Origin of the sequence: Alcaligenes pakistanensis, from assembly GCF_014652815.1 — a bacterium.
Classification (GTDB): domain Bacteria; phylum Pseudomonadota; class Gammaproteobacteria; order Burkholderiales; family Burkholderiaceae_B; genus Alcaligenes; species Alcaligenes pakistanensis.
In genome coordinates this window covers 656,144-769,328 of sequence record NZ_BMZN01000003.1, presented here as the reverse complement: position 1 = coordinate 769,328, position 113,185 = coordinate 656,144, and the positions used below count along the sequence as shown (strand labels likewise).

Below are 113,185 nucleotides of genomic sequence, written 5' to 3'. Positions count from 1 at the left end.
GCCCTGGTGTTTAACAGCCGCGAAACTGCAGACAACTTGAAAAAGAGTGGAGCTTTCGTACCAGGGATTCGTCCCGGTGATCAGACAGCGCGTTATATCGATAAGATTTTGATGCGTTTGACGTTGGCCGGTGCTATCTACATCACCTTGGTATGTCTGGTACCAGAGTTCTTGCAAATGCGCTGGAATGTACCGTTCTATTTCGGCGGCACATCCTTGCTGATTATTGTTGTAGTAACCATGGACTTCATGGCGCAGGCTCAGGCCTATGTCATGTCACAACAATACGACTCGCTGCTCAAGAAGGCTAACTTCAAAGGCTCGAGCTTGCCGATGCGGTAATTTACGAAAATGGCAAAGGACGACGTTATTCAAATGCAGGGACAGGTTCTTGAGAACCTTCCCAACGCAACTTTTCGCGTCAAGCTGGAAAATGGTCACGTAGTGCTTGGATACATTTCAGGCAAAATGCGTATGCACTATATCCGGATTCTGCCGGGCGACAAGGTCACTGTGGAGCTCACGCCCTATGATCTATCCCGAGCACGAATTGTGTTCCGCTCCAAATAAGCGGCCCGGTTACAGGAAACTAGGAGTCAAACCATGAAGGTAATGGCATCAGTAAAGCGGATCTGCCGCAACTGCAAAATCATTAAACGTCATGGCGTGGTGCGAGTCATCTGCACCGATCCACGCCACAAGCAGCGTCAAGGCTAGGTCGCCGAAACGCAACCGATTTAACAAGGAATAACCATGGCCCGTATTGCCGGCATTAACATCCCGCCGCATCAACACGCCGAAATCGGTCTTACCGCGATTTTCGGCATCGGTCGCACCCGCGCTCGCAAGATTTGCGTTGCGTCGGGCATTGAATACTCCAAGAAAGTCAAAGATCTGACCGACGCGGAACTCGAGCGCATTCGCGAACAGATCGGCCTGTTCACCGTAGAAGGTGACCTGCGTCGTGAAGTCCAGCTCTCGATCAAGCGTTTGGCTGACTTGGGAACATACCGTGGCATGCGTCACCGTCGCGGTCTGCCAGTGCGCGGCCAACGTACACGCACTAACGCTCGCACCCGTAAAGGTCCGCGTCGTGCCGCCGCGTCCCTGAAGAAATAATCGAGGAATAGAAGATGGCCAAAGCTTCTAGCAGCGCTTCACGCGCACGCAAGAAAGTCAAAAAAAGCGTGTCGGACGGGATTGCTCACGTCCACGCTTCTTTTAACAACACGATCATCACCATTACTGACCGTCAGGGCAACGCGTTGTCCTGGGCTACGTCGGGTGGCGCGGGCTTTAAAGGCTCTCGCAAATCCACGCCGTTTGCCGCGCAGGTTGCCGCTGAAACAGCCGGCCGCACTGCCATGGAGTACGGTATTAAAAATCTTGAAGTTCGCATCAAGGGTCCCGGTCCCGGCCGTGAATCGTCTGTGCGTGCTCTGAATGCTCTGGGTATCAAGATTACCAGCATTGCAGACATCACACCGGTTCCGCATAACGGTTGCCGTCCACCCAAGCGTCGTCGCATCTAAGGGGAAGCAAAGTGGCTCGTTATATTGGACCAAAGTGCAAACTCTCGCGTCGCGAGGGTACTGATCTGTTTTTGAAGAGCGCCCGTCGCTCCTTGGATTCCAAGTGCAAACTGGAATCGCGTCCTGGTCAGCACGGCCGCACCTCCGGTGCCCGTACTTCTGACTTCGGTCTGCAGCTGCGCGAAAAGCAAAAGCTCAAGCGTATGTACGGCGTGCTGGAAAAGCAATTCCGTAAATACTACGTTGAAGCTGATCGCCGCCGTGGCAACACCGGTGAAACGCTGATTCAGTTGTTGGAATCGCGTCTGGACAACGTGGTTTACCGCATGGGTTTCGGCTCTACACGTGCTGAAGCTCGTCAGCTGGTGAATCACCGCGCTATTGAAGTCAACGGTCATACCGCTGACATCGCTTCCATGCTGATCAAGGTTGGTGACGTTGTTGCCGTCCGCGAAAAAGCTAAGTCCCAAGGCCGTATCAAGGAATCCCTGGATCTGGCTACGGGTATTGGCTTGCCTCAGTGGGTGGAAGTTGACGCTGCCAAGCTGTCCGGCGTCTTCAAGCAAGTCCCTGATCGCGCTGATGTCGCTCAAGACGTCAACGAATCGCTGGTTGTTGAGTTGTACTCGCGTTAATTTTTCACGCGAAGACCGCTTACGCAATGCAGTAAAGCAAGCCCACTTCCCGTTTTTCGGCAAGTGGGCTTTGCGATACTTTTCTGCTGGCTCTGGCCAGTTTCCGTCAGCCTTATCGGTGTAACGAGCCGAGGGTATTGAAAAGGAAATCGAATGTCTCAAGGTTTTTTGAAACCCCGTTCTATCGAAGTTGAACCGATCAGCAAAAATCACGCCAAAGTGATCATGGAGCCTTTCGAGCGCGGCTACGGCCACACTCTGGGCAACGCACTGCGTCGTATCTTGCTGTCCTCCATGACTGGTTATGCGCCTACAGAAGTGCAGATCACCGGTGTGGTGCACGAATACTCCACACTGCCAGGTGTGGGTGAGGACGTGGTTGATATCTTGATGAACCTGAAGGGCGTAGTGTTCAAGCTGCACAGCCGTGAAGAAGTCACCCTGATCCTGCGCAAAGAAGGCGCTGGCCAGGTTCTGGCTAGTGACATCGAATTGCCGCACGACGTTGAAATCATCAACCCAAATCATGTGATTGCCACCTTGACCGACGACGGCAAGCTGGAAATGCAGATCAAGGTTGAGCAAGGCCGTGGCTATGTGCCTGGTAACGTTCGTGCCTTGGCTGATGATCGCACTCACACCATTGGCCGTATTGTGCTGGACGCATCCTACAGCCCAGTGCGTCGTGTTAGCTATGCGGTCGAAAACGCCCGTGTGGAACAACGTACTGACCTGGACAAGCTGGTTCTGGACATTGAAACCAACGGCGTGATCTCGCCCGAGGAAGCAGTGCGTCAGTCCGCTCGCATCCTGATGGATCAGATCTCTGTGTTTGCTGCTCTGGAAGGTGTGGGCGATGCCTACGAAGCCCCAGTGCGTGGCGCTCCACAGATCGATCCAGTCTTGCTGCGTCCAGTCGACGATCTGGAATTGACAGTTCGTTCCGCAAACTGCCTGAAAGCCGAAAATATTTACTACATCGGTGATCTGATCCAGCGCACCGAAAACGAGCTGTTGAAGACTCCAAACCTGGGCCGCAAGTCCTTGAACGAAATCAAGGAAGTCTTGGCTGCACGTGGTCTGACTTTGGGCATGAAGCTCGAAAATTGGCCACCTCTGGGCCTTGAGCGTCCTTAAGTTGTCATCAAGACGGTAGTTTCTTAGACGCCACTTACACTTTTTTGGGTGTTGTACACCTGCAAAAAGTGTGAGTGGTGGCTAAAAATATGCTATTGTTTTGCGCTGTCCATCTGGTCCGCAGCTTAGCTGATAGAAGAACCGGATTTACGCATGTCGCATAAGCGGCGTGCCAATTAGATTCATTATTTAGGAAAATCATCATGCGTCACCGTCACGGTCTACGTAAACTGAATCGTACCAGCAGCCACCGTTTGGCCATGTTCCGCAACATGTCCGTATCCCTGCTGACTCACGAAGCCATCAAAACCACACTGCCTAAAGCTAAAGAGCTGCGTCGCGTGGTTGAGCCTCTGATCACTTTGGCTAAGAACCCAACTTTGGCTAACCGCCGCTTGGCTTTCGCCCGTCTGCGCGACCGCGATGCCGTTACCAAGTTGTTTGAAGTGATTGGCCCACGTTACCAAGAGCGTAACGGTGGCTACACTCGTGTTCTGAAAATGGGTTTCCGTCAGGGCGACAACGCTCCTATGGCATTCATGGAACTGGTAGATCGTCCAGAAGCTCAGGAAGAAGCCGCTGCTGAATAAGCGCCGCTTGTTTCTACAGTAGTATTGAAAACGGACTCTCAGGAGTCCGTTTTTTTATGCCTGGGCTATTTGCAGCATCAAGGTTGGGGGGCTTTGTCTTGGAACAGCTCTAGGCTCGGCTCTCCGCAATAAGTCTCAAGTCTTGAACCTAAAGGCCAGCCCCAATGTGAAACCGGACCGCATGGGGCCGAGCTACAAACTAGAGCTCTGGTTTCAAGCCTCAGTTTAGAGGGGAGGCGTAAAGCAGGGGCTGGTACGTGTCAAAAATTGCTTAAAAAAATCTCGGCAAGGCTCTGTTATATAAGGGTTTTTACTAGGTTCTGCTGTCGGTATCGCTTTATGGTTCAAATAATTGCAGGCAATTGATAAAACCGGCAAGGATCCGATAGTGGGCCTTCAGGCTACTCCCTAAAATCAGCGCTATGTCAGCGTCGCCATGGTGGCGATCTGCAAAGCACAATGATTTTCAGGAGACTGGCGATGGCACAGAATACATTGCTCACACACGATAAGTTTTTGCTGGGCACCTTTGCCACTAACTGCGGTGGTGGCATGACGGTATCCACTTTGCCTGATCGCTGGCAGGCCACGTGGGAAAATAATTTGAAGCTGGGTAAGCTGCTGGATGATGCCGGCATGGACTTCATGCTGCCTATTGCGCGCTGGATTGGTTACGGTGGCGAAACAGATTTTCACGGCTACGTGCTGGAAACCGTGACCTGGGCGACGGCTTTGCTGGCTAATACGCGCAATATCAGTGTGTTTGCTACGGTGCATACTGTTGCCAACCATCCTGTTGTGGTTGCCAAGCAGATTGCCACCATGGCGCAGATAAGTGGCAACCGGGTGGGTTTGAATATCGTGGCAGGTTGGAATAAACCTGAATACGATGCTTTGGGTGTGAAGCTGCCAGATGATCACGAAACACGTTATGGCTATGCACAGGAGTGGTTCGATTTCATCAAGAAGATCTGGCACCACGATGGCCGTTTTGATTGGGATGGTAAATACTTCCAGGCCAAGGGTGTGTACGGTAATCCCCGCCCTGAGTTTGATCCCCCTATCTTCAATGCCGCCGGTTCTGGCCAGGGCCGTGAGTTTGCCAGCCGCAATGCCAATTTCCTGTTCACGCCAGCGATGGAGCTGGAGCGCTCGAAGAAAGAAGTGGCTGAGCTCAAGGCGCAAGGCGATGCACAGGGCCGTAAGGTCGATGTCATGACTTTCTCGCACGTGGTGTGCCGTCCTACCGAAACGGAAGCCAAGGCCGAGTGGGAGCGCATCATGGGTAATATCGACAATGGTGCCGTGGACAATCTGATGAATTTGCAGTTTGCTCATGCTCACTCTTTCCCGCACGAGTTGTTGGAACAGATCCGTGAGCGTATGGCGGCCGGCCATGGTGGTTTTCCGCTGGTGGGAACGCCCGAGCAAGTGGCAGATGGTTTGTGTGCTCTACACGCGGCTGGTTTCCGGGGAACAACCTTGTCCTTTGTGGACTATGTAAAGGAATTCCCGTATTTCCGTGATACTGTGCTGCCTTTGTTGCAGCAGCGTGGCATTCGCTAACAGCGATCCGCTGGCCATCCGGCAGATTTAGGTTCTGCCTTGGGGGGATGGTCAGTGCACATCAGCCATGCAGGCAACACTGTCGTTAAGGCGGTGTTGCTCACAAGATTAAAAAAGGTGAATCATGTCTGTGGAGTTGGCTTCCTTGCCGACAGATCAAGCGCTATCCGCGCCGGGGGTTTCTGCCGAGCAGTTCAAAATGGCGATGCGCCATCTGGGTGGTACGGCTAATGTCATTACGGTCGAACATCAGGGAGAGCGTAGCGGCTTGACCGCGACCTCGGTGACCTCAGTGGCGGCCGACCCGGCAGAGGTGTTGGTCTGCGTGAATCAAAGCTCCTCGTCCTGGCCTTTGATGCGCGATAGCGGTTTGTTTGGTGTGAATATTCTGGGTGTTGAGCAAGCCAGCCTGGCTTTGCAGTTTGCCGGTTTCAAAGGCGAACAGGGCGATGCTCGTTACGCCGGACATGACTGGCTGCGTACCGAGCACGGTATTTGGCTGGCCCGACAAGCGCCCGCGGCCTTGGCCTGCCAGATCGTAGAAGTGATCGAACGCCATAGCCACGCCCTGGTATTGGGGCGGGTGCTGCAAGTGCATCATGCCGAGCAGGAACAGGATTCTCCCTTGCTGTATTGGCAGGGACGCTTTGGCCGTTTTGAGGGCCAGTAAACCGTTGAGACCGCTGTTCCTGGCTTGATCCGTGCCTAGTGGTGGGTCAGCCTAGGGATTGTCTCGATGTTGCAGTGCAAGAGGCTGTGCCAAACTAGGGCACAGCTTTTTTATCGCTTGTCGCGACGCTCATGACCACCATACTGAATCGCTATGCCCAGCTGCATTCGCAGGATGTGGACTGCGTTCAGCACTATATCTCCCAGGTTTTCTGCCCCCACAATCTGACGCTGACGGATACGCGTCAGCGCCTGAATGCGCGCCTGTATCTGCGCCAGGGCCAGGATGTGGCGTATGGTCGCTTGCGCTATGGTGCACAGGTGCAGATTGAGCCTCAACCGCTGGACGATTTCTATCTTCTGCAGATCCCCCTCTCGGGGCAAGAGCAGATCCATACTGCGCATGGACGTTTTTCATCCACATCGCGTCTGGCTTCCATTATCAGCCCCACCCAAGCCTTCAGCATGGAACACAGCCTGGAGGCCGATAAGCTGTTTGTGCGTATTGGACGTCAAGGACTGGAGCGCCATTATCAGGACTATTTCGCGCAGCCTGTACGTGGACCGCTGGAGTTCCAACCTTCCATTCCTTTGGATGCGCCCGATGGTGCCAGTTTGCGCCGTTTACTGGATTGGCAGTTTGCCGAAGTCTCGGATGGCTCCTTATTCGATCAGCCGCGTCAGGTTCGGCAGTTTGAGCAAACCTTGATCTACGCCTTGTTCGAGCTGCATCAGCACAATCAGCCCGTTCATAAGACTGCCGCTGCTTTACCGTATGTTGTGCGACGGGCCCTGGATTTCATGGAAAGTCAGGCCGGCCAGTCCATCACAATTGGCGATATTGCTCAGGCCGCCGGGGTTAGCGTGCGTAGTTTGTATGCCGGATTCCGGGAGCATCTCGGTGTGGCCCCTATGGCGCGCTTAAAGCAGATGCGGCTGGAAGCGGCACGACACCATTTGCTGAATGGGGGCCTGTCGGTGACCGATGTGGCTCTGGCCTGTGGTTTTACCCACCTTGGGCAGTTTTCGGCGGATTACCGGCGCAGTTATGGCGAGCGCCCGTCTGAAACCTTAAGTGGTTTGAGTCGTTCCCGAGCCTGCGTCTAATTACAGGCGAAGCGCTACACTACGGGCTCTGATCAGGAGCCTTGCATGTCCGATAGTCCCTCCCACTCCAAGCCTGAACTCGCCTTGACTGTGCCCGATCTGGAGGCGCAGCAACTGGTGTTGGTGCAAAGTACCGTGCCCGATATGATGCTGGCCAAATACCTGGCGCACCATCTGGTGGAGGATGGAATTGTTGCGTGTGCGAACCTTGCGCCCAGCAGTTTGTCTATGTACATGTGGCAAGGGGAGTTACAGGGCGATGAGGAAATCACGCTGACTTTCAAAACCACAGTAGCCCGGCTACCGGAACTGGCAGATCGCTTGCGGGAGCAGCATCCGTACGAACTGCCTGAACTAATTGTTCTTCCCGTTGTTGGTGGTTTCACCGCTTATCTGGATTGGGTGCGGACCCAGACGCGTCCTACCTGATCCAGATGACTCAGCCTAAAAAACCGGAATAGATTTGTGTCCTTGTCTTTGAAGCGTTCCCTGTTTTCCCCCCAGCGTCTTGGCGCCTGGTTTGCTGTTTTCTTTGTCTTGATGCTGGCCTGGTTGGCAGCGGCCCCTTTAACGGCCCAGGCAGAAGAAGAGTTTTTGGACCCGGAGCAGGCTTTTGTCCTGACCGCGGCCATGAGCCAGCCAGATCAACTGGATATCCATTTCCAGATCGCGCCTGAATACTATATGTACCGCAAGCGCTTTGAGTTCTCGACCGAGAAAGCAGAGCACTTGGGGACGCCCCAGTTTCCAGATGGCGAAAAAGTCTACGACCCCACCTTTGACGAGGTCATGGAGGTTTATCGGAGCTCAGTGACACTGCGAGTTCCGGTGTTGGTAGATAGCTCCATCGGCCAGGATCTGAAAATTGATGTGGTCAGCCAAGGCTGCGCGGATGCGGGCCTGTGTTATTCCCCCTCTACTCAAACCTTGACCCTGATCCCGACCGGACAAGGTTGGGAGGTGGCTGGGCAGTTTGGTGTTGTTTCTGTACCGGCTCCCGGTGAAGGTTCGGCACAGCAGACGGGCGTTGCTAAGACGGCAAGCGTCAACCCGAATGCAGGGGGTATGGCATCGGCGTTGAGCCTGAGCGATGTGGGCCTGGCTGATTATCTGAAGCAGGCGGGCTGGGGGCAGATTGTGCTGCTGAGCTTTGTATTCGGCTTGCTGCTGTCCTTTACGCCTTGCGTGCTGCCGATGGTACCGATTTTGCTGTCTATCATCGCGGGCCGTAACCAGCCGGCACCATCGCGTTGGCATGGCCTGAAAATGGCTTTCGTCTTTGTGCTTGGCCTGTCACTGGTTTATACCTTGCTGGGTGTTGCCGCCGGTTTGTTGGGCGCAGGTTTGGCAAGCTGGCTGCAAAATCCTTGGGTTTTGGGCTTGTTTGCACTGATTCTGGTGGCTCTGGCTCTGTCCATGCTGGATGTCTTTACCTTGCAGGCTCCAGCCGGTTTGCAGACGCGCCTGAACGAGAGAATGAATCGTTTACCCGGTGGTCAACTGGGTGGCGTGTTCCTGATGGGCATGTTGTCTGCCTTGATTGTTGGTCCTTGCGTGGCCGCTCCCTTGGCGGGTGTGCTGTTGTTTATCTCGCAGACGGGTGATGTAGTTCTGGGTGGTTCGGCGCTGTTTGCTTTGGCCTGGGGTTCGGGCGTGCTGCTGCTGGTTGTCGGGGCAGGCTCTGGAAGCTTGCTGCCCAAGGCTGGTGCCTGGATGGAAAGTGTCAAAACTGCTTTTGGTGTTTTGCTTCTGGCGACGGCTTGGTGGATGGTCTCACCCTTGATGTCCGGCACTATCGCTGTCTTTGGGTGGGTGGTGCTGGCTTTGTGGGCTGCGGCTTTGCTGGGGGCTTTTGGACGAGGCACAGCACCCCGCACCCCGTGGTCGGGATTGCGGCAAGGTGTAGGTGTCTTGTTGGCCGTCTGGGCCATCATGATGTTGATTAGTATCGCTTTGGCGCGCCCTAGTGTGATTCGTCCTTTGGAAGGTTTGAAATCTACGGGCACAGTGGCAGCGGCTCACAGCAAGGTCGAGTTCCAGCGCGTGCTGACCCTGCAAGAGCTGGACGAGCGGCTGGCCAAGGCAACGCGCCCTGTGATGCTGGATTTCTACGCGGACTGGTGCGTGTCCTGCATCGAGATGGAGAACTTCACCTTTAGTGATCCTGCCGTGGCGCAGCGTATGGCGCAGTTCGAACTGCTGCAGGTCGATGTGACGGCCAATACCCCCGAGGATCGGGAACTGCTGAAGCACTTCCGTCTGTTTGGCCCTCCCGGCATCATGTTTTTTGATTCCAAGGGAAAGCAGTTGGAACAACTGCGCGTTATCGGTTTTCAGGACGCAGCCCGCTTTTCCAAAGTGCTTGATGAGGTGCTGGCGGGTGCCTAAACCCCTTGATAGGATCGAAATGATCTCTATTTGGGTCTAACAGGCGATAGACCGTCGCGTACAAGCAACAAAAAACGCAGCTCACAGGCTGCGTTTTTTGCATTCTGATTGATGTGAATCAGGAGTTCTGTTCGCGCATCAATTTGGCGGCTTCGATGGCGAAATAGGTCAGAATGCCGTCGCCACCCGCGCGTTTGAACGCCAGCAGGGACTCCATCATGACCTTGTCGTGATCCAGCCAGCCGTTCTGGGCGGCGGCTTTGATCATCGCGTACTCACCACTGACTTGGTAGGCATAGGTGGGCATACCAAAGGCGTCCTTCACGTCGCGAAGGATGTCCAGATACGGCAGGCCGGGTTTGACCATGACCATATCGGCGCCTTCGCGGATGTCAGCAGCCACTTCACGCAGCGCTTCGTTACGGTTGGCGGGGTCCATCTGGTAGGTGTTCTTGTTGGAACGTCCCAGATTGGCAGCCGAACCCACCGCGTCGCGGAAGGGGCCGTAGAAGGCGCTGGCGTACTTGGCCGAGTAAGCCATGATGCGGGTGTGGATGAACTGGTTCTTGTCCAAGGCCGCACGAATGGAGCCGATACGGCCATCCATCATGTCGCTGGGAGCCACAATATCCACGCCTGCCTGGGCCTGGGTTTGGGCCTGGCGGATCAGCATGGCAACGGTTTCTTCGTTCAGGATGTGGCCGTCATTGTCCAGAATGCCGTCCTGACCGTGGCTGGTATAGGGGTCCAGCGCCACGTCCGTCAGCACGCCCAACTCGGGGAATTGCTGTTTGAGCATGCCCACAACCCGTGGAATCAAGCCGTCCGGGTTAGCCGCTTCGCTGCCATCCGGCGTTTTCAAAGACGGGTCGATAGAGGGAAACAGGGACAGTACGGGAATGCCCAGTTCCATGCATTGTTCGCCCACACGCATCAATTCGTCGGGCGAGTAACGCATGACGCCAGGCATGGAGCCGACTTGCTCCTGAACTTTCTCGCCTTCACGCACAAAGACCGGGTAGATCAGATCGTCCGTGGACAGGCGGTTTTCGCGCACCAGACGGCGGGAAAACTCATCGCGACGGTTACGGCGCAGACGAGTATTGGGAAAGTCGGCAGGAGGAATAAAACGGGTCATGGAACAACCTTCGGAGAAATCCAGTTTTCGATGTATTCGGTTGCTTCGGGCAGGCCGATACGGTCGGTGGAGGAAAAGGGCAGCGCGTGCAAAGCGCCGATTTCCTGAAGCTGGCGGCGTACGTCGGCAACGGCCTTGATGCGTTTTCCATAAGGTAGTTTGTCGGCCTTGGTCAACAGCGCCAGTACGGGCTTGCCGGTAGGCGCAATCCATTGGGCCAGGCGCATATCCAGCTCGGTGACGCCGCGACGGATGTCGACTAAGAGCACAATGCCGGCAATCGAAGGACGCGTGGCTAGGTAGTCGCCCAGGATTTCAGCCCAGTCTTGGCGTTCGTGGCGGGCCACGGCGGCATAGCCGTAGCCCGGCAAGTCCACCAGGTGGCCCAGGAAGTCGCCCGGCGAGAGCGGGTCGGGTATGCCGAACATATTGATCAGACGTGTTCGTCCCGGCGTTTTACTGGAAAAAGCCAGTTTTCTTTGGTTGGCCAGCACATTGATGGCGGAGGATTTGCCCGCATTGGAGCGCCCCACAAAGCAGACCTCTGGAGGGCCGGGAGGGGGCAGCTGATCGATCTGAGCAGCTGAAATCGTGAAGTGAGCGCGGTGCAGTATCGACATGGTTGCAGCGTAATTCCATATTGGTTCAGCGCCTATTGTATAATCTCTCGATTTGAAACAGTAATGTCGTATTCCGTTGGGTACTGATCAGCGGCTTACGGTGGCTTTTGCGGGGCGCATGCGGCACCCCGATTGATTCGCGATTATCGAGGTCCAAATGAAGCGTGCGCTTTCCCGAGTCGTTATCGCAAGCAGCCTGACGATGGCTTGCTCTGCGGTTTTTACCGCTAACGTGGCCAATGCAGCTGGTCTGCCCAAGCCCGATGCCGCCAAAGGCGAGCAGCTCTACCTGCAAGGTGAGATGTCGCGTGGCGTGCTGGCCTGTGTGACCTGTCACGGGGATGGCGGCAACAGCATTATTCCAGTGAACCCGTCGCTGGCTCACCAGCCGTACGAGTACCTGGTCAAGCAGCTGCACGACTTCCGTGCCAAGGACGAGAAGTCCTTGCCCTCGCGTCGTGGCCCAGAAGGCGCCAACAGCCTGATGACTGCCATCGCGGCTGGCCTGACTGAAGAAGACATGAAAAACGTGTCGCTGTATCTGTCCCAACAGTCCGTGGACTGGGAACAGGCAGCTAACGCTAGCAAAGAAGACACCATGGAACGCGGCCAAAAGATCTGGCGCGGCGGTTTGCCCGAGCGCGGTGTTGCTGCCTGTGCTGCTTGCCACTCGCCTGATGGCGCAGGTATGCCTGGTCAGTTCCCTCGTCTGGCTGGCCAGCATCCGTCTTATATTGCCGAACAGCTCAAACTGTTCCGCAGTGGTGATCGTGCCAATGGCCCGATGATGCATGACATTGCAGATCGTATGTCGGACTCCGACATTGCGGCTGTGTCAGATTTCGCAGCCGGCCTGCGTTAATCAGTCTAAGGGGGCCATTGGCCCCCTGACTGTCTAAAGCCTGACATTCGCTTTGGCCCCAGCTTCCTGAAGGTCGTGGCGGTTTGGGTGCCTTAACAAGGAGCCGTGCCGATTTAGGCCGGTTTTCTTGCTGGTGTCTTGTTACGCGATCGAACTTTGTGCGCGTTCCGCACTCAAAGTCGGGATGTTTCCGGTGAACCTCCCCCACCTCCTAAGCTAGCCTTTGTGAAAAAAGTATCCCCCGTACGTCGCTTTGCGGCCGATTTCCTGGAATTGCTCGGTTCGATGCGCTTTGCCATCAGCTTGCTGATGTTCATTTGCGTAGCTAGCCTGATCGGTACCGTTTTGGCGCAAAATCAGCCGGCTAATACTTATATCGATCAATTCGGGCCGTACTGGTTCGAGTTTTTTGATCATTTCTCGATCTGGTCCATCTACAACAGTGGCTGGTTCATGGTCATCATGACGTTTCTGGTGGTCTCGACCACTCTGTGCGTCATTCGCAATGCCCCCAAAATGATCCGCGAGATGCGCACGTTCAAAGAGCACGTGCGTGGCGGTAGCTTGAAAGCCTTCCCGCATCGGGTGGAGCTGGAAAGTGCAGGTGCCCCGGAACATAGTCGTGAACAGGTGCAAGGGTGGTTGCAGTCGCAGGGCTATGCCGTGCGCGTGCGTCAGGATGACGACGGCAGCATGATGCTGGCGGCTAAAAAGGGCAGCGCCAACCGGTTGGGCTACATTTTTGCTCACCTGGCGATTGTGGTGATTTGTGTGGGCGGCCTGCTCGACAGTGAATTGCCGGTGCGTCTGCAGGTTTGGTTGGGTGGTAAACAGCCCATTACCGAAAACATGCTGATTTCCCAAGTGCCTGAAACGGGGCGACTTGGCTTGGGTAATCCCAGTTTCCGCGCCAATATGCTGGTACCTGAAGGTGCCCGTACGGCCACAGCGGTGATTAATTCTGGCGAGGGCGTGCTGATTCAGCCTTTGCCGTTTGCCCTGGAGCTCAAGCGCTTCCTGGTGGAGTACTACTCCACCGGCATGCCCAGTAGTTTCAAGAGTGAAGTGGAAGTTACCGATCCGGTAACCGGCCATACTTTCGAGCGCACGATCGAGGTGAATGAGCCTTTGCGCTACAAGGGCGTTACCGTTTACCAATCCGGTTTTGATGATGGCGGCAGTATTCTGAGCCTGCAGGGCTACCCCTTGGTGGGACCTGGCGCCAAACCGTTTGAACTGAACGGCAAAGTGGGCGAGAGCATGGGTATCACTGCCCAGCAAAGCCCCAGCGATCATCCTTTGACGGTCCAGCTGACGGAGCTGCGGCCCATCAACGTGGAAAACCTGTCTGAAGGGGACCCACAGCCCAAGGCCATGATTGAACACGTTGCTGCTGTAACCGGTAGCGCTGCCAATAAAAAAGACCAGCATCTGAAGAACGTGGGCCCTAGCGTGAACTACCGCCTGATTGACGATCAAGGTCAGTCTCGTGAGTTTGTGAACTACATGCTGCCCGTTGAGCTGGATGGCACTTTGGTTTTTCTGGCCGGGATGCGGTTCTCTCCCGCTGAGCCATTCCGCTATGTCCGCTTTCCCGCTGATGAAAATGGTTCTTTGAAAGAATTCATGAATCTGCGTGCGGCCACCCAGAACGAGGCGCTGGTGACCCAGGCGGCCGAGCGCTTTGCAGAGCGTAATTCGTCTTCGCCTGAGCAAAAAGAGTTGATGCTTTCGGCGTCCAAGACAGCTTTGCAAACGTTTGTACGAGCTGGCTTTGATGGTTTGATCAGCCGGGTGCCTGAGGCCGAACGCGAACGTATTCTGGGTTTTGCAATTCCCATGATTCAGTTCACACTATCTGAATTGCGTGATCTGATCAGGCAGCAACAAGGTTTGCCGGAACTGGATTACAGCCAGGAAAATAGCGACGCTAATCGCTGGATTCAGTCTGCTGTGTTGGCCTTTGCAAACCTGCCCGATTATCCCGCTCCCGTTATCTTGACCTTGAGCAGCTTCGAGCAAGTTCAGGCCAGCGTATTCCAGGTGGCGCGCAGTCCAGGCATGTACATTGTGTATCTGGGTTGTTTGTTTCTGATTATTGGCGTGTTCTCGATGTTTTATATCCGGGATCGCCGTGTGTGGGTCTGGATTCGCCCTCACAACCAAGGTAGCCGTTTGATGGCTGCCATGACCTCTCAACGTCGCAACTTGGACTTTAACCTCGAGTTTGATCGCCTGAAAACGGCGTTCAACCGGCTATCTGTCTGACAAGGTGTAACTATGGCGCAGACCCTTTCTTCGGCCACTCCCACTATGTGGCAAGACAATATCGCTTCCAGTGGTGACCGGCGCGGTATCCGTGGCCGTCCTGACTGGACGGATGTGCTGTATCTGGTCGTGCTGGCTTTGGGTGCGGCGTATGCACTAAATGCCTACAGCACCAGCATGGATTACTACGAGAAGATCATTCTGGTGGCTTTTGTGCCGTTTATTGCCTGGCTAGGTTGGCTGTGGCGGCCGCTACGTACCTTGTTGGTGGCGGCTGGTTTGACGGCGCTGTTGGCAATCTGGCTGTATAGCACGGGCGATGGTCTGAGCACCGGTGATATTGAAAAGGCCGATTCGGTTTTTCTGCTCAAGTATTTGTTCTCATCCCAGTCCGCTATTTTGTGGATGTGTGCGCTGTTTATTCTGGCCACGGTGATGTATTGGGCCGGATTTTTCAGCGATACCGCTGCCTGGATGGGCTCGGGGCTGACCTGGGCGGCTGTGTATGCCGGTACCACGGGTTTGCTGGTGCGCTGGCGCGAAGGCCATTTATTGGGCCCGGATATTGGTCATATCCCTGTCAGCAATCTGTATGAAGTGTTTGTGTTGCTGGCCCTGATTACGGCTTTGTTCTATTTGTATTACGAGCGTCGTTACAGCACGCGTGCCTTGGGTGGCTTTGTATTGTTGGCGATCAGTTCGCTGGTTGTTTTCTTGCTGTGGTATTCCTTCACGCGTGATGCGCATCAGATTCAGCCTTTGGTGCCTGCACTGAAAAGCTGGTGGATGAAGCTGCATGTGCCGGCCAATTTTATTGGTTACGGTACGTTCTCTTTGGCCGCTATGGTGGGCTTTGCGTATTTGGTTAAGGAAAATGGCGAAACGCGTTCGCGTGCCAAGCTGATTCCGGTGTTCTTGTTGGGTGCGATTTTGTGCGCTGAGCCTATGATTTTTGGCTCGCGGGAGTTGTCGCCTACCTGGATGCTGTATTTCGGTATCGGTAGTGTGATGGTGGGGACGATTCTGTACTTCCGTGGCCCGATTTCGCGCAAGCTGCCTTCGCTGGAGGTGCTGGACGATATTATGTACCGCGCCATTGCGGTGGGCTTTGCGTTCTTTACGGTGGCAACGGTGCTCGGGGCTTTGTGGGCCGCTGATGCCTGGGGTACGTATTGGCAGTGGGACCCTAAAGAGACTTGGGCTTTGATTGTCTGGCTGAATTATGCGGCTTGGTTGCACTTGCGGTTGCTGAAAGGCTTGCGTGGCACGATGGCGGCTTATTGGGCTTTGGGTGGCTTGCTGATTACTAGCTTTGCGTTCCTGGGCGTGAATATGTTCTTGTCAGGGCTGCATTCCTACGGGGAGCTGTAAGTTTTTTGTTGTTCTGAGGCTGGTAACTTGGTTTCAGAATATTTGTTTGAGAATGGAAAACCCGAGTTTGGCTGCATGCCGGACTCGGGTTTTTTTGTGGCCGATTCGTTTGGGGCTGATGTTGGGCTGGGGGCTTTGTAGGGGACTTAAGCGCTCGGAGACAGCGCTGGAGTACTGGGCGAAGAGGAGGAGCTTGCCCATTGCTTGAGCAATGGCGTTGCGAGGGCTTCTAGAGCCTGTCTATGGCGTCTGGGGTGTGCTCCGTCCCGGGAGTGGGGTGCGGTCTGTTGTTTGCGCCCAAGGCCTTTTGGTGGCCTTGGGGGGCTTGTCTGCTTTACATGGAGGGTGGGAATTTGGCTTGGGATTCGATCAGGAACTGGCGGGCGGCTTCGTCGTGGACCAGGTCGGTTATGTAGCCTGCCTTGAGCAGGTCGGCCGGGGTGCAGGCTTTGGAGATGATGAAGCCTTGTACGTAGTCCACGCCTAGTTCTTGCAGGGCTTTCAGGGTGGGGACGTCTTCTACCCATTCTGCGATGCTGATCATGCCCAGGTTGTTGGCCAGTTCAACGATGGTACGCACAATCGCGACGTTGGTTTCTTTCTTGAGCATGTCGCAGATCAGTGCGCCGTCGATTTTGATGGCGTCGGCAGGCAGTTCGCGCAGGTAGGAGAAGGAGGTATAGCCTGCACCAAAGTCGTCCAGGGCGATGCGTACGCCCATTTGCTGGAGTCGGCGCATGAAGTTGCGGGTGTGCTCCAGGTCGTCCAGCGCGACGCCTTCGGTGATCTCTACGCACAGGCGGCGGGCCAGGTGCTCAAAGCGAGTCAGGATGTCGAAGAACCATTGGATGAAGGTGTCGTCGTTCAGGGACACGCCGCTCAGGTTAATGGTGACCCATTGGGTTTTGGTTAGTTGGGATTCGTGTTTGGACATCCACTCCAGGGTCGCGGAGAACACCCATTTGTCGATGATGGTGATGGTGCCGCTTTCTTCGGCGGCGGCAATGATGCGGCCTGTGGGGATGAGTTGGCCGGAGGAGTCCCGCACGCGCAGTAGGGCCTCGAAGTTCAGGCTGTCCATGGGGCGGCGAAGGGCGGCGATGGGTTGCATCTCCAGATACAGTGCCCGGGACGAGCCACCTTCTAGTTCTTCGAACAGGCGCAGTTCTTCGGCGTGTTCTTGCAGGGCATTGGAGTCCTGCTCGTAGATGATCATGTCTTGATGCAGGCGGCGAGCATCGCGGGCGGCTCGGCTGGCCGCAGAAATGGCTTCTTGGGGCGCCATTCCTGGTGCAACTTCGACCAGACCCAGTGTGCTGCGCAGATTAAAGCTGCGGTTGCCTGCGATCAAGGGGCTTTTGTTCAGCGATTCCAGCACGCTATTGGCCAGCACGCGGGCTTGTTCGGGTTCGCAATCTTCAAAAACAATGACGAATTCGTCGCTGCCGATACGGCCGATTTTATCTTTGCTGCGCAGGACGGATTCCAGTTGTTCGCAGACTTTCAGGAGCAGAGCATCCCCAGAGGAGTGGCCGAAGGTGCCGTTGACGTATTTGATGTGGTTCAGATCCAGGTAGGCCAGCAGGCAGGGCTTGTCGTCCTGGCCGCGATTCAGGAGGCCATCCAGGACTTTTTCGATGCCGCGTTGGTTCAGGACGTTGGTGACCGGGTCGTTGTCGGCCATCAGACGTAGTTGGCGGTAGGTCTCGGCGCGGGCCGTGATGTCTTGCAAGGAGCCTTCAATACTCTGGTTGACGATGGCAACGCGCAAGGCGAACTGGCAAGGCTGGGCGTTTGTGTCGTAGTGGGTAATGGTGACGTCCTGACCATTCTGAGTGCTTTGTGCGACGGCTTTCCAGTCTTGTTCCGGGAAGAAATCTGTCCAGTAAATGGTGCTTTCGTTTGGGTCGTCTTCGATGTTGAGCATACGGGCCAGCATGGGGCTGATGCGTACAAAAACGTCGGCTTCGTTTAGGGTAAACATGCCAACGGGAGTCAGCAGGTAATGCGCCATCAGCTCGTTACGGGCGCGCAGGGATTCGCTACGGTCTTCACGCAGGCGCTCGCCTACGGCCAGGGCCACCATCAGGTTAGACAACAAGAAGGCGATGACGCCGTTGAAGTTCTCTACAAAGCTGGAACGGCCAAAGGCCACCAGGAAGATGGCCGAGATCAGCATACATAGCGCCATGCTGAGCAGCACCAGTTGCCATAGCAGGATGCGCGAGCGGGTATGCAGCAGGATGGACAGCAAGACGGCAGAGACGAAGCACAGGGCGTAGATGGTGCTAAGCCACATGATGGGCTGGAAGATGTAGGCCGGGGCCAGCAAGGCCACGGGCAACAGGATCAAACCTAATATGCCCACTGTAGGTAGCAGGCGTTGCAGGCGACCGGTGGTGATGGAGTTGCCCAGCAAAACGGTGAACAGGGAGTAGCTCAGAATGAAGTAGCAGGCGATGGTCACCTGGCGCAGCACCGGCATGTATTGCGAGGGCAGTATTTGGCCTAGCCACTGGGTGTCCCAGCCCATGGCCATGGAACCCAGGCGCAGATTGCCAATCAGCCAGACTGACAGCAGCAGATAGATCCAGGCGCGGTTGGTGGCCGCCAGAACCAGCATGAACATAGCCATGGTCAGCAAGCCGCCTTCCAGCAGTCCTATGCCACGGCTAAGACGAATCGAGGAGTTTGTAATGTCGGCACTGGCCCACAGTTGGGCTTGCAGCAGCGTGGGGCGCGAGGTTTCAACTCGGCACAAAACCGCAGTGGGGTTATTAGCGGAGCCCAGCTCCAGGGTGAAGCTTTTGACAGGGGCAGGCGATAGAGGGGCAGGAGGGGCCAGCTCGCTGTTGCGCAGGGTTTCGCCCGTGTAAGCATTCTCACAGTGCAGCGAGGATACCGGCGAGGCAGGAAAGTGCAGGACTTCTTCTAGTTGAGTATGGGGTTCGGGCAGTTTGAGCAGCAACCAGTGAGGTTCGCTCAGGTGCAGCCGAGGTCCGGCCGGGGCGCTTTCTAACTGTGTCAGTAACTCTGGATCTGCATGCTCTTGCTGGCTGGCCAATGCCTGAATGCTCAAACTCTGGCCAGGGGCGGTGGGGTAGCGATTGGGCAGGAACAGCAGTGCCCATAAGGTGAGCACGATCAGAAACAAAGGGATGACGTAAAGACTTAAGCCGCGAATCAAGCGTTCGCTGGCCGAGGTAACAGGCTCAAAGCCGTGTGTCGGTATCCCTGGGGTGGTCATGATGGTGGTACAGCCTCCAGCGCTTACCATCGAACTGTCTGGCCACTGACAGCGAAATCTGTGCTTTCCCGGCAAGGACGCAACAGGCCGGGACTGCTGTGCCTGCTGATGGCAGTGCAGTCCCGGCCTGTTTTACGGTCAGATTCTAGAGTTCTTTAAGGCTGAATGGTTGTTACCTGTATTCCTGCCAGGGATCAGGGCAGCAATCGTTCGGTGGCAAACAGACTTTCCAGGGTTTCGCGGGGGCGGATCACGTGAGCTTGATCGCCATCGACCAGGATTTCAGCCGCACGGGGGCGGGTGTTGTACTGGCTGGCCATGGTGAAGGCGTACGCACCGGCCGACATAATGGCCAGTAAATCATCTTGTTTCAATTCCAGCTGACGATCCCGAGCCAGCCAGTCGCCGCTTTCGCAGATAGGGCCAACCAGATCGTAGCGGGGTGTGCTCTCGGTCACAGGGCGAGGCTCTACGGCTTCCACACTGTGCCAGGCGTCGTACAGGGTGGGGCGGATCAAATCGTTCATGGCCGCGTCAATGATGGCGAAGTTTTTGGTCTCACCATGCTTGAGGTATTCCACTCGGCTCAGCAGCACGCCAGCGTTACCCACCATGGAACGGCCGGGTTCCAGCACGATTTCCAGATGACCCAGGCCATTCTTGTCCAATGCGGCAAAGACTTCGGTCAACAGCTGGGTAGGTGTCACTAGGGTTTCATCGGTGTAACGGATACCCAAGCCACCGCCCAAATCCAGGTGAATCAGGTTCACGCCTTGTTCTTTCAGGGCCAGGATCAGCTTGATCAGCTTATCCAGCGCGTCCAGATAGGGGCTGACTTCGGTAATCTGCGAGCCAATGTGGCAGTCCACCCCCACGATGTTCAGACTGGGCAGTTGCTGGGCACGGGCGTAGATGCGTGGAGCCTGATCAATAGGCACCCCAAATTTATTGTCTTTCAGACCGGTGGAAATGTACGGGTGGGTGCCTGCGTCCACGTCCGGATTCACGCGCAAGGAAACAGGCGCTTTCACATTCATGCGTTCAGCAACCTGGGCGACACGCTCCAGCTCGTCTTCGGATTCGACGTTAAAGCATTTCACGCCCGCTTTCAGGGCGGCTTCAATTTCCCAAACTTGTTTGCCCACACCAGAAAACACCACTTTGCCTGGATCACCACCAGCGGCGATTACACGGGCCAGTTCACCGCCTGAAACGATGTCAAAACCGGTACCCAGGCGGGCGAATTCTTGCAAAATGGCCAGATTGGAGTTGGCCTTCATGCCATAACACACCAATAACTCGCGATCCTGACCTGCCACTCGATAGGACTCCCAGGCGTCGCGCAAGGCTTGGCGGGAATACACATACAGAGGGGTGCCGAACTCTTCAGCCAGCTTGCTCAGGGGAACCTGCTCGGCGTGCAGCGTGTTGTTCTGAAATTGGAAGTGAGGTGCAACAGTCATGGTGTCGTCAAATAACAGGGGTTAAGCGAGCAGGGCGGAAATCAGCGCGGCGCTGTTTGGGCGTCCGCTGCTTCCTGCGCAGGAGGATGGTACAAGGGACCTTTGTAGCCGCAAGCGCTAAGAAAAACGCTAAGTGCCAGCAAGGTCAGCAGGCGGGAGGAACGTAGTTTGTTCATAAGGTGGTGAGCTAGTGCGGACAATGCGGAACATTATGCCATCGAGAAGGGCAAAGCATAAAAAACGCCGGCTGGGCCGGCGTTTGGGTAGCAAGGTTTAGAAGGGGACGAAAGGCTGGGTTTCGGCGCCCGAGGAACCGGAGTCAGAATCCAGTTGCCGCAGCAGGTCGCCAATGCCATCGTTTTGTCCACCACCGTCACCTTGTTGCAGGCTGCCGTCACCCGGAGCGGGCAGGCCTACACGGGCAATGGCTTGTCCGGGAGGAAATTCGTCAAAGTAGAAGTCCCCATTGATGCGCGACAGACCCGAAGGCAGCGGGCCCTGAGGCACGATAGGTTTGTCTTTGAGCGCAGCGCGCATGTAGTTGATCCAGATCGGCATGGATGCACCACCGCCGGTTTCACCTGAGCCCAGGCTGCGTGGCTTGTCAAAGCCCATCCAGGCAATACCGACCAGATCTGGCGTGTAACCGGCAAACCAGGCGTCTTGCGAATCGTTGGTGGTACCCGTCTTGCCGCCGATGTCTGTACGCTTCAGTTCGCGCGAGGCACGGGCACCCGTACCGGAGGTGGCCACACCGCGCAGCAGGTCGTTCATGACGTAAGCCGTGCGGGCGTCGATAGCGCGGGCAGCGGCATCGCCAGCTACAATCGGCTTGGCGCGCATGATGACTTTGTCAGTGCTGTCAGTGACGTAGTCGATCAGGAAGGGCTCAGTACGGTAGCCGCCATTGGCAAAAACCGAGTAAGCACCGGCCATTTGCAGTGGCGTCACGCTACCAGCACCCAGGGCCAGTGGCAGAACGGCAGGTTGACGCGCTTTATCGAAACCAAAGCGGGTTACATATTCCTGTACGTACTTGGGACCGACCGCCTGCATGATACGGATGGACACCATGTTTTTGGACTTGTACAACCCTTGACGCATGGTCAGCATGGGTTCGTAGGTGCGTCCGTAGTTCTTGGGCGTCCAGGGTTTGGAACCGGTCTGGGCTGCTGTCAGAACGAAAGGTTCGTCCGAAATCTGGGTGGCAGGAGTCAGGCCACGCTCCAGCGAGGAGGCGTAAATAAAGGGCTTGAAGGCTGAACCGGGCTGACGCCAGGCTTGGGTGACGCGGTTGAACTTCCCGTCCGAGAAGTGGAAACCACCCACCATGGCCTGAATTGCACCATCTTGCGGGCGTACCGACACAAAGGCCGCTTGCACTGCCGGCATATTGATCACTTCCCAGTAATCGCCGTTGCGGAACAGATAAATGACCGAGCCGCGCTGGATGCGCACGTCTGCCTTGGCGTTATTGACCAGACCGCGAGCCACAATCTTCAAGGCGCGCTTGTCGTTGACGTCAATAATCTGCTGGGCGGTACGGGCAACACGAATCTGGTTGGGGTTGGCATCTAGCACCACACCCGTCAGCAGGTCGCCGGTATCCGGGTACTTATCTTGCATCTCGTCCAGAATGGCGTCCAGCTGGGCGTGATCGTTTTCAATACCAGCGGGCAAATCTACCTGACCTTGTGGGCCTGTATAGGGCGCACGGCGGGTGTAGTCCAAAATACCATTACGAACGGCCAGGTAAGCCGCTTCCTGGTCGCTGGACTTGATAGTGGTGTAAATATTAAAACCGCGTGAGTACACATTGTCCTGGTAGACACCGTACAGCAGTTGGCGAGCCAGTTCAGCGGCGTACTCACCGTGAATAGCGTATCCGCCAGCAGGCGTGCCCAACGCCGATTTAACGACGATTTCCTGAGCCTGAGCCTCTTGGTATTCCTGATCGGTGATATAGCCCAGGTTGCGCATACGGCCCAGCACATAACCTTGACGGGTTTTGGCACGCTCGAAGTTGGCAATCGGGTTAAAGCGCGAAGGCGCTTTGGGGATACCAGCCAGAATTGCGGCTTCCGCTGTTGTGATTTCGCCCAGTGGTTTGCCCAAATAAGTACGTGAAGCCGCTGCAAAACCATAGGCACGATGGCCCAGATAAATCTGGTTCATGTACAGATCCAGAATCTGGTCCTTGGACAGCGTGGCCTCAATCTTGAAGGTCAACAGCAGTTCGTAGAACTTTCGGGTATAGGTTTTTTCCGAGGACAGGTAGAAGTTACGAGCCACCTGCATGGTGATCGTACTGGCCCCCTGTGTCTTGGACATCTGGGTCATATTAGCCAGGGCAGCGCGGCCAACCCCCATCCAGTCAATCCCGCCGTGCTGGTAGAAACGGTCGTCCTCGGCCGCCAGAATGGCCGATTTCATGACATCGGGAATTTCGTCAAAACGCAACACATTGCGGCGTTCTTCGCCAAATTCGCCAATCAAGACCTTGTCCGCCGTATAAATGCGCAGTGGCACTCGGGGGCGGTAGTCGATCATGGCGCTGAGATCTGGCAGGTTTGGCCAGGCGAGCGCCAGCGCCAGCGACCCGAGCAGGGCGGCACACAGACCAAGCCCCACAAAAAAGACCGAAGTCTTGATGATGAGGCGGGCAAGCCAGGAACCGGAGCTTTGCTCGGGTTTTGAATTAGGGGAGCGGGAAGAAGAACTCATTAGGGCTGATTTTAAAGTCCAAACGCAACAGGACTGGGCCTCAAACCAAGTATCAATGTAACAAAATAATACTAAGCAGCGGACTGTGCTTAGGGAAGGCTAATGGGATAATACACAAATGAACCACTCTTTACCCGCCGAGCTGATGCCTGTAGAACATCCTGATCCCTTATCAGACGCCGAGCTGCTCCATTTACAACAAACTGGTCCACGTCCCATTATTTTGGTGGGCATGATGGGCGCTGGTAAAACGACCATCGGTCGTCAATTGGCGCGAGAGCTCAAACGCGAGTTTATGGACCTGGACCACGAGCTGGAAGCCCGTAGTGGCGTGCGAGTGTCCACTATCTTTGAGTTCGAAGGTGAGCAAGGGTTCCGCAAACGTGAATCTGCGGTGCTCGATATTTGTTCGCGCCAGACCGGTATTGTGCTGGCTACTGGGGGCGGGGCCATTTTGTCCGAGGCCAATCGCCAGATTATCCAGGATCGCGGTATCGTAGTGTACTTGTGTGCGACGGTAGACGAATTGTACCGCCGTGTTGCCCGAGACCGTAACCGGCCGCTGTTGCAAACGGCGGACCCACGCGCCCGCATTCAGGAACTGCTGCAAGCGCGCGAACCCCTTTATGAAGAAGTGGCAGATGTCCGCTTTGAGACTGGCTCGGCGCCAGTCCATCACGCGGTGCGCCATTTATTGTCCCTGTTGAAAGAACGAGGTTGCTAAATGTCTGTAGTGCATGTTGACGCCCAGGGTGGCGCTTATCCCATCCATATCGCCGCCGGGCGTCTGGCGCAGCTTGCAGACACGGTGCCAGCCGATACGTCTGCGATTGCCATTGTCACCAATCCGACGGTGGCCGCTTTGTACTTGGCCCCTGTGCAAGAAGCGCTGGCCGCAGCGGGCAAACCTATCCATGTGATTGAGCTGCCCGATGGCGAAGCCTATAAAAACTGGGAATCCCTGAATCTGATTTTTGATGCGCTGTTAGGTGCGCATCTGGATCGCAAAGCCTTGATCGTGGCTTTGGGCGGCGGCGTGATTGGCGATATGGCAGGCTTTGCGGCTGCCTGCTTCATGCGGGGCGTGCGTTTTGTGCAGGTGCCTACGACTTTGCTGGCGCAGGTAGATTCCTCGGTTGGTGGCAAAACAGCGATCAACCATCCGCTAGGTAAGAATATGGTGGGCGCGTTCTACCAGCCTATTGCGGTTGAAGTGGACACGGAGGTGCTCAAGACACTGCCCGCCCGCGAGATTTCCGCTGGTCTGGCTGAAGTCATCAAATACGGCATGATTTACGACCTGGACTTCTTTGACTGGTGCGAAGAGCAGGTTGGCCCCATGCGTACCTTGGAGCAAGAGCAGATCGTCTACGCGATTCGCCGTTCCTGCGAAGTTAAAGCTGAAGTTGTTTCGCAGGACGAGCGTGAGTCTGGCCTGCGTGCGATCCTGAATTTTGGTCACACTTTTGGGCACGCGATTGAATCTGGCATGGGCTACGGCCAATGGCTGCACGGCGAAGCGGTGGGCTGCGGCATGATTATGGCCGCCGAGCTATCTGCCTTGGTGTGCGGCCTGCCGGCTCAGGATGTGGCCCGTATCAAGGCGCTGGTGCAAGCCAGTGGCTGCCCGATCAACCCGCCGCAATGGCCTGCCGAGCGCTGGCTGGAGCTGATGCAGGTGGACAAGAAAAACGAAGGTGGCCAGCTGCGCTTTGTCCTGCTGGATAAGTTAGGTCATGCCAAGGTACAGGCGGTTGCGCCTGATGTTGTGCGCCAGGTACTGGCTCGTTTTACAACGGTGGAACAGGAGTAAACCCGATGCAGATGCTTGCCGCTTATGCCTGTCACCCTGAACAGTCCCGCGGTCGGCGTTATGCAGAGGCAGCGCCTCAAGGCCGTAATGCTTTTCAGCGGGACCGCGACCGGATTATTCACTGCAATGCCTTTCGTTTGCTGGAATACAAAACCCAGGTTTTTATTAACCACGAAGGTGATTTATTCCGAACACGATTGACGCACAGCCTGGAAGTAGCCCAGTTGGCGCGGGCCATTGCTCGTAATCTGGGCTTGCATGAAGATCTGATTGAGGCGATTTCTCTGGCCCATGATCTGGGCCACACGCCCTTTGGTCACGCCGGCCAGGACACGCTGAATAGCTGCATGCAAGAGCTGCGGCCCGAAGCAGGGGGCTTTGAGCATAATTTGCAAAGCCTGCGCATTGTGGACGAGCTGGAAGAGCGGTATGCCGCTTTCAATGGCTTGAACCTGTGTTTTGAAACCCGCGAAGGGATTTTGAAGCACTGTTCGTTGAAACATGCCCGCGAGTTGGGCGATGTCGGCCAACGGTTTATTGAACGCACCCAGCCGTCGCTGGAAGCGCAAATGGCCAATCTGGCCGATGAAATTGCTTACAACAATCATGATATTGATGACGGACTACGTTCCGGCCTGATCCGGTTGGAGCAGTTGCTGGAACTGCGGCTGTTCCGTGATCATTACGAACGCGTTCAGGCCCAGTATCCGGGTTTGAATGGTCAGCGGCTGGTGGCGGAAATCATTCGCGGCATGATCAACACCTTGGTGGTGGATTTGACGGAAACGACACGTGCCAAGCTGGAGGAGCATCGCCCCGACAGCGTGGACGCGATTCGACATCTACCGCGCTTGGCTGGATTTTCGCCAGAGCTGCGCGCCCAAGCCGATGAACTCAAACGTTTTTTGCACGCTAATCTGTACCGCCACTACAAAGTGGTGCGCATGATGAGCAAGGCGCAAAACATCGTGCGTGAACTGTTTCAGGCTTTTGTGGAAGATCCGCGCTTGTTGGCAGCGGAACATAGGCGTGAAGATCCGATTGCACAGGCCCGCGCCATTGCTGACTACATTGCGGGCATGACGGACCGCCACGCGATCCGCGAGCACGACGCCATTTTCAAGATGTGAGTCTGCTGGGCTTGTTTCGCGAAGAGGCCGGCACGTATACATAGGGTTGATGGCGTCGGGACGCTGCGGTAAGGCCCATCTACAGGAGGAGTCCTGTAAAGGCAGGCCTTTAACGCATTAGCAAAGGCTTCAGATAGTTGCCTGTATGGCTTTGCTCGCAGGCCGCGACGGTTTCCGGGGTGCCCTGCACCACAATTTGACCGCCACCATGGCCGCCTTCCGGTCCCATATCGACCACCCAGTCCGCCGTTTTTATCACATCCAGATTGTGCTCAATGACGACGACGCTATTGCCAGACTCCACCAGCTTGTCCAAGACTTCCAGCAAAACAGCAATGTCCTGGAAGTGTAGGCCGGTTGTGGGTTCGTCCAGCACATACAGCGTCTGGCCAGTGCTGCGCTTGGACAGTTCCAGTGACAATTTCACCCGTTGGGCTTCACCGCCCGACAGCGTAGTAGCGCTTTGACCCAAGCGGATATAAGACAGACCCACGTCGATCAAAGTCGTCAGCTTGCGGGCCACGGTAGGCACGGCATCGAAGTATTCCATCGCCTGTTCGACCGTCAGTTCCAGCACTTCGCTGATATTGCGGCCGCGATAGCGTATATCCAGCGTTTCACGGTTATAGCGGCGTCCTTGGCAGACATCGCATGGCACATAGACGTCGGGTAGAAAGTGCATTTCTACCTTGACCACGCCATCGCCCTGGCAAGCCTCGCAGCGGCCACCTTTGACGTTAAAGGAGAAGCGCCCTGGGTCGTAGCCACGTAAACGCGCCTCTGGGACGCTGGCAAAGAGTTCACGAATGGCGGTGAACATGCCGGTGTAAGTGGCCGGGTTACTGCGTGGTGTGCGACCAATCGGGGTTTGGTCTACGTTAATGATCTTGTCGAAATGCTCCAGGCCTTCCATGCGGTCATAGGGCGCAGGTTCAGCATGGGCACGGTGCAGCAAATGCGAGAAGGCGGTGGCCAGTGTGTCGTTGATCAGCGTGGATTTGCCCGAGCCGGACACGCCGGTAATGCAGACCAGCCGTCCAGCTGGAATTGCCAGGTCTACCGATTTCAAGTTATTGCCGCTGGCACCGTACAGACGCAGCCAGTTCAGGCTGTCGTTCACGGGGCGACGCTTGGGAATGGCAATCTTGCGCTTCCCGGACAGGTACTGCCCTGTCAGTGAGTTCGGGTCTGCCGCCAATTCAGCGGGCGAGCCTTGGGCGGTAATCTGACCACCATGTTCACCAGCGCCAGGGCCCATATCAATGACATAGTCGGCTGTGCGAATCATGTCTTCATCGTGCTCGACTACGATCACGCTATTGCCCAGATCGCGCAGATGCTGCAAGGTCTGGATCAGCTTGTCGTTGTCGCGTTGGTGCAGGCCGATGGATGGTTCGTCCAGCACATACATCACACCCGTCAGGCCTGAACCGATCTGGCTGGCCAAGCGAATACGTTGGGCTTCACCACCGGAAATGGTATCGGCGCTACGGTCCAGCGACAGGTAGTTCAGTCCCACATTGTTCAAGAATTCCAGCCGTAGCTGGATTTCATGCACGATGCGATCCGCAATTTCTTTTTTCGCACCTGTCAGTGACAAGTTCTTGAACCATTGCAGGCAGTCCGACAAGGCTAGGGCTTCAACCTCGTAAATGGCCAAACCCTTGGCTTGCCCTTGAGGGGCGGAACTTGCTACTGCGGACAGTGCGGTGCTGTCGGCGCTGATAGCCGTTGTGCTGATAGATGCGATACCAGCATGGTGTTTGCATCCGGCATGGCTGGGGATCGGGTCGTCACCAATACGGACATGGCGTGCTTCCAGCCGCAGACGTGCGCCCTGGCAGGCCGGGCAGGTCTGGGTGCGACGCAGCTTGTTCAGTTCCTCGCGCACGGCGCTGGAATCGGTTTCGGCCCAGCGACGTTGCAGATTCGGAATCACCCCTTCAAATGGGTGAGTTTTAACTGTGGTGCGACCTTTCTCATTCAGATACAGAAAGGGGATTTCTTCAGCCCCGGAGCCGTACAACACGGTGTGACGCAGCTCTGCTGGCAGAGAGTCGAATGGGGCCTCGATATCAAAGTGATAGTGGGCCGCCAGGCTGGTCAGCAAGGTATAGGTAAAGGCGTTGCGTCGGTCCCAGCCCGCAATAGCACCGCCTGCCAGACTTAATTCTGGGAAAGCCACCACACGTTCTGGATCAAACACGTCCACTTGCCCCAGACCGCTACAGTCCGGGCAGGCACCTGCTGGATTATTGAAGCTGAACAGGCGTGGCTCTAGTTCGGGTAGGGAGTAATCGCAAACCGGGCAGGCATAGTGGCTGGAGTATGGTTGTTCCAGACCGGTGTCCAGATTCACGACCAGACAACGTCCGTTGCTGGTAACCAGGGCGGTTTCCAGGCTCTCGGCCAAGCGTTGTTGGCTATCGGGCCGGATACGCAGCCGGTCTATGACCAGATCCAGATCATGCGCTTGCTCGGCATTAAGCGCAGGCAAGTCTTCAATGCTGGAGATCTCGCCATCCACTCGTACCCGTACAAAGCCTTGGGCCTGCAGTCCGCGCAGCTCAAGCTGCAGATTACCCACCAGCTTGCGATGCATAGGCGCCAGTACAGCAATGCGGGATTCAGGCTCCCATTGCAGAATCTGGTCTACCATCTGGCTCACGCTGTGAGCCTGCAGGGCCAAGTGGTGTTCCGGGCAGTAAGGAGTCCCGACCCGCGCGTACAATAGGCGCAAATAATCGTGGATTTCAGTCGTGGTTCCGACGGTGGAACGTGGGTTATGGCCTGCCGCCTTTTGCTCGATGGCAATGGCAGGCGATAAACCTTCGATCAAGTCCACATCTGGCTTGTCCATCAGTTGCAAGAACTGACGTGCATAAGCGGACAGGCTCTCCACATAGCGTCGCTGGCCTTCGGCATACAAAGTGTCGAAGGCTAGAGATGATTTCCCAGAACCGGACAGCCCCGTTAGCACGACCAACTGGTGGCGTGGCAGGTCTACGGAGACATTTTTCAGGTTGTGGGTACGAGCACCACGAATGCGGATGGCTTCCATCGCTTTATTTAGGCTTGTCAAAAGGCAACTTGCTACTATAGCGCGTTGCGTCAGGATTTATGTGATCGGGTGGCCGGGCTCTCTGGCAGCCCAGTTGTGACAGAGTATTAAATGAGTACACACCAAACCATGAATACGGCCGGGGCTCGCCCAGCGCGTCTAAGTCTGACTCCGCAGGAACGTAAGGCCAGCATCCTGTTGGCCTTGTTGTTTGCCTGTCGGATGCTGGGTCTGTTTTTACTGACTCCGGTCTTTGCGGTCGCCGCCCACTCCCTGCCTGGCGGAAACGATGCTGCCCGTGTGGGTTTGGCACTCGGTGCCTATGGTTTGACTCAGGCCGTCTTGCAAATTCCCTTGGGCATGGCTTCGGACCGCTTTGGGCGCCGGCCAATTATCGTGATCGGTATGGCCTTGTTCGTGATCGGTGGGGTGATCTCGGCGATGGCCCAGAGTATTGATTGGGTAACCGTCGGTCGATGTGTTCAGGGCCTGGGTGCAGTCTCTGCTGCAATCTCGGCTTGGGTAGCTGATTCTACACGGCCGGAGGTGCGTACACGGGCAATGGCCATGGTGGGCGGTTCAATTGGCTTGTCCTTTGCCGTATCGCTGGTGCTCTCGCCGGTGCTGGTGGGGCAGTTTGGCCTGTCCGGGCTGTTCTGGGCCATCAGCTTGCTGGGCTTTGTATGTCTGTTGGTTGCCGCCTTTGTGGTGCCCAGTGCGCCTAAAGCGCCGGCTTCCATCGTGCAGGTCACTGCCGGGCAGGTGCTGCGCCACATGGATTTATTGCGTCTGAACTTTGGTGTGTTCTGTCTGCACTTTATCCTGATGTCCCTGTTCATCGTGGTGCCTGGCATTTTGGCGACCTTGGGCGGTTACGGCACTCAGGATTTGTGGAAGGTTTACCTGCCTGTCATCCTGGTGTCCTTTGTGCTGATGGTGCCGGCCGTGTTCTGGACCGAGACGCGCAAACGACATAAACAAGCGCTGGAGCTGGCGGTGTTGTTGCTGGTGGTGGTCTTGGCGGTGATGCCTTGGGCTCGTGCTTCCTTGGCACCGATGGTCGCTGCGCTGACCTTCTTTTTTATTGGTTTCAACATTCTGGAAGCGTTGCAGCCGTCTTTGGTGTCGCGTGTGGCACCACCAGAATATAAAGGCTTGGCGCTGGGTTTTTACAACACCTCTCAATCCCTGGGCGTATTCGCCGGCGGGCTGATCGGAGGTGTGCTGGCAGGGCAAGGGCAGATCCAGTGGGTATTGTGGGTGGGCGCAGGCCTGGCCCTGCTTTGGCTGCTGACAGCACGCGGTTTCAAAGATAAATACTGATGGGCATTGCCTGTTACGCTTGCACGAAGACGTGGCAGGCAGCAGCAAGTAAAGTGGCCGGATCGGCCCTAAGAATTACGAGCTGGGCATGGCAGGCTGCGCGTTGCGGTGAGCCTGATGTGCAGTTCAACGTGTCGTACGTGGATCGTTTGCATGGACAAAACTGCCCTTTCTGGAGTGGGAAGGGAGTGTTAATTAAGGCACGAATCCACGATAATACGGCTTGATATTGAAATTTTGACTACAGGATTTTTTCATGGCATCGGTAAATAAAGTCATTCTGGTGGGCAATCTCGGTCGCGACCCAGAAGTACGCTACAGCGCGGAAGGCTCGGCCATCTGCAATATTTCCATTGCCACGACTTCGCAGTGGAAAGACCGTACCTCCGGCGAAAAGCGCGAGGAAACGGAATGGCACCGTGTGGTGTTCTACAACCGTCTGGCTGAAATTGCAGGTGAGTACCTGCGTAAAGGTCGCCCTGTTTACGTAGAAGGTCGTCTGCGCACCCGTAAATGGACAGGCCAGGATGGTCAGGAGCGTTTCACCACGGAAATTATCGCCGAGCAAATGCAAATGCTGGGTGGCCGTGATGGCGATATGAGCGGCGGCGGTGGCAGCATGGGTGGTGGCGAATACGGCGGCGGCGCTGGCGGTGGTGCTCCTGCCCCACAACAACGCGCTCAACGCCCAGCTCCTCAGCAGCAACAACAGCAACAACAACAGGCCCCACGTAATACTGCGCCTATGTCGGATAATCTGGCCGATATGGATGACGATATTCCGTTCTAAGGCTTAGCTCTTAGCAGAACTGAACATCCAAAGCCCTGGCAAGCGTCTGCTTGTCAGGGCTTTTTTGCGTCTTGTGTTGCCCCACTTCACTTGGATTAGCCAGCTCACTAGACAGGCATGTGACAGATAGGCAACGAGTAAATACGTATCGGTGCTTGAAGCTGGCTTGTTCGTACAAACACTAATGTGTACCAATATTCAATCTTGTATACAATTCATAAAAAATGAATGCAAAATAGGAAAGCAATGTCCACGATCAAAACAGCAAGTCACAGCGATGGGGTGTATGAGTCGGTGCGTGCTCACGTTCTTGGCCTGGTGAAAAACATTGATGAGCCGGTGCGGGTTCGGGAAGAGGAACTGGCCAAGATGCTCAATGTCAGCCGTACGCCGGTGCGAGAAGCGCTGCTGCGTTTGGGGCAAGAGGGGATTTTGACGATGGAGCCTCGGCGCGGTGCTTTGCTCTCGCCTTTGACCAAAAAGGACTACATCGAATGGCTAAAGCTGCGTATCGAGCTGGAAGCGTTTGCAGCCCGTGAAGCCGCCTTGAATGCCTCGCAGCGGGATGTAGATGCCTTGCGTGCGCTGTTTGCACCCTTCAATCCAGACAATCTGGAGGAGCGCGTCAGTGAGTACGCCGCTGCCAACGTGGAGTTTCACGCCGCCATCATGCGCTTGGCCGCCAACAGCTTGTTGGAGAAAGTCTGGAAGTCCTTTGGGCACCGCGACATGCTCAAGACCAAAACCATCGAACGCCTGAAGCGTGCGCATGAGTCCTTGGCCGAGCATCTGGCCATGATCGACGCCATTGAAAAACGAGACGGGGCACTGGCTGACCGATTGGCGCGTGAGCACGTGCAAGGATTGCTGACGCAAACCCTGAACAGTTCTAACAATATCCCATCGGGAGGTTCGCTGTAATGAAGTTACTGACGTTTGTAGACGCGGGGGAAACGCGTTTGGGCGCAATGCTGGACGATGATCGCGTGCTGGATCTGACGCAGGCCTGGAAGAGGGTTGAACATCCTTTAAGCGGTCGCCCGGCTCCCACAGAAGTCATCGATGCCATTTTTATGGGTGATGAGGTGTTGATCAGCCTGCAGCTCTTGTTGGAGCAGGCGGGCCAAGCCGATGCCCTTATTTATGCCGCCCAGGATCTGTGCATTCTGGCCCCGATCCCCAACCCCTCTAAGAATATTTTCTGTGTAGGCCGTAACTACCGTGCCCATATCGTGGAAGGCAATCTGGCACGTGGTCGTGCTGCAGATGAATTCCCCAAGGCGCTGGAGTTTTTCAGCAAACCGCCTACTACCGTAGTCGGGCATCAGGCTTTGGTCAGCCGTCATGCCGCTCATACCAAAATGCTGGATTACGAAGTGGAGCTGGGCATTGTGATCGGCAAGGAAGGCCGCGACATTAGCCCTGAAGACGCGTTGGATTATGTCTTTGGCTACACGGTGATCAACGATATTACGGCGCGCGACCTGCAAGCGCTGCATGGCCAATGGTTCAAGGGCAAATCTCTGGACGGCACATGCCCGATTGGGCCCGTGGTGACCCTGAAGACGGCTATTGCAGACCCCAACGCGCTGGATCTTGAATTGGAAGTGAACGGCGAACTGCGCCAATCCGCCAATACCTCGGACATGCTGTTTGATGTGTCCCACATCATCGCCCAGTTGTCGGCGGGCATGACCTTGGAGCCGGGGGACATTATTGCGACGGGTACACCCTCTGGGGTGGGCTTTGCCATGCAACCCCCTCGCTCTCTGGAACCGGGCGATGTCATCAAGGCTCGCATCGCTGCAATCGGCGAGCTGGTCACTACTATTGAGTAAGGTTGACGACTATGCGCTTTAAATTAATCCTGTCAGGCGTGGCTGTATTAAGCGCTTTAACGGCTGTGCCTTCGTTTGCGTCGGCACAGGAATATCCCACTAAACCCATCACCATCATTGTTCCGTTCCCGGCGGGCGGTACGCTGGATAATCTGACCCGCAGTCTGGCTCAGAAAATGTCGGATGATTTCAAGCAGCCCGTCATCATCGACAACAAGCCAGGGGCAGGGACGGTTATTGGTACTGAGATCGTGGCTCGTGCGGCACCGGACGGCTACACCTTGGGTATGGTGGCCAATAGTTTTGCTATCAATCCTAGCCTGTATGACAACCTGCGTTACGACACGATAAAAGACTTTACGCCAGTCAGCCGGGTGGCTTACACACCGCATTTGCTGGTGGCGAATCCCGATGTACCTGTTAAAACCCTGGCCGATGTGATTGCCGCTGCTAAATCTAAACCGGGCGAGCTGTCTTTTGCGTCTTTTGGTGCCGGTACATCGCCGCATATCGCTATCGAACGCTTGAAGTCAGAAGCCAAGATTGATGTGCTGCACATCCCGTACAAGGGGCAGGCTCCAGCTTTGAATGATTTGCTGGGCGGCCATGTGGATATGATGTTTGCCAACACGCCGGATGTTTTGCCCCATGTGAAATCCGGCAAGCTACGTGCGATTGCCTTGGCTAATGACACACGTCTAGAGTCCATCCCGGAGGTGCCTACCTTTAAAGAGGCGGGCGTGGACAACATGAACTCCAACTCTTGGTATGGCGTGATTGTTCCCTCGGGTACCCCTGCACCGATTGTGGAGCAACTTAGTGCCGAGTTGGTACGCATTGTGAACCTGCCCGAAATCCGCGAGCGCTTGCTGGCTCAAGGTTTGGAGCCTGCTGGAACCACATCAGCCGAATTTGCGGAGTATTTGAAAGCTGAAATGGAAATGGCCGCCAAAGTTGTCCAGGCATCGGGTGCCAGTGCGCAGTAAACCCTTTAAAGAATACGAATAAATGAGCCAGTCGAGCTCAAGCTACTAACCAGGAGATGAATATGATTAAAGAAATTATCCGGTCCGACAAAGTGACTCCCCCACGTGCCCCCTTGTCGCCCGCTGTGCGATCCAATGGTTTCGTTTTTGTCTCGGGCCAGCCCGGTTTTTTCAACGATCGCCAGATCGCTGAAAACGACTTCGATGCTCAGATGCATCAGGTCATGGCGAATGTAAAAGCACTGTTGGAAGAGGCAGGTTCCAGCCTGGACCACATTGTCAAAGCTAATGTGATCCTGAAAAATGCGGGTGATTTTGCACGTATGAACGAGATCTACCGCAGCTACTTCAAGGATGGCGAATACCCGGCGCGTACGACGATTGCGGCAGATATGGGGAATCCTTTGTTCTTGCTGGAAATCGAGTGCATCGCCGCGGTTGCTGAGTGATGAGATAAAAAACACCCCAAAGATTGGATCAGGGTCCAACTTTTGGGGTGCAGTTCAGAATGTCGGCCTGTTCTTTCAGAAAGCCCCTTGAGGGGATCGCCGCAATGCAATCAGACCTACGCAGGTCAGGCCGGCAAATAGAGCACCAGCGGCAAAGGTACCTTGGAAACCGATGGTATCCCAGAGTACGCCTGCGATGACGCTGGCCAGCAGTAGGGCAATGCCAGTCAGCAAATGGAACATGCCAAAGGCAGTGCCGCGCAGTTCGGCGGGGGCGCTGTCAGCGATCAGTACGTTGAACAGACCTTGGGTAAAACCCATATGCAGGCCCCACAGGGCAACGCCCAAGCCAAGTCCTAGCAAGCCAGGGACAAAGGCCAGGACTAGGTCTGCGGCAATCAGCAGGGTGACGCCCATCAAAAGCAGGTCGGTTTTACGCATGCGATCCGACAGCACACCTGCCGGATAGGCGGACAGGGAAAAAGCCACACCCATGACGACCAGTACCGCCGGTGCCCACATGGGAGGCAAGCCGCTGGCCTCTCCACGCAAAATCAGGAAGGCTTCACTGAAACGGGCCAGGGTGAAGGCCAGACCAATCGCCACGACCCACCAGTAACGGGAGCCCAGACGGCTCAGGTCTTCCCGATTCAGGGGGAGTTTGCGGGGGCGGGTGCTGGCGGGCAGTTTGGGCTCGCGCACAAAGAACACCAGGATGGCGATGGCGGCAAAGGCGGGCAGTACGGCAACCCAGAAGATCAGCTGATAATTATTGGCCGTCCACCACATCAAGCCGATAGCCAACAAGGGGCCGATGAATGCGCCAATCGTATCCAGCGCTTGCCGCAAGCCATAGGCTGCACCACGTAGTTCGGGCGGGGTGACATCAGCGACCAAGGCATCGCGTGGTGCGCCGCGTATGCCTTTGCCTATACGGTCAACAAAGCGGGCGCCAACCAGCCAATCCAGCGAGTTAGCCAGCGGGAAGATGGGTTTGGTCAGGGCGGCCAGACCGTAACCAATGACGGCCAGCAGTTTGCGCTTTCCAAAGCGGTCGCTGACCGCTCCGGAAAACACTTTCATGATGGAAGCCGTGGCTTCGGCAATACCTTCGATAAAACCCACGGCCAGTACCGAGGTGCCCATGACGGTGACCATGTAAATGGGGAGCAGGGCGTGGATCAGTTCTGAAGAAATGTCCATGAACATGGACACAAAGCCCAGTGCCCAGACGCTGCGATGAATTTTGGCTCGTGAGGTGCTGGGCACGGGTGCTGGCGCAGAATTAGCGGTTTTCTTCATGGGCGTCGTAGACCATTTGGGCGTACTCATCCAGCCTTGCCTTGCACTCTTGCAGGCGCGCTTGTGCAACCTGTGCCAGGGGGGCACCATAGAAATCCAGTTTCTGGATTTTTTCGAACCAGTTTTCCAATTTTTTCAGATCGGTTTCTTCTTCATCCAGCTCGGCGTAGGTGAACTTCTGGATCGAAATTTCCTTGGCGATTTCGGCCTCGAAGTCCTTGCAACGGCCCAGCAGCTCTTGGTACTGCTCGTTGCGGTCATCGGTAAAACGGGCGATGACTTTGTCGGCCTGTGCCTTGTCTAGCGCAATGGTTTCCAGCAATACGCACTCACCTTCCATGGTGGCGATGTCGTTCTCCAGCACTTTCAGGCGGCGCACATGCTCGTCCGTTTTGGGCAGTACGCATACCCCGTTTTGCAGATACACCGCGCCCAGGGCTTTCAAGCGTCGCCACAGAGCCAGCCTTTTTGCACTGGGCTCGGAAGGAACCTTATAGGTCAGTAGCAACCAAGTTATTGAGGGCATGATTTCGATTAAAAAGTAACGGTCGTTTCATATTAATCGAACTTTATGACACTTGAAAGAAGGAGGGATAAAAAAAGAGGGGAGGAGCTAGGTATCAACAGACTGACCAACCGGCCGATAAATCGGCCGGTTCATGTATCCAAGTGTTTGGTCTTGTATCGCTGCTTGAACAGGTTTTTGCCTGTTTTTCCTGGGGTAGGAGAGTAGGTGTTTCCTTGGCTAAGCCGCATGTGCCGTGATTTCTGGCCTGTCCCCTCCTTGGGTTTGCTGATCAGCCGGTGCTGCATCCTTATTGTTTCTGCCGGCCAAACAAGCCAGGCTACGCTTTCCAAGCCTGGGAGCAGTGGCTACTATAAAAACACCTATCCACTTTGTTCAGTTTCTTGCACGACCGGTCTCAACCACATGCAGCGTGCAGACTTCAAACCCAGGTTTAGGTTAAGTGCTTGTCTTCGGACAAGCTCTTGTTGGTTATGGAGTCAGTGTGTTCGTTTCCGGTTGTCGCGTGATACAGCGCCGCGCTTTCGCGGTGGGAATCAATACGGAGGAATGCAATGAGTAAGCAGAAAGTTGTCAACCCAAGCCAAGGTCCAATCGATGTTGCCGCTATTCGGGCAGCAGCCAAGAAGTTCGTGGACGATGGGGCGGTGGCATCTGGCTATAAGGGCAATCGCGAAGAAATCATTCAGATGTTGAATGAGGCCCTGGCCACTGAGCTGGTCTGTGTGATGCGCTATAAGCGCCACTACTTCACCGCTACCGGCCTGAACAATGAACCCATCAAAGCCGAGTTTCTGGAGCACGCTCAGCAAGAAGCTGACCATGCAGACCGGATTGCCGAACGTATCGTGCAGTTGAATGGCGACCCGGATTTCAACCCTCAAAACCTGGTGCAGCGCAGTCATGCGGAATATGACGACAGCGGTGACATCAAATCCATGATTCGCGCTAATTTGATTGCCGAACGGATTGCTATCGAGTCCTATCGGCAGATGATTGAGCGTATTGGCGATACAGATCCGACCACGCGCCAGATGTTGGTCGAGATTATGGCGGTCGAGGAAGAACACGCAGACGATATGGGCGATTTGCTGGATCTATAAGTGGTGATGCCCTGATTAAAAACCCTGACTATGGTCAGGGTTTTTTTTGTGCCCGCGGCTAAAAGAGAGTAGAGTACGTTTCCACTACCTACCGGTCGGTAGGTTCGTGTATATCTTGTCTGAAGCATTGGCTTCGGATTGATCTCTAGGAGCTGTTCATCATGAATTGTGCTGTGTTTATCTTCCGTCGCTGGAGTGTTGCGTGAGTGGAGCTACCCGTTCTAGCGGATTAGGCTGGGCCCTGATTCTGTTGTTGGCCTTGTTGACGGCACTGGATGCCATGGCCATCGATATGTATTTACCGGGTATGCCCGCCATTGCTCAGGAGCTAGGCGCGTCGCCGGGCCGAATCCAGCAGACGCTGTCGATCTTTCTGGCGGGGCTGGCCATTGGGCAGGGGTTTTATGGGCCGCTCCTGGATCGCTACGGTCGGCGTCTGCCTCTGCTAATAGGGGTGGTTATTTTTGTGGTGGGATCGATCTTTGGCGCACTGGCCACCTCGGTCGAGGCCCTGTTGCTGGCTCGTTTTATTCAGGCGCTGGGTGCGGCTGCCGGCTTGGTGGCACCGCGGGCCATTGTGTCTGATTTATGTGACATGAAAGAATCGGCACGCATTTTTTCCTTGCTGATGCAGGTCATGATGATCGCGCCGATTGTGGCTCCCTTGCTGGGTAGCTATCTATTGATCCACGCAGACTGGCGTGCCATTTTCTGGATGCTGGCCGTTTTGGGTGCGATGGGTATGGTGTGGGGGCTGAAGGCTATTCCGGACTCCTTGCCGGTCACGCAGCGTGTGCCCTTGAACCCCGGCCACATTTTGCGTGCTTATGGACGCGAGTTGAGCAGTAAGGTCTTTATGGCCTACACCGGCTCGGGTGGCTTTGCGCTGGCTTCGTTGTTTGTGTACATCAGCGGTTCGGCCTTTGTCTTCACCCAGCATTTTGGGCTGACACCGGCTGTCTTTAGCTACGTGTTTGCAGGCAACTCGATTTCCCTGGTGATGGGGGGTTTCGTCAGCAATTATCTGTTGCGTGTTGGTATGCCCACCGCCCGGGTGCTGGTTCTAGGACTTGTTATCCATACGCTTTCGGCTCTGCTTCTGTATGTGGCTGTCCAGATTGGTGTGGCGAGCCTGCCCCTATATGCCACCATGGTGGCTATTGCAGTAGGTTCCTTGGGGATGGTGTTTGGTAACGTAACGGCGCTGACGATGAACGTGGCTGGCCCACAAGCCGGGACAGCGGCCGCCTTGATGGGCACCTTCCACTACCTGATATCTGCCTTGGTGGGTTATGTGGTCAGCCTGGCTTCGCCCGGTCCTCAGACCTTGCCCTTGGCCATTGGTGGCTGCGGATTGATAGCATTGCTGCTTTACTGGGCTGCTACTCGTTGCCGGACCGGCTCCAGGCTTGTGGACCAAGTAGCGTAGATAATGCGTGAGGGGTGAGCTTAGGCAGCATTTAGGCCACCTTTTTGAACTACAGTATCAGGTTGTTTTTCTGATTTTGAGCAGGCTGGATTTTGAGCAAAACGACTACTGAACGCTTGCAGGATGCTGCCTTGGCCCGCTTTGCGGTCCAGGGCTTTGATGCGACGACCATGAACGAGATTGCGGCTGATGTGGGGATCAAAAAACCCTCGGTCTACGCGCATTTTCGCAATAAAGATGAGCTCTTTATGAGCCTGATCCCTTTAATGATCGAGTCCGAGCTTGCCCATGCACGCAGCGTGTTCCAGGGAGGGGAGGCCATTCGCGCACAATTGCTGGCCTACTTCCACGGAATTCAGGAGCGCTTTGATGGCTCGCCTCAGGTCAGGTTCTGGATGCGCATCTTGTTTTCCCCACCTGTGCATTTGTATGAGCAGGTCATGCAGCCCATGCATATCTTCATGGACGATCTGGAAGATATCATCCGCCAGGCGGTGGGGAACTCGCCTTTAGCATTGGCCCCGCTAGAGGTGGAGACACAGGTGATTGCCTGTATGGCCATGATAGAGAGCCTGCAAAGCGAGTTGCTGTTTGGCGGCGCACGAAAGTATCGGCGTCGTCTGACTGCAATCTGGACGGTGTTTGAAGCAGCCTTGGCGCATCCTGACTGAGCAGGTTTTAGCCTGTTTGCGCGTCCTGGTAGGCCTTGGCGGCGTTGTGTACGTGCTGGGTAGCCAGCAGGTTGGCCAGATCACCGTTGCCCGCAACGACGGCATTCAGAATCTGGGAGTGATCTTCCCAATTCTGGCGGATACGCTGCAAATTGCTGGGGGCAAACAAGAGCGCCGTGCGATCGCGTAAGGAACGCATCAATTCGGTCAGTACGATATTGCCCGACATGGTGGCTAGGGTTTCATGAAATTGTCGGTTCAGGGACTTGAGCAACTCCAGGTTGCCGACATCCATCGCCTCATGGCCTTGGCTCAAAATGGTCTGCAGCTTCTCGATATTGGCCGGGTCGCGGCGTTGGGCGGCCAGTTTGGCATTCAGCCCTTCAAGCGTGGCGCGTACTTCGGCCATGTTGTAGGCAATCTCCGCCGATAGCACCGCTACGGAGGCCCCACGTCGTGGCTCGATGGTGACCAGGCCTTCGGATGCCAGTTCGCGTAGGGCTTCACGCACCGGAATACGTGAAACGCCTAGCTCGGTGGCCAACTTGCCTTCTACCAGCCGGTCGCCCGGATGAAACTCCCCGCTCAGGATGCGTTCGCGCAATTGGTCGCGGATAACCGCAAACAGGGACGCGTGCTGGTCACCCAGACGACGGCTGTCTGCGCTGGCAAAGTTACTGGGAAGGCTGAAACTGGGGATATTCATGGTGCGACCTGTGCAATCAGGCAAAAGGGCCAGACGCGATTATACGGCTTAGGCGCGTTTTTCTGAATATGGTATACAGTTCGGAGCCTAAGCATTCATGCCCACAGCGTACGAACGATCAAGGTCAGGGCGCTGATTGAACAGATACCCAGCAGTAGCCGACGCATCAGCGGCAAGCTGACTTTATGCCGAAGTTGCCCCGACAGGGCGAACCCTAGCAGCATGAACGGGTAGAGCACAACGCTGAGCATGGCTTGTTGCACGGTGAACAGGCCAGCCAGAATCAATAACAATAAGGACAGGCTTGCACCTAAAAACAGAATCAGACCCAAGGAAGCGCGTAGCTGTGCGGGTGCCAAATTCTGCATTGCAATGGCCAGGGCCGGTGCGCCTACTGAGGTTAATGTGCCCATGATGCCGGAGGCCACTCCAGCCAGACTCATATTGCCTCGGGTGGGCAGGATACGCAGGCCCCAGGCGCTGAGCGCAACTGCCGCCAAAATAGCGCAAGCAAAGCCCAGATTGATAGCCTCTATGGGGAGTTGCGTCATGGCCAGCACGGCGATGACTGAACCTGCGGCGCGTCCTCCCAAGGCACAGACAACGACACCGGGCACGATGGCTTGCCGCTCTCGCAGTGCAGCCAGTAAAGAGACGCTTCCGCCTAAGGCCAGCAACGGGCCCGGCACAAGCTGAGGAAACACCAAGGCGGCAATCGGCGCTACCAGCATCGCAAAACCAATCCCCCCGACTCCTTGTAGGAAGGCTGCCAGAACTACCAGGCAGGCCATCAGCAGCCAGGAGAGCGGGTCGACCAGATCAAGCAGAGCTGCCATGAGTTTTCCTTTTTATTTGCATAAGGTATTCAATCAAATTGATTCAGGCCTTAAGTTCTTAGAGTTTTCCCCAGTTTTTGGTATTTTTATCTAATTGAACGCCCAAATTGAAGATAGTATACCGTTTGCAGTGGTGCACGATATTTAGAAAAAAGAGAACGGAGGGGGATTCATGCAAAGCGATGTAGTGCTCAGTGCAGCGCACTGGGCTTATTTGATCAGTGTCTTGGTCATCATTATTACGATGATGTTTCGGGCCAACGTGGTGGTGCCGTCTGTCATTGGCACACTGGCGGTTGTCACCGCTATGACGGGCAGCCCTATTCAGGGTTTCATCAGCATTTTTTCGGCCAGCTTTGTGGCGGCCCAGGAGCTGTTCAATATTTTCTTGGTCATCACCTTCATGACTGCGCTGCTTAACTCTTTAAAGCGGCTGGAAGCGGACGTGAAAATGGTGGCTCCTTTTCGCAAGGTGATGGTCAACAGCACCTCGTCTTTTCTGATGATTGCGGCGGCCACGTACTTTATTTCTCTGTTCTTCTGGCCCACTCCCGCTGTACCGCTGGTGTCGGCCATTCTGTTACCTGCGGCTATTGCGGCGGGTTTGCCGCCCTTGGTCGGCGCCATGGTGATTGCTATTTGTGGTCAAGGCATGGCCTTGTCTTCCGATTACATCATTGGGGTGGCACCCGGCATCAGCGCCAAGGCGGCAGGTGTCGGTGCGGATGTGGCGATATTGGCCGACCGGGCGCTGGTGCTTTCCTGGATTACGGGAGCGGTGGCCTTGACCCTGGCCTTCTTGATGATGCGGCGTCATTTCAAGCCAGCGGACAGCCGCTTGCTGGATGAGTGGATGCGGCGCGCACCGGACAGCACGCTGGATGATGTTGAATCGCAAGGGACGTATGACAAGGCGGAGATTGCTCGCGGTACAGCGGGTAATGAACACACCGCCCATTCTGGTCTGAGTGCCAAGGAAGAGCGCTATTCGCGCATCCTGGCTTTCATTACGCCACTGGCGTTTCTGGCCGTCATTGGCATCATGGTGTTACCGCGTTTTATCCCCTCTTTGCCGGTGCTGCGTGGCGGAGATGCGGCAGGGCTGGTCGGTGGGGTGGCCTTTATGCTGATGATGGTGGCTACCTGTATGGCTGAAGGGCCACGTCGCATGCTGGACACCTGCCCGGACCATATGACAGACGGTTTTGTGTTTGCTTTTCGTGCGATGGGGTCGGTGCTGCCGATTGCCGGTTTCTTCTTTCTGGGGGCCAGCGAAGCGACCTCTGCCATCCTGGGCACACCGCTGGATAAAACGCCCAGCCTGTTGTTCGAGCTGATTTCTGCAGGCCAGCACCTCATTCCGGACAACCATTTTCTGGTGGCTTTTGGCGTGCTGTTGGTGGGGGTGATATCGGGGATTGATGGCTCCGGCTTTTCGGGGCTGCCTTTGACGGGGACGCTGGCTTCCGCTTTGAGCCCGGTCTCTGGTCTGGAAATTGAAACCTTGGCGGCAGTCGGGCAGATTGGTGCAATTTGGACGGGGGGCGGCACCTTGATCGCCTGGTCGTCGTTGATTGCGGTGGCGGGGTTTGCGCGGGTGCATATTCTGGATCTGGTGCGAGCGCTGACAGTCCCAGTGCTGGCGGGCATGGGGATATCGACCATCTGCGCCGTACTGGTGTTTGGTTAAGCCCATGAGTACGACTGCTTATACGGCCGGGGAAAAACAGGGGCTGGGCGCGCATTGGGCCGTCGCCGCGGGCCATCCCCTGGCAGTACGCGCTGCACAAAGCATGCTGGCACTCAATGGTAGTGCTGTGGATGCTGCTATTGCTGCGGATGCGGTCATGGGCGTGGTCGAGCCTATGGCGACGGGCATAGGAGGGGATCTGCTAGCCATGATTGCGCCACCTGATAGCAGGCCCTTGGCGTACAACGGCAGCGGTGCCGCTCCAATGAGTTTGACTGCAGCACAGGTTCAGGAACTGCCGGGCGCGCGGATTCCAGAGCGTCATATCTTGTCCATTACGACGCCGGGCTTGGTGCGGGGTTGGTGGGATGTACATCAGCGCTATGGCCGACTGGAATGGGCCCGCTTGTTTCAGCCCGCTATTGAGGCGGCACGAGAAGGGTTTAAGGTCGCCACAGTGGCAGCGCGCGAATGGCATATTTTTGATTTCGTGCTGCATCGAGATCCGGTTTGTGCTGCCTTGTATCGGGCAGCGAACCCACCGACGGCCGGAGAGCGCTACGCCAACCCCGAGTTGGCTGCTGTCTTGCAGGAAATAGCCGAGCAGGGGCCCGATGCTTTTTATTTGGGTCGGCCTGCGCAGCAAGCGGAACAGGCAATGGCGCAAGCGCAAGGGCTTTTGTGTGCTGAAGACTTTCGTCGACACCAGGGTTTTTTCTGTGAACCGGTCAGCGCCACGCTGGGGGAGTTTAGCTTGTTTGAATGCCCGCCCAATACGCATGGAGTAGCTGTTCTGGAGGCCGTGCAAGCGGCCTGGAGTCGTCCTGTGGACGAATGCGAGGCTGAGCTGGCCTTGGTGCAGGCCACGGAAACCGCTATGTCCAATGCCGCCAGGGTGGTCTGTGATCCAGCGGGTAATACGGTTTGCACGGTGGTGGTGGATAGCGATGGGCTGGCCGTCACTTTTATGTCCAGTATTTTCAAGCGTTTTGGCTCCGGCTACGCCGTGCCGGGCTGCGGCTTTGTGCTGCAAAACCGGGGTTTTGGGTTTTCGGAGTTGGGGCACATTAATGGCCCCGGGCCGGGCAGACGCCCTTATCACACCGTTGTGCCGTCTCTGGCCTTGCGGGCTGGTCAATTTCATATGGGCTTGGGCGTGGTGGGTGGCTTGATGCAGCCACAGGGCCAAATTCAGATCTGGACGCGTGTCTTGCGCGACGGTTGGCCTTTGGAGCAAGCGCTTTACGCTGCTCGATGGCGGCTGGAAGGTTCAGGCCGCTTGGCACTGGAAGAGGGGTTTGATCCCGGCTGCGCGAATTTCTTGCGCGAAAACGGTTATGCATCGCCCGACAAAGGCGTTGGTGAACTGGCTGGGCGCAGCGATTTTGGGGGTGCGCAAGCGGTCGAGCGCCTGGCAGATGGCCGTTTGAAGGCGGTTTCTGATCCGCGCAAGGATGGCTGCGTGGCGTTGGCCTAATAAGTTGGCAGGGTTATTCCCTACTTTCTAAAATAGTAGACGGTATACAATATACTTAAATAATCCAAACTTCATCTTTCGTCGGCTGCAGTAAAAGCGCCGACTTTCAATAAGGAAACAGTCATGGAAAAACTGCTGAATCGCGATGAATTTCGCGCTGCGCTGGAAACGGCCATTAAAGGTAAAAGTGCTAACACCTCTCCCTTCAGCATTGCTTGGGCCACTGGCAAATTGAGCCGCGAGCATTTGGCGCGCTGGGCAGAGAACCACTATCACTATGTGGGCCCCTTTGCGGACTATCTGGGATACCTGTATGCGCGTACTCCAGCTGAATATGTCGAAGCCAAAGACTTTTTGCTGGCCAATATGTACGAAGAAGAAATCGGTGGCGACCGTCATACCGATTTGCTGATCCGCTTCGGTGAAGCCTGCGGCACGACACGGGCACGGATTGAGAATCCCGACAATATGAATGCCACTACCCGAGCCTTGCAGGCCTGGTGTTATGCCATTGCTATGCGCGAAGACCCGGTTGTCGCTGTGGCTGGCCTGGTGGTGGGATTGGAGTCGCAAGTGCCGTCTATTTATCGCAAACAGACACCGACCTTACGTGAGAAATACGGTTTCACCGATGAAGAGGTCGAGTTCTTTGATCTGCACATTGTGTCTGACGAAATTCACGGTGAGCGCGGCTACCAGATTGTGCTTGAGCACGCCAACACCATCGAACTGCAGCAGCGTTGCCTTCGCATCTGCGAAATTGGTGCCGAGATGCGTCTACTGTATACCACTGCGCTGTACACCGATTACGTTCAGAACGAGATCAGTCTGCAAGAGCTGCAGTTGGAAGCAGCCTGAGCCAATCAGCCGGGCGGGCGCATGGGCGGCCCGCCGACTTAGAACAAGGATGTACAGCGGTGGACAATCTCAAGGACGTTGTTTTCGACAATTACATTGATGGGCAGTGGCTGCCCAGCCAGAGTGGACGCACGCAAGCCAATCTGAATCCAGCTGATCGGGACGATGTGGTGGGAGCTTTTCCCCTGTCCACAGCAGAGGATGCGCAAGCGGCTGTTGCGGCGGCTCAGGCGGCATTTGCCGGGTGGCGGGCGACACCTATTTCGGCTCGGGCACGTATCTTGAATGCGGCAGCCAACTGGCTGGATAGCAATGTGGAGCGCATTGCTCAGGGTCTGACTCGGGAGGAAGGCAAAACACTGGCGCAAAGCAAGATGGAAGTTGGGCGTTCGGCCCAGACACTGCGTTTTTATGCGGTGGAAGGCCAGACATACAGTGGTGAGACATTCCCGCAGGATGATGCGCAGCAATTGGTCTACACCCAGCGCGAACCCTTGGGTGTGGTATCCGTGATTGCCCCTTGGAATTTTCCCATCTCTATTCCGGCGCGCAAAATTGCGCCCGCGCTGATTACCGGCAATACCGTCGTCTTCAAGCCTTCTTCGGATACGCCTTTGACGGGCTACTACCTGTGTGAAGCCTTTGCGCAAGCGGGCATTCCAGCGGGTGTGCTCAATCTGGTACATGGGCGAGCTGGAGAAGTGGGGCCGACACTGGTACAGGCTCCCCAGGTGCGGGCTATCTCGTTTACCGGCTCGACAAAAGCGGGTGAAGACATCTGCCGTCAAGCGCGCATGAGCACCCGCACCCAGATGGAGTTGGGCGGCAAGAATCCCTTGATCGTGATGGAAGACGCTGATCTGGATCTGGCGGTCAAACTGGTGGTGCAAGGCGGGTTTTCATTGAGTGGGCAAGCGTGCACCGGTACCAGCCGTGTGTTGGTACATCGTCAGGTGAAGGAAGCGTTCACGACTCGACTGGTGGAAAAGGTACGTGCCTTGAGCGTGGGTAACGGGCTAAGCAGCAACCCAGATCTGGGGCCTATTGCGACCGAAAGACAATTGGAAAGCATCCTGAGCTATGTCGCCATAGGTAAACAGGAAGCCACTCATCTGCTGGGCGGCGAACGCCTGACAGAGGGCGAGTATGCCCGCGGTCTGTTCATGCGCCCGGCCTTGTTTACCGATGTGACTCAAAAGATGCGTATTGCCCGTGAAGAGATCTTCGGCCCGGTGATTGCGCTGCTGGAGTTTGATTCTTACGAGCAGGCTCTGGCCATGGCCAATGACACCGAATACGGCTTGTCCGCGGCCATCGTGACTCGCAGTGCCGAGTATGCGCATCGCTTTGCCAATGATATTGAGGCGGGCACGGTCAAGATCAATCGCACCACAACCGGCAATTTGATCAACGCACCCTTTGGTGGGCTGAAACAGTCCAGCACCTCTACGTTCCGTGAATCTGGCCGGGCTGGTTTGGAGTTCTACACCCAGATCAAGACCGTGTATCGCGGCATCTGAATTTTACTAACTCGAAATATTGAGAAAAATGATGAAAAAAATCCTACGTCTCGAACAGCGCGAAGCGCGCTTGATGGTCGACGCGGCGATTGCCAAATCCAAAGAAATCGGTGTGCTGGAGACCGTGTGTGTGGTGGACGAGGGGGGCTACCCCATCGTGCTCGAACGCATGGATGGGGCGCGTATAACAGGCGCTCAGATTGCCTGGAACAAGGCGTTTACCGCCGCTGGCCATAAGCGCTCTACCCACCTGTTCACCAAAGCCCCTAATGGGCCAGCCTTGCCGGGCAATGAGGCTTTTGGGATTCAGCTGAGTTTTGAAGGACGCTTTGCAGCCTTTGTTGGCGGCTATCCCATTGTGGTCAATGGCGAAGTGATTGGCGGCATTGGTCTGAGTGGGGGTAATGGAGAGCAAGACACGGCAGCGGGCGTAGCCGGTTTGCAGGCGCTGGCCGATGCCTTGAAAGACGAGGGTCTGGACGTGCTGGTTCAGGCAGATATCAAGAAATAGTGGCATCAGGAGGACAGGTCATGGCCCATCGTGTCGATATCCGGGAAACCGGCGAGCAGTTCTGGGTAGAGCCGCAAGAGACTATTTTGCAGGCGGCCCAGCGGCAAGGAGTGCGTATTCACAGCGACTGCGAGTTTGGCGGTTGCGGCACGTGCCGCATTCAAGTTACTCGTGGGAAGGTCTGCTATGAGGATGACTGCCTGCCCATGAGCATTGCCGATGAAGAGCACGAGCAGGGCCATGCCGCCGCCTGCCAGGCCAGATTGGATGCAGATATTGAAATCAGTCTGGCGAATCATCAGGATGTGTTGCCCGAGACCCAGCAAGTTAGCGCAAGCGTGCTAAGCGTGCAGCAGGCCTGCCAGGGCATCTGGCGTTTGAAGCTGCAACTACCTGCGCAAGTGGAAGTACGGTTCCGCCCTGGCCAGTACCTGAATATCTTGTTTGAGGACGGACGGGCACGCAGTTTTTCCATGGCCAATGCCGATGCCCGCCATGGGCAAATCGAGCTACATGTGCGGGAAGTGGAAGGGGGGCGTTTCACCCAACATTGTTTGCCTAATTTGCAGCTTGGCGATGCGTTGCAACTGGAGCTGCCATTAGGCGTGTTTTATTGGCACGAACGTGATTGGCGGCCCATGGTGATGGTAGCAACAGGCACCGGCATTGCGCCTATCAAAGCCATTTTGGAGTCCTTGCTGGACAAGGATGATTGTCCGCCCGTCAGCTTGTACTGGGGCATGAACCGACCCGAAGATTTGTATCTGGCTCAAGAAATTGAGTCCTGGTCGGATCGTTTATGCGAATTCCGCTTCGTCCCTGTGCTGTCACACGCGGATGAGGCTTGGCAGGGGGCAAGAGGCTATGTCCAGCAGCAGGTTTGCCTGGACGAGCCGGACTTGTCCGAGCATGCCATTTACCTGTGTGGCTCGCCCGTGATGATCGAGCAGGCTTCCAGCCTTTTCAAAGAGTATGGGGCTGATGAGCGATTCATCTATGCCGACGCATTCAATTTTCAGTCCGATAACCGCCCTGTCGAGCCTTCTGTGGCTTAGGCACGGTGGGGGAGTTGATCGTGCGCAGTATCGTGATCGCTTTTCTTGCAGACACCAAACAGTTCGCTCAGTGAAGGCAGGTTGATCAGTGGAATACGACGGCGCAGATGCTTGCGCTGAGCCAAGTGGGGCAGCAACTGCTCGCCGACGGGACGCTGCAGATAGCGAAGTTCGACGGGGGTTTTCATAATGATCTCATTGGTTTGGTTGAATTGAATTAAGTATACCGCAATAGGGGTTTCTACTCAAATTGGCGGAAAGTAGTGTCTAAAAACAGGAAAAATCGTTGTTTGTGGAACGCGATTTTTGAATAGGTATACCGTTCTTGGTTTTTCAGGCGGTCAGGGCTCGCAATCCGGTCGCATTATTGGCAGCAAGCAGGAGGTCTTATGCCAACCATTACTTTTCATAAAAACGGCCAGACTCATGTGGGCGAAGTGCAAGAGAACACTAATTTGGTGGTCAGGGCGGGCATCAAACAGTTCCCCTTTCCCCACTTGACCTACGGTTGTGGCATGGGCAAGTGTGCCAAGTGTGCCTGCCGCGTTCTGGAGGGGGCTGAACATCTGCCTGCGGCCAACTGGAAAGAGAAAAAACAGTTGGGCGAGCGGCTGGATCAGGGCTGGCGACTGACGTGTCAGTTGTGGATCAATCAGGACATCGTTCTGGAGCAAGTTGAAACACAGGAGGTGCAGTGATGTATGTGGTGCTGACCAGCAAGCCGGGTGAATACCGTACAGAGCCGGGTGTGGGCGTGGAGGTGGTCGCGGCCTATGAGTACTATTTTCACGGTCGCTTCAAGGCGGTGTTTGCCATTGCCCGTATTCAGGAAAAGTCGCGCGTGCGCATCGTGGAAGAAACACCGAATGGCACGACCAACGATATTCCTACTCGGCAGATGGAGAAGTTTGCGACACCCGAGCAAGCTTACGAGGAGCTGGCTGGCCTGACGCGTTTTGGCACGCAACAAGCCGAGCTGCGCGAGTGTGCAAGGCCCGATACGACGGCAAAAGCCCAGGCTTTTGCACAGCAGCAATCCTGAGGTAGCAGAATATGGTTCAGATTACATTTGCTTCAAATAACGACTTAGTGGTCTCCGCCGCCGAAAACAGCAACTTGTTGCGCGTTTCCATACGAGAGCGTGGCGGAATCCCTTTCAAATGCGGTGGTGGCCTCTGCGGGACGTGCAAATGCCGGATTACGGCTGGCCTGGACAATACGGATGACGTTAAAGCCAAGGAACACAAACACCTGTCCGAACAGGATCTGGAGCAGGGTTTTCGCATGGCGTGCCAGACGTTTGTGCGTGGTGATGTCACGGTGACCTGGTAAAGGGGAGTGCGTATGCTGCATTTTACGGATCAGCAGTTACACGGGTTGCTCGATGCGCCCGCCGTCCAGGATGTGTTGCAGGAGGCTTTTGTCGAGTTTGGGCGCGGGCAGGCAGCTCAGCAACGTCGTGTGCGTACGGAAGCGGAAGGGATTCGCCTGTCTACGCTGGGAGCGGTAATACCGGGCCAGCAGGTGGCCGGGGCAAAAATTTACACGACTGTATCGGGCGCCTTCAGTTTCGTGATTGTGCTGTTTGATGCGCTCAATGGGCAGGCTTTGGCTACTTTTGATGCCGGTGCTATTACGCAGTGGCGTACGGCGGCTTGTTCAGTTTTGGCAGCGCGATACGGTGCTAACCCACAATCCCAGACCTTGGGTGTGCTGGGGCTGGGGGCTCAAGGGACAGCGCATGCGCGTCAGTTTTGTCAGGCCTTTGATTTGCGCCGAGTATTGGTCTGGAGTCCGAATGTGGACAAGGAGCGTTGCCGTCAACTGGAGCTGGACTGTGGTGTGCCGGTGCGAGCTGCTCGCCCTGATGAAATCGCAGCACAGGCGGATATCCTGGTCACGGCCAGTCGTAGTCGCGACCCATTGTTTGATGGGCATACCTTGAAACCAGGCTGTTTTGTGGCGGCCGTCGGCTCCAGCCTGCCTGCTGCGCGTGAACTGGATGATGCCTGTCTGCAGCGTGCCAGCAAAATTGTGGTGGAGTGGAGTGAGCAAACTCTGTCTGAGGCAGGGGACTTGATCCTGGCGGCACCAGAATGCCGTATTCAAGATAAGTTGTGTGAGCTAAGCGATTGGTTGCAATTGAGCCGCGGCCAGGGCTACGACTCACAAGGGATTTGCGTGTATAAATCAGTGGGTGTGGCGATTGAGGATATCGCCGTGGCGGGTTTGGCGTATCGCCGTTTCCGACTGGGGCAGACCGCCCAGGAGGCGCAGGCCACATACTGAAAAACGAAAATAATTCAAAAATGTTGGGGGTAGGCAATGGGAATGGCAGGCTTTTCTTCTTTAGGCGAATTCAAGCAGGCGCTGACCCGGGACTACAACCGCATTAACAGCAGTATCTTTGCATCAGGCGTGGTGACGCTGAAGATTGATGTGCTTGAGGACAGGATCAGCATGTTGGCGGTGCATAAACGCCAGCCCGCATTGCAGACCCTGAGTCGCGAGAATGCGCATATTGCGGACCTGGCTGATCTGTACCTGATCAAGGCGTTCAAGAAGGAGATGAAGCAGATTTTGGTGGAAGAGTATGGGCTGGATGTGGTGGCGGTCTTCAAGGATTACGATGCCGTTGCACAGCTTTCATCCACCATGGTGTTGTTGAAAAAAGAGGTGTGAATGCAGTGACGCCGGTGTAGACCGCCGCCCTGAATTCCCTATCGATAAAAAAAGCTGACTGGTAGACAGTCTTGTTGTCCTTCCGGCTGGAACGGGATGCGCGATGCGTATCCGTGTTTGCCAGCGCATCCAGGCCATGACCGGTGTGGATACGGAGGTTGCCGACAGGAAGTGCTTGCATACCGCCGGCCTCAGGCTCTGGGATTCCCCAGGGTTTGAGGCCGGCTTTTTATTTGGAGACAAAATCATGGCCTATGTAGCCGATTTGCTGGATGCATTGAATGTTATTACGGGGGGACGCATGGTGTCCTGTATGGATGAGGTCAAGTGCGGCCAACATCCATTCGTTATCTGGAAATCCTCGGGAATCTACGGCAAGCAGGTGCTTGAAATCCCAGGTTTGATTCATGGTGATGCCAACAAGGAGATACGAAAGGTCGCTGTGTGCATGACTATGACGGAGCTGAGCATTGAGCTGGCCGGTGCCACGGGCGTGGATGCCATTGTTGCGCATCACCCGATTGCCGATGCGGCCAGTTGTGGTGGCGTGACCCTGAAAGACTATCTGGATCTGTATGGAGTGGCCGCTCTAGAGTGTCATGAGGCTTTTCATGGCCTGCACCCGGGCATTGCGTACTTGCATGGTCATAAAGTGGGTAAAAGCGACATTGCGTATGGGGGAATCCATGGCAATGTCATGTTCGTGGGCGAGCCCTTAGAGGGGGTGAACACACTGGGCGACATGCTGGATCGGCTGGATGGTTTTATGGGCTTGGATCTGGAAGATCAGGTCTTGCAGGCCGAGCGACGCATCAAAGGCAATGAAGGCATTCAAGAAACCAGTACTTTGACGCGTGGCGCTATTCGTCTGGGCGAGCGTAGCAGTCGGGTTGGCCGCATCCTGCACATTTTCCCGCATACGGGATTCAGTCCCGATCACCTGCGTCAGGCCGTGGCCGAGAATCCGGGTGTGGACACGGTGCTGGCATCCATCAGCCGTGTCTATGAAGGCCATGCATTGATTGAATGCGCGCGTGAGATGGGTCTGAACTTCCTGGTTGGTAATAGCCACGTTCTGGAGATACTGGAGAACGGCTTGCCGCTGGCCTATGCCTTAAGTGCCTTGCTTGATGGTGTGGAAGTGGTGATGTTCCGCGATCGGGTAACGTCCACGCCCGTGCATCAGGTGGGAGGGGCTCGCTTGCGGGAATACGCACAGCATTTTTCCACCGCGCATCTGATGGGCAAGAATGTGCTCAGCTTCCAGTAGGTCCTGTTCCCACAACGGAGAGAGACATGGATAACAAAACAATAGAAATCGACAAAGTAGTGCATTCCCCACCCGCAGGCCGCCGTCCTTTGGAGCGTATTGAAGTAGTGGGCCTGAGCTTGCTGGCTCTGGCCATGTTGACGCTATTCTTTTTTCCCGCCACCTTGTCGGGCGCTTTTGACACTGTCCTGAACAAGGTCAAACCGGTTGTTGTGGATGTGTTTTTGACCGGTCAAGTGGGGGTGGCGGTCATTATCAGCGTCATTATTGGTCGCTTGCTGGAGCGTTTAGGTTTTACCGACGCCATGATGCGAGTCTTCATGCCGGCCATGCGGGCTATTGGAGTCAATCCAGCGGTCATTATTCCCAGCGTATACAACATTTTTGGCGATATTAATGCGGCAGGCCGTATCGCCGGGCCCTTGTTGCGTCAGGCCGGGGCCACTAAGGATGAGCAGAAAATTGCAGTGGCCACCATGGTGCAGTCGCAGCAGTCTTTTTCCACCTTTATGCTGGGCATGATGGCTCTGACGTTTGCCGGAGTGAACGTTTTTGCGGTTGTGCTGATCGCGATTTTTGGGCCTTTGCTGCTGTCGCCCTGGCTGTTATCGCGTCTGGTGTATCGCAATGTGCGCTCGGTGGATTTGTTGGCGGCTCCCCGCTTCACACCCAATATCGATTTTGCGCCCATGTTGTTCAAGGCGGCGCGCGAAGGGGTGGAGTTGCTATTGCTGATTCTGATTCCAGCCGTCGCTCTGGTGTTTTGTGTGATTGGTCTGCTGGAACATATTGGCCTTTGGCTACCCATCAGTGCGGTGCTGGAGCGTGGCTTGCTGGCGCTGAATATTCATCCGGAGACAGGTCTGCTGGCGATCCTGGTTAGCCCCACCTTGGCGATGGGCAAGTTGCAAGCGATGGCCTCAACCCTGGACCCTTCACTGGTCGTGGGCTCATTCGTCTTGGCCTCTTCGGGCTTGCCCTTGTCGGCGGTGTTCGGACAGATTCCTGTGGTCTGGGCCGAGTGCTCGGATCTGAACGAGAAAGAAGTCATGACGGCGGCCGTCTTGGGCATTGTGATGCGTCTTTTGACCGCTGTTGTGTTGGCTGTTTTTCTGACCCCTCTGATTATTTGAGTTCCTGTTTGTAGCACCCCCCTTTGGGAGCGTCTTTTATGGCGCTCTTTTTTTTGCCTGCTATCAGCTTGACGCTCTGCCGTCATTTGGCTGTACGGAACCTGCCGCAGACCGCTGCCATCTTACTGCCATAAATCTGTAACAGGGCTGAAAGAACACTTGTTTAACCTGAGCCTGTCGTAGTCTTTTTAAGGCAGAGCACTTCGGTGGCTCTGGTTCTTTAAGTTGATACTTTTTTCTGTCCGGCAGCCTGTGCTGCGGCCCATTACGCTTATTGATATTTTGCCTTTGTGCCCGGTGCGTAGCCGTGCCGCAAAGCAGGATGCCGGGTGTGGCTTGGCGATGTGGCCTGAATGCCTTATGGGGGACGGAGTATGAACCAGACCCTGGTGACGGTGTTAAGCGGCTATGGGGCCAAAGCGCCTGCCGCCATTTTGGTGCAGGCATGTGGCTTGCGATTGTTGTTGGATGCCGGTGGGCCTCTCTATCCTGGTCAGGTGTGTGACTGGTATCAAGGTTTGGATGTAGATGCCGTCTTGGTCACGCATGATCATCAGGACCATATCGGCTCTTTGTCCAAGTTGCCGGACCATATTCCTATCTATGCCACGGCCTCTACGGCGCGTAGCTTGCCCGCTGGGCGAATCTGGCGCGAACTTCCTACCCGTGGCACCACCTACATTGGTGATATTGCTGTGCGTACCGGCTTGTCTGGCCATGCGCTGGGCGGTGTTTGGTTGCATCTGGATGTGGGAGGGGGGCTGTTCTATAGCGGGGATTTTTCCTGCGAATCCCTGCTGTTCCCCTTTGACTTACCGCCTCCGGCCTATCTTGCCTTGCTGGACGCCTCGTATGGCCTGTATGACCAGTCCCATCATGTGGCCTGGAGCATTCTGGAGTCGTTGCTGGAGTCTCATCCCGCCTTATTGCCTGTGCCCCCATCCGGTCGAGCCGTGGAGATTGCGTTTTGGCGGCAACAACAAGGGTTTGAGGACTGGAGCATGGATGCGGCCTGCTACGAAAATCTGACCCGCATGATCAGCCAGAGCAGTGATTTGCTATTGCCGGGTGTGCAGCCGGCCCTGCGCGAATTGATGCCACGTGCCACTGCTTTTGATCCGCAGGCGCACCTGCTATTGGCGGGCGAGCCAGATGGCTGTCAGGGCAAGGCTGGGGAGTTGATTCGGGACCATCAAGCATGGGCTTCAGACCCCAACAATCCTAGCGACCGCTTATTGATTCATACCGGCTATGTGGCTCCGCATGCGCCGCGTGGCACCCATACCTTGTGTTGGAATGTGCATCCACGTTTGACGGATCTGCGCTGGCTGGTGGATATCGTGCAGCCCCGTTATTGCATGCCCTTGTTTACGCAAATGCACGACTTGCCAACGTGGCGCAATGTGATGGGGCCAGCCTTGAGCCTGGAAGGCCACTGGGAACTTCCAGCGACCTCCGTTGGCGTTGTTTAGGCGGTGTAGCGTTCCAGCAAAGCCTCGCGGCGTGCGGGGCTAAGCTTCAAGGTGTTTTGGAAAAAACTTTCCAGATCGCCGTGTTCCTCGTCAATGGTCTTGAAGGCCGTTTCCAGAAACTCGGGCTGAACGCCCCAGAGAACATTCAGCACTTCGTCGCTGATGCCACGGTTATCAGGCAGATCAGGGCGGCGGAAAAATTGATTGGTTAGCAGATAGTCATGCATGACATCGTCGGGATGTACTCCGGCGGCGCGGTGCAGCAAGGCCACCGCAAAACCGGTGCGATCTTTGCCTGCGGTGCAGTGCATGACCACAGGAGTATCGGCTTCAAGCAACTGATCAAAGACTCGCGCAAAGGTGGCGGCATGTCCGGTGACGAACTCGGTGTAGGTCTTGTTCATGGTGCCGCGCGCGGCCTGCATATCCATCTGGCCCTTGGCGACCATTGCCAGAAAATCTGGCAGGACAGTAGGTTCTACCGTCAGTGCGTGGCTGGTCAAAAAGCTGTACTGGTAGGGCGAGCGCTTGCGCTCGTGTGCGCCGCGAAAATCCAGTGAACGGGCAATGCCCAACTCTTGCAAGGTGTTCAGATCCTGGCCGCTAAGATCCGCCAGATGGTCCGAGCGGTAAACACGGCCTTTACGAAATGAGCCGGAGTGTGTGGCATAGCCGCCAATATCGCGGAAATTGCTGGCCCCTTCTAGGGGGCAGGATACGGGGATAGGCAGCGACGACACAGACACGGCAGACTCCTGTTGAAACGGTGAAAGTCCCATGTTAACGGTCTTGGCCACGATCTGCATATGACAATGCGGTGACACTCGGGGAATCCACGCCGGACAAAACTGCCACGAATGCCCGAGGCGGGTCCTATATAGCGAAAAGCCATGTATATTCATTGCTGGCAAGGCCCAAGCAGGCAAAATGGCACACTGCGTTTATGTCTTTGAAGCCCTGGTTTCAGCAAGATGTGAACAGACAAGGCGGTGATCGCTCGTTCTTGGTTGCTTGCACCAACTAGACAAAAACAGGTGCTGCGCCGAGCCGGGGGGGACAAGTCTGATGACACATTCACGCATCGCTCGCGTGACCATGTGCTGCAAAAACATCCCCAATATATTGGCTAAAGTAGGCCCAAGGTATAAGGTCAATGCTTATCCGAATAGTCCGTTGATCAGACCGGGCGGCCCACAACCGTAATTTTTCAAGGAACAAGCATGTTTGAGCATTTGCAGGCCTATGGTGGCGATCCGATTTTCCGTTTGAACGAGGCGTTTCACGCCGATCCACGTGATCGCAAGGTCAACCTGACCATTGGTCTGTATTACGACGAGCAAGGCCGTTTGCCTTTGCTGGATGTAGCTCGCCGCGCTGAAGATCAATGGGCGGCCAAGGGTCAGCCACGAGGCTACCTGCCTATCGAAGGTCTGGCTTCCTACCGTAGCGCCGTGCAAAAACTGATTTTTGGTGCGGATAGCAAAGTGCTGGAAGAAGGCCGTGTGGCCACTATCCAGACATTGGGTGGTTCGGGCGCATTGAAAGTGGGTGGCGACTTCCTGCATGAAGCCTACCCCAATAGTGAAATGTGGATCAGCGATCCTGCCTGGGACAACCACCACTCCATTTTCCGTGGATCGGGCATCCCTACCCACACTTATCGCTATTACGATCCCGCCACTCGTGGTCTGGATTTCACCGGCCTGATGGAAGACATTTCCGTTCTGCCCGAGCACAGCATTGTGCTGCTGCACCCCTGCTGTCATAACCCCACGGGGGCTGACCTGAGCGATGAGCAGTGGCTGAAACTGATCCCCGTCCTGCAACAGCGCAAACTGATTCCGTTCCTGGACATGGCCTACCAAGGTTTTGGTCGCAGCCTGGATGAGGATGCTTTCGCTGTGCGCGCCATGGTGGATGCGGGCCTGACGTTCTTGTTGGCCAACTCCTTCTCCAAGAATTTCTCGTACTACTCCGAGCGCTGTGGTGGCTTGTCGGTGGTGTGCAAGAACGCAGATGAAGCAGACCGCGTATTGGGCCAACTGAAAGCCGTGGTGCGCCGCATTTACTCCAACCCGCCTTCGCACGGTGGTCAGGCGATTGCCACTATCTTGTCGGATGCAGACTTGCTGGCTCAATGGACGGCTGACGTAGAAACCATGCGTCAGCGTATCGCCGCCATGCGCAAGCGTGTGCACGAGCGCCTGCAAGAGCTGGCTCCCCAGTACGACAGCAGCTACTTCGTCAAACAACAAGGCATGTTCTGCTACACCGGCTTGACCATGGAGCAGATCAAAAAGCTGCGTGACGAGTTTGGTGTCTACGTTCTGGAGTCGGGCCGCATCAGCGTGCCAGGCTTGAACCAGTCCAACGTGGATTACTTTGCAGAGTCGCTGGCTGCGGTTGTGGCCTAATACACTGACGTAGTTCCAGCAGGTTAAAAGAGCGTGTTTATGGCCCTTTCGGGGGCGGTGAACACGTTTTTTTTATGAAATAAGCGGAATGAAAACAGTGGCATCCGGCTGGGGGCGACATATCCTGTGCAGCGAACCAGCGAACCAGCGAACCAGCGAACCAGCGAACCAGCGAACCAGCGAACCCGCCTTGGACTCCTTCTCTCCGACTTGTTTCAGTGTGAGTCCCATAGCATTGATGGGTGCTGAATCAGGCTCTCAGCTCAGTGCCTGAGTCAGGATGTCCTGATTAATTTGCTCTTGCTGCCGTGCACGGTTCAGCAAGTACCGATGGAAGTCTTGGCTATGGGGGGATTCAAACGCGCCCGCCCGTCGAGTCAGCACATAAGGCCAAGGCAGCGGCAGGGAGTGGGAGAAGGGCAGGATCAACTGCCCGCTGCGTACTTCCTTTTCTATCATCGAGCATTGCGCCAATACAAAGCCTTGGCTGGCTAGGGCCGACTCCAGCGCCATATGCGACAGGGAAAAAACACGGAAGCGATCCAGGGGCGCATCGCCGCTGTCTATGTTCAGCGACTCAAACCAGTCCCGCCAAGAGGGGGGCGAGGTAAAGCGCGGTTGCCAATCCGAGGATAGCAAGGGGTAGTTCAGCAGATCGCGTGGATGGCGCAAGGCCGCGTGTCCTTGCAGCAGCGATGGACTGCAGGCGGGTACGACTCTGTCGGTATACAGCTCTGTAAAACTGCGGGGGCGTGCAGCGGCTTGCCCGTAGGTAATCCGGAAATCAATTTGTTCTGCTTCCAGATCTGGTTCGGCGTGGCTGCCTTTCAGGTGCAGGGTCAGTTCGGGGTCGTATTGTTCTTGCCATTGAAACGCCAGCGGGGCCATCCAGGTTTTAAGCATGGAGGGCAGGGCGCTGATGGATAACAGGCTGGTGTTGCGTGAACGCTCCATTTCCTGCTGCCCTTCACGCAGCAGTTCAAAAGCCTGGGTGCAGATCTCGTGGAAACGTACCCCCGCTGCCGTCAGCCGTAGGCGTTTGCCTTCTTTGTAGGTTAAACGACAACCCAGCGTCTCTTCCAACAGACGCAGTTGCTGACTGATGGCACCGGGCGTAATTTGTAGACGACGTGCGGCTTCTTGCAGGCTTTGGCTATGGCCCAGTGTTTCAAAGATTTGAAGCGCTCGTAGCGGAGGCAAGGTATCCATGATGGGCAGACCCCGTCCAAAGAAGTAGTTTAACTTTAGAAATTCTAAACGATATGGATGGTAGGCTGAATTTGATTGAGATTATCATGGCAGGCAATAGCGCATGATTGGCCCTGTTGCCGTCGTGCACCGTGTATAGAGTTGGGGGTAAATCATGTTTGTACGCAATGCCTGGTATGTAGGTGCATTGGCTACGCAGCTCGGTCGCAGCTTGCAGCCCGTGCGTATGCTCAGCGAAAACCTGGTGATGTATCGCCGTGAAGACGGCCAGCCTGTCGCTCTGGAGGATTCCTGTCCGCACCGTCGCCTGCCTTTGTCCAAAGGCCGCTTGATTGGCGATCAGGTGGAGTGCGGTTACCACGGTCTTACCTTCGATTGCAGCGGCTCCTGTACCAAGGCGCCGGGCGTGGCACAGATACCCAAAAGCGCGGTCGTGCGCAGCTACCCCTGTACGGAGCAATATGGCCTGGTCTGGGTATGGATGGGTGATCCCGAACTGGCCGACCCTGCCAAGCTGATCGACATTCCCGAGTGGAATAACCCCGAATGGGGCGTGAACCGTGGCGATGCCATGGAGCTGGATTGCAACTACCTGTACGTTACCGATAATTTGCTGGACCCCTCGCACGTGTCCTGGGTGCACCAAAGCTCTTTTGGCAGCCCCGACATCATTGGCCTGCCCTTGAGCGTGAAGGTGGAAGACAATGGTGTGACCGTATCGCGCTGGTCCAAAAATGTGGAAGTTGCTCCGTTTTACAAGCAATTCGTTCAATTTGATGGCAATTGCGACCGTAAACAGCAATACGAAGTGCGCTTCCCTTCGTTGGCGGTGATCAAGGCGATCTTCTTGCCCGCTGGCGCGGCGACCGAGGAACCCAGCGAGTACCACAAGGACGTTTTCTTGATGGATTCCTACAACTTCCTGACGCCCATCGACGAGGAACACACGCGCTACTTCTGGTTCCAGCTGCGTAATTTCAGCCCGGATGACGAGGCTATCTCCAAAGTCTTTAATGAAGACGTGCGCCACGCTTTCATGGAAGACAAAGTGATCTTGGAAGCAGTGCATACAGCCCTGAAGGAACGTCCTGCTGCTTTGGATTTGCCACTGGATTCTGGCCCCTTGCGCTTCCGTCGCAAGATCAGCCAAATGATTCAGGCCGAGCAGGCTGTTGCCAGCGAGACCACAACGGCTTGAGCGTCATGAATACGATTGCATCGCCTGCGTCCACAGACAGTACGGTCAGCCGCCGTTTTCAGGACTACCGCATCCTAGAAAAACAGCGGGAAAGCGAGGTCATTACTTCGTTTGTGCTGGAGCCCGTAGAGGGTTCTGTGCCGCCCTACCTACCTGGGCAATATCTGGTGTTTCGCCTGACAATTGATGGGCAAACGGTGCTGCGTAACTACAGCGTGTCGGGTGATCCTGATTGCACAGACCATCTGCGCATTTCCGTCAAACACGAAAAAGCTCCGGTGGGTTCTAACGTGGCGGATGGATTGGGCTCGTCCTATTTGCATCAACACGTGCAGCCTGGTGATGTGCTGAGCGCGGCCGGTCCCATGGGCGAGTTCGTCCTGGATGAAAGTAGTCAGCGGCCAGTGGTGTTGCTTAGCGGTGGCGTGGGCCAGACTCCTTTGCTGGCCATGCTGCATCGCTTGGTAAAGGGTAGCAAACGCAAAGTGCATGTGATTCATGCCTGCGATAACAGTACGGTCCATGCCTTTGCAGGCGAGCTACGTGAGCTGGCTGCGCAGCGCGAGGGCGTGCAGGTTTACTTCTGTTATCGCAACCCGAGCGAACGCGACGAACAAGCCGGTTTGCACCATGTGGCGGGACTGATTACACGCGAGCAGTTGCAGCGCTGGCTGCCCTTGGATGATTACGAGTTCTACCTGTGTGGACCTAGTGTGTTCATGCAGACCAATTACGGTATTTTGCGCAGTTTGGGCGTGGCACGTGAGCGCATTCATTACGAGTTCTTTGGCCCTGCGACGGTGCTGGAAAATACTGTGGCTAGTGCTGTGGCAACTAACGTTATCCAGACTGATGCGCAGCCCACCCTTGCCAATGGCTCGGCAGCGGTTCTTCCAGTAACGGAGGCGCTTGTAGAGGGAGCAGCCGTAAAAGATGCCACCCAGACGGTGACGTTCTTGCCTGATGGCCGTCAGGCCCAATGGCATGAGGATTGTCCGTCCTTGCTGGACCTGGCCGAAGAGGCGGGTTTAAGCCCTGATTTCAATTGCCGCGCGGGTTTGTGCAATACCTGCATGTGTACCTTGGTGTCGGGCGAGGTCGATTATTTTGAAGAGCCGCTGGACCCCGTGCCTGAGGGCAAGGTTTTGCTGTGTTGCTCCCGTCCCCGTGGCCCGGTGGCCGTGGAATTGGCTCACTAGTTTTTCAATTGCTTGTTGAGGTTTGCCCCGTCCTTAGCTTAGGGACGGGGTTTTTTTGTTCTTCGTCCAACGTCAGGCTGGCTTTAGGTTTTGGATGTCTGGAGCCTGCTCACCGTTACTGCGCTTGCTCTGCTATCCAATCCGTAAAGGCGCGAACTTCGGCACTTTGTGTGGCACTGGGCAAGGTCACCAGATAATAGGCAAAGCGAGCAGGCCAGGGTTTGTCCAGCACTTGTACCAAGCGACCGGCCGCTATTTCATCCTGTGCATATTCCTGCGGTATCAAGGCCAGTCCCAGGCCAGCAATCGCACCGCGAATCAGCAAATAGTCGTCCTCGAAAGCCGTGCCTCGATCCGCTCGCGCATCGTCTGCAACACCATGGGCAGACAGCCATAGGGACCAATCAGCCCGATCCGCGTCTTGCAGCAGCGGCCATTCCAGACAATCGACAGGCTCCTGAATGGCAGGCTTGTCTGCCAACAATGCTGGGCTGGCAACGGGCAGCAGCACGGGGGCCATTAACGGCTTGGCCTGTAAACCGGGATACACCCCCAAGCCGTGGCGAATGGCGATATCTACCTTGTCACGACGCAGGTCTACCAGTGTGGGGGAAGCCTCAACGCGGATTTCGATGTCCGGGTGCCGTTCTTTGAAGTCTGCCAACCTGGGAATTAGCCAGGAAGCGGCAAAGGAGGGCACGGTGCTAATCGTCAAGGTTTTACGCTGCTTGGCGGCATCCAGTGTGCGCAAGGCGCTTTCGATCTGGTCGAAGGCGGCCAGCAGCTCTGGGTAAACCTGCACACCGGCTTCACTCAAACTCATTTTGTGATGACTGCGTACAAACAGCGTCACCCCCAAACGATCTTCTAATTGCCGAATCTGTTGGCTAACGGCGCCCGAGGTTACGCCCAATGCCTGGGCGGCGAGCTTGATGCTGCCGTGACGTCCGACCTCGGTAAAAGCGCGCAGGGCAAGCAAAGGAAAGATAGGGTTCATGATTTAGTTTTTCTAAATCTATAAAGTAGATTTAATCGTTTTTCTTTGCGGGTTATGGAATGGAAAATAGGTTTCTGAGTGTTTTTGAAGTTTAGCGTATCTATAGCCAAAAGTAGAGCGCACCTTGAGTTTGGGAGCCACACCATGATTGATCTGTACACCGATAGTTCGCCTAACGGCTTTAAGGCGACCATCGCCTTGGAGGAACTGGCCTTGCCGTACCGCCTGCACCATGTGCGCATCGAGGCTAAGGAGCATAAGCAGCCGGATTTCCTGGCCTTGAATCCTCATGGCCGCATCCCTGTGATCAAGGACGATGAAACTGGCATTGTCCTGTTCGAGTCAGCGGCTATTTTGTTGTATCTGGCAGAGAAAACAGGGGAATTGCTCTCAAAAGAGCCTGTTCAGCGCTGGGAAACCATTAAATGGCTGCAATTTCACTCGTCCAGCGTGGGCCCGATCATGGGGCAGCGTGTGCATTTTGAGCTGTTTTCCCAAGACAAGATCCCAACGGCCATCGAGCGTTACCGCCGTCTGGTGGATGGTGTTTTTACCGTGCTGGATACGCGATTGGCAGACCATCCTTATCTGGCTGGGCAGGACTACTCCATTGCTGATATTGCCCACTTTGGCTGGACGCATATCGCCCGGATTATCGACTTTGATTTCAGCCAGTATCGACACATGAGCGATTGGCATGAGCGCGTGGCACAGCGTCCCGCTGTACGTAAAGGCATCACTTTGCCTGAACCGGCTACGGGCGCATAAGGGGACATCATCATGACTTTTGAAACACCCGTAACCCAAGGCGCTTCCTTCCCCGCTTTTGAGGCGCATCCTGGCTATCGACGCATGTTTGCACCTGATCGCCTGACTCTGGGCATCTTTTTGCCCCTGCGTTTTTATCAGGGCGATATGAGCGTGTTGGCCGGCCAGGCTGAGCTGGTAGAGGCCATAGACCGCCAGGATTTTGCGGCAGTCTGGGTACGCGATGTACCTTTGTACGATCCAGGTTTTGGTGATGCGGGGCAGATATTTGATCCCTTCACCTATTTGGCTTTTTTGGCGGCTCGCACCAAGCGCGTGGCGTTGGCCACAGGCAGCACGATTTTTTCTTTGCGTCATCCTATTGATCTGGCCAAATCGGCCTTTACCATTGACCAGCTATCAGGAGGCCGTTTGGTGTTGGGCATTGCGTCCGGAGACAGGCCGGTTGAGTTTCCCGCCTATGGCTTGGAGCATGCCCAACGAGGGGAGCGCTTTGCACAGGCAGTCACGTATTTTCGGCAACTGATGCAGTCCGGCAGGCTGGCTATCGACTCCCCTTTAGGGCGGTTTGATACGGCCGAGCTTCTACCAAAACCAGTCCACGGTTCTATTCCCTTGATTGTTACCAGCTCCTCGGGGCAGTCGCCCGAATGGATTGCAGAACAGGCTGATGGCTGGCTGACCTACCCCGACGCCACGCATAACTTGCTGGGTCCGCAAAGGCTGGCCGCTAAAATCCAGGCGTGGCGCGCCCGGATTCCAGACGGGGGATTCCGCCCACACATGACTAATGAGTGGTTGGATTTGGTGGACGATCCTGATTATCCGCGCACACCCTTGCAAGGTGGTTTTACACTGCGTACCGGACGCAAGGGTCTGATCACCTTACTGGAGCAATGGCAGGCAGCCGGGGTGAACCATGCGGCACTAGGTATTCAGTTCGCGCAGCGGCCTGCTGCGGAGATCATTCAGGAACTGGCTGAATATGTGCTGCCACATTTTGCTTCGCACCAGCCGGCACCCGCCCTTGCAACAGCGTGGTAGTAAATGGGGAAAATAAGCATGAATAGCCGTGCAGAACAGCCCGTTGTCGAGGGCACTGAAATCCGGGATTTGATGCCAGAAGATCGGCAAGAATGGGAGTCGTTGTATCGGCACTATGCCGAATTTTATAGGGAGCCCATGAATGAAAATATCTTGGGCCGCACCTGGTCTTGGTTGATGGATGCGCAGCATCCTTTACAAGGCAAGGTCGTAGCGGCGGTGAACGGTAAGCTGCTGGCCCTGGCGCACTATCGTCCGTTTCCAGAGCCTTTGTTAGGGAAGGATGCTGGTTTTCTGGATGATCTGTTTGTGCTGCCTGAACAGCGTGGTGGTGGGCTGGGCCGTCGTTTGATTGACGCAGTGGCGCAGGCAGGCCAAGAACAGGGCTGGCCTTTTCTGCGCTGGATTACGGCACAAGGTAACGCCCAGGCGCGGTGTCTTTACGACGGTCTGACTCAGGCAACAGCGTGGGTAACGTATGACTTGAGTTTGAATGACCTTGGGGATGCATAAAGCTGAAGGTGTCTGGTCCGTTTTATAGAGGGGGAGAGGGTTTGGTGCAGAAACCCTTCGAGGCTCTTCTCATCAGAAAGGACTACGCTGCTCATTGATTTAATGTCCGTAATACCAATCCTTATGATGGCTTAGGACTGATATTACGGACATTGGCAGTCTTTCTACCTTGGAGCGCACGCCAATTTGCTCGTTTTGTACATGCGGTTCAAAGGCCAGTGAATATCACTTCGTGGCTTTCAGCCGCTCCAAACTTATCAAGACCACACTGCTCATAAACAGAGCAAAAACTACCAAAGGCCAAGCGGTATCACCGTTAAGCAGGGTGACCGCCAAGGTGCCAACTAGGCTAACTATCAGGCTTTCCACGCAGAAGTAGATAGCAACCGCTGAACCAGCTACCTCGTTGAACTCGGCCAATGCTCCGTTGGCAGTGACGGACACGGTCATCACAATGCCGACGGCGGCCATCCACATGGTCAGGATAAAGCTGGTAAAGGAGGGTTTAAACAGGAGTTGTCCCCCTGCCAGCAAAAGGGCGGCAAGGACGATCAAGCCCATGCCACGCGCCAGGCTCCCGGCAATCCCCCAGCGTGCCACAAAGGTTTTGGACAGGCGTGTGGTTGCAATCATCACCAAAGCGACGCTGGCAAAGGCCAGGCTGAAGTTCATTTCTGAATAGCCTGCTTGTCCGATCAAGATCCGTGGTGCGGTAGAAAAGTAGACAAAAAATGTCCCCATTCCGGTGGAAAACCCCAAGGTATAGACCCAGAATGCCCGGCTTTTGAATACCGCCAGGGCTGATCGCGGTGTGTGAGTTGTTTTGACAGGCAGGGTTTCGTGCCATTTGAACAGTGCATGAACCCAGGCCAGAAAACCTAAGCCTGCCAGCGTCAGGAAGATGGCTTTCCATCCAGCTAGCTGGGCAATCAATGCACCCATAATGGGCCCCAGAGCGGGGACAAAGGCCAGGATGGAGCTGAAGAGGCTGTAGATCACCACACCTTCGGGGCGATCGGCATAGACATCGCGCACCGTGGCAAACAAGGCCACGATGGTGGCCGAAGCACCCAGTGCCTGCAGCAGGCGGAACCCCACGAAAGCCCAAGCGGAGCCGGACAAGGCGGCTGCTGTGGAGGCCAGTACAAATAGGGCGGCACCCCCAAGCAAAACAGGTCGTCTGCCAATGCGATCAGACAGGGGGCCAAAGATCAGTTGCCCAGCACCCAATACCAGCAGGTACAGGCTGAGAGTGAGCTGGATGATGGCAGGCGTGGTGTCCAACAAGCCCGGCATGGCCGGTACTACAGGCAGGTAAATATCCATCCCCAAAGAGGCGAGGATGTCGAACGGTGCCATCAGCAGCAAGGTGGCCGGCAGCGTATAAGCCCAGGAAGAGCGTGAGGAAGACATAACAAAATTACCACTCGAAAAAAGAGATCGGGCGGCGTCTGTTTGTTAGCAATCAGCGGGATTGGAAGTACAGAACGCCGCAACAAGACAAAAGCTTGTTGCGGCTTACTCAGTTGCTGATTCAGTGCTCGTCATGGAGACGGCTCCTCACATAAATACTGTAAATGTTGGGTGTGTCATGACCAATGCCTGTTTGGCACAGGCTGCGTAGCCTTGGGGGGATAGTAAGGCCACAGCGCGACAGAGGCCCATTATAGGGCGAGGTTTTCTGCAGCCTCTACGGAGCCAGTTTGGAGCTAGTGTTGGTTTTTGGCATTTACATCGCTTTGGCGATGCGAGCCATCGTCTCGCTGGAACCACTTGTTTTGTTCTTTTTGACGCGGTTGGCAGCCGCCTTTAGCAAACGCTGGAATTGCGGGCACTGCGTATGGTTTGTGGCCGGGCAGTGGGCCGCGTGGCGTAGGCCGTCGCTCATGGCGCGCAGGCGCTTGATGGTGGCGTCAAGTTGATCGGCCTTGGACAGCAGCAATTGCCGGTCCACTTGCGGAGCGCCGTCGGGGGGCAGCATCGCCCGTATTTCTTCCAGCGATAGTCCGCCTGCCTGTCCCAAGGCAATCAAGGCCAATTGATCCAGTACCTGTGGGGTGAAACGTCGCCGCTCGCCCGGCGCGCTGACGGCGCTAATCAAGCCTTGGTTGTCGTAATAACGCACGGTGGAGGAGGGCAAACCAGTCTGTTTGGCGACTTCTGAAATATCCATTTTGCACCTCTTGACTTGAAGTTGACTTCAACTTCTATGATGGCTGAAAACGAGGTGCTTATCAACGGGAAGGATGCACAATGCTATCGATGAATGAGTGGCTACACGTGATTCTGGTCGGGGTCGGGGCAACCATTGTGATGGATATCTGGGGCCTGATTCAAAAGGCGATGGGCGTGCCTACCTTGAATTACGCCATGGTGGGGCGCTGGGCCGGGCATTTGCTGCGTGGCCAGATTGCACATCGCAATATTGGCAAGGCTGCACCGATTGCAGGGGAATCCCCTTTGGGTTGGGCAATCCACTACGCCGTGGGTATTGCCTTCACTTTTCTTCTGGTCGCGGTCTACGGCACGGCGTGGTTGCAAGACCCTCGCTGGCTGCCTGCAGTCATCGTGGGCACCGCCACGGTGGTGATGCCCTTTTTTGTATTGCAGCCTGCTCTGGGTGCCGGTGTGGCTGCGTCGCGCACTCCCACGCCTTGTGCTAACCGTTGGCGCAGTGTGCTGGCGCACGCAATTTTCGGTCTGGGCATGTATCTTGCCGCTTGGCTGATTAAGCAAATTGCGTGGGGCAATGGAAATTTGCTGGAACATCTGTCATGAGTCGTCTTAACACCACTGGGACTATCCCGTCCGCTGTGTATTTGCTTGTACTGAGCCTGTTGCCATGTGTAGTGCGGAGTTTTTGATGGGCAGCATCTTGCCCATGATTGCCTAGGGTCTGCGTATCTCTTTGCCCACCGCAGGCACCCTGATTTCCTACTTTGCAGTGAGGCCACAGGCTGGCGGGCGCCACCAATGCCTCTGCTTTCCAGGCAGGTTTGATGCTGGCTCCTTAGTTGGCTGGCATTCCGATCCGTTTCAGGAGGGGGCGAAGGATGTTTGAAAGCTCTAGGCAGAATCATAGCGCCGCTATGTTTTACTGCCGGGAGTGGTTAATGAAGTCAGGAGTAAAGCGATGAACAAAATCGGGGTCTATATGGAGCAATGGCTAATACGTCGCGCGATTGAGCAAGACGTGCCCGCCGTGCTCGCACTGTTTGACGAAGTCATTGCCTGGTTTGTGGAAACGGGAAATCAGGGACAGTGGGGTACAGAACCCTGGTCGGCTCAGTCGCATCAGGCGGCACGAATTCGTGAAGCTTGTGCCTTGCCCGGTGCCTGGGTGGCAGAAGACCAAACAGGCCATGTTCAGGGTGCCTTGATTCTGGGTGAGGCCCTGCCCTATGTGTCGGCTGCCAGTGAGCCAGAGGTCTACGTCCGTGTCTTGATCAGTTCTCGCGATCGGCAGGTACGGGGCTTGGGACGTGACTTGCTGGGTTTTGCGGATGATCAGGCTCGTCGTGCCGGTGTGCAGCAGCTGCGTGTGGATTGCTACGGCGGTGGTACCGGCGCCTTGGTGCGTTTTTATGAATCGTGTGGCTATGAACGCCTTGCCACCTTCCAGGTAGAAGACTGGCCCGGCCAGTTGCTGGGACGCCGTCTGCCTGTCTGATTGTTGTCTCGGGCAAGCACTGCACAGTGACTGCCTGACGCGCGCTATCCCGTTCTTACCTTTTTGGAGTTTTCGCTCATGCTCAAGACACTTAATAACGACAATTTTGATGCTGAACTGGACCAGGCATCCCATGTATATGCCGTGCGCTTTTGGGCGCAATGGTGTGGCCCTTGCCGGGTCATGGCACCGATCTTCAATACGATTGCTGACGATATGCAGGGTAAAGCTCAGTTTGGCGAAGTGGATCTGGATAAGTCGCCTGATCTGGCAGCGCGCTATGGTGTCCAAAGTATCCCTACGGTTTTGCTGTTCAAAGAGGGCATGGTGATTGATCGCTTGATTGGCGCAGTTCCCAAACAGAGTTTGGTGAATTTCGTCAGTCAGCACGCCGCTTGAGCCACTAAGGATCTGCCGCGCTGCTGACAATGGGGTGTCAGTGGGGTGGCAGATCCGGCTCTCCTATTAGGCCGCCTTGTTTTTCATAATCGCGATTTTCGGTGGTGTCGGATGACTGTCATTTCACAAACCGCTTTTCTGAGTGCTTACTTTGCCCGTATCGGCTATCAGGGGCCTGTAGAGCCAAGCCTGGAGGTTTTGCAGCAACTGCACCTGCTGCATCCCCAAGCGATTCCCTTTGAGAATATTGCGCCCTATATGGGTGAGGGTGTGCCACTGGATCTGGATGCCATTGTAGAAAAAATGATCCAGCGTCAGCGTGGTGGATATTGCTTTGAACACAACACGCTGTTCTTGGCTGTGTTGCAGGAAATAGGCTTTACCGTCACCCCCTTGATTGCCCGTGTGCGCTGGCAAGTGCCTGCTGAGGTAGAAACCGGCCTGACCCATATGTTGTTGCGCGTGGATCTTGAAGGCCGCAGCTGGTTTGTTGATGTGGCGTTTGGTTCTACCACTCAGACCGCGCCCTTGGAGTTTGTGCTGGATACCCCACAAACCACGCCCCATGGTGTGTATAGGATTGCGCAGGCGGGGGATGAGCTGAGTGTGCAGTTTCAGTGCCCTACCGGATGGCAGACGGTGTATCACTACACCTTGGCCCGGGCTTCACAGATCGATTTTGAGATTGGTAATTGGTACACCTCGACTTATCCGCAATCGGTGTTTTTGAATAGCCTGTTGATCAGCCGCACCCAGCCCGGTGTGCGCGAATTAATGGTGAATGACACCTATACGCAGCGTGATAACGCAGGGCTTTATCAACGGCATCAATATACGGATGCCGTGGCTTGGGCAGAGTGTTTGCGGACGCGGCTGGGCCTGAATTTAAGTACCGAAGAAGCCGCCGATCTGTTCCAGCGTATCAGTCAGATTGCAGGTCCCGCTGCCGAGCTAACGGGGGGCTGATCGTCTCAGGCCGAGCTGCTTGAGGCAGCAGGGCCTGCTTACTCAGGGCTTCAACACCGTATTGCTCATGCAGTCGATAAAGGCGCGCAGCTTGGGCGACAGGTTGCGGCTGGCGGGCCAGATAATCCAAAGTGGCACGACATTATGGGTGTCGTTATCCAGAATGGTTTGCAGACGTCCGCTGCTTAAATGCTCCCCCACGGTGAAGTCCGGCAGGCAGGCAATGCCCTGACCCTGTAAGGCCAGGTGCACCCGCATTTCCACACTATTGCATACCAGGGTGCGGGGTAGATCCGGCAGGTCCTGAGTGTTGGGCAGGGGCCATTGCTCCAAGCGTCCGGTATTGGGGAATCGGTAATGCAGGCAGGCATGGTTCTGCAGATCTTGGGCGTGTTGAGGGCGGCCATGTGTTTGCAGGTAGTCGGGGGACGCGGCCAGGACACGGCTAAACGTGCCTAGACGGCGACGCATCAGGCCAGAGTCATTCAGGGTGCTGGCGCGTATGGCGACATCAAAGCCTTCGCCAATAACATCGACCAAACGATCAGAAAAATCCAGATCCAGTTCTACCGCGGGGTAACACTGCATGAATTGGGTAATGGCTTGCTGAAACAGGCCGCTATAGCGCGGCAGGCTGATGCGTAAGGTGCCGCGTGGCATTTCGCTGGCCTGGGACATTTCCAGTTCCGCTGCCTCGATTTCACAGAGGATACGGCGGCAGCGCTCCAGAAAAATTTTGCCATCGGCCGTCAGGGCCAGGGTGCGGGTGCTGCGGTGAAACAAGCGCACTTTCAGGCGTTCTTCCAGGCGGGCGATGGATTTACCGACCGTAGAGGGCGAGATGCCGGATTCGCGTGCCACGGCCGAGAAGCTCAGGCGCTCGGCCACTCGTACGAACAAACCGATATTTCTTAGATTTTCCATCATGGTGCCGACCTATTTAAGAATTTATTTCCTAAGTATTAATAACTGTAGTGTATTTTTCTTTATGGCGGTGGCGCTTAAGCTTTTGAAAATCCCCCGAATGGGCATGCCTGCTCATTCTTGTCAGGCACTAACGCTTTTGCAGCAAACGAGAACCATGCTTTCCATTTCATCTTCGCCGGCCATGCGCCGGCTGCAGTTACTGTCAGCCTGTTTAACGGCTTTATTGATCCCCCTTTGCTTTACCGGGCCTGCGGTTGTGTTGTCTGTCATCAGCGTGGAGCTAGGTGGCAGCGCTGCGCAACTGAGCTGGATCATGAATGCCTATATTTTGAGTTATGGCGGTGCCATGATGGTGTCGGGCAGCCTGACTGATATCTACGGGCAACGGCGTATCTGGCTGATTGGTCTGGCCTGGTTCTGTGTCTTCACGGTAGCCATTCCTTTGATGCCTTCCGTTTTCTGGATTGATATCTTGCGCATGCTGCAAGGTTTGGGTGGGGCAGCGGCCTTTGCAGCCGCTATGTCTTCCCTGGCCCCCTTGTTTGAAGGGCGTGCCCGTGCGCGGGCGTTCAGCTTGTTAGGTACGTCTTTTGGCCTGGGGCTGTCCTTCGGTCCCTGGTTCTTTGGCTGGATTGTGGAAGCAATCCAATGGCAAGGGGTGTTCTACGCGACAGGGGCTATTGGAATCGTGGGTTTGCTACTGGTCTTTATCAGCACCCCGCCTAGTCAGGGCGGTTCGCAGGGCTCTTTGGATTGGCCGGGTGCCATCAGCTTTACGCTGGCCTTGGGCCTGTTTACCTATGGCATGTTGCTGATCCCGGAGCGAGGTTGGTCCGATACGCTGGTGCTGTCTGCTTTGCTGGCTTCTGTCGTGGCTTTGCTTGGCTTTATCTGCATAGAGCGGCGTGTCGCCCAGCCCATGATCGATTTAAGTTTCTTCCGTGACCCCAGTTTCGTAGGCGTGCAGGCTTTGGCCGCAGCCCCGGCCTTTCTGTTCATTGTGCTGATTGTGATCTTGCCGGGACGTTTTATCGGTATTGATGGCTATGGTGCTTTGCAGGCTGGGCAGATGATGATTTGGTTGGCTGCGCCCTTATTGATTGTGCCGTTTGTGGCCGCTTTGCTGACGCGCTGGCTGACGGCAGGGACTTTATCCAGCGTGGGCTTGCTGCTGGTAGCTGGGGGCCTATGGTATCTGGCCCAGGGTTTTGAGTCAGGAGGCGGGCAGGCACTGCATTTGCCCTTGTTGCTGATCGGGATCGGTATTGGTTTGCCCTGGGGCTTGATGGACGGCATGGCCGTTAGCGTAGTGAGTCCGGACCGAGTGGGCATGGCTACAGGTATTTTTAATACAGTGCGAGTCTCTGCGGACGGCGTGGCGATTGCGGTCATCAGTGTTTTGTTGGCCACCTTGATTCAGCAGCGTTTAGGCGTGGATGCCACTGTGTTTACGCAGGAAGCGGTTATGGAGGCGGCAAGCCGGGCAGCCTTGGGTGACTTGCAGCTGGCAGCACAACAGTTGCCGGGTTTGGAGGCGCAATTGGCCCAGAGTTATGCTGCTTCATTCTTGATGGTCTTGCATGCTTTGGTTGTTCTGGCGGCCTTGACGGCGTGCGTGCTCTTTCTCTTGTTAAGACAGCCCAAGCGCGTACTGCAAACGGCGTAAGTCGTATAGGTGTAGATAGAAAAACGCCCTGAACATGAAGGCCCCCAATGCTTAAACCAAAGTTTGGGGGCCGTTCAACACCCAGAGCGGCGGCGTGGGTGTGTATAAGGCAAGGGTCAGGCCTGTTTTTTAGGCAGAGCCAGCCATTGCTCGGCTGTAATGCGGCTGATGTGTTCAGTCCGGTAATCCTGCAGGAACGGGTTGTACTTGTTTTCCTCGGTGTGGTGATGGCGAAAGCCACATTTGCTCTGCGCAATCTGCGATTGGGCATTGTTGGCAAAGTAGCCGCACCACAGGGCCTTTAGCTGCATGGTTTCAAAAGCATGTCGCATCACCTCGCGTACCGCCTCGGGGATCAGGCCCTGGCCCCAGTAAGGGACGCCAATCCAATACCCGATTTCGCCTTCTTGCTCGCTGATCTTGAAGTTGCTGTTTTCACCCATCAAGATGCCAATGCAGCCCACCGCCCGGCCATTTTCTTTAAGCACGACCGCATACACTTCGGGCATATTGAAAACCGTGCGGATGATCTCGGCACTTTCCTCAATGCTGGTGTGAACTGGCCAACCGGCAATGGGGCCGACGCGTTCGTCTTTGGCGTATTCGTACAAATCTGCAGCGTCTGTGTCCTGCCAGGGGCGTAAAATCAGTCTTTCTGTCTGTAGTTTCATTTTCTATACTCATGATTAAGCAGGAAACAGAATAGAGTCTGGCCGACACACGGGACAGAGCAGTACCTTGGCATTTTCGGTACTTTTAGCAAGTCCTGCGTATTGCTGCATAAGCGGCCAAGAACAGACGGGCACCATGCACCACATTCCACAATTATTCAGCAGCAAAGAAGGCCTACTGACTGGCGAAACCACGCTGGCCGAGGGCCTGGGGATGCCTTTGTCTTTTGGTCACGCCTATATGAGCTTGATGATTTGTGTGTCGGGCAGCGCACTGCTTAGCCTGAACTTCAAAGAGCAGGCTGTACAGCGTCATGATGTACTGGTGCTGGCCGAAGACACGATTGCCTTGCTGAAACGACGCTCGCGCGGGTTTAAGGTGTTTTTTCTCTTGATGCCCAAGGATTTGGCGGCTGAGGTGGCTTATCAACTGCCCAATCCCTTGTTTGTCTTTTTGCACGACCATCCCTTGTGCGTACCTCCCAAAAAAGACCAGGTGTTGTTGGCGGCTTGGTTAGTGCAATTGCGCGCGATTGTGCAGACCCGCACGCTGTATCAGCACATCATGCTGCGTAATCACTTGCAGACCTTCTTTTTACGCATTGCCGAGCAGATTCCGCCCGAATACCAGGGCAGTCAGCAGTTCAGCCGCAAGGAAATGATCAGCTGGCGCTTCTGGGAGATGATTGGTCAACAGTGCAGACAGCACCGCGATGTGAAGTTCTATGCCGATGCGCTCAACATCACACCGTTTTACCTGTCACAACTGACTAAAGAGTTTTTCAACGACAGCCCCAAGACCTTGATCGACAGACAGGTGATCCTGGAGATCAAGGCGTTGCTTTCCTACAGTCAGCTGGCGATTGGGCAGATTGCCGATAAGCTCAGTTTTGAGGACCCCTCGTATCTGTGCCGTTACTTCAAGCGTCAGACAGGGCTGTCGTTGACCCGCTATCGCCAGCATGAACAGCTAGAAAGCGGGCAGGACTAAAGGACGGTTGATTGCAAGGCGTGTGCTGCCATGGTGGCAATCTGCAGGGCAATATCGGCATCGGATTCGTCTTCAAAATGCCAGATGGCTGACAGCCCGCACCAGGCCAGAGTCCATTGCAACAGCCTGCGTCTGTCCAGCTTGGCGTGCTTAGATACGGTGTCGACACGCGTTAGAAACCGATCCGCATTGATTGCGCTTTCCGCGTCCGGGTTGCAAAAGAGATTGGCGTAGTCGAAAGCACGCTCTCCGATCAAGCCTTTGGGGTCGATAGCCAGCCAGCCGCGAGGCCCAAAATCCAGAATATTGTGATGATGAATATCGCCATGCAGACAAACAAGCTCGCGTGGCTGGGAGAGCAATTCCCGCATGGTTTGGCGAGCAAGCAAGACAATAGGGTGCAGGCTGGTATCGACCTGCTCCAAAGACTGAAACCAGTCGTGTAGTGGCGTGAGGGTATTGGGAGTGGCACGGGCTGCCTGAGTACCTTTTTTGGGGTGAGAACTCTGATGCAACTGGGCTACGACATCGCAAATAATGCGGCTGGCTTGTTCATCCTGGCCGGAGTGGCTCATCGTCACCAGACTCTGCGTCTCTGTAGCGCGCTCCATCAATAAGGCGTTTTCTGAGCGGGCCAGAACTTTGGCCGCACCCTGGCCTTGCCACCATTCCAGCAGATCGTAGCCCTGGATTTCTTCCGGCGAGGTGGAGACTTTCAGCATGGCCGCTTGCCCGTGCCATCGTACCGGCAGCAAGATCGCATTGCTGGTTTCAATGGAGGGGCCATCGGCCAGCAGATTCCAGTGTTGCAGGTAAGGGAGCAGTGGGTTCGGCATGGGGGAGGTTGTCGGCAGCAAATGCAAGTCTGGGGAACCAAAAAACCAAGCGTAGTGAGTCAAACAAGGATCTGGCCTGAAGGTGCAGTCGCCAAAGCCCCACCACGACAAGAGCTTGGGCTTTTGCCTTTTACACTCAAACGTAGCGCCTTTCCTGCTTACATTCGCCCCGTGAATTTGTAGCGATCCCCCGGATGCCATAAGCGGGCATGGGTGGTGAATTGCTCGCTGGAAAAAGTGCGGCGGTCCATCACCAAACAGGGCTGCTGCTCTTTCATCTGCAGGGCTTGAGCAATAGCGGTGGGAGGCACCAGCACCTCGATGCTGTAAAAGCCGGTGGGCAAGGGTGCCACCCGCACCAGATATTCATTCGGCGTGATCTGGCTCCAGTCCTGCTCCATGTAATCCGGGGCCATGTGCGCATCTACCAGGCGATCTTCGTATTGGATAGGCAGGCCGTTTTCAGCATGAACAATAATGGAATGAAACAAGGCGGCGCCCGGTGCAATGCCATACAAACGTGCTTGGGTAGGACTGGCTTGCAGACGCTCAATGCTCAACACCTGACAGCTGTGTTGATGGCCCCGTTCCCGTATGTCCTGCGCAATGCTGCGTATCTCGATCAAGGTGGACTGGAATTTGGGTTGTGCCACATACGTGCCCGAGCCTTTGATACGGATGAGCAGGTCGTCATTCGTCAGTTCGCGCAGGGCACGATTGACTGTCATGCGCGAGACGGAAAATTGTTCGCATAAGGCTAATTCAGTGGGAATCAGATCGCCTTCACGCCATTGCCCGGACTGGATTTTTTCCAGTACAAAATTTTTGATTTGCAGATAGGCGGGCAGAGCTGATTCGGCGGACGAAGGATTCGTCAGGGGGGCATCCATTCTTGCGTTTTCCTGTAAGGCTTATTCACACGAAAAATAGCCTTGTATTGTCTCGTGCTTAGATAGCAGGCCGGGGGTAATCCTGCTACACAGGGCTTTTCTGTATATGTATAGACAATTAAAAGAAATGACTATACATTGGCATGAGCTTACAAGAAAACCGTTGTTTTGTCGGCGCTTTGACCTGCCTTAGCGGTGTGGAAATAGCTAGTCGGATAGAACCAGCGCGTATCCAGACGACACCTCAGATGGAGGACATCACCATGCCTGATCATCACCCTTCGGCGGCCAGCCAAGACCCTCGTTTTGATGCCAGTCGGCAGATCCATGCTCCCACAGGCGCTCAGCTCAGTTGCAAGAACTGGGTAGCTGAAGCGGCCTACCGCATGATTCAGAACAATCTGGACCCGGCTGTGGCAGAAAACCCCCAGCATTTGGTGGTGTACGGCGGCATCGGCCGTGCGGCCCGCAATTGGGAGTGCTACGACCAGATCTTGGCCAGCCTGCGGGAATTGGACGACGACCAAACTTTATTGATTCAATCCGGCAAGCCGGTGGGGGTCTTTCGCACTCATAGTGATGCGCCGCGTGTCCTGCTGGCCAACTCCAATCTGGTGCCTAAATGGGCTAATTGGGAGAAGTTCCACGAACTGGATCAGGCCGGTTTGTTCATGTACGGGCAGATGACGGCGGGCAGCTGGATCTACATTGGCAGCCAGGGCATTGTGCAAGGTACGTACGAAACCTTTGCTGAAGCAGGCCGTCAGCATTTTGGTGGTTCACTGGCCGGGCGCTGGGTTCTGACTGCCGGTTTGGGTGGTATGGGTGGCGCACAGCCTTTGGCGGCGACCTTTGCCGGTGCCGTATCGCTGACTATTGAGTGTAAGCAAAGCAGTATCGACTTTCGTTTGCAGACCCGCTATCTGGATAAACAGGCGCGTGATCTGGATCATGCGCTGGAGCTGATTGCTCAGCATACCGCTGCCAAAGAAGCCGTGTCGATTGGCTTGCTGGGTAATGCTGCTGATGTCTTGCCCGAACTGGTGCGACGCGCGCAGGCCGGTGACCTGAAACCTGATCTGGTGACAGACCAGACCTCGGCGCATGACTTATTGAATGGTTATCTGCCTTCAGGATGGACGGTGGAGCAGTGGCAGGCGGCGCAGAAAGATCCTGCCCAACATGCTCATATTCAGCAAGCCGCTGCCAAGTCGTGTGCGGTGCATGTACAAGCCATGCTAGATTTCCAGAAAATGGGCGTTCACGTCGTGGATTACGGCAATAACATTCGTCAAGTTGCCTTGGATGAAGGCGTAGCAAACGCGTTCGACTTTCCGGGCTTTGTCCCTGCCTATATCCGCCCCTTGTTTTGTGAAGGTAAAGGCCCGTTCCGTTGGGTGGCCTTATCCGGTGACCCGGAAGACATTTACAAAACCGATCAAAGGATTAAAGAACTGTTTCCGGATAATCAGCACGTGCATCGCTGGCTGGATATGGCCCAGGAACGCATTGCTTTCCAGGGGCTACCTGCCCGTATTTGCTGGCTGGGCCTGGGCGAGCGCCACCTTGCCGGTTTGGCTTTCAACGAGATGGTGCGCAAGGGCGAGCTGAAAGCGCCCATTGTGATTGGTCGCGACCACCTGGATACCGGCTCGGTCGCCAGTCCCAACCGCGAAACCGAGAGCATGCGTGATGGCACGGATGCCGTGTCGGACTGGCCTTTGCTGAATGCGTTGCTAAATACCGCGGGCGGTGCCAGTTGGGTCTCTCTACACCACGGGGGTGGGGTGGGCATGGGTTACAGCCAGCACGCGGGCATGGTGATTGTGGCCGACGGTAGCGAGCAGGCTGATGCCCGTCTGGAACGGGTCTTGATTAACGATTGCGCCAGTGGTGTGATGCGTCATGCTGATGCAGGCTATGAGCTGGCAATTCAAACCGCCAAGAATTTTGGGCTGACACTGCCCATGATCAAATAAGAAAACAGGACAGAATGATGAGCAAGAGTATCGAGCTTTCTCCCGGGGCACTGACTTTGGCACAGTTGCGACAGATCTGGCAGGAACCGGTTGTTCTGACTCTGCCGCCAGAGGCGATTGGGGCAATGGATGCGTCCTCGGCCATTGTGGCCAAGATCATCCGCGAAGGTAATCCGGCCTACGGCATCAATACCGGCTTTGGCAAACTGGCCCAGCAGCGCATTCCTGATCACGACCTGGAGCAGCTGCAAAAAAATCTGATCTTGTCGCACTCCGTGGGTGTGGGCGAGCCGGTATCCGATGCGGTCGCCCGACTGATCATGGCCATGAAAATTGCCAGTCTGGCGCGTGGTTTTTCGGGCATACGTTCGCACGTGGTTACGACCTTGCTAGATATTCTGAATGCAGGCGTGGTGCCATTTATTCCGTCCAAAGGATCTGTGGGCGCATCGGGTGATCTGGCTCCTTTATCGCACATGACGCTGACCCTGATCGGGGAAGGACAAGCCAAGTGGCAGGGCGAGTGGATGCCTGCTCAGCAGGCTTTGGCCAAGGCCGGCATCACGCCGATTGTGCTGGCGGCCAAAGAAGGGCTGGCGCTGATTAATGGCACGCAAGTGTCTACCGCTTTAGCCTTAAATGGGCTGTTCCGCACCCAGACCTTATTCCGTAATGCGATTCTGGCCGGTGCCTTAAGTGTGGACGCTGCTAAAGGCAGCGACGCACCTTTTGACGCGCGTATCCATGAGCTGCGTGGTCAGCCAGGGCAGATCTACGCTGCGCGTTTGTATCGGGAACTACTGGCAGGCAGCCAGATTCGTCAGTCACATAGGGACAATGACAATAAGGTGCAGGACCCGTACAGCTTGCGATGCCAGCCCCAGGTTATGGGCGCGATTCAGGATCTGATTACGCAAAACGAACGTACCTTGCTGACCGAAGCCAATGCCGTTACGGATAACCCGCTGGTGTTCCCCGGCCAGAATGGCGAACCGGATCAGGTGATTTCTGGCGGCAACTTTCACGCCGAACCGGTGGCTTTTGCCGCCGATGGGTTGGCCCTGGCTATTGCCGAAATTGGCGCACTGGCAGAGCGACGGGTCGCTTTGTTGATTGACGCCAGTATCTCCGGTTTGCCACCGTTTCTAGTGCCATCAGCAGGCTTGAATTCGGGCTTCATGATTGCCCATGTCACAGCGGCGGCTTTGGCCTCGGAAAACAAGTCGTTGGCGCATCCGGCCAGTGTGGATAGCTTGCCGACCTCGGCTAATCAGGAAGATCACGTCAGCATGGCTACCTTTGCGGCGCGCAGACTGGAAGACATGGCACAGAATACGGCTGCCATTGTGGCGATTGAATTGCTATGTGCGGCACAGGGCATTGATTTCCATGCTCCCTTGTTGACTTCGGAACGTTTGCAGAACGTACAGGACGCAATTCGTCAGGCCGTGCCGTTCTATGATCAGGACCGTTATCTGGCTCCCGATATCGAGGCTGTGAAAGCCTTGGTGCTGGACGAGAGCCTGGCAGCGACGGCTGCTGATCTGTTCTAGTTTTCAGGAAGTACGGCTGATTTTTTTGTCTCCACGAACTTGTCCCTGGCCTGGATCACCAAGCCGGGGATTTTTTTGTTTTGCAGGACGGCTGCTAATCGACGGTTAGGAGGTGTGGCTTATATCAGATGCCGCTCCTATGAGGTGTTTGCCGCAAGCCTTAAGGGCGATTTGAGAGCCTCGTTCTGAATGGGTCTTTGGGGCTTTAGGTGCTGCTTAATAAACTGCTTAGCGTTTCTCGATAAGCGGCAAAGGCCGCTTCTTCCTGTGGATGATGGCCGTCCGTAATGCAGGCTGTTCCGCTGACGAATACATCCTGAATCGGGTTGGCGTGGGCGCGTTCCGAAAAGACCATGGCAGAGAGCCAATGTTGGCTATCCAGCCCCGCCAGATTGGGGTGTTCCAGATCAATCACCATCAAATCTGCCTGATAGCCGGGGCTTAGTTGCCCGCTGGCTCGTCCAGACGCCTGTGCGCCTCCGTGAACACAGATATCAAACAAGTGGTCCGCGACAAAAGGCTGTTTGGGCGATGCCAGCACATTCCGTTGCTGGCTGATCAATCGTTGACCATATTCCAGCAAGCGCAGCTCGGCGCGCCAGTCTACGCAGATATGGCTGTCCGAACCTATGCCCATACGTCCTTGCTCGGCCAGAAAGGCGGCGGCCGGGAACAGGCCATCGCCCAGATTGGCCTCGGTCGTCAGACACAAACCCGCAACCGCGCCACTGCGGGCAATTTGCTGGCGTTCCTGCTCGTCGATGTGGGTGGCGTGGATCAGGCACCAGCGTTCGTCCACATTGAAGTTGTCATACAGATAGGCCACAGGGCTGCTGCCTTTGAGTTGCTGGCAGGCCAGAACTTCGGCCATTTGTTCGGCAATGTGGATATGAATCGGGTGGCGCGAAGGCAGGCTGTGCAGGCCGTCGATCAGGGTGTTGATGGAACCGACACCGGTGGCTCGCAGAGAATGGGGTGCAACGCCGTAACGCCGGTCTACGTTCAGGGGGTGGCTGCTGTGCAGGGATTCCAGCAAGTACAGCAATTGCGTCGGGCTATTCAAAAAACGCTGCTGATCCTGCCGTGGGGTTTTGCCACCAAAATCGCTGTATTGGTACAGCACCGGCAGCATGGTAATGGCCAAGCCGCTGGCGCTGGCCGCATTCAGTACGCCTTGGGCCAGCCGGCCAATCGGGTCGTAGTTCTGGCCGTCACGCTGGTGGTGCAGGTAGTGAAATTCGCACACGCTGGTGTAACCCGCTTTCAGCATCTGTATATAGAGCCACTGGGCGATGGCGTACATATGCTCGGGTTCCAGACGGGCGGCGAAGCGGTACATCAGGTCGCGCCAACTCCAGAAGCTGTCCTGGCCTTGGCCCCGAAATTCAGTCAGCCCGGCCATAGCACTTTGAAAAGCGTGTGAATGGAGGTTGGGCATGCCGGGTAACACGGCGCCCTGTGTCTTGTGGATCTTACCCGCAGCGTCTATATCCTGTTGGCTGGCCTGGGGAAGAACATTCGTCAATGTGCCTTGCGGGTCCCAGCGCAGCAAAACATTGGCCTGCCATTGGCCGTCCAGATAGGCCCAGGGAGCCCACAGCGCTTCATAGTGCCGGGCAATGCTCATGATGATTCCTTACGCAGATCACGGCTGATTTTTCCTTGATACACGACTAGGGCGCAGCGTGGCAGGCCTAACCAATAGACCAGTTCGGGTAGGGATTCGATGTCCCAGGCAACAAAGTCGGCGCGTGCGCCTACGGTCAGCTCACCATTGATGTCCGGAGCACCCAGGGCTTGGGCGGCGTGACGGGTGACACCGGCCAGGGCTTCGGGCACGGTTAATTTGAAGAGCGTGCTGCCCATGTTCAGAATCAGCAGCAGGGATGCGCAGGGCGAGGTGCCGGGGTTGCTGTCCGTGGACAGGGCCATAGGCACGCCGTGCTTGCGCAGCAATTCGATAGGGGGGAGCCGGGTTTCGCGCAGGAAATAATACGCACCGGGAAGCAGCACCGCCACGGTCCCGGCTTTTTTCATGGCGATGATGCCGGCTTCATCTAGATACTCCAGATGATCGGTAGACAGGGCTTGATAACGTGCCGCTAGCTCCGTCCCACCCAGATTAGACAGCTGTTCGGCGTGCATTTTGACGGGTAGACCCAAGTCTTGAGCTGCTTTCAGAACGCGTTCGGATTGCTTCAAGTCAAAGGCAATACGTTCGCAAAAGACATCAACCGCGTCGATCAAGCCTTCTTGTGCCAGCGTGGGCAGCATTTGATCGCAGACCAGATCCAGGTAGGTATCGGTTTGCCCCGCAAATTCAGGGGGCAGGGCATGGGCACCTAAGAAGGTCGTGCGTACGGTGACGGGACGCAGTTCACCCAGGCGGCGGGCCACGCGCAGCATTTTGCGCTCGCTCTCCAGGTTCAGGCCATAGCCGGATTTGATTTCAATGGCGGTGACGCCTTCGTCCAGTAAGGCGTCCAGACGACGCAGCGCTTGGGCTAGTAATTGGTCTTCGTCCAAGGAGCGGGTGGCTTTGACGGACGACACAATGCCGCCACCTTGGCGGGCGATTTCTTCGTAGGATGCGCCTGCCAGTCGCAAGGCGAACTCTTGGGCGCGGTTATCGCCGTAAACCAGATGGGTGTGGCAATCAATCAGGCCGGGCGTCAACCAGCGATTTCCCAGCCTGTGTTCTTGAACTGGCTGCTGCCATTGGGCGGGTAGGGCATGGCGGGGGCCCATCCAGGCGATGCGGCCCGCCTGCTCGACCAGGCAAGCGTTCTCAATGACGTACTCGGGGTCGGCAGTAGGAGCCAAGCGTAATTCAGTCCAGAGTGTGTAGCTCATCATCAATTCGTTCCGTTAGGGGCGATATAGGCGTAGACCAGGACGGCATCAGCCGAGTCGGCTTGGACTTCCAGGTGCAGGGGGTGGGTGCTGCTGCCCGTCAGCGCTTGTTCGGCTTCCAAGGTCCAGCTCTGTGTGTCGGTCTGGAGGCGATAGCCTCCTTTTGGGGCGTACAGAAAGTGGGTGCCAGCGGCCAGTGTTGTGGTGGCGCTTCGTCCTTGCCATGCCTGCAAGCTGCCCTGGGCGCGGCCCCGGCGCAGCATCAGGTTCAGATCCCGAGTCGGGCCTTGCGGTAACAAACAGACCATAGGGTCTTCACCCGCAAAGGCATAGGGTTTGAAAGGATGTAGGAGATGTGTCCCTTCCCCCTGAGTCAGCGACATGCTCTCGCCTTCGATCAACATGATGTGCCGGTCTATGCCCGGAAAGCGGGAGAAATCGCCGGAAGTTTGCACATGGGCCAGGCTGATGCGCCAGTCAAAGCTCTCGTACCCCGACTTGGCCGGATGGCACAGCACCTCACGGGTGGTGCCACCACCATTTTTCCAGGCTTGCTCTGGGAGGCTGCTGATGTTCAGCAGGCGAAGCGAAGTGGCAGGGTGGGGCTGGCTCATGGTGGCATGGCTCCAGGTGTTTTTTTAATTGTATATACAATAGTTGAGTATAGACAAAGCACGACGATTGCCCGGGATGGCGAGTCGTTTTTTCAGGGTAAATCCCGAGCTGGAGCGGTTTGTCTACTTGCGCTGCAAGCCGCTTGGTGGCAAGGTATACGCTAATAAACCCGAGTTGTAATGCATTCAAAGGAGCAGGATGCCTGGATTTTCCGGCGTCCTGCGTTAATTGTTGCAAGCTATAAAGTTTGCATATGAAGTATTTAATCGTTCTTCTTCAGGACTTTCCCGCATCATGGATACCCTCTCGCAGTCTTTTACCTTTTCCCAACGTGCCCAGAAACTGAGTGGCTCCGCAATTCGTGAAATTCTCAAGGTCACTGCGCGTCCTGAGATTATTTCCTTTGCGGGCGGTCTGCCTACTCCAGTTGGCTTTCCTGTCGAGGAAATGCAAAGTGCGTTCAACAAGGTACTGAGCGAGCAGGGCCGAGTCGCCTTGCAATACACCACTACCGAAGGCTATTTGCCGTTGCGTCAATGGTTGGCCGATCAGATGAGCGCCGAAGGCGCCTCGGTTCACGCCGACGAAATCCTGCTGGTGAATGGTTCGCAGCAAGCGCTGGACATGCTGGGCAAGCTGTTTATCGACGAAGGCAGCAAGGTGCTGGTTGAATCGCCTACTTATCTGGGCGCTTTGCAGGCTTTGTCTGTTTACGATCCTGCTTTTGTGGCTATTCCTACCGATGACCAAGGCATGATTCCAGAGTACGTGTCCGCGCCTGAAGCCATGGGTGCCCGTCTGCTGTACGCATTGCCCAACTTCCAGAACCCCACCGGCTTGCGCCTGCCTTTGGAGCGTCGCCAGGACCTGGTGGAGCGATGTGCGGCTGCGCATATCCCCATTGTCGAGGACGATCCTTACGGCGAACTGCGCTATGCAGGCGAGCGTCTGCCTAGCTTGCTGTCTTTAGGTCGCAAGGCAGGTGCCACGGTTATCCGTCTGGGCACCTTCTCCAAGGTATTGGCTCCCGGCCTGCGTCTGGGTTACATCGTGGCTCCCGCCAAAATTATCGATAAGCTGGTGCAGATCAAGCAGGCCACGGACTTGCACACCTCTACCTTGACGCAGATGGCAGTTTACGAAGCCGTGCATAACGGTTTCCTGGACAAGCACCTGCCTAAAGTGCGCGATATCTACCAAAAGCAATGCGCCATCATGCTGGACGCGATGGACACGCATTTCCCGAACACGGCTAAGTGGACTCGCCCTGAAGGCGGCATGTTTATTTGGGTGACTTTGCCTAAGCACGTAAATGCTTCCGCTCTGTTGCAAAAAGCCATTGAGAATCTGGTGGCCTTTGTACCCGGCGAACCCTTCTACGCCGGTGACGATGTTCAGCACAACACCTTGCGTCTGAGCTTTGCGACCGTGCCCGAGGAAAAAATTCGCGAAGGCATCGCCATCTTGGGTAAACTCATCAAAGAAGCCTGATGGCTGTTTGGCAGACAATGGACGCAGGCTGATTGCTCTGCGTCTTTTCATGCGCTGGCTTGGCCAGCGCTGTGGTTTTCAGAGCAGCCCATTCAGCTCCGTTTACGTGACGAGCATGAGCAGGTTCCCGGAATCCACTGCATACCCTCTTGCAAGAGGGTATGCCTGTTTTCAGTCTATGGCCTGACGCCTGGATTTAGGTTTTACCTCTATGACATCTCCATCCGCTTCGGAATCTTCCCCGCGTCCTGATCTATCTGATATGCGCACCAATGATTGGGTGGCCCGCTATCTGCCCGCGTCTTGGGGACCGTATGCCCGTTTATGCCGGCTGGACCGGCCCGTAGGAACGTGGCTGACTCTGCTGCCCGCGCTTGCCGCTTTGGTGCAGGCGGCGGACGGCCTTCCCACCTTGTGGCGCGTGGTCATTTTCTCCCTGGGTGCCTTGTTGATGCGCGGTATTGGCTGCTGCTTTAATGATATGGCCGACCGCAATTTCGATCACCAGGTAGAGCGAACCCGCTTCCGACCCCTGACCAGTGGGCAGATCACCATGCGGCAGGCGGTTATTTTTGTGCTGGCACAGATTGCCGTGTGTGCCTTGCTGCTGCTGGCCATTAATGAATACAGCCGCTGGTTGGCGCTGGCGCTGTTTCCCGTGGTGATGATTTACCCCCTTTGCAAGCGCTTTACCTACTGGCCGCAAGTGGTGCTGGGTATTTGCTTTAACTGGGGCATGTTGATGGCCTGGTCCGATACGCAGAATATGGTGCCCGTCGGTGCCGTACTGATGTGGGTGGGGGCGATTTTGTGGCAGGTGGGCTATGACTCCATCTATGCCTATATCGATGTGGCTGACGATACCAAGCTGGGCCTGCACTCCACGGCCCTGCGTTTCCGCGAAGCAGGCAAAACCTGGATCAGCGGTTTTTACATTGCCGCCATGGCCTGCTGGCTGGTGGGCGGTTTCCTGCTGAACGAGCGGGTCTTGTATTACGTGGTGATGGCAGTTATTGCTCTTCATCTGCTGTGGCAGATGCGGCATTTTGATGTGCGCTATCCCGAACGAGGCCTGCGCCTTTTTCGTGCCAATATCTGGGTTGGGGTTTTGTTGGTGGTGGCCGCGTTGGCCGGCACGATCAGTTTGTCTTGATACGCATTCAAGCAATTTACGTAAAAAAGCTATAAAGGTTTGAAGAATGGCTTCTCCTCTTGAGTATGTTGCAACGGCGCTGTTTGCTATTGCCATCGTCCACACCTTCTCGGTTCCGGTGTTTGCACGCTTGGCCAATAAAGGAGGCAGCCATGCTGGGCTGTGGCATATGTTGTCCGAAGTCGAGGCCGTATTTGGCGTCTGGGCCTGTGTGCTGGTGGCCTATATGGCCGTTTTTGTTGACTTGAAGTCGGCGATTGAATATCTGGAAGGCCGCAACTTCACTGAACCCATGTTCGTGTTTGCGATCATGGTGGTTGCCGCCAGCCGCCCAATCCTGGAACTGGTGAACAATACCGTCTCCGTCCTGGCGCGTGCTCTGCCCATGTCGGACAAGATCTCTACCTACTTCATCACGATTTCAGTGGTGCCGTTGGCCGGCTCCCTGATTACCGAGCCTGCGGCCATGACTTTGGCGGCCTTGCTGCTACACAAAACCTACTTTCGTCATCAAGGCCATGCCGGTTTCAAGTATTTGACGGTGGGTGTTCTGTTTGTGAACGTCTCTATTGGGGGCGTGTTGACGGCCTATGCCGCGCCACCGGTCCTGATGGTGGCCAGCACGTTTGGCTGGGATACCGCCTATATGTCCACTCACTTTGGTTGGCGTGCTGTGCTGGCCGTGGTGATCAATGCCAGTCTGGTGACGTTTGTGTGCCGCAAAGCCTTGTTGGAAATGGGACAGGGCATGCCCGAATCCGGCCAAGTGCAGCGTGCGGTTCCTATTACCGTCATGGTGATTCACGTCGCCTTTTTGGTGGCGATTGTGCTCGGTGCGCATCACCCCATCGTGTTTATGGCTTTGCTGATGCTGTTTATCGGCTATGCACATTCCTACAAACACTATCAAAACCCCCTGTTGGTGCGCGAAGGCCTGATGGTCGGCTTCTTTCTGGCTGGTCTGGTGGTGCTGGGCGGCCTGCAGAAGTGGTGGCTGCAAGACTTGTTGGGCGGTTTGTCGCCTACCGTTCTGTTCTGGGGGGCAACGGCCCTGACAGCGGTGACCGACAACGCGGCGCTGACCTATCTGGGTTCTCTGGTCGAAGGCACGTCGGACATTTGGCGCTACATGCTGGTGGCCGGTGCAGTAACCGGCGGTGGCTTGACGGTGATTGCCAATGCGCCCAATCCGGCGGGTTTCTCCATTCTGAAAGGCAGCTTCCCGGATGGGGCTATTTCGCCCCTGCGTTTGTTGCTTAGTGCGGCGGTGCCAACCTTGATCGCAGCCTGCATGTTTTTGATCTAAACCGGGTGGCCGCCATGGGCGGCCTGTCTGGGCGGGGCGAAGTTCAGTGCGATTGAACGCCAAAAGGGCTAAAATCACGGCAGAAGCGCCCCTGGATACCCGTTGTGGGTGCTGGTTTCGCGGAGCCCTGGCTTGATTTAGCCAGTTCTGGCCCCACTATTTTTATCTCGAATTTTGTTTCGGCTTTTTGTTAGGATGAGTCGTGCCTATCTATGCGTATAAATGCAGCTCGTGCCAATACGAAAAAGATGTGCTGCAAAAAATGTCGGACCCTCTTTTAGAGGTTTGCCCAGAATGTAAGCAGTCTACCTTTACCAAACAGGTAACGGCAGCAGGGTTCCAGCTCAAAGGTACGGGCTGGTACGTAACGGATTTCCGTAACCAGGGTGGCAGCAAGCCTGCGGACAGTGGCACAGCGTCCACGCCCGCAGCACCGGCAACGCCTACCTCCTCATCGTCCAGCTAACACCACTTCTTATGCGCCCCTTCAAGCGTTATTTCGTCACTGGCCTGCTCATCTGGGTGCCCTTGGTCATCACCGTCTGGGTGATGACCTTGCTGATCGAAACGCTGGAGAGCGTGGTGCCGGAGTTTCTGTCCTCGCAGGCCCTGTTTGGCTTGCGTATCCCCGGCTTTAGAATTGTGCTGGTGCTGGCGGTCTTGTTTGGCACGGGTTTACTGGCAGCCAATTACCTGGGCCGCGCGGTCGTGGATCGTTGGGAATTGCTACTTGGGCGTATTCCTTTGGTGCGTTCCATTTATAATTCGGTCAAGCAAGTCAGTGATACGGTGTTGGCGCCCGATGGTCAGGCGTTTCGCGAGGCCGTCCTGGTGCAGTATCCCAGGGCCGGTTCCTGGACCATTGCCTTTTTAACGGGCACGCCGGGCGGACAAGTGGCGCAGATCCTGGGCGACGACTTTGTCAGCGTCTACGTTCCCACCACGCCTAACCCGACGTCCGGTTTTTTTCTGATGATGCCTCGGGCCGATGTTCACAAGCTCGACATGACCGTGGATGCGGCGCTTAAATACATCGTCTCCATGGGTGTGGTTGGCCCGACAGAGCCGATCGCTTTGCCCCCTGTTTCTGACCAGCCGGAAGGGCCCGATGGGGCGCCTCCCTTGGCTGGAACCTGAATTTTCCAATTTGCAGTTTTTACTATTTCGGAGTCATCCTAGATGCGTACGTGTTATACCGGCGAGGTTTCCAAAGAATACCTGGGCCAGACGGTCAATTTGTTTGGCTGGGTACATCGTCGCCGCGACCACGGGGGTGTGATTTTCATTGATCTGCGCGACCGTGAGGGTCTGGCGCAGGTTGTCGTCAACCCCGACAACGTGCAGGCCTTTGAAGTGGCCGAACGTATCCGTAATGAGTACTGCCTGCGCATCACTGGTCGCGTCCAGGCTCGTCCTGACGGCACGATCAATCCTGATCTGCGTTCGGGCGAGATCGAAATCGTTTGTGACGAAATCGAAATCCTGAACGCATCGGTCACCCCCGCATTCCAGCTGGATGACGATAATCTGTCTGAAACCACGCGTCTGACGCACCGTGTTCTGGATTTGCGCCGTCCGCAAATGCAAAACAACCTGATGCTGCGCTACAAAGTGGCCATGCAGTCCCGTCGCTATCTGGATGACCTGGGTTTCATCGATATTGAAACCCCCATGCTGACCAAGAGTACCCCTGAAGGCGCTCGCGACTACCTGGTGCCTTCGCGTGTAAACGCAGGTGAATTCTTCGCACTGCCGCAGTCGCCCCAGTTGTTCAAGCAAATGCTGATGGTGTCCGGTTTTGACCGTTACTACCAGATTACCAAGTGCTTCCGCGACGAAGACTTGCGCGCTGACCGCCAGCCTGAATTCACCCAGATCGACTGCGAAACCTCCTTCCTGAACGAAGAACAGATTCGCGACATCTTTGAAGGCATGGTTGCGCACATTTTCCGCACGGTGCAAAACGTTGAACTGCCCAAGTTCCCCACCATGAGCTGGACCGAAGCCATGCTGCGCTACGGTTCGGACAAGCCTGACCTGCGTGTCAAGCTGGAGTTCGTGGATGTGGCTGACTTGATGCGTGAAGTGGACTTCAAGGTGTTCTCCGCACCCGCAAACGACCCAGCCTGCCGCGTGGTGGCGTTGCGCGTTCCTGGTGGTGGCGCTATGCCCCGCAGCGAAATCGATGCCTACACCAAGTTCGTCGGTATCTACGGTGCCAAGGGTCTGGCTTACATCAAAGTTAACGATGTGACGGCTATCCCTGAAGGCCTGCAGTCGCCCATCGTCAAGAACATCAATGTGGACGTGCTCAAGCAAGTCATGGAGCGCACCGGCGCCCAGAACGGCGACCTGATCTTCTTTGGCGCGGACAAGGCCAAGATCGTCAATGACGCGATTGGTGCACTGCGCATTAAAATCGGCCACAGCGAATTCGGTAAAGAAAACGGCTTGTTCGAAGCGGGTTGGAAACCCCTGTGGGTGGTGGACTTCCCCATGTTCGAGTACGACGAAGGCGAAAACCGTTACTTTGCCGCTCACCATCCGTTCACCAGCCCCAAAGATGGTCACGAAGACTTGCTGGAAACAGATCCCGGCAAAGCCTTCGCCAAGGCCTACGATATGGTGCTGAACGGTTGGGAAGTGGGTGGCGGCTCGGTCCGTATTCACCGTGCCGAGATTCAGAGCAAAGTGTTCAACGCCCTGAATATTGGTCCTGAAGAAGCTCAGCTGAAGTTTGGCTTCCTGCTGGATGCACTGCAGTACGGTGCGCCTCCACACGGTGGTCTGGCTATGGGTCTGGATCGTCTGGTCACCTTGATGGCTGGTGCTGATTCGATCCGTGACGTGATTGCTTTCCCCAAGACACAGCGTGCTCAGTGTCTGCTCACCCAGGCCCCATCGGCTGTGGACGAGCAGCAACTGCGTGAGTTGCATATTCGTCTGCGGGCTGTTGAAAACAAGTAAGTCAGATCGGGAGACAGCGTGTCAGTGATTCGGGTAGTTAGCTACAACATTCACAAAGGCCGCTCGGCTTCGGGTAAACGGGAGTCCTTGGCGGATTTACGCCTGGGACTTTACGGACTGTCTCCTGACCTGTTGTTTTTGCAGGAAGTGCAGGGGCGTAACCAGCTGCAAAGCAGTCTGGACGCCCAGCACGAATCCCTGGCCGCTGCCTTGCGCATGAATACGGCCTACGGATGCAATGTGGTTCGTCCTCATACGGATCACGGCAATGCGCTTTTGTCGCGCTTTCCCATTCTGCAGTACGAAAACCAGGATATTTCCGACCATCGTATGGAACAGCGCGGTTTGCTCCATGCGATTGTGGATGTCGGTGGCCGCCCGGTGCATTGCATTGTGGTCCACCTGGGCCTGTTCAATGGGGGACGTGTTCGCCAGATTCAGGCCTTGCTCGATCGCATCAAGCGCATCGTCCCGGCGGACGAGCCTTTGCTGATCGCAGGCGACTTCAACGACTGGAATAACCGTCTGGCGCCCATTTTTGTGCAGCAATTGAACCTGTACGAAGTGTTTTCCTTTTCGCCTCGTGGTCAGGCTGATAAGCGTTTCCGGCTGCGCCAGCCCATCCAGTGGCTGCGTACCATGCGTAAAAGCGGGCTGGTGGTGCCTGAACAAGGTATCCAGCTTGGCGTGAACGGGGCCGCGCGTATGACGCCACCTCCTCGGACCTTCCCGGCAGCGTTCCCCTGGTTACGGTTGGACCGTGTTTACCAGCGTGGCTTTGCAGTGCGTAATGCCCGTGTGCTGGTGGGTGAGCCCTGGAAGCAATTGTCCGACCATGCTCCTATCCTGACTGAGCTGGAGCTACCCTAAGGGGGAGCGCCTAGGCCTAGCAAGCATGCCGAGTCTGAAGCGCGATCCACATTGGCACGAAGGTAATCAAATCACCTTGCTGCAAAATGGCCAGGAATTCTTTCCGGCCATTTGTGCGGCTATCGATCAGGCACAGAAACGCCTGCATCTGGAAACCTATATCTTCAACCTGGATGACAGCGGGCACAGTGTTCTGGACGCCTTGCGGCGAGCCTGCGAGCGCGGTGTGCGGGTGCGTGTGGTGGTGGATGGCTTTGGCAGCGATGTACACGCCTTGCAGATTGCCGAGCAGTTAAAGGCGATGCGCGCCCGCTACCGGATTTATCGTCCCAAACCCCAGGGCTGGCGCGAACCGCGTCTGTCCTTACGACGCCTGCGTAGATTGCACCGAAAAATGTTGGTAGTTGATGAGCGCGTGGGTTTTGTTGGCGGCATCAATATCCTGGACGACTTTGACGATGTGCCTTTGGTCAACGGTGAGGGGAAACCGCGCTTTGATTTCGCCGTACGTTGCGAAGGGCCGATTGTGGATGATATGGTTCGTGCCCAGCAGGCCTTATGGCTGCGTATGGCTTGGCGGCGACGCCAGGACTGGGACAGTTTTACGCAACGCTTCACTACCTGGCGTGAATGGCGCAAGCGGCGGCAGGCACGCAAGCAGGCACAACAGGCCGGTCAGGTATTTGAAGGCATACGGGCAAGTTTGTTGCTGCGGGATAATGTGCGCCATCGTCAGCAAATCGAGCAGGCCTATCTGCATTTGCTGTGCAAGGCGCAAGAGCAAGTCATCTTGGCCAATGCCTATTTCTTTCCAGGTCGCACCTTGCGACGGCGTATTGAACAGGCGGCTGAGCGCGGCGTACGGGTGCGCTTGTTGCTGCAAGGTCATGCCGAGTACTTCTTGCAGTACCGGGCCTGTCGATTCATGTATGGGAAATTGCTGGATCATGGCATTGAGCTGTACGAGTACAAGGCCAGTTACTTGCACGCCAAAGTAGCGGTGATCGATGACTATTCCATGGTCGGTTCATCCAACCTGGATCCTTTTAGCCTGTTGCTGGCACGTGAGGCCAATGTCCTGATTCAGGACGCGCCCTTTACCCAGAACCTGCAGGCCAAGCTGGAATACGAAATTGAGCACAATGCCACGCGGGTTAATCAGGAGCAGTATCAGCGCCTGGGCCTGTTCAGTCGGCTGGGCGATTATCTGGCCTATGGTATGTTGCGCCTGGGCGTGCTGTTAACGGGTAAATCGTCCTTGTATTGAGGCCCGTCGGGTGCTGTATGGCCGTCTTTATCCATACAAGATGCAGACAGCCCGGCAGCGCCTTATAAAATACTCTCTATACTTTAAGAGTTTGGTCCCGAAGGACCGAGTTTGCTGTAACCATAATTACTTTTACCCGGAGGGTGGACCACATGAAAACACGTGCAGCTGTTGCCTGGAAAGCGGGCGCTCCGCTAACGATTGAAGAGGTCGATCTGGCAGGTCCCCAAGCGGGCGAAGTGCTGGTCGAAATCAAGGCGACGGGCATTTGCCATACCGATTACTACACCCTGTCTGGCGCTGATCCAGAAGGTTTGTTCCCTGCCATTCTGGGCCATGAAGGCGCAGGCGTGGTGCTGGATGTGGGTGCGGGCGTGACCAGCCTGCGTCCCGGTGATCACGTGATCCCTTTGTACACACCCGAGTGTCGGCAGTGCAAATCCTGCCTGTCGCGCAAGACCAACCTGTGTACCGCCATTCGCTCTACCCAGGGCAAGGGCTTGATGCCGGACGGCACGTCGCGCTTTTCCATTGGCGGCAAGCCTGTGCACCATTACATGGGCACATCGACTTTCGCCAACCACATCGTGGTGCCGGAAATTGCCTTGGCCAAGATTCGTAGCGACGCGCCTTTCGATAAGGTTTGTTATATCGGCTGTGGCGTCACTACAGGTCTGGGCGCTGTGCTGTTTACAGCCAAGGTGGAAGCGGGTGCCAACGTGGTGGTGTTCGGTCTGGGCGGCATCGGCCTGAACGTGATCCAGGGTGCCAAGATGGTTGGCGCTGGCAAGATCATTGGCGTGGATATCAACCCCGAGCGCCAGGCCATGGCTCGCCAGTTCGGCATGACCGACTTTGTGAACCCCAATGAAGTTGAAAACGTGGTCGACCACATCATTCAACTGACAGACGGCGGTGCGGATTACTCCTTTGAATGTATCGGCAACACCAAGGTGATGCGTCAGGCGCTGGAGTGCTGCCACCGTGGTTGGGGCCAGTCCATCATTATTGGTGTGGCTGAAGCCGGTGCAGAAATCTCCACTCGTCCGTTCCAGCTGGTAACGGGGCGCGAATGGAAGGGTTCCGCCTTTGGTGGCGCCCGTGGCCGTACTGACGTACCGACGATTGTGGATTGGTACATGGATGGCAAGATCAACATCGACGATCTGATCACCCACACCTTGCCGTTGGAGCGCATCAACGAAGGGTTTGATCTGATGAATGCAGGCAAATCCATCCGTTCGGTGGTGATGTACTAATAGAGGTTGTTTAAAGAGGCGCAGGCAGTGGCCTGTGCCCTTTATCCCGGCTCCAAAGCCAGCGTGCCACTGTTTGATGTGTCATCAGGCTTTGGGTCGGATCTGCAATTGAAAACAAGAGGGGGCTATGGCTCAGACACTGGAACTGCTCAACGAACACCGCTGTTTTGATGGTTGGCAGCGCTATTACCAACACGCTTCGCAGACAATTGGCCTGCCCATGCGTTTTTCTGTGTACATGCCGCCGCAATTGCAGGCCAGCGCGCAGAAGGGTGCCGCCAGTTTGGCAGAAGCCATTGGCCAAGGCCGCGTGCCTGTGCTGTTTTTCCTGGCAGGTCTAACCTGCACCGAAGAAACTTTCATGATCAAGGCTGCTGCCCAGCGTTACGCTGCCGAGCACGGCATCATGCTGGTCACCCCTGACACCAGCCCGCGTGGCGCCGGTGTGGAAGGGGAGGATGAGGGCTGGGATCTGGGAACCGGTGCCGGTTTCTACCTGGATGCCACCCAGCCCGGCTGGAGCCAGCACTACCGCATGGAAAGTTATGTGAGCCAGGAGCTGTTTGATCTGGTCACTACCATCCTGCCTGGTGATGCCAGCCGTGTCGGTATTTTTGGTCACTCTATGGGTGGCCATGGTGCCTTGACTCTGGCGCTGCGTCATCCCGGCAAATACCGTTCTGTTTCTGCCTTTGCACCCATTGCCGCGCCAACACGCTGCCCCTGGGGTGAAAAAGCCTTTGGCGCTTATCTGGGCCAGAATCGTCAAGCCTGGGAGCAGCATGACGCCAGTGCCTTGATGGCCAAGGCCAGCACGCCGTATCCCGCCGGTATTTTGGTGGACCAGGGTTTGAGCGACGGTTTTTTGGCCGAACAACTGTATCCGGAAGTATTTGAGCAGGCTTGCGAGCAGGCTAAACAGCCTTTGACCTTGCGCCGTCACGAAGGCTATGACCACGGCTACTACTTCATCTCGACCTTTATTCAGGACCATCTGAACTTTCACGCCGAGCGGCTGTGATCGCTGGATAAACAAGGTCGCACTTTGTTATTTTTCGGTGGGCAAGAAGGCGTTACGCTCAGTCAGCCACGGTTTTTTACCTGTTTGTGGTGTTCTGCCCACCGATTTGTCGCTGTTTTCTCTATAGCAGTGAACTTTTTCTTGCTGCGACGCTCTTATTCCTGTATTCGAAATTTTTAGCACTCCAGAGCATCGAGTGCTAAACTCAATGATTGTTGAAATACGTTTTGTACGGTTTGAGGGCCTTGTGTTTGTGCTCTCGCCGGCTGACTTTTGAAGGATTTTCCATGACACAACAAGCGAACGCTTTGGCCCTGACGTCTGGTAATGATCTGGTCGCCGCCGTGTCTAATCCAGGCGCACTGGGGACGATCGAAGCGTATATTTCTGCTGTTAACCGCCTGCCCATGCTCAGCGCTGAACGCGAAACTGAGTTGGGCCAGCGCCTGCGCGACCAGGATGACCTGGACGCTGCGCGTGAACTGATTTTGTCGCACCTGCGTCTGGTGGTCTCCATTGCCCGCCAGTACTTGGGCTATGGCTTGCCCCACGCCGACCTGATCCAGGAAGGTAATGTGGGCTTGATGAAGGCCGTCAAACGGTTTGACCCCGAGCGTGGTGTCCGTCTGGTGTCCTTTGCTGTGCACTGGATCAAGGCCGAAATTCACGAATACGTGGTCCGTAACTGGCGCATGGTCAAAGTGGCCACGACCAAGGCCCAACGCAAACTGTTTTTTAACCTGCGTCGCATGCGTCCGGACGGTCAAACACTGGACACTGCGCAAGTCGATGCCATTGCACGTGAACTCGATGTGCGTCCGCAGGACGTCAGCGAGATGGAAGTGCGGCTGTCTGGCCATGATATGGCCCTGGAAGCCCCTACCAACGACGACGATGAGCATTTCGCGCCTATTTCCTACTTGTCCGATGAAGGACAGGAGGAGCCCACACGCGTGCTGGAACGCCGTGCTCAGGACATGCTGGAAGGCAGTGGCCTGGAAGAAGCCATCGACACCTTGGACGAGCGCTCGCAGCGCATTGTGCGCGCCCGCTGGTTGCAGGACGAGGGTGGTGCCACGCTGCACGATCTGGCTGCCGAATTTGGCGTGTCGGCAGAGCGTATCCGTCAAATCGAAGTGGCGGCATTCAAGAAGTTGCGCGTCGCTTTGGCGGGCGCGGTCTAAGCCGTTTTAAAGAGTTACAAGTTTTCAGGGAATTCGTAGAACTTAAGCTGATCTGCGCGGACTAAACAATACATCTGCTGATTTTTGCCACCTATGCAAATCGGCATTTGCGCATCCGCTTCGGCTTCTCCTCTTCCCCTCCCTTTTGAAGCGGATGTTTATGGGACACCAGCTAGGTGTCCCTTTTTTTTGCTCTGATTTTTTGTGTTAGTTTTCGCTGCCGAGTCGGCCAGACCTGAGCAGCGCGAAAACGAAATGATCAGAAGGACAAAGCGGCTCGCAGCCAGACGGTGCGACCGGGGTCATTAAAGCGGGTAGCCGCGCCAAAACCAAACCCACTATTCCCGGCCAGATTCAGGTGCTCACCGTAGGTTTTGTCGAACACATTGTCCACACCCGCCGTCAGGGACAGATTACGGTTGATTTTGTAGCCGCCATACAGCGACAGGGTACCAAACCCACCGGTAGGCCCAAAGTCGTAGCCCACCACATTGCCCTGTCCTTTAGCGTAGCGATTCTGCTTGGCGACCAGGCGCCATACCCCTCCTGCTGACCAGGGACCTTGCACATAGTCCGCCGTCAGACGCAGATCCAGCGGTGGCATTTGTGGCAGAGCGCGGCTGTCGGTGCTGTTGCGGCCCCAGGCATAGGCCAGGCTGCTTCCCAGCGTCCAGTTGGAATTCACCTTCCAGTCCGCACCCAGTTCGCCACCCATAATGCGGGCATTAACGTTACGAGCCTGGGTTTTGGTGCCCATCATGCCGCCGGGCAGGTAATCAAACAAAATGTAGTCCTGAATCTGGCCGATATAGGCGGAAGCCCAGGCAGAGACGGTTTCAGTTTTGTACTGCGCCCCAAAATCCAGCTGTGTTGTCTTTTCGGGTTGAACGCCCAGGAAAGCGCTGGCACTGCCTTGCGGACCGCTGGCTGGGGAAATCATCTCCCAGTAATCGGGCATGCGCTGTACGTGGCCGACACCGGCATACAGACTCAAGGGCAGGGACTCCAAATCATGCTCGATACGTAGGAAGGCGCTGGGCAGGGTTTCCTTGCGGCGTTCATTGGCACCGGGGTTGGGCATGCTCATCATGCTGCTGCCCAGGCTGGGACGCAGGTCACGCGCCGTGGCTTTGTCCAGACGAGCTCCGCCAATCAGGCGGCTGGAGTCATTCAAATCCCAACGGGCTTCGGTAAAGATACCGATATTGTCGAACTCGGCATCTTTTACCCAATCCTGGTCGCGGTAGTTCTGCATCCCCATGCCACTGCGCTTGCGATGGCGGCTGCGCATGGCATCCACACCCGTGGTCAGCGTCAGGTCGTCGCTCAAGGCCCAGTCCATGCTCAGGCGGCCACCCCAGGTCAGGCGATCGACATTGGAAGCCATGGGCATGGACATGCCGCCACCAGGCTTGAACGGGCGCAGCTCGTAGTTGTCCATAACGTGATCGGCGTAGTTGTAGTACAGCTGGGCTTCTACATTACGCAGCACACCTTCGTGCATATCTTTCTGGAAACGCAGGCCCAGGGTCTCGCGTTTGAATTGAGTACCGTCCATACCGCGACCGGCATAGCGGGCATAGCCGTCGCCCGTGCCTGCGCTTAATTCCAGTACGGTGTCAGGATCGGGGGTCAGGCCAATGGCCACATCCGTATTCCATTTCTTCCAGCGCGAAGGCACACGCTCCCCATCACCATCCTTATAGTCTTGAGCACGGTCTTGATTGGCAGTCAGGCGGGCATAGTAGGATTCGTTCCCAGCCGTAAAGTCCACATTCCCCGCGTGACGACCCGCCGAGCCGCCCAAAATACTGGCCTCCAAGGTGGCGTCTTTCTCCGTGAAACCAGGAGGCTTACGCTCGAAACGCACCGTTCCGGCGGAAGCCCCCGGCCCCCAACGCACGCTTTGCGGGCCTTTGATAATGGTCAGCTCATCAAAGGATTGGGGTGAAATATACGAGCTGGGCGCATCCATGCGGGACGGGCAGGCACCGGGCATGGAACTGCCGTTGGTCAGTACCGCCAGACGCGAGCCAAACATGCCACGCAGTACCGGGTCGCCATTGCTGCCGCCATTACGGATGGCCGCAAAGCCGGGAATGGTCTTCAGGTAATCCGTGCCGTCGCTGGCAGGCAAGGGCAAGCGGGGCAGCTTGGGATTGGTGGTGAACTGCAGGGGGGATTCAGGCGCAACACCTGTCACCACAATGGGGCTGAGCTGTTCAATAACCGTGGCTTGAGCCAGGGCTGCGGCGGGTAGGCAGGCCAGAACACCGGCGCTGATCAGGCCGGGGCTTAACATTTTCTTCATGACTAAATTCCGAAGGGCGGCCACCGTCCAGCGGCAAGTCCGCTTGGTCGATGGCAGCAAAAGATAGTTGGCGTAGCGGCAGGGCCGAACGCGGGGAATCAGGCAGGAAGAAAAGCGGGCGGGGCGCGTTGCCCCACAGGTGGGCCACGAATAAAGGCCTGGGCCAGTGCAGGATTAAGCGGGGGCAGCAGGAAAGGGCGGGATTGGCCTACGTTCAAGGGGGCCAAGAGAGCCACAGGCGTAGGCGTCAGCGCCGCTTGCAGCATTACGCAAAACGGACAGGTTGCGCTGGTCGTGGCTTCATCCGAATGGGATGCGGCGTCATCACCTAAGAGCGCGGCCCAATGCCGCAGCATTTCGGGCGGCAAGCTTTGCCCCGAGGGCAGACAGAAGGCCAGGGCGTAACCTTGCTCGGTCTGCTTGGGCATATAGCCGGCTGGCACGATTCCGCGCAGCACCAAGGCCAGCAGCAACAAGCACAGGCCCAAACGAGGGGGCCAGTTTGTCGCAGCGAGGAAGGTGCGCGTGAACTTCATGATGCGAAAGTATAACGAGTTATTTCTGTCTTCAATTTGCGCTGGCGCAGAGAGTGAGCCGCCTTAGTACACCGCCGATGTCACTGTGTGTTTCTCTTTGCCAAGCCATAGGCCAATAAAAGTAAATTTTGCTAGAAAAAGGTAATTCGGCGGCTGTACTGCAAGAAAAAGGCGCTATCCTGATTCATACGGAAAGCGGGGGGATTTTCCGTGCCGATCTGGCCTGCCCAGGGCAATGCCTGGATGCGTATGCACATGCCGATCGACTCAATGCAGATGACAAAGGATGTCGCGATGCAGATTGGGCAGTTTGTTTTTGGATTGGCAGGCCTGTTGGGGCTGGTTGCCTTTATGCCGCCTTTGGCTGGACGCTTGCGACTGCCGTACTCTGTCCTTCTGGCCTTAATCGGTTTTGTACTGGGTATTTTGCTGCACTTGCATGCCTGGGCACCCAAGATGGTGTCGGACTTCCTGGACACCCTGCAAGCCTTCGACATCTCCTCCGATACCTTTCTCTACGCCTTCCTGCCCATCTTGTTGTTCGAGACCTCGCTGGCTATGAACCTGCGCCGGCTGCTCGACGATATCGGTGCCATCCTTATGATGGCGATTGTGGCGGTGGTGGTCTGTACCTTTGCCGTGGGCTATGCCCTTAACGCCGCCTCTTCCTATGGCCTGGTCGTGTGTCTGATGCTGGGCGCGATTGTGGCCACGACCGATCCTGTGGCCGTGGTAGGTATTTTCCGCGAAGTGGGAGCACCCAAACGCTTGTCTACCCTGGTGGAAGGCGAGGCCCTGTTTAACGATGCGGCGTCCATTGCCCTGTATTCCGTGTTGTTAGCGGTGTTGACCGGTGGTGGTGAATTAAGCGGCAGCACGGTGCTGGGTAGCTTTCTATTCAGCTTTCTGGGCGGCGGGGTCGCTGGATTTCTGATGGGACGTCTGGCCAGCGGTTTATTTGTGCTTTTGCGTGGCTGGCCTGCGGCCGAAGTCACACTAACAATTTCCTTGGCATACCTCGCCTTCTTTGTCTCCGAGCACTATCTGGGTGTGTCTGGCGTGGTGGCAACGGTTATCTCTGGGCTGGTGGTCGGTTCTACCGGCCGCACGCGCATGTCGCCCGCTACCTTTGAACTGCTCAGCAGCTCCTGGACCCAGATGGGGTTCCTGGCCAATTCCCTGATCTTTTTGTTTGCCGCCATGCTGATTCCGCGCCTGATGGCCGAAATTACGTGGATGCAGATTGGCTTGGTGGTTTTGCTGTTTGTAGTGACACTGCTTGCCCGCGCCGCTATGGTGTTTGGCGTGTTGCCCTTACTGGGGCGCACGCGCTTTGGCACTCGAGTCAGCCGTCCTTATCGGGTCGTGATTCTGTGGGGTGGTTTGCGCGGTGCTGTCTCCTTGGCACTAGCGCTGGCGGTAACAGAGCAACACGCAATTCCTCACGATGTGCGTCAGTTCATTGGTGTGGCGACTACGGGTTTTGTGCTGCTGACTCTGTTTGTGAACGGGATCAGCCTGCGACCATTGATTCGCCGTTTAGGGCTGAATCAGCTGACCCCTCTGGAGCGTCATTTACGGGATCAGGCGGTGAGTCTGGCCTTGGAAGAACTGCGCGACAAGACCGAGGAGCTGGGTCGGCAAGAGCAGATCAAACCACAAGTTATCGAGCGTTTATGTACCGTCTTTGATGCCAGTCAGGCGGGTGTGGCATCGGGCCAGATTCAAAGTTTGACTGAGGCACAGAAAGTAAAAATGGGCATGGCTATTTTGTCGGCCCGCGAAGTAGAACTGTTTTACGAACTGCTTAAATCGCAGATTGTGGACTGGAAAACTGCCGAGTCGTTGTTAAGCCGGGCAGAGCGTATGAACGACACGGTGCGCTTAGCTGGACTGGCCGGTTTTGAGGCAGCTATTGCCAACGATCTGCGCTATTCCCGAGGCTTCCGTGCAGCCTTGCGATTGCATTATCTCTTTGGGATGCAAGGTTGGCTGGTACGGGAATTGGACAAACGCTTCTCCAATTTGATTGCCAAGCGCTCCGTCGCCCAGCGCCTTATCCGCTTTGCCCAAACCGAGCTGGCCCCCTTATTGGGACAACCCGCTACTGGCACGATTGTGCAGGCTCATCAGCTGCGTTTGTCCCAATTGGAAGATGCCTTGCACTCTTTGACGCTGCAATACCCTGTGTTCGCGCAGTGGCTACAAGAGTCCTATTTGGCACGTGTGGCGGCCTCGCAGGAACGGGCCCACTATCGCACCATGTTGTCGCACTCCTTGATTACCAGCGAGATGTACGCGGATCTGGTTAAACAGATCACGCAACGCTGGCGCTATCTGGACGAGCGGCCCACCTTGGACATGACCATGAGCGCCATGGAGTTGATCGCGCAGGTGCCCATGTTCGACGGTATTTCCGAGCAAGCCAAAAAAGATCTGGCGCGACGTTTGCGTCCGCGTCTGGCCCTGCCGGACCAGACCATTCATTTGCGCTACGGTGGCATGCGGGTCATGTATTTTGTGGCCTCGGGTGCTTTGGAGCTGACCTTGCCCGATGGCAGTCTGGTCGAACTAGGGACGGGCCAGACGATAGGCGAGGTCGGGGTGCTGGAGCATATCGATTACGCAGGAACAGTGCGTTCCTTGGGCTATAGCCGCTTGTTGATGCTGACCGAGCGTGACTTCGATACCCTGAGGGGTAAAGACCCGGGTTTCAGCGAAAAGATCGAGGCCGTCGTGCGTCAGCGGCAACGGGCTTATCAAGTGTGGCAGGAATTTGAATCCGGCCAGCGTCAACATGAAGAGCTCCCCCCCTTGTTTGGTCTGGCTCATGCCTTGAGCGAGGCGGAAAACTTTGTGGGGCCACCATTGCCTCCTAATTGGGCGGAGCAGTCAGCACAGCAGCAAGCAGAGGTATAAAAAAAGCGAGCCAATCTGGCTCGCTTTTTTATAGGAAGCTGGATCAGATCAACCGTACCCAGTGATCCAGCAGCAAAGCCCCAAACAGCACGGCCAGATAAATAATAGAGAAGCGGAACAGCTTGCGGGACAGCTCGTCGCTGTAATTACGGTGTAGCTGATGGGCGTATTGAATGAAGCGCGCACCCAGCAAGATGGCCGCTGCCAGATACAGCAGGCCGCTCATGCGGATGATGAACGGCAGCAGGCTAGAGGCCATCAGAATGTAGCTGTAGAGGAGCACATGCAAGGTGGTGAAGGTCTTTCCATGCGTGACGGGCAACATGGGCAGGCCCGAGCGCTGGTAGTCGTGCTGACGGTACAGGGCCAAGGCCCAGAAATGTGGGGGCGTCCAGATGAAGATAATCAACACCAGCAACCAGGCTTCCGCCGGTACGGCGTTGGCAATTGCAGCCCAGCCCAAAGCTGGCGGCATGGCACCGGACAAACCACCGATCACAATGTTTTGTGGCGTCAGGGGTTTGAGGATGACGGTGTAGATAACGGCGTAACCAATAAAGGTAGCTAGAGTCAGCCACATGGTTAGCGGGTTTACCCAGTAGTACAGCACCAGCATGCCTGTACCGCCCAGCAAGCCCGACATGGCCAGTACTTGAGGCGAGGTAATGGTGCCGCGTGCGGTGCCGCGTCTGGCGGTGCGCAGCATACGGGCATCGATCTGGCTTTCGATCAGGCAGTTGATGGCAAAGGCCGCGGCGGCCAGCATCCATATGCCTAGCGTGCCCGCGACCACGGTGCCCGGATCGGGCAGGCCGGGAGCAGCCAGAAACATGCCGATAACGGCACAGAAAACAGCCAGCTGGGTGACTCTTGGTTTAGTCAGTACCAGATACTGGCGCAGGAGCGAGGCGGGAGCCAGGGTAGCGGTGTTTGTCATACTGTATTCCTTGGGGGACAGTCGACTTGCGGGAAAGCCGTACCAACAGGGTGACGCAGCATAAAACGAGACCGGCAGCCCCCCCATTATGCAGGACGGCAATCAAAAGAGGCCATTGGAAAAAGATCGTGGTTAACCCCGTGATGAGCTGGGCCAGCAGCAATAAAAGCACCAGCGTTGCGGGGCGGCGCAGCACAGGATCCGCACGTAGTTTCCAGGCGAGCGAACCTAAAACCAGAAAGACCAGAAACGCCATATTGCGGTGTATCCAATGAATGGCGGTCAGGGCTGCCTGGGAAATCATCTCGCCGGAAGGCAGTTCACCCAGCGCCCGGAAAAGCGAGAATCCGCCATGCAGATCCATCTCGGGTATCCATTGGCCGTGGCACTGGGGGAAGTCCATGCAGGCTAGCGCCGCGTAATTGGTGCTGACCCAACCGCCCAGGCCAATTTGTAGCGTTAGCAAGATAAATGCACCGATCAGCCAGGGCCGCCAGCGGCGGGTAAGCGGGTTAACGGGCGGGCCGGGGTTCTCCCGTACGGCCAGCCAGGTCATCAAGGCCAGGACGCTCATGCCGCCCAGCAAGTGGGTGGTGACGATAATGGGCATCAGCTTGTGGGTCACGGTCCAGGCGCCAAAGGCACCTTGCACGCATACCGCCAACAAGGTGAACAGGGCCAGCTTGGCCGAGTGCCCCAAGGTATGGCGGTGCCGCCAGGCCATCCAGACGATGGCAATAATCAACATGCCCAACGCCGCGCCCACATAACGGTGAATCATCTCGATCCAGGCTTTGCCCCAGCTGACGGGACCGTAGGGCATGGCTTGGTACGCCTGCTCAATATGTGCACCCGCGCCCAAAGGGCTGAGCTTGCCATAGCAACCGGGCCAGTCCGGGCAGCCCAGGCCCGAGTCGGTCAAGCGCACAAAGGCACCGAACATGATCAAGTCCAGGGTCAGAAACCAGGTCAGGTAGACCAGCTTGCGGTAGCGTTGGCGTATATCGGCCATGCTTTATCCAATCCGCGAATTGGTCAGCAGCTTGCGTATATCGGTGCGGACCTTAAGGGGGTCGGCATCGCCGGGGAACAGCATCATCAAATTGCCATTGGGGTCGATGATCCACATGCCATTTTTCACGGCCTGCTCAGGGGTGTTATCCACGGCGCCAGGGCTTAGGAAAGCGGCCAGCTGGCGAGGGTCGGCACGCAGCATGTGCGTGCCCCTATAGGCTTCCAGAACCTGTGCCGAGGGCTGGCCCTGGTCGGTCACAAACCAGACGCGGGCCAGACGCTCCACATTTTTGCCTTGGCTGGCATGAGAGTTGCGCAGGATAAACAGCTTGCGCACACAACTTTCCGGGCAGGCGCTTTCGTCGGCACTGAGCAGTACCCAGCGGCCACGTAGGGATTGCAGATCAAAGGCTTCGCCTTGCAGATTATGCAGGGCCAGGGCGCTGGCATCTGGTGTGCTGCGTTGAGGCTCAATCAATTGACCATAGGCATTGCTTTCATCGGGCCGTAACCCTAGCGAAGGCAGGTAGTAAGCCGCCAACGCGAACAGTACCGGTGCCAGGCTGATTGCGATCAGCAGATACAGCGGGGTCATGGAACGCGGGCGGGCAGGGGATTGAGTCGTGTCCACGTCAGGTTTTCCTTGTAGGAGCAGAGTTGGGCCTGGAGCGTCGCAGCCATTTCCACGCTACACCGATCCAGGCACACAGGGCAATCAGGGCAAAACCGAACCATTGCAGGGCATAGCCCCGGTTCTTTTCAAAATCGATATTCGGGTCAGGCCAGTCTGTCAGTAATTCAGAGGCAGGAGCGGTCTGTGCTAGCACACGCGGCAGCACGGGCAGATCGGTGCGTGTACGCAGATCTTCCAAGGCCAGATTCTGTACGACGGGCGCAATCCCGGAAGGGCTGGGCAAGTGCTCGGGCAAGGGGCTGCTGCCCAGCTCAAACAGACGCGGGACACGCTCCATTAATTCGCCAGAAATGGTTTCAGGGCCGCTTGGCGCGACCGGAACCTTAGGGGTTTGCCCGGGTTCGCGCGGTAGCCAACCACGTAGCACCAAGAGGCTGGAGCCTGCCAAATCGCCCTCATCCAGCACAAACGGGGTGGCAATCCAGTAGCCCGGCTTACCTTTGAAATTGCGATTATCCAGGAGTACAGTTAACTCACTGCGCCAGGAACCGTGCAGGGCGACAGATTGCCACAGAGCACCTTTATCCAGGCTGGCCTGGGAATCAATATGAAGGGGGGCTTGTTGGCGGCCTTGTTCTATTTGTTGTGCCAAGCTTTGACGTTCCTGTGCGCGGCTCAGTTGCCAGCGTCCCAGGCTAATGAACAGCAGCATCAGCAAACCCAGACAAACCAGGGCAAGCAGGGATCGAGTCGGAGAAGAACGAGGATTGTTGCTGGACATCAATTCAACCTGAAGCGGGGGAGACGTAATGCGTGTGCTAGTCCTGATCGTGTTTCTGGGGGTTATTGTTTCCTTGGGGTCGGCCTTGGTGTATTTGATGCGGGACCGGGGTAATTCCAATCGCATGGCCTATGCCTTGACCTGGCGAGTGGGCTTATCCGTGGCCCTGTTCCTGTTTGTGCTGCTGGCCCATTACCTGGGTTGGATAGAAAGCACCGGAGTGCCTTTGGCGTGAAGTAACAATCCAGGCCCGCCGCACGGGCCTGGAGCATGAATGGCTAGAACCAGTAAACGTAGAGATACAAGCCCAGCCACACCACGTCTACAAAGTGCCAGTACCAGGCTGCACCTTCAAAACCAAAGTGGTGTTCGGCCGTGAAGTGCCCACGCATCAGCCGTATCAGCATCACCGTCAGCATGGTGGCACCAATAATTACGTGAAAGCCGTGAAAGCCCGTCAACATATAGAACAAGGCCCCATACGCGCCAGAGGTGAACTTCAGGTTCAGTTCGGCGTAGGCGTGCATGTATTCATAGGCTTGGCAGATCACAAAGGCAAAGCCCAGAGCCACTGTCATGAATAGCCAGAAGATGGCCCCGCTGCGCTTGCTGGCACGCAAGGCATGGTGAGCAATCGTCAGGGTCACGCCCGAGGTCAGCAACAAAGCGGTGTTGATGGTGGGCAGCCACAGTGGGCCAACCGTCTGGAAGGGCTCTACTGTGCCCGCCGGGCCTTGATTAGGCCAGGTGCCGGCAAAGTCCGGCCAGAGCAGGGCGCGGTGATCCAGATCGCTGAGCAGCGGCGTGGCGATTTCGCGGGTATACCAAAGCGCTCCGAAAAAAGCCGCAAAAAACATCACTTCGGAAAAGATGAACCAGGACATGCTCCAACGGTAGGAGATGTCGACACGCGTGCTGTTCAGCCCCGTTTCGGATTCTTGCACCGCTTCGCTGAACCAGAAAAACAGTACTAGCAAAAAGCTGAGAATCCCGACCAGAAACATCCAGAAGCCACCGGGCCAATTATTGATCCAGATGGCTGCACCCAACAGCGTCAGGCCCAGAGAAAGGCTGGCGCGTACCGGATGCCCCGATAAACCGGGGACATAGTAATACGGCGCCTTGGACGGGTGAGCCGTAGTCTCGACATGCATAGTGTTCTCCTTCGGGTCAGGTGCCCTGGGGCGCGGTATCCGGCCAGGGTTCAGCTGGCCTGACCAATGAACCAGCGGGCCACCATAATCAGGCCCACAACGAAAACAACCGTGGCGATCAAGGCGGCAATAATCAGATAGACCGGATTGATCTTGGCAATGTCCTGCTCATGGTCGCTGCCACGACGGACTCCAAAAAATCCCCAGGCAATGGCTTTCAATGTCTGGAAAAAACTGAGCTTGCGCCGTGTGAGGTCCCGAAAATCGTCATCCATATCACTGTCCTAAAAATTGACTGCCTTTTAGAAAGGTCCAGGCCATGACGGCAATGACGAACACGGCCAGGAGCAATCCCAGACGGCGGTTGCGACGGCGTTGTTCGGGAGTCATACGGTGATCCTCCAGCGTTATTTGATGACAGGTGGAACTTCAAAGGTGTGGTGTGGTGCGGGTGATGGCACTGTCCACTCCAGCCCTTCAGCACCTTCCCAAGGCTTGGCGCTGGCAACTTCACCTTTGCCACGGGCCGCCTGGATCACGATGTAGATCAGCAGCAACTGCGACAGGCCGAACCAGAACGCGCCAATGGTGGCAATCTGGTGGAAGTCGGTGAACTGCCCCGCATAGTCCACATAGCGCCGCGGCATGCCCGCCAGACCCAGAAAGTGCATGGGGAAGAAGGTCACGTTGAAGGAAATCATGGTGGACCAGAAGTGGATCTTGCCCAGACGCTCGTTGTACATGCGGCCGGTCCACTTGGGCAGCCAATAATAGGCGCCGCCAAACAGGGCAAAGAGCGATCCGGCCACCAACACATAGTGGAAGTGAGCCACCACGTAATAGGTGTCGTGTACGGCGATATCAATCGGGGCCACGGCCAGAATCAGGCCGGTAAAGCCGCCAATCGTGAATACGAAGATAAAGCCGATGGAAAACAGCATGGGCGTTTCAAAGGACAGTGAACCGCGCCACATGGTGGCCACCCAGTTAAAGATCTTCACCCCGGTAGGAATGGAGATCAGCATGGTGGCGTACATGAAATACAGCTGCCCGGTCACCGGCATCCCAGTGGAGAACATATGGTGGGCCCAGACCAGGAAGGACAGAATCGCGATAGCGGCCGTTGCGTACACCATGGAGGCATAGCCAAACAGGGCTTTGCGCGAGAAAGCAGGCACGATGGCAGAGACAATGCCAAAGGCCGGCAAGATCATGATGTAGACCTCGGGGTGCCCAAAGAACCAGAAAATGTGCTGGTACAAAACGGGGTCGCCACCACCGGCAGCGTTAAAGAAGTGCGTACCGAAGTGGCGATCCGTCAGCAACATGGTGACGGCGGCGGCCAATACAGGCATCACGGCAATCAGCAGGTAGGCGGTAATCAGCCAGGTCCAGCAAAACAGCGGCATTTTCATCAGCGTCATGCCGGGGGCGCGCATATTCAATACCGTCACCACAATATTGATGGCCCCCATGATGGAGGACGCGCCCAGAATGTGAACCGCGAAAATCGTGAAGTCCATGCCCGGCCCCATCTGCAAGGACAGGGGGGCGTACATGGTCCAGCCGCCTGCTGGCGCGCCACCGGGTGCAAAGAAGGACGCAGTGAACAGGATCGCACCGACTGGCAAGAGCCAGAAACTGAAGTTGTTCATGCGGGCAAAAGCCATGTCCGATGCGCCAATCTGCAGCGGAATCATCCAGTTGGCAAAGCCCACAAAGGCCGGCATGATCGCGCCGAAAATCATGATCAGGCCGTGCATGGTAGTGAACTGGTTAAACAGCTCGGGCCGGAAAAACTGCAGGCCGGGCTGGAACAGTTCAGTACGCAGCAGCAAAGCCAGCACGCCGCCCTCTAGCAACATCACAAAAGAGAAGATCAGGTACATGGTCCCGATGTCTTTGTGATTGGTGGCAAACAACCAGCGACGCCAGCCGCTAGGGGTGGCATGGGCATGATGATCATCATGTCCGCTCGGGTTCGCTACATGGTCGACGGTGACGCTACTCATGCTTGACTCCTTGCTGCACTCCCCCTGGCCGTAGTCAGGGATAGCTTGATAGTGTGATAGGCGGCGGGCGCGAACTTAGCGCTGTGCTTTGACGTCAGCGGGCATCACGACAGGGTCGGGCCCTTTGCCGGCGTTGCCCCAGGCGTTACGTGTGTAGGTAATGACCGCTGCAATCTGCACATCGGTGAGTTGATTGCGGAAGGCCGCCATCGCCGTGCCAGGGTGGCCATTCAACACGGTATCGATCTGTCCTTTCTTGGGGGCCAGAACAAATTTCGTGTCGCCATCCAGAGCGGGGAAGGTGCCGGGCATCCCTTTGCCGTTTGCCTGGTGGCAGGCCACGCAGTTCTGCGCAAAGATCTGCTTGCCACGCTCGTTCAGCTCATCTTTGGTCCACTCTTTATTGGGATCGTCGGCCTGGGCGGTCAGCAAGTCGTTTTGCTCTTTGGCCCACTTGTCGTAATCCTCTTGCTCCATCACTTGCACCACGATGGGCATGTAGGCGTGATCCTTGCCGCACAGCTCGGCACATTGGCCTCGGTACGTGCCTACCTTTTCAGCGCGGAACCAGGTGTCGCGTAAAAAGCCGGGGATGGCATCTTGCTTGACGCCAAACTCGGGCACCATCCAGGAGTGGATGACGTCCTCTGCCGTCAGCATGATGCGTACTTTCTTGTGAACCGGCACGACCAGCGGCTTGTCCACTTCCATCAGATAGTTCGGGCCAATGGGCTCGCGGCCTTCAATCTGGGCTCGTGGCGTGGACAGGTTGGACAGGAACTTGACGCCGGTGGCCGGGCCGTCCAGATATTCGTAGCCCCATTTCCACTGATAGCCGGTGACTTTGACGGTCAGGTCGGCGCTGCTGGTGTCTTTCATGGCCACCACCGTTTTGGTGGCGGGCAGGGCCATGCCAATCACAATCAAAAAGGGAATGATTGTCCAGGCAACTTCGACACCTAGGTGTTCATGAAAGCGGGCAGCGATTGCGCCCTTGGACTTGCGGTGCCGGATGATGGAGTAAAACATCACGCCGAACACGCCAATAAAGATAATGGTACAGATGATCAGCATCATCCAATGCAGCCAGGCAATGTCCTGGGCAATGGGTGTGACACCTGGATGCAGGTTAAGCTGATTGACGCGTGGACCCCCCTCCATATGGGTGATCTGAGCCAGGCTGGGCCCTGCCGTCGAACAGGCGGTCAGAGCAAATACACTTCTCCACATCTTCATTGTTGTCCCTCTTTTGGTGTTGCCATGCCAAACCGAGGTTCGGCTGCGTCAACGCTCCGAAAAATCCAACGCTGGAAGAAACTGCTGTGTTGCAGTGGCGGGCTTGTGGCAGCTAAGTGCTGGTCCGCTCGAGGTTTTTAGTAGCTTATCTGTTCTCGGAAATTATATCGAACTTGTTTTAGCCTTCAAGGGCAGGGTATGTCCCTAGACGACAAGGTTGGACTAAACGCTACAAAAGCCGTAATGGTCCAAGGCTTGAATTACAATCGCCGACTATGACTTTGTTCCAGAACCGATCACTTACTCAGGCCATGCGTCAACGTATGGCCAGCCTGACCAGTCAGCTGCAGCAATTGCCCCCACCGGGCAGCCGTCCTGTCACTGTTGATGGACGCGTTGCCGGATGGATCACCCCTAAGGCCACTCGTTGTATTGAGCCTTTGCCGGGTGTCTCGATTGAAGATGATGTCTTGCGTCTGAGCGACTGTCCCAGCCAGGAATTGAGCTTGGCTCAAGTCCTGGAACAGGTCGCCCTGAGTTTGCAGGAAGGTGGCTGTATTCGGGCTTGGCGCGACGAGCTGCTGGACGTAGTCGGTGAGGGGCAGTGCCTATCCCGTATCGAGCGGGGCGCGGTACGTCCCCTGGGGTTTCTGACGCAAGCTGTGCATTTGAATGGCTGGTCTACAGACGGCCGTATCTGGGCCGCGCGTCGCTCCCCCACTAAATCGACCGACCCGAATATGTGGGACACGCTGGTCGGTGGACTGGCAGTTAGCGGTGAGTCGCTGCACACCTCTTTGATACGCGAAAGCTATGAAGAGGCCGGGCTGCAGGAGTCGCTGCTGGCCAATCGCACCCCCTTGCGGGTGTCCTTGCGCATGCACCGTCGTTTGCCCGAAGGCTATCAGGTGGAAAACGCCCTGGTCAGTGATTGCGTGCTGGCCGACGATGTTCGACCCTGCAATATGGACGGCGAGGTTAGTGAGTTTCGCTTATTGACGCTGGATGAAGCCTGGCAAATGATAGAAGCTGATTTGTTCACTCTGGAAGCGCAAGTGGTGCTGATCGACAGCATCAAGCAGCATCTGGAACAGCTGGCCTGAACCTGGGAGTCACCGGGCAGGCACCAACCCGATGGGAGCTAAGCATGAACCCGAATCCTTTTGGTATACCTGATTTCAATGCCCTGGGCGGCGGTAATAATCCGTTGCTGCGCAGCATGGATATGATGGCGCAGGCCTGGAAAAACATGGCAAGCGGTGGCGCGGGCGATCTGGGCTCGGGCATGATGCCCAGCCTGTCTCCCGACGATCTGGACCGCCGCATTCGCGATTTGCGCGCTGTGGAAAGTTGGCTGCAGCTGAATCTGTCCATGCTGAGCACGACGATTCAAGGTCTGGAGATTCAGCGCTCTACCTTGGCTGCGATCAAGACGATGGCGCAGCAAGGTACACAAGCCGCCGGTGGTAAAAATCCATTTGAAGCCTTTATGGCCTTCAATCCTATGGCAGCGGGTGCAGGTGGACCAGCAGGCGCAGATAGCGCGGCTTCCAAGGCTCAGGCCGCCAAGCCTCAAACGGCACAGCAGCCGCCCCAACACCCGTTTCAACAGCCTCCCCAGCAGCCCCAAGACGCTGCCAAGCAGGAAACTCCAAAAGATACACAGGCCGGTGTTCAGCAGGATGCTGAACCCGCTGCAGGTAATCCGGCCGCGCAAGCGTGGTGGGGCATGCTGCAACAGCAATTTGATGCGATGGCCAGCGCCACGGCCGCGTCCATGCAGCAGGTCGAAAACTACCGCCAGCAGACTGCTCAGGCCAAAGAGGCTGGGACGGCAGGCAAAGCGACCAAACCCGCTGCGGCCAGCGCTCAGACCTCTGCCAAGGCCAGTGCACCCGCTGCCGCCAAGACGGTGAAAACGGCACCTAAAGCGGCCACTAAAACGGCGGTTAAAAAAGCCGCCACGCGCAGTACTCAAAGCACTACCAAAAAAACTGATCGACCAACCTAGTAGGTAAATTTTTATGCTTAATATCGTGATTCTGGCAGCAGGCATGGGCAAGCGTATGCAGTCTGACCTGCCCAAAGTACTGCATCCTATCGCTGGCAAATCCATGCTGGCCCACGTGCTCGACAGCGCGCGTGAACTGGAGCCGGAAAAAGTGGTGGTCGTGGTGGGTCATGGCGCCGAACGCATTCAGCAAACCTTCGCGCAGGCCGAGCTGGCCTTTGCCTTGCAGCAGCCCCAATATGGCACTGGCCATGCTGTTCAGCAGGCCGTTCCTGATCTGGTCGGTGGTGACAATGCTGATGACGCCACGCTGGTGCTCTATGGCGATGTACCCCTGGTGCAAGCCGACACACTGCGCCGTTTGCTGGAAGCCCGTGGTCAAGGTGTGGCCGTGCTGACAGAAAACCTGTCCGATCCCACCGGCTATGGCCGCATCATTCGCGGTGCAGACGGTACTGTGCAACGCATTGTTGAGCATAAAGATGCCAGCGACGCAGAACGTGCTGTGCAAGAAGTAAACACCGGCATTCTGGTGGCACCTACCGCCCAACTGAAAGACTGGCTCACCCGCATCACCAACGATAACGCTCAGGGAGAGTACTACCTGACCGATATCATCGCTTTGGCCGTGTCTGATGGTGTGTCCGTGCAAGCCGCCCAACCGGCCGCTGGCTGGGAGACTTTGGGTGTCAACAGCCGCGTTCAACAGGCGCAGCTGGAACGCATGTGGCAGTCCGAGCAAGCCCGTCGCTTGCTGGAAAAAGGCGTTACCTTGGCCGACCCGGCTCGCTTTGATCTGCGTGGCACGCTGGAGTGTGGCCGCGATGTTTTTATTGATGTGGGCTGCGTATTTGAAGGCAAGGTCGTACTGCAAGATGGCGTGCGCGTGGGCCCTCACAGCGTTCTGCGGGACGTCAGCGTGGGTGCAGGCACACAGATCGAAGCGTTCAGCCATTTGCAGCAAGCTCAAGTGGGTGAAGAGGCCCGTATTGGCCCTTACGCCCGTTTGCGTCCGGGTGCGGTGCTGGCCAACCATACCCACGTAGGCAACTTCGTGGAAATCAAGAACACCCAACTGGGCGAAGGCTCCAAAGCCAATCACCTGAGCTATATCGGTGATGCAGATATTGGTCAGCGCGTGAACATTGGCGCGGGCACGATCACCTGCAATTACGACGGTGTGAACAAGTACCGTACCGTGATTGGTGATGATGCCTTTATCGGCTCAGACACGCAGTTGGTGGCTCCAGTGACAGTAGGTCGTGGTGCCACGATTGGCGCTGGCACGACACTGGTGCGCAACGCACCGGATGAGCAACTGACCCTGTCGCGTTCGGAACAGCGCAGCGTGCCCGCCTGGAAGCGCCCGGTTCGTAAATCTTGATGTGGTCTCGCCCATCTTTGGCTTTCCTCCCTGTGCTCTGCACGGGGAGCGGGGCTGTGCGCTGTAGTGGCGTATCCCGCCCGGATGGGCTGATTCAGGATGTTCGCCATGCGCATACTGCAGCTTAATTTCGAGCGCGGTTGGCGCGGTGGTGAGCGGCAGACCTTGCTGAGCCTGCTGCATATGCAGCAGGCAGGTCATCAGGTCAGCCTGTTGGCCCGACGTGATGAAGAACTGGCCAAGCGCGCCAAAGAGCAAGGTTTAAGCGTGGTGGAATGTGCCTCTGTAGGTGCTGCTCTGCGCTATTTGCTCTTGCATGGCCGTGGTTTTGACATCGTTCATTCCCAAACAGCATCTTGCATGAGTTGGTTGGCTCTGCTGCATTTTTGGCTACCCAAACGTGTGGTTTTTACTCGCCGCACCGCCTTTCCTGTTGATCGCAAGCGCAGTGAACAACGTAGTGGACGACAACAAAACAATCCTTTGACCCTCAAAGAAAGGCGCACGCGCTGGAAGTGGCGCAAGGCGGATCGTTTGGTGGCGATCAGTCAGGCAGCGGCGGCAGAACCACGTCGTCTGGGCTTTTCTGTAGACCTGATTCCTAGCGCCATCGAATACGTGGAGCAGGACGAGGCCTATGTAAACCATTTGCGACAGCGCTGGAACCCGCAAGGTCTGCATGTCTTGGGAACAATGGCGGCGCTGACTGTCGAAAAAGATCCATTAACCTTGATCCGCGCGGTTCACGCCCTGTATCAGCGGCGGCAGGACTTTGTGTTTCTACATTTTGGTGCGCCAGGTTCCGAGTCCTCGGCTGCGCAAGAGCTGATCGCGCAATTGGGTTTGGAAGCCTGCTACAAGCTGGCTGGCTTTGAGGCCCGCCCCGAGCAAGCGTATCGATTAATGGATGGCTTCGTTCTGAGTTCCCGACATGAAGCTCTGGGCTCCAGCGTCCTGGATGCCTTTGCCTATGGCGTACCCGTCACGGCTACGATGGCAGGTGGTTTAAGCGAACTCTTGGACAATGGGCGTGGCAATTTGTGTGCGGTAGGCGATGCACACGCGATTGCACAGGCTTTAGATGACACTTTGAGCCATCCTGTCGCTGCACGTGCACAAGCCGATTTGGCGCATCGCTGGGTGCTGCAGGAGCACGATCCTGCTGTCATGGTGCAACGTTATTTGCGCCTGTATCAGCAACTGGTGCAGCAGCGCTTGCGAACTTGAACCTGGTTTATACCTTCGGCGCAGGCAAAGGCACCCGTGTCTCGAACTTGGCCTGATAAATCGAAAAGAAGCTGCGTATATTGCGGATATTGGCCTGGCTGGTGAATAAAGCATGGGCCAGCTTGTGATACGCCTGCATATCATTAACCTGCAAAATCACAATGAAATCCACCCCGGTAGAGACGCGATAGCACTGCGTCACAGC

Annotated in this window: 109 protein-coding genes (2 of these 109 cut by a window edge); 73 read left to right on the top strand and 36 right to left on the bottom strand. The window is 56.0% G+C overall.

Going from position 1 to position 113,185, the window contains the following annotated elements:
• The 13 genes from secY to dsbD all read left to right on the top strand — a co-directional run.
• Positions 1–342: the end of a preprotein translocase subunit SecY gene (secY, locus tag IE156_RS12750; protein WP_003805363.1), read on the top strand. The gene continues 984 nt to the left of window position 1, outside the view; 342 of the gene's 1,326 nt are visible here — the last part of the coding sequence; the start codon falls outside the window, past its left edge; it ends in the stop codon at positions 340–342.
• Positions 343–351: 9 nt separating this feature from the next.
• On the top strand, positions 352–570 hold the full coding sequence (gene infA / locus IE156_RS12745; RefSeq protein ID WP_003805361.1) for a translation initiation factor IF-1: 219 nt from the start codon (positions 352–354) through the stop codon (positions 568–570).
• 33 nt (positions 571–603) lie between these two features.
• Positions 604–717: a 50S ribosomal protein L36 gene (gene rpmJ, locus IE156_RS12740; protein ID WP_003805360.1), complete on the top strand. Its 114-nt coding sequence runs from the start codon at positions 604–606 to the stop codon at positions 715–717.
• Between the two features lie 36 nt (positions 718–753).
• Positions 754–1,119: a 30S ribosomal protein S13 gene (gene rpsM / locus IE156_RS12735; RefSeq protein ID WP_189392888.1), complete on the top strand. Its 366-nt coding sequence runs from the start codon at positions 754–756 to the stop codon at positions 1,117–1,119.
• 14 nt (positions 1,120–1,133) lie between these two features.
• Positions 1,134–1,532, top strand: coding sequence for a 30S ribosomal protein S11 (rpsK, locus tag IE156_RS12730; protein ID WP_003805343.1), 399 nt, complete (start codon positions 1,134–1,136; stop codon positions 1,530–1,532).
• Between the two features lie 11 nt (positions 1,533–1,543).
• Positions 1,544–2,167 carry a 30S ribosomal protein S4 gene (gene rpsD, locus IE156_RS12725; protein ID WP_189392887.1) on the top strand — a complete coding sequence of 208 codons (624 nt, stop codon included), beginning with the start codon at positions 1,544–1,546 and terminating at the stop codon, positions 2,165–2,167.
• A 153-nt stretch (positions 2,168–2,320) separates the two neighbouring features.
• On the top strand, positions 2,321–3,304 hold the full coding sequence (locus tag IE156_RS12720; RefSeq protein ID WP_003805337.1) for a DNA-directed RNA polymerase subunit alpha: 984 nt from the start codon (positions 2,321–2,323) through the stop codon (positions 3,302–3,304).
• Between the two features lie 203 nt (positions 3,305–3,507).
• Complete coding sequence (rplQ, locus tag IE156_RS12715; RefSeq protein WP_189392886.1) at positions 3,508–3,894, top strand: 50S ribosomal protein L17; 387 nt, start codon at positions 3,508–3,510, stop codon at positions 3,892–3,894.
• 480 nt (positions 3,895–4,374) lie between these two features.
• On the top strand, positions 4,375–5,460 hold the full coding sequence (locus IE156_RS12710) for an LLM class flavin-dependent oxidoreductase (RefSeq protein ID WP_189392885.1): 1,086 nt from the start codon (positions 4,375–4,377) through the stop codon (positions 5,458–5,460).
• Between the two features lie 124 nt (positions 5,461–5,584).
• The gene (locus IE156_RS12705; RefSeq protein WP_189392884.1) at positions 5,585–6,130 is read left to right on the top strand and encodes a flavin reductase family protein; all 546 of its coding nucleotides are present in this window, start codon (positions 5,585–5,587) and stop codon (positions 6,128–6,130) included.
• A gap of 131 nt (positions 6,131–6,261) precedes the next feature.
• The gene (locus IE156_RS12700; RefSeq protein ID WP_189392883.1) at positions 6,262–7,236 is read left to right on the top strand and encodes an AraC family transcriptional regulator; all 975 of its coding nucleotides are present in this window, start codon (positions 6,262–6,264) and stop codon (positions 7,234–7,236) included.
• Between the two features lie 45 nt (positions 7,237–7,281).
• Positions 7,282–7,665, top strand: coding sequence for a divalent-cation tolerance protein CutA (cutA, locus tag IE156_RS12695; protein WP_189392882.1), 384 nt, complete (start codon positions 7,282–7,284; stop codon positions 7,663–7,665).
• A 36-nt stretch (positions 7,666–7,701) separates the two neighbouring features.
• The gene (dsbD, locus tag IE156_RS12690) at positions 7,702–9,624 is read left to right on the top strand and encodes a protein-disulfide reductase DsbD (protein ID WP_189392881.1); all 1,923 of its coding nucleotides are present in this window, start codon (positions 7,702–7,704) and stop codon (positions 9,622–9,624) included.
• 118 nt (positions 9,625–9,742) lie between these two features.
• On the opposite strand, the gene hemB is transcribed toward dsbD, so the two are convergent.
• Complete coding sequence (gene hemB / locus IE156_RS12685; protein WP_189392880.1) at positions 9,743–10,762, bottom strand: porphobilinogen synthase; 1,020 nt, start codon at positions 10,760–10,762, stop codon at positions 9,743–9,745.
• Positions 10,759–11,382, bottom strand: a complete 624-nt coding sequence (yihA, locus tag IE156_RS12680) for a ribosome biogenesis GTP-binding protein YihA/YsxC (RefSeq protein WP_189392879.1) — start codon at positions 11,380–11,382, stop codon at positions 10,759–10,761. Before yihA ends, hemB begins: the two co-directional genes overlap by 4 nt.
• Positions 11,383–11,539: 157 nt before the next feature.
• Between yihA and IE156_RS12675 the strand changes: the two genes are divergently transcribed.
• The 3 genes from IE156_RS12675 (at position 11,540) to ccsB (ending at position 15,883) form a co-directional block, all read left to right on the top strand.
• Positions 11,540–12,244: a c-type cytochrome gene (locus IE156_RS12675; protein ID WP_189392878.1), complete on the top strand. Its 705-nt coding sequence runs from the start codon at positions 11,540–11,542 to the stop codon at positions 12,242–12,244.
• Between the two features lie 225 nt (positions 12,245–12,469).
• Positions 12,470–14,512 (top strand): cytochrome c biogenesis protein ResB, encoded by a 2,043-nt coding sequence (locus IE156_RS12670; RefSeq protein WP_189392877.1) that lies wholly within the window; start codon positions 12,470–12,472, stop codon positions 14,510–14,512.
• A gap of 12 nt (positions 14,513–14,524) precedes the next feature.
• The gene (gene ccsB / locus IE156_RS12665) at positions 14,525–15,883 is read left to right on the top strand and encodes a c-type cytochrome biogenesis protein CcsB (protein ID WP_189392876.1); all 1,359 of its coding nucleotides are present in this window, start codon (positions 14,525–14,527) and stop codon (positions 15,881–15,883) included.
• Positions 15,884–16,217: 334 nt separating this feature from the next.
• Here the strand turns inward: ccsB and IE156_RS12660 are convergent, their stop codons facing one another.
• From IE156_RS12660 to IE156_RS12645, 4 genes are all read right to left on the bottom strand, one after another.
• Positions 16,218–19,130: a putative bifunctional diguanylate cyclase/phosphodiesterase gene (locus IE156_RS12660; protein WP_189392875.1), complete on the bottom strand. Its 2,913-nt coding sequence runs from the start codon at positions 19,128–19,130 to the stop codon at positions 16,218–16,220.
• Between the two features lie 194 nt (positions 19,131–19,324).
• Positions 19,325–20,593 carry a diaminopimelate decarboxylase gene (lysA, locus tag IE156_RS12655; protein ID WP_189392874.1) on the bottom strand — a complete coding sequence of 423 codons (1,269 nt, stop codon included), beginning with the start codon at positions 20,591–20,593 and terminating at the stop codon, positions 19,325–19,327.
• Between the two features lie 41 nt (positions 20,594–20,634).
• Positions 20,635–20,769 carry an LPS translocon maturation chaperone LptM gene (gene lptM, locus IE156_RS12650; protein ID WP_189392873.1) on the bottom strand — a complete coding sequence of 45 codons (135 nt, stop codon included), beginning with the start codon at positions 20,767–20,769 and terminating at the stop codon, positions 20,635–20,637.
• 97 nt (positions 20,770–20,866) lie between these two features.
• Positions 20,867–23,317 (bottom strand): penicillin-binding protein 1A, encoded by a 2,451-nt coding sequence (locus tag IE156_RS12645; RefSeq protein WP_189392872.1) that lies wholly within the window; start codon positions 23,315–23,317, stop codon positions 20,867–20,869.
• 118 nt (positions 23,318–23,435) lie between these two features.
• On the opposite strand from IE156_RS12645, the gene IE156_RS12640 reads away from it, so the two are divergent.
• From IE156_RS12640 to IE156_RS12630, 3 genes are read left to right on the top strand one after another with little or no spacing between them, the layout of a single operon-like run.
• Positions 23,436–24,041, top strand: coding sequence for a shikimate kinase (locus IE156_RS12640; protein ID WP_189392871.1), 606 nt, complete (start codon positions 23,436–23,438; stop codon positions 24,039–24,041).
• Entirely contained in the window at positions 24,042–25,130 is a 1,089-nt protein-coding gene (gene aroB, locus IE156_RS12635; protein WP_189392870.1) for a 3-dehydroquinate synthase, read from the top strand. It abuts the gene before it with no gap.
• Positions 25,131–25,135: 5 nt separating this feature from the next.
• A complete protein-coding gene (locus IE156_RS12630; protein ID WP_189392869.1) occupies positions 25,136–26,260 on the top strand; it encodes a deoxyguanosinetriphosphate triphosphohydrolase in 1,125 nt (374 codons plus the stop codon).
• 109 nt (positions 26,261–26,369) lie between these two features.
• Here IE156_RS12630 and uvrA read toward each other — a convergent pair whose 3' ends face one another.
• The gene (gene uvrA, locus IE156_RS12625; protein ID WP_189392949.1) at positions 26,370–29,321 is read right to left on the bottom strand and encodes an excinuclease ABC subunit UvrA; all 2,952 of its coding nucleotides are present in this window, start codon (positions 29,319–29,321) and stop codon (positions 26,370–26,372) included.
• Positions 29,322–29,432: 111 nt separating this feature from the next.
• Here uvrA and IE156_RS12620 point away from each other — a divergent pair, with 111 nt between their 5' ends.
• The 6 genes from IE156_RS12620 (at position 29,433) to IE156_RS12595 (ending at position 34,707) form a co-directional block, all read left to right on the top strand.
• On the top strand, positions 29,433–30,644 hold the full coding sequence (locus IE156_RS12620; RefSeq protein ID WP_189392868.1) for an MFS transporter: 1,212 nt from the start codon (positions 29,433–29,435) through the stop codon (positions 30,642–30,644).
• A 256-nt stretch (positions 30,645–30,900) separates the two neighbouring features.
• A complete protein-coding gene (ssb, locus tag IE156_RS12615) occupies positions 30,901–31,434 on the top strand; it encodes a single-stranded DNA-binding protein (protein WP_189392867.1) in 534 nt (177 codons plus the stop codon).
• A 246-nt stretch (positions 31,435–31,680) separates the two neighbouring features.
• Positions 31,681–32,355: a GntR family transcriptional regulator gene (locus IE156_RS12610; protein WP_189392866.1), complete on the top strand. Its 675-nt coding sequence runs from the start codon at positions 31,681–31,683 to the stop codon at positions 32,353–32,355.
• Entirely contained in the window at positions 32,355–33,272 is a 918-nt protein-coding gene (locus tag IE156_RS12605) for a fumarylacetoacetate hydrolase family protein (RefSeq protein ID WP_189392865.1), read from the top strand. Before IE156_RS12610 ends, IE156_RS12605 begins: the two co-directional genes overlap by 1 nt.
• Positions 33,273–33,283: 11 nt before the next feature.
• The gene (locus tag IE156_RS12600; protein ID WP_189392864.1) at positions 33,284–34,258 is read left to right on the top strand and encodes a Bug family tripartite tricarboxylate transporter substrate binding protein; all 975 of its coding nucleotides are present in this window, start codon (positions 33,284–33,286) and stop codon (positions 34,256–34,258) included.
• Positions 34,259–34,320: 62 nt separating this feature from the next.
• Entirely contained in the window at positions 34,321–34,707 is a 387-nt protein-coding gene (locus tag IE156_RS12595) for a RidA family protein (RefSeq protein ID WP_189392863.1), read from the top strand.
• Positions 34,708–34,782: 75 nt separating this feature from the next.
• On the opposite strand, the gene IE156_RS12590 is transcribed toward IE156_RS12595, so the two are convergent.
• Entirely contained in the window at positions 34,783–36,009 is a 1,227-nt protein-coding gene (locus IE156_RS12590) for an MFS transporter (RefSeq protein WP_189392948.1), read from the bottom strand.
• On the bottom strand, positions 35,993–36,535 hold the full coding sequence (locus IE156_RS12585; protein WP_189392862.1) for a Chromate resistance protein ChrB: 543 nt from the start codon (positions 36,533–36,535) through the stop codon (positions 35,993–35,995). The genes IE156_RS12590 and IE156_RS12585 overlap by 17 nt, the downstream gene beginning before the upstream one ends.
• A gap of 554 nt (positions 36,536–37,089) precedes the next feature.
• Between IE156_RS12585 and IE156_RS12580 the strand changes: the two genes are divergently transcribed.
• The 3 genes from IE156_RS12580 to IE156_RS12570 all read left to right on the top strand — a co-directional run bounded on the left by IE156_RS12580 (position 37,090) and on the right by IE156_RS12570 (position 39,738).
• On the top strand, positions 37,090–37,638 hold the full coding sequence (locus IE156_RS12580) for a ferritin-like domain-containing protein (protein ID WP_189392861.1): 549 nt from the start codon (positions 37,090–37,092) through the stop codon (positions 37,636–37,638).
• Between the two features lie 202 nt (positions 37,639–37,840).
• Positions 37,841–39,067, top strand: coding sequence for a multidrug effflux MFS transporter (locus IE156_RS12575; RefSeq protein WP_189392860.1), 1,227 nt, complete (start codon positions 37,841–37,843; stop codon positions 39,065–39,067).
• A 92-nt stretch (positions 39,068–39,159) separates the two neighbouring features.
• On the top strand, positions 39,160–39,738 hold the full coding sequence (locus tag IE156_RS12570) for a TetR/AcrR family transcriptional regulator (RefSeq protein WP_189392859.1): 579 nt from the start codon (positions 39,160–39,162) through the stop codon (positions 39,736–39,738).
• 7 nt (positions 39,739–39,745) lie between these two features.
• On the opposite strand, the gene IE156_RS12565 is transcribed toward IE156_RS12570, so the two are convergent.
• The gene (locus IE156_RS12565) at positions 39,746–40,444 is read right to left on the bottom strand and encodes a GntR family transcriptional regulator (RefSeq protein ID WP_189392858.1); all 699 of its coding nucleotides are present in this window, start codon (positions 40,442–40,444) and stop codon (positions 39,746–39,748) included.
• A 95-nt stretch (positions 40,445–40,539) separates the two neighbouring features.
• Positions 40,540–41,280 (bottom strand): TSUP family transporter, encoded by a 741-nt coding sequence (locus tag IE156_RS12560; RefSeq protein WP_189392857.1) that lies wholly within the window; start codon positions 41,278–41,280, stop codon positions 40,540–40,542.
• A 172-nt stretch (positions 41,281–41,452) separates the two neighbouring features.
• Between IE156_RS12560 and IE156_RS12555 the strand changes: the two genes are divergently transcribed.
• The 6 genes from IE156_RS12555 to IE156_RS12530 all read left to right on the top strand — a co-directional run bounded on the left by IE156_RS12555 (position 41,453) and on the right by IE156_RS12530 (position 48,391).
• Positions 41,453–42,970 (top strand): hypothetical protein, encoded by a 1,518-nt coding sequence (locus IE156_RS12555; protein WP_189392856.1) that lies wholly within the window; start codon positions 41,453–41,455, stop codon positions 42,968–42,970.
• 4 nt (positions 42,971–42,974) lie between these two features.
• Positions 42,975–44,447, top strand: coding sequence for a gamma-glutamyltransferase family protein (locus tag IE156_RS12550; RefSeq protein WP_189392855.1), 1,473 nt, complete (start codon positions 42,975–42,977; stop codon positions 44,445–44,447).
• Positions 44,448–44,570: 123 nt separating this feature from the next.
• Positions 44,571–45,305: an iron-containing redox enzyme family protein gene (locus IE156_RS12545; protein ID WP_189392854.1), complete on the top strand. Its 735-nt coding sequence runs from the start codon at positions 44,571–44,573 to the stop codon at positions 45,303–45,305.
• 59 nt (positions 45,306–45,364) lie between these two features.
• Positions 45,365–46,825, top strand: a complete 1,461-nt coding sequence (locus IE156_RS12540; RefSeq protein WP_189392853.1) for an aldehyde dehydrogenase family protein — start codon at positions 45,365–45,367, stop codon at positions 46,823–46,825.
• Positions 46,826–46,856: 31 nt separating this feature from the next.
• On the top strand, positions 46,857–47,336 hold the full coding sequence (locus IE156_RS12535) for a GlcG/HbpS family heme-binding protein (RefSeq protein ID WP_189392947.1): 480 nt from the start codon (positions 46,857–46,859) through the stop codon (positions 47,334–47,336).
• Between the two features lie 20 nt (positions 47,337–47,356).
• Complete coding sequence (locus IE156_RS12530; protein WP_189392852.1) at positions 47,357–48,391, top strand: 2Fe-2S iron-sulfur cluster-binding protein; 1,035 nt, start codon at positions 47,357–47,359, stop codon at positions 48,389–48,391.
• On the opposite strand, the gene IE156_RS12525 is transcribed toward IE156_RS12530, so the two are convergent.
• Positions 48,388–48,579, bottom strand: a complete 192-nt coding sequence (locus IE156_RS12525; RefSeq protein WP_189392851.1) for a hypothetical protein — start codon at positions 48,577–48,579, stop codon at positions 48,388–48,390. The two genes, IE156_RS12530 and IE156_RS12525, sit on opposite strands and share 4 nt — an antisense overlap.
• 201 nt (positions 48,580–48,780) lie before the next feature.
• Between IE156_RS12525 and IE156_RS12520 the strand changes: the two genes are divergently transcribed.
• The 8 genes from IE156_RS12520 to IE156_RS12485 all read left to right on the top strand — a co-directional run bounded on the left by IE156_RS12520 (position 48,781) and on the right by IE156_RS12485 (position 54,948).
• Positions 48,781–49,089 carry a 2Fe-2S iron-sulfur cluster-binding protein gene (locus IE156_RS12520; protein WP_189392850.1) on the top strand — a complete coding sequence of 103 codons (309 nt, stop codon included), beginning with the start codon at positions 48,781–48,783 and terminating at the stop codon, positions 49,087–49,089.
• Positions 49,089–49,433 carry a ferredoxin gene (locus tag IE156_RS12515; protein ID WP_189392849.1) on the top strand — a complete coding sequence of 115 codons (345 nt, stop codon included), beginning with the start codon at positions 49,089–49,091 and terminating at the stop codon, positions 49,431–49,433. The genes IE156_RS12520 and IE156_RS12515 overlap by 1 nt, the downstream gene beginning before the upstream one ends.
• Before the next feature lie 11 nt (positions 49,434–49,444).
• Positions 49,445–49,723 (top strand): 2Fe-2S iron-sulfur cluster-binding protein, encoded by a 279-nt coding sequence (locus IE156_RS12510; protein ID WP_189392848.1) that lies wholly within the window; start codon positions 49,445–49,447, stop codon positions 49,721–49,723.
• 12 nt (positions 49,724–49,735) lie between these two features.
• Positions 49,736–50,680, top strand: coding sequence for an ornithine cyclodeaminase family protein (locus IE156_RS12505; protein ID WP_189392847.1), 945 nt, complete (start codon positions 49,736–49,738; stop codon positions 50,678–50,680).
• 42 nt (positions 50,681–50,722) lie between these two features.
• Positions 50,723–51,073 carry a DUF2294 domain-containing protein gene (locus IE156_RS12500; RefSeq protein WP_189392846.1) on the top strand — a complete coding sequence of 117 codons (351 nt, stop codon included), beginning with the start codon at positions 50,723–50,725 and terminating at the stop codon, positions 51,071–51,073.
• Between the two features lie 247 nt (positions 51,074–51,320).
• Complete coding sequence (locus IE156_RS12495; protein ID WP_189392946.1) at positions 51,321–52,343, top strand: Nif3-like dinuclear metal center hexameric protein; 1,023 nt, start codon at positions 51,321–51,323, stop codon at positions 52,341–52,343.
• Positions 52,344–52,369: 26 nt separating this feature from the next.
• Positions 52,370–53,476, top strand: a complete 1,107-nt coding sequence (locus IE156_RS12490) for a hypothetical protein (RefSeq protein WP_189392845.1) — start codon at positions 52,370–52,372, stop codon at positions 53,474–53,476.
• A gap of 374 nt (positions 53,477–53,850) precedes the next feature.
• Complete coding sequence (locus tag IE156_RS12485; protein WP_189392844.1) at positions 53,851–54,948, top strand: MBL fold metallo-hydrolase; 1,098 nt, start codon at positions 53,851–53,853, stop codon at positions 54,946–54,948.
• Here the strand turns inward: IE156_RS12485 and IE156_RS12480 are convergent.
• Positions 54,945–55,694, bottom strand: a complete 750-nt coding sequence (locus IE156_RS12480; RefSeq protein ID WP_189392843.1) for a tyrosine-protein phosphatase — start codon at positions 55,692–55,694, stop codon at positions 54,945–54,947. The two genes, IE156_RS12485 and IE156_RS12480, sit on opposite strands and share 4 nt — an antisense overlap.
• A gap of 474 nt (positions 55,695–56,168) precedes the next feature.
• On the opposite strand from IE156_RS12480, the gene IE156_RS12475 reads away from it, so the two are divergent.
• The gene (locus IE156_RS12475; RefSeq protein ID WP_189392842.1) at positions 56,169–57,362 is read left to right on the top strand and encodes an amino acid aminotransferase; all 1,194 of its coding nucleotides are present in this window, start codon (positions 56,169–56,171) and stop codon (positions 57,360–57,362) included.
• 258 nt (positions 57,363–57,620) lie between these two features.
• Here the strand turns inward: IE156_RS12475 and IE156_RS12470 are convergent, their stop codons facing one another.
• A complete protein-coding gene (locus IE156_RS12470) occupies positions 57,621–58,571 on the bottom strand; it encodes a LysR substrate-binding domain-containing protein (RefSeq protein ID WP_189392841.1) in 951 nt (316 codons plus the stop codon).
• Positions 58,572–58,725: 154 nt separating this feature from the next.
• Between IE156_RS12470 and IE156_RS12465 the strand changes: the two genes are divergently transcribed.
• Positions 58,726–59,769 (top strand): aromatic ring-hydroxylating dioxygenase subunit alpha, encoded by a 1,044-nt coding sequence (locus IE156_RS12465; RefSeq protein WP_189392840.1) that lies wholly within the window; start codon positions 58,726–58,728, stop codon positions 59,767–59,769.
• Between the two features lie 5 nt (positions 59,770–59,774).
• The gene (locus tag IE156_RS12460; RefSeq protein ID WP_189392839.1) at positions 59,775–60,968 is read left to right on the top strand and encodes a 2Fe-2S iron-sulfur cluster-binding protein; all 1,194 of its coding nucleotides are present in this window, start codon (positions 59,775–59,777) and stop codon (positions 60,966–60,968) included.
• A gap of 115 nt (positions 60,969–61,083) precedes the next feature.
• Here IE156_RS12460 and gcvA read toward each other — a convergent pair whose 3' ends face one another.
• Positions 61,084–61,965 carry a transcriptional regulator GcvA gene (gene gcvA / locus IE156_RS12455; RefSeq protein ID WP_189392838.1) on the bottom strand — a complete coding sequence of 294 codons (882 nt, stop codon included), beginning with the start codon at positions 61,963–61,965 and terminating at the stop codon, positions 61,084–61,086.
• A 144-nt stretch (positions 61,966–62,109) separates the two neighbouring features.
• On the opposite strand from gcvA, the gene IE156_RS12450 reads away from it, so the two are divergent.
• The 3 genes from IE156_RS12450 to IE156_RS12440 are packed head-to-tail and all read left to right on the top strand — an operon-like array spanning position 62,110 to position 64,290.
• The gene (locus IE156_RS12450; protein ID WP_189392837.1) at positions 62,110–62,733 is read left to right on the top strand and encodes a glutathione S-transferase family protein; all 624 of its coding nucleotides are present in this window, start codon (positions 62,110–62,112) and stop codon (positions 62,731–62,733) included.
• A 12-nt stretch (positions 62,734–62,745) separates the two neighbouring features.
• Positions 62,746–63,777 (top strand): LLM class oxidoreductase, encoded by a 1,032-nt coding sequence (locus IE156_RS12445; RefSeq protein ID WP_189392836.1) that lies wholly within the window; start codon positions 62,746–62,748, stop codon positions 63,775–63,777.
• Between the two features lie 18 nt (positions 63,778–63,795).
• Complete coding sequence (locus IE156_RS12440; protein WP_189392835.1) at positions 63,796–64,290, top strand: GNAT family N-acetyltransferase; 495 nt, start codon at positions 63,796–63,798, stop codon at positions 64,288–64,290.
• 225 nt (positions 64,291–64,515) lie between these two features.
• Here the strand turns inward: IE156_RS12440 and cml are convergent, their stop codons facing one another.
• Both cml and IE156_RS12430 read right to left on the bottom strand, forming a co-directional pair.
• Positions 64,516–65,703, bottom strand: coding sequence for a CmlA/FloR family chloramphenicol efflux MFS transporter (gene cml / locus IE156_RS12435; protein WP_189392834.1), 1,188 nt, complete (start codon positions 65,701–65,703; stop codon positions 64,516–64,518).
• Positions 65,704–66,019: 316 nt separating this feature from the next.
• The gene (locus IE156_RS12430; RefSeq protein WP_189392833.1) at positions 66,020–66,463 is read right to left on the bottom strand and encodes a helix-turn-helix domain-containing protein; all 444 of its coding nucleotides are present in this window, start codon (positions 66,461–66,463) and stop codon (positions 66,020–66,022) included.
• Positions 66,464–66,543: 80 nt separating this feature from the next.
• Between IE156_RS12430 and IE156_RS12425 the strand changes: the two genes are divergently transcribed.
• From IE156_RS12425 to IE156_RS12410, 4 genes are all read left to right on the top strand, one after another.
• Positions 66,544–67,068, top strand: coding sequence for a DUF2938 domain-containing protein (locus IE156_RS12425; protein ID WP_189392832.1), 525 nt, complete (start codon positions 66,544–66,546; stop codon positions 67,066–67,068).
• Between the two features lie 355 nt (positions 67,069–67,423).
• Positions 67,424–67,960, top strand: a complete 537-nt coding sequence (locus IE156_RS12420; protein WP_229841266.1) for a GNAT family N-acetyltransferase — start codon at positions 67,424–67,426, stop codon at positions 67,958–67,960.
• A gap of 78 nt (positions 67,961–68,038) precedes the next feature.
• A complete protein-coding gene (trxA, locus tag IE156_RS12415; protein WP_189392831.1) occupies positions 68,039–68,359 on the top strand; it encodes a thioredoxin in 321 nt (106 codons plus the stop codon).
• Positions 68,360–68,470: 111 nt separating this feature from the next.
• The gene (locus tag IE156_RS12410; RefSeq protein ID WP_189392830.1) at positions 68,471–69,325 is read left to right on the top strand and encodes an arylamine N-acetyltransferase family protein; all 855 of its coding nucleotides are present in this window, start codon (positions 68,471–68,473) and stop codon (positions 69,323–69,325) included.
• Positions 69,326–69,367: 42 nt separating this feature from the next.
• Here IE156_RS12410 and IE156_RS12405 read toward each other — a convergent pair whose 3' ends face one another.
• Positions 69,368–70,249 (bottom strand): LysR family transcriptional regulator, encoded by an 882-nt coding sequence (locus IE156_RS12405; protein WP_229841300.1) that lies wholly within the window; start codon positions 70,247–70,249, stop codon positions 69,368–69,370.
• 157 nt (positions 70,250–70,406) lie between these two features.
• Here IE156_RS12405 and IE156_RS12400 point away from each other — a divergent pair, with 157 nt between their 5' ends.
• The gene (locus IE156_RS12400) at positions 70,407–71,918 is read left to right on the top strand and encodes an MFS transporter (RefSeq protein ID WP_189392828.1); all 1,512 of its coding nucleotides are present in this window, start codon (positions 70,407–70,409) and stop codon (positions 71,916–71,918) included.
• A 116-nt stretch (positions 71,919–72,034) separates the two neighbouring features.
• On the opposite strand, the gene IE156_RS12395 is transcribed toward IE156_RS12400, so the two are convergent.
• Positions 72,035–72,589 carry a GNAT family N-acetyltransferase gene (locus IE156_RS12395; protein ID WP_189392827.1) on the bottom strand — a complete coding sequence of 185 codons (555 nt, stop codon included), beginning with the start codon at positions 72,587–72,589 and terminating at the stop codon, positions 72,035–72,037.
• A gap of 136 nt (positions 72,590–72,725) precedes the next feature.
• Between IE156_RS12395 and IE156_RS12390 the strand changes: the two genes are divergently transcribed.
• A complete protein-coding gene (locus IE156_RS12390; RefSeq protein WP_189392826.1) occupies positions 72,726–73,580 on the top strand; it encodes an AraC family transcriptional regulator in 855 nt (284 codons plus the stop codon).
• On the opposite strand, the gene IE156_RS12385 is transcribed toward IE156_RS12390, so the two are convergent.
• Both IE156_RS12385 and hutC read right to left on the bottom strand, forming a co-directional pair.
• The gene (locus IE156_RS12385; protein WP_229841265.1) at positions 73,577–74,479 is read right to left on the bottom strand and encodes an aminoglycoside phosphotransferase family protein; all 903 of its coding nucleotides are present in this window, start codon (positions 74,477–74,479) and stop codon (positions 73,577–73,579) included. The genes IE156_RS12390 and IE156_RS12385 overlap by 4 nt on opposite strands.
• Positions 74,480–74,574: 95 nt before the next feature.
• Positions 74,575–75,306: a histidine utilization transcriptional repressor HutC gene (gene hutC / locus IE156_RS12380; RefSeq protein WP_189392825.1), complete on the bottom strand. Its 732-nt coding sequence runs from the start codon at positions 75,304–75,306 to the stop codon at positions 74,575–74,577.
• 248 nt (positions 75,307–75,554) lie between these two features.
• On the opposite strand from hutC, the gene hutU reads away from it, so the two are divergent.
• Together hutU and hutH are read left to right on the top strand one after the other, a co-directional pair.
• Positions 75,555–77,285 (top strand): urocanate hydratase, encoded by a 1,731-nt coding sequence (gene hutU, locus IE156_RS12375; protein ID WP_189392943.1) that lies wholly within the window; start codon positions 75,555–75,557, stop codon positions 77,283–77,285.
• A gap of 17 nt (positions 77,286–77,302) precedes the next feature.
• Positions 77,303–78,838: a histidine ammonia-lyase gene (gene hutH / locus IE156_RS12370; protein ID WP_189392824.1), complete on the top strand. Its 1,536-nt coding sequence runs from the start codon at positions 77,303–77,305 to the stop codon at positions 78,836–78,838.
• Positions 78,839–79,043: 205 nt separating this feature from the next.
• Here the strand turns inward: hutH and IE156_RS12365 are convergent, their stop codons facing one another.
• Genes IE156_RS12365 through IE156_RS12355 form a run of 3 tightly spaced genes read right to left on the bottom strand, consistent with a single transcriptional unit; the run spans position 79,044 to position 82,305 of the window.
• Positions 79,044–80,465, bottom strand: a complete 1,422-nt coding sequence (locus IE156_RS12365) for a formimidoylglutamate deiminase (RefSeq protein WP_189392823.1) — start codon at positions 80,463–80,465, stop codon at positions 79,044–79,046.
• A complete protein-coding gene (hutI, locus tag IE156_RS12360) occupies positions 80,462–81,691 on the bottom strand; it encodes an imidazolonepropionase (RefSeq protein WP_189392942.1) in 1,230 nt (409 codons plus the stop codon). The genes IE156_RS12365 and hutI overlap by 4 nt, the downstream gene beginning before the upstream one ends.
• Positions 81,692–81,693: 2 nt before the next feature.
• Complete coding sequence (locus IE156_RS12355) at positions 81,694–82,305, bottom strand: HutD/Ves family protein (RefSeq protein ID WP_189392822.1); 612 nt, start codon at positions 82,303–82,305, stop codon at positions 81,694–81,696.
• Between the two features lie 295 nt (positions 82,306–82,600).
• Between IE156_RS12355 and IE156_RS12350 the strand changes: the two genes are divergently transcribed.
• The 11 genes from IE156_RS12350 to rpoH all read left to right on the top strand — a co-directional run bounded on the left by IE156_RS12350 (position 82,601) and on the right by rpoH (position 94,824).
• Positions 82,601–83,797 (top strand): aminotransferase-like domain-containing protein, encoded by a 1,197-nt coding sequence (locus tag IE156_RS12350; RefSeq protein WP_189392821.1) that lies wholly within the window; start codon positions 82,601–82,603, stop codon positions 83,795–83,797.
• A gap of 211 nt (positions 83,798–84,008) precedes the next feature.
• Positions 84,009–84,950, top strand: coding sequence for a 4-hydroxybenzoate octaprenyltransferase (gene ubiA, locus IE156_RS12345; RefSeq protein WP_189392820.1), 942 nt, complete (start codon positions 84,009–84,011; stop codon positions 84,948–84,950).
• A gap of 46 nt (positions 84,951–84,996) precedes the next feature.
• A complete protein-coding gene (locus IE156_RS12340; RefSeq protein WP_189392819.1) occupies positions 84,997–86,256 on the top strand; it encodes a putative Na+/H+ antiporter in 1,260 nt (419 codons plus the stop codon).
• Between the two features lie 202 nt (positions 86,257–86,458).
• A complete protein-coding gene (locus IE156_RS12335; protein WP_189392818.1) occupies positions 86,459–86,722 on the top strand; it encodes an FmdB family zinc ribbon protein in 264 nt (87 codons plus the stop codon).
• Positions 86,723–86,733: 11 nt separating this feature from the next.
• Positions 86,734–87,393, top strand: a complete 660-nt coding sequence (locus tag IE156_RS12330; protein ID WP_189392817.1) for a DUF502 domain-containing protein — start codon at positions 86,734–86,736, stop codon at positions 87,391–87,393.
• A 42-nt stretch (positions 87,394–87,435) separates the two neighbouring features.
• Positions 87,436–89,223 carry an aspartate--tRNA ligase gene (aspS, locus tag IE156_RS12325; RefSeq protein ID WP_189392816.1) on the top strand — a complete coding sequence of 596 codons (1,788 nt, stop codon included), beginning with the start codon at positions 87,436–87,438 and terminating at the stop codon, positions 89,221–89,223.
• 18 nt (positions 89,224–89,241) lie between these two features.
• The gene (locus tag IE156_RS12320; RefSeq protein WP_189392815.1) at positions 89,242–90,093 is read left to right on the top strand and encodes an endonuclease/exonuclease/phosphatase family protein; all 852 of its coding nucleotides are present in this window, start codon (positions 89,242–89,244) and stop codon (positions 90,091–90,093) included.
• 25 nt (positions 90,094–90,118) lie between these two features.
• Complete coding sequence (gene clsB, locus IE156_RS12315; RefSeq protein WP_189392814.1) at positions 90,119–91,360, top strand: cardiolipin synthase ClsB; 1,242 nt, start codon at positions 90,119–90,121, stop codon at positions 91,358–91,360.
• A gap of 152 nt (positions 91,361–91,512) precedes the next feature.
• The gene (locus tag IE156_RS12310; protein ID WP_189392813.1) at positions 91,513–92,619 is read left to right on the top strand and encodes an S-(hydroxymethyl)glutathione dehydrogenase/class III alcohol dehydrogenase; all 1,107 of its coding nucleotides are present in this window, start codon (positions 91,513–91,515) and stop codon (positions 92,617–92,619) included.
• Between the two features lie 127 nt (positions 92,620–92,746).
• Positions 92,747–93,640, top strand: coding sequence for an S-formylglutathione hydrolase (fghA, locus tag IE156_RS12305; RefSeq protein ID WP_189392812.1), 894 nt, complete (start codon positions 92,747–92,749; stop codon positions 93,638–93,640).
• 287 nt (positions 93,641–93,927) lie between these two features.
• A complete protein-coding gene (gene rpoH / locus IE156_RS12300) occupies positions 93,928–94,824 on the top strand; it encodes an RNA polymerase sigma factor RpoH (RefSeq protein WP_189392811.1) in 897 nt (298 codons plus the stop codon).
• Between the two features lie 259 nt (positions 94,825–95,083).
• Here rpoH and IE156_RS12295 read toward each other — a convergent pair whose 3' ends face one another.
• The gene (locus IE156_RS12295; protein ID WP_189392810.1) at positions 95,084–97,135 is read right to left on the bottom strand and encodes a TonB-dependent copper receptor; all 2,052 of its coding nucleotides are present in this window, start codon (positions 97,133–97,135) and stop codon (positions 95,084–95,086) included.
• Between the two features lie 98 nt (positions 97,136–97,233).
• Positions 97,234–97,671 (bottom strand): DUF2946 family protein, encoded by a 438-nt coding sequence (locus IE156_RS12290; protein ID WP_189392809.1) that lies wholly within the window; start codon positions 97,669–97,671, stop codon positions 97,234–97,236.
• A 294-nt stretch (positions 97,672–97,965) separates the two neighbouring features.
• Here IE156_RS12290 and IE156_RS12285 point away from each other — a divergent pair, with 294 nt between their 5' ends.
• Positions 97,966–100,590: a cation:proton antiporter gene (locus tag IE156_RS12285; protein WP_189392941.1), complete on the top strand. Its 2,625-nt coding sequence runs from the start codon at positions 97,966–97,968 to the stop codon at positions 100,588–100,590.
• Positions 100,591–100,633: 43 nt separating this feature from the next.
• Here the strand turns inward: IE156_RS12285 and cyoE are convergent, their stop codons facing one another.
• From cyoE to IE156_RS12265, 4 genes are read right to left on the bottom strand one after another with little or no spacing between them, the layout of a single operon-like run.
• A complete protein-coding gene (gene cyoE, locus IE156_RS12280; protein ID WP_189392808.1) occupies positions 100,634–101,527 on the bottom strand; it encodes a heme o synthase in 894 nt (297 codons plus the stop codon).
• Positions 101,466–102,539 (bottom strand): COX15/CtaA family protein, encoded by a 1,074-nt coding sequence (locus IE156_RS12275; protein WP_189392807.1) that lies wholly within the window; start codon positions 102,537–102,539, stop codon positions 101,466–101,468. The genes cyoE and IE156_RS12275 overlap by 62 nt, the downstream gene beginning before the upstream one ends.
• Before the next feature lie 3 nt (positions 102,540–102,542).
• On the bottom strand, positions 102,543–103,172 hold the full coding sequence (locus IE156_RS12270; RefSeq protein ID WP_189392806.1) for an SCO family protein: 630 nt from the start codon (positions 103,170–103,172) through the stop codon (positions 102,543–102,545).
• Between the two features lies 1 nt (position 103,173).
• Positions 103,174–103,956, bottom strand: coding sequence for an SURF1 family protein (locus tag IE156_RS12265; RefSeq protein WP_189392805.1), 783 nt, complete (start codon positions 103,954–103,956; stop codon positions 103,174–103,176).
• A 28-nt stretch (positions 103,957–103,984) separates the two neighbouring features.
• Here IE156_RS12265 and IE156_RS12260 point away from each other — a divergent pair, with 28 nt between their 5' ends.
• Positions 103,985–104,191 carry a twin transmembrane helix small protein gene (locus tag IE156_RS12260; RefSeq protein ID WP_189392804.1) on the top strand — a complete coding sequence of 69 codons (207 nt, stop codon included), beginning with the start codon at positions 103,985–103,987 and terminating at the stop codon, positions 104,189–104,191.
• A 43-nt stretch (positions 104,192–104,234) separates the two neighbouring features.
• Here the strand turns inward: IE156_RS12260 and IE156_RS12255 are convergent, their stop codons facing one another.
• From IE156_RS12255 to coxB, 5 genes are all read right to left on the bottom strand, one after another.
• Positions 104,235–105,110, bottom strand: coding sequence for a cytochrome c oxidase subunit 3 (locus IE156_RS12255; protein ID WP_189392803.1), 876 nt, complete (start codon positions 105,108–105,110; stop codon positions 104,235–104,237).
• Positions 105,111–105,160: 50 nt separating this feature from the next.
• On the bottom strand, positions 105,161–105,385 hold the full coding sequence (locus IE156_RS12250) for a DUF2970 domain-containing protein (protein WP_153231359.1): 225 nt from the start codon (positions 105,383–105,385) through the stop codon (positions 105,161–105,163).
• A gap of 1 nt (position 105,386) precedes the next feature.
• Positions 105,387–105,500, bottom strand: coding sequence for a cytochrome oxidase small assembly protein (locus IE156_RS18415; RefSeq protein ID WP_009457495.1), 114 nt, complete (start codon positions 105,498–105,500; stop codon positions 105,387–105,389).
• A gap of 17 nt (positions 105,501–105,517) precedes the next feature.
• A complete protein-coding gene (gene ctaD, locus IE156_RS12245) occupies positions 105,518–107,122 on the bottom strand; it encodes a cytochrome c oxidase subunit I (RefSeq protein ID WP_189392802.1) in 1,605 nt (534 codons plus the stop codon).
• Positions 107,123–107,197: 75 nt separating this feature from the next.
• Positions 107,198–108,358, bottom strand: coding sequence for a cytochrome c oxidase subunit II (gene coxB / locus IE156_RS12240; RefSeq protein WP_189392801.1), 1,161 nt, complete (start codon positions 108,356–108,358; stop codon positions 107,198–107,200).
• Between the two features lie 275 nt (positions 108,359–108,633).
• On the opposite strand from coxB, the gene IE156_RS12235 reads away from it, so the two are divergent.
• The 4 genes from IE156_RS12235 (at position 108,634) to IE156_RS12220 (ending at position 112,980) form a co-directional block, all read left to right on the top strand.
• Entirely contained in the window at positions 108,634–109,461 is an 828-nt protein-coding gene (locus tag IE156_RS12235; protein ID WP_189392800.1) for an NUDIX hydrolase, read from the top strand.
• Between the two features lie 44 nt (positions 109,462–109,505).
• Positions 109,506–110,369: a PhaM family polyhydroxyalkanoate granule multifunctional regulatory protein gene (locus tag IE156_RS12230; RefSeq protein ID WP_189392799.1), complete on the top strand. Its 864-nt coding sequence runs from the start codon at positions 109,506–109,508 to the stop codon at positions 110,367–110,369.
• Positions 110,370–110,382: 13 nt separating this feature from the next.
• Positions 110,383–111,753, top strand: a complete 1,371-nt coding sequence (gene glmU, locus IE156_RS12225) for a bifunctional UDP-N-acetylglucosamine diphosphorylase/glucosamine-1-phosphate N-acetyltransferase GlmU (RefSeq protein ID WP_189392798.1) — start codon at positions 110,383–110,385, stop codon at positions 111,751–111,753.
• A 108-nt stretch (positions 111,754–111,861) separates the two neighbouring features.
• Entirely contained in the window at positions 111,862–112,980 is a 1,119-nt protein-coding gene (locus IE156_RS12220) for a glycosyltransferase family 4 protein (protein ID WP_189392797.1), read from the top strand.
• Between the two features lie 7 nt (positions 112,981–112,987).
• On the opposite strand, the gene IE156_RS12215 is transcribed toward IE156_RS12220, so the two are convergent.
• Positions 112,988–113,185, bottom strand: the 3' portion of a protein-coding gene (locus IE156_RS12215) for an Lrp/AsnC family transcriptional regulator (RefSeq protein WP_189392796.1). It continues 279 nt past the right edge of the window; the window shows 198 of its 477 coding nt (coding positions 280–477); its start codon lies beyond the right edge, outside the window; the stop codon is at positions 112,988–112,990.

What these genes read in the sequence shown, in the direction of transcription:
- infA (WP_003805361.1), top strand. Translation starts at nt 352, where the DNA reads ATGGCAAAGGACGACGTTATTCAAATGCAGGGACAGGTTCTTGAGAAC.
- rpmJ (WP_003805360.1), top strand. Translation starts at nt 604, where the DNA reads ATGAAGGTAATGGCATCAGTAAAGCGGATCTGCCGCAACTGCAAAATC.
- rpsM (WP_189392888.1), top strand. Translation starts at nt 754, where the DNA reads ATGGCCCGTATTGCCGGCATTAACATCCCGCCGCATCAACACGCCGAA.
- rpsK (WP_003805343.1), top strand. Translation starts at nt 1,134, where the DNA reads ATGGCCAAAGCTTCTAGCAGCGCTTCACGCGCACGCAAGAAAGTCAAA.
- IE156_RS12720 (WP_003805337.1), top strand. Translation starts at nt 2,321, where the DNA reads ATGTCTCAAGGTTTTTTGAAACCCCGTTCTATCGAAGTTGAACCGATC.
- rplQ (WP_189392886.1), top strand. Translation starts at nt 3,508, where the DNA reads ATGCGTCACCGTCACGGTCTACGTAAACTGAATCGTACCAGCAGCCAC.
- IE156_RS12710 (WP_189392885.1), top strand. Translation starts at nt 4,375, where the DNA reads ATGGCACAGAATACATTGCTCACACACGATAAGTTTTTGCTGGGCACC.
- IE156_RS12705 (WP_189392884.1), top strand. Translation starts at nt 5,585, where the DNA reads ATGTCTGTGGAGTTGGCTTCCTTGCCGACAGATCAAGCGCTATCCGCG.
- IE156_RS12700 (WP_189392883.1), top strand. Translation starts at nt 6,262, where the DNA reads ATGACCACCATACTGAATCGCTATGCCCAGCTGCATTCGCAGGATGTG.
- cutA (WP_189392882.1), top strand. Translation starts at nt 7,282, where the DNA reads ATGTCCGATAGTCCCTCCCACTCCAAGCCTGAACTCGCCTTGACTGTG.
- hemB (WP_189392880.1), bottom strand. Translation starts at nt 10,762, where the DNA reads ATGACCCGTTTTATTCCTCCTGCCGACTTTCCCAATACTCGTCTGCGC.
- yihA (WP_189392879.1), bottom strand. Translation starts at nt 11,382, where the DNA reads ATGTCGATACTGCACCGCGCTCACTTCACGATTTCAGCTGCTCAGATC.
- IE156_RS12675 (WP_189392878.1), top strand. Translation starts at nt 11,540, where the DNA reads ATGAAGCGTGCGCTTTCCCGAGTCGTTATCGCAAGCAGCCTGACGATG.
- ccsB (WP_189392876.1), top strand. Translation starts at nt 14,525, where the DNA reads ATGGCGCAGACCCTTTCTTCGGCCACTCCCACTATGTGGCAAGACAAT.
- IE156_RS12660 (WP_189392875.1), bottom strand. Translation starts at nt 19,130, where the DNA reads ATGACCACCCCAGGGATACCGACACACGGCTTTGAGCCTGTTACCTCG.
- lysA (WP_189392874.1), bottom strand. Translation starts at nt 20,593, where the DNA reads ATGACTGTTGCACCTCACTTCCAATTTCAGAACAACACGCTGCACGCC.
- lptM (WP_189392873.1), bottom strand. Translation starts at nt 20,769, where the DNA reads ATGAACAAACTACGTTCCTCCCGCCTGCTGACCTTGCTGGCACTTAGC.
- IE156_RS12645 (WP_189392872.1), bottom strand. Translation starts at nt 23,317, where the DNA reads ATGAGTTCTTCTTCCCGCTCCCCTAATTCAAAACCCGAGCAAAGCTCC.
- IE156_RS12640 (WP_189392871.1), top strand. Translation starts at nt 23,436, where the DNA reads ATGAACCACTCTTTACCCGCCGAGCTGATGCCTGTAGAACATCCTGAT.
- aroB (WP_189392870.1), top strand. Translation starts at nt 24,042, where the DNA reads ATGTCTGTAGTGCATGTTGACGCCCAGGGTGGCGCTTATCCCATCCAT.
- IE156_RS12630 (WP_189392869.1), top strand. Translation starts at nt 25,136, where the DNA reads ATGCAGATGCTTGCCGCTTATGCCTGTCACCCTGAACAGTCCCGCGGT.
- uvrA (WP_189392949.1), bottom strand. Translation starts at nt 29,321, where the DNA reads ATGGAAGCCATCCGCATTCGTGGTGCTCGTACCCACAACCTGAAAAAT.
- IE156_RS12620 (WP_189392868.1), top strand. Translation starts at nt 29,433, where the DNA reads ATGAGTACACACCAAACCATGAATACGGCCGGGGCTCGCCCAGCGCGT.
- ssb (WP_189392867.1), top strand. Translation starts at nt 30,901, where the DNA reads ATGGCATCGGTAAATAAAGTCATTCTGGTGGGCAATCTCGGTCGCGAC.
- IE156_RS12610 (WP_189392866.1), top strand. Translation starts at nt 31,681, where the DNA reads ATGTCCACGATCAAAACAGCAAGTCACAGCGATGGGGTGTATGAGTCG.
- IE156_RS12605 (WP_189392865.1), top strand. Translation starts at nt 32,355, where the DNA reads ATGAAGTTACTGACGTTTGTAGACGCGGGGGAAACGCGTTTGGGCGCA.
- IE156_RS12600 (WP_189392864.1), top strand. Translation starts at nt 33,284, where the DNA reads ATGCGCTTTAAATTAATCCTGTCAGGCGTGGCTGTATTAAGCGCTTTA.
- IE156_RS12595 (WP_189392863.1), top strand. Translation starts at nt 34,321, where the DNA reads ATGATTAAAGAAATTATCCGGTCCGACAAAGTGACTCCCCCACGTGCC.
- IE156_RS12590 (WP_189392948.1), bottom strand. Translation starts at nt 36,009, where the DNA reads ATGAAGAAAACCGCTAATTCTGCGCCAGCACCCGTGCCCAGCACCTCA.
- IE156_RS12585 (WP_189392862.1), bottom strand. Translation starts at nt 36,535, where the DNA reads ATGCCCTCAATAACTTGGTTGCTACTGACCTATAAGGTTCCTTCCGAG.
- IE156_RS12580 (WP_189392861.1), top strand. Translation starts at nt 37,090, where the DNA reads ATGAGTAAGCAGAAAGTTGTCAACCCAAGCCAAGGTCCAATCGATGTT.
- IE156_RS12565 (WP_189392858.1), bottom strand. Translation starts at nt 40,444, where the DNA reads ATGAATATCCCCAGTTTCAGCCTTCCCAGTAACTTTGCCAGCGCAGAC.
- IE156_RS12560 (WP_189392857.1), bottom strand. Translation starts at nt 41,280, where the DNA reads ATGGCAGCTCTGCTTGATCTGGTCGACCCGCTCTCCTGGCTGCTGATG.
- IE156_RS12555 (WP_189392856.1), top strand. Translation starts at nt 41,453, where the DNA reads ATGCAAAGCGATGTAGTGCTCAGTGCAGCGCACTGGGCTTATTTGATC.
- IE156_RS12550 (WP_189392855.1), top strand. Translation starts at nt 42,975, where the DNA reads ATGAGTACGACTGCTTATACGGCCGGGGAAAAACAGGGGCTGGGCGCG.
- IE156_RS12545 (WP_189392854.1), top strand. Translation starts at nt 44,571, where the DNA reads ATGGAAAAACTGCTGAATCGCGATGAATTTCGCGCTGCGCTGGAAACG.
- IE156_RS12535 (WP_189392947.1), top strand. Translation starts at nt 46,857, where the DNA reads ATGAAAAAAATCCTACGTCTCGAACAGCGCGAAGCGCGCTTGATGGTC.
- IE156_RS12530 (WP_189392852.1), top strand. Translation starts at nt 47,357, where the DNA reads ATGGCCCATCGTGTCGATATCCGGGAAACCGGCGAGCAGTTCTGGGTA.
- IE156_RS12525 (WP_189392851.1), bottom strand. Translation starts at nt 48,579, where the DNA reads ATGAAAACCCCCGTCGAACTTCGCTATCTGCAGCGTCCCGTCGGCGAG.
- IE156_RS12520 (WP_189392850.1), top strand. Translation starts at nt 48,781, where the DNA reads ATGCCAACCATTACTTTTCATAAAAACGGCCAGACTCATGTGGGCGAA.
- IE156_RS12515 (WP_189392849.1), top strand. Translation starts at nt 49,089, where the DNA reads ATGTATGTGGTGCTGACCAGCAAGCCGGGTGAATACCGTACAGAGCCG.
- IE156_RS12510 (WP_189392848.1), top strand. Translation starts at nt 49,445, where the DNA reads ATGGTTCAGATTACATTTGCTTCAAATAACGACTTAGTGGTCTCCGCC.
- IE156_RS12505 (WP_189392847.1), top strand. Translation starts at nt 49,736, where the DNA reads ATGCTGCATTTTACGGATCAGCAGTTACACGGGTTGCTCGATGCGCCC.
- IE156_RS12500 (WP_189392846.1), top strand. Translation starts at nt 50,723, where the DNA reads ATGGCAGGCTTTTCTTCTTTAGGCGAATTCAAGCAGGCGCTGACCCGG.
- IE156_RS12495 (WP_189392946.1), top strand. Translation starts at nt 51,321, where the DNA reads ATGGCCTATGTAGCCGATTTGCTGGATGCATTGAATGTTATTACGGGG.
- IE156_RS12490 (WP_189392845.1), top strand. Translation starts at nt 52,370, where the DNA reads ATGGATAACAAAACAATAGAAATCGACAAAGTAGTGCATTCCCCACCC.
- IE156_RS12485 (WP_189392844.1), top strand. Translation starts at nt 53,851, where the DNA reads ATGAACCAGACCCTGGTGACGGTGTTAAGCGGCTATGGGGCCAAAGCG.
- IE156_RS12475 (WP_189392842.1), top strand. Translation starts at nt 56,169, where the DNA reads ATGTTTGAGCATTTGCAGGCCTATGGTGGCGATCCGATTTTCCGTTTG.
- IE156_RS12470 (WP_189392841.1), bottom strand. Translation starts at nt 58,571, where the DNA reads ATGGATACCTTGCCTCCGCTACGAGCGCTTCAAATCTTTGAAACACTG.
- IE156_RS12465 (WP_189392840.1), top strand. Translation starts at nt 58,726, where the DNA reads ATGTTTGTACGCAATGCCTGGTATGTAGGTGCATTGGCTACGCAGCTC.
- IE156_RS12460 (WP_189392839.1), top strand. Translation starts at nt 59,775, where the DNA reads ATGAATACGATTGCATCGCCTGCGTCCACAGACAGTACGGTCAGCCGC.
- gcvA (WP_189392838.1), bottom strand. Translation starts at nt 61,965, where the DNA reads ATGAACCCTATCTTTCCTTTGCTTGCCCTGCGCGCTTTTACCGAGGTC.
- IE156_RS12450 (WP_189392837.1), top strand. Translation starts at nt 62,110, where the DNA reads ATGATTGATCTGTACACCGATAGTTCGCCTAACGGCTTTAAGGCGACC.
- IE156_RS12445 (WP_189392836.1), top strand. Translation starts at nt 62,746, where the DNA reads ATGACTTTTGAAACACCCGTAACCCAAGGCGCTTCCTTCCCCGCTTTT.
- IE156_RS12440 (WP_189392835.1), top strand. Translation starts at nt 63,796, where the DNA reads ATGAATAGCCGTGCAGAACAGCCCGTTGTCGAGGGCACTGAAATCCGG.
- cml (WP_189392834.1), bottom strand. Translation starts at nt 65,703, where the DNA reads ATGTCTTCCTCACGCTCTTCCTGGGCTTATACGCTGCCGGCCACCTTG.
- IE156_RS12430 (WP_189392833.1), bottom strand. Translation starts at nt 66,463, where the DNA reads ATGGATATTTCAGAAGTCGCCAAACAGACTGGTTTGCCCTCCTCCACC.
- IE156_RS12425 (WP_189392832.1), top strand. Translation starts at nt 66,544, where the DNA reads ATGCTATCGATGAATGAGTGGCTACACGTGATTCTGGTCGGGGTCGGG.
- IE156_RS12420 (WP_229841266.1), top strand. Translation starts at nt 67,424, where the DNA reads ATGAACAAAATCGGGGTCTATATGGAGCAATGGCTAATACGTCGCGCG.
- trxA (WP_189392831.1), top strand. Translation starts at nt 68,039, where the DNA reads ATGCTCAAGACACTTAATAACGACAATTTTGATGCTGAACTGGACCAG.
- IE156_RS12410 (WP_189392830.1), top strand. Translation starts at nt 68,471, where the DNA reads ATGACTGTCATTTCACAAACCGCTTTTCTGAGTGCTTACTTTGCCCGT.
- IE156_RS12405 (WP_229841300.1), bottom strand. Translation starts at nt 70,249, where the DNA reads ATGGAAAATCTAAGAAATATCGGTTTGTTCGTACGAGTGGCCGAGCGC.
- IE156_RS12400 (WP_189392828.1), top strand. Translation starts at nt 70,407, where the DNA reads ATGCTTTCCATTTCATCTTCGCCGGCCATGCGCCGGCTGCAGTTACTG.
- IE156_RS12395 (WP_189392827.1), bottom strand. Translation starts at nt 72,589, where the DNA reads ATGAAACTACAGACAGAAAGACTGATTTTACGCCCCTGGCAGGACACA.
- IE156_RS12390 (WP_189392826.1), top strand. Translation starts at nt 72,726, where the DNA reads ATGCACCACATTCCACAATTATTCAGCAGCAAAGAAGGCCTACTGACT.
- hutC (WP_189392825.1), bottom strand. Translation starts at nt 75,306, where the DNA reads ATGGATGCCCCCCTGACGAATCCTTCGTCCGCCGAATCAGCTCTGCCC.
- hutU (WP_189392943.1), top strand. Translation starts at nt 75,555, where the DNA reads ATGGAGGACATCACCATGCCTGATCATCACCCTTCGGCGGCCAGCCAA.
- hutH (WP_189392824.1), top strand. Translation starts at nt 77,303, where the DNA reads ATGAGCAAGAGTATCGAGCTTTCTCCCGGGGCACTGACTTTGGCACAG.
- IE156_RS12365 (WP_189392823.1), bottom strand. Translation starts at nt 80,465, where the DNA reads ATGAGCATTGCCCGGCACTATGAAGCGCTGTGGGCTCCCTGGGCCTAT.
- hutI (WP_189392942.1), bottom strand. Translation starts at nt 81,691, where the DNA reads ATGAGCTACACACTCTGGACTGAATTACGCTTGGCTCCTACTGCCGAC.
- IE156_RS12355 (WP_189392822.1), bottom strand. Translation starts at nt 82,305, where the DNA reads ATGAGCCAGCCCCACCCTGCCACTTCGCTTCGCCTGCTGAACATCAGC.
- IE156_RS12350 (WP_189392821.1), top strand. Translation starts at nt 82,601, where the DNA reads ATGGATACCCTCTCGCAGTCTTTTACCTTTTCCCAACGTGCCCAGAAA.
- ubiA (WP_189392820.1), top strand. Translation starts at nt 84,009, where the DNA reads ATGACATCTCCATCCGCTTCGGAATCTTCCCCGCGTCCTGATCTATCT.
- IE156_RS12340 (WP_189392819.1), top strand. Translation starts at nt 84,997, where the DNA reads ATGGCTTCTCCTCTTGAGTATGTTGCAACGGCGCTGTTTGCTATTGCC.
- IE156_RS12330 (WP_189392817.1), top strand. Translation starts at nt 86,734, where the DNA reads ATGCGCCCCTTCAAGCGTTATTTCGTCACTGGCCTGCTCATCTGGGTG.
- aspS (WP_189392816.1), top strand. Translation starts at nt 87,436, where the DNA reads ATGCGTACGTGTTATACCGGCGAGGTTTCCAAAGAATACCTGGGCCAG.
- clsB (WP_189392814.1), top strand. Translation starts at nt 90,119, where the DNA reads ATGCCGAGTCTGAAGCGCGATCCACATTGGCACGAAGGTAATCAAATC.
- IE156_RS12310 (WP_189392813.1), top strand. Translation starts at nt 91,513, where the DNA reads ATGAAAACACGTGCAGCTGTTGCCTGGAAAGCGGGCGCTCCGCTAACG.
- fghA (WP_189392812.1), top strand. Translation starts at nt 92,747, where the DNA reads ATGGCTCAGACACTGGAACTGCTCAACGAACACCGCTGTTTTGATGGT.
- rpoH (WP_189392811.1), top strand. Translation starts at nt 93,928, where the DNA reads ATGACACAACAAGCGAACGCTTTGGCCCTGACGTCTGGTAATGATCTG.
- IE156_RS12295 (WP_189392810.1), bottom strand. Translation starts at nt 97,135, where the DNA reads ATGAAGAAAATGTTAAGCCCCGGCCTGATCAGCGCCGGTGTTCTGGCC.
- IE156_RS12290 (WP_189392809.1), bottom strand. Translation starts at nt 97,671, where the DNA reads ATGAAGTTCACGCGCACCTTCCTCGCTGCGACAAACTGGCCCCCTCGT.
- IE156_RS12285 (WP_189392941.1), top strand. Translation starts at nt 97,966, where the DNA reads ATGCAGATTGGGCAGTTTGTTTTTGGATTGGCAGGCCTGTTGGGGCTG.
- cyoE (WP_189392808.1), bottom strand. Translation starts at nt 101,527, where the DNA reads ATGACAAACACCGCTACCCTGGCTCCCGCCTCGCTCCTGCGCCAGTAT.
- IE156_RS12275 (WP_189392807.1), bottom strand. Translation starts at nt 102,539, where the DNA reads ATGGCCGATATACGCCAACGCTACCGCAAGCTGGTCTACCTGACCTGG.
- IE156_RS12265 (WP_189392805.1), bottom strand. Translation starts at nt 103,956, where the DNA reads ATGTCCAGCAACAATCCTCGTTCTTCTCCGACTCGATCCCTGCTTGCC.
- IE156_RS12260 (WP_189392804.1), top strand. Translation starts at nt 103,985, where the DNA reads ATGCGTGTGCTAGTCCTGATCGTGTTTCTGGGGGTTATTGTTTCCTTG.
- IE156_RS12255 (WP_189392803.1), bottom strand. Translation starts at nt 105,110, where the DNA reads ATGCATGTCGAGACTACGGCTCACCCGTCCAAGGCGCCGTATTACTAT.
- IE156_RS12250 (WP_153231359.1), bottom strand. Translation starts at nt 105,385, where the DNA reads ATGGATGACGATTTTCGGGACCTCACACGGCGCAAGCTCAGTTTTTTC.
- IE156_RS18415 (WP_009457495.1), bottom strand. Translation starts at nt 105,500, where the DNA reads ATGACTCCCGAACAACGCCGTCGCAACCGCCGTCTGGGATTGCTCCTG.
- ctaD (WP_189392802.1), bottom strand. Translation starts at nt 107,122, where the DNA reads ATGAGTAGCGTCACCGTCGACCATGTAGCGAACCCGAGCGGACATGAT.
- coxB (WP_189392801.1), bottom strand. Translation starts at nt 108,358, where the DNA reads ATGAAGATGTGGAGAAGTGTATTTGCTCTGACCGCCTGTTCGACGGCA.
- IE156_RS12235 (WP_189392800.1), top strand. Translation starts at nt 108,634, where the DNA reads ATGACTTTGTTCCAGAACCGATCACTTACTCAGGCCATGCGTCAACGT.
- IE156_RS12230 (WP_189392799.1), top strand. Translation starts at nt 109,506, where the DNA reads ATGAACCCGAATCCTTTTGGTATACCTGATTTCAATGCCCTGGGCGGC.
- glmU (WP_189392798.1), top strand. Translation starts at nt 110,383, where the DNA reads ATGCTTAATATCGTGATTCTGGCAGCAGGCATGGGCAAGCGTATGCAG.
- IE156_RS12220 (WP_189392797.1), top strand. Translation starts at nt 111,862, where the DNA reads ATGCGCATACTGCAGCTTAATTTCGAGCGCGGTTGGCGCGGTGGTGAG.